General features: G+C 55.9%; 105 protein-coding genes, 5 tRNA genes and 3 rRNA genes (2 of these 113 running past the window's edge). 57 read left to right on the plus strand and 56 right to left on the minus strand.

All coding sequences use genetic code 11. The annotated features are described in order from the left end of the window. From malK to ubiA, 5 genes are all read left to right on the plus strand, one after another. Positions 1-466, plus strand: the final stretch of a protein-coding gene (gene malK, locus N2K86_RS01385) for a maltose/maltodextrin ABC transporter ATP-binding protein MalK (protein ID WP_221553121.1). The gene continues 644 nt to the left of window position 1, outside the view; the window shows 466 of its 1,110 coding nt (coding positions 645-1,110); the start codon falls outside the window, past its left edge; it ends in the stop codon at positions 464-466. A gap of 42 nt (positions 467-508) precedes the next feature. After that, complete coding sequence (locus tag N2K86_RS01390; protein WP_260660207.1) at positions 509-1,822, plus strand: maltoporin; 1,314 nt, start codon at positions 509-511, stop codon at positions 1,820-1,822. 114 nt (positions 1,823-1,936) lie between these two features. Beyond that, positions 1,937-2,875 (plus strand): maltose operon protein MalM, encoded by a 939-nt coding sequence (malM, locus tag N2K86_RS01395; RefSeq protein WP_260660208.1) that lies wholly within the window; start codon positions 1,937-1,939, stop codon positions 2,873-2,875. A gap of 180 nt (positions 2,876-3,055) precedes the next feature. Further along, positions 3,056-3,553, plus strand: a complete 498-nt coding sequence (ubiC, locus tag N2K86_RS01400) for a chorismate lyase (RefSeq protein WP_089598607.1) — start codon at positions 3,056-3,058, stop codon at positions 3,551-3,553. Between the two features lie 12 nt (positions 3,554-3,565). Beyond that, positions 3,566-4,435 carry a 4-hydroxybenzoate octaprenyltransferase gene (gene ubiA, locus N2K86_RS01405; protein WP_260660209.1) on the plus strand — a complete coding sequence of 290 codons (870 nt, stop codon included), beginning with the start codon at positions 3,566-3,568 and terminating at the stop codon, positions 4,433-4,435. Between the two features lie 92 nt (positions 4,436-4,527). Here ubiA and plsB read toward each other — a convergent pair whose 3' ends face one another. Continuing rightward, positions 4,528-6,948, minus strand: coding sequence for a glycerol-3-phosphate 1-O-acyltransferase PlsB (gene plsB / locus N2K86_RS01410; RefSeq protein WP_260660211.1), 2,421 nt, complete (start codon positions 6,946-6,948; stop codon positions 4,528-4,530). A gap of 154 nt (positions 6,949-7,102) precedes the next feature. Here plsB and N2K86_RS01415 point away from each other — a divergent pair, with 154 nt between their 5' ends. The 4 genes from N2K86_RS01415 (at position 7,103) to N2K86_RS01430 (ending at position 9,919) form a co-directional block, all read left to right on the plus strand. Beyond that, complete coding sequence (locus tag N2K86_RS01415) at positions 7,103-7,471, plus strand: diacylglycerol kinase (RefSeq protein ID WP_260660212.1); 369 nt, start codon at positions 7,103-7,105, stop codon at positions 7,469-7,471. A gap of 108 nt (positions 7,472-7,579) precedes the next feature. Then, positions 7,580-8,188: a transcriptional repressor LexA gene (lexA, locus tag N2K86_RS01420; RefSeq protein ID WP_089598610.1), complete on the plus strand. Its 609-nt coding sequence runs from the start codon at positions 7,580-7,582 to the stop codon at positions 8,186-8,188. A gap of 62 nt (positions 8,189-8,250) precedes the next feature. After that, complete coding sequence (dinF, locus tag N2K86_RS01425) at positions 8,251-9,588, plus strand: MATE family efflux transporter DinF (protein ID WP_260660213.1); 1,338 nt, start codon at positions 8,251-8,253, stop codon at positions 9,586-9,588. Positions 9,589-9,709: 121 nt separating this feature from the next. After that, positions 9,710-9,919 (plus strand): CsbD family protein, encoded by a 210-nt coding sequence (locus N2K86_RS01430; RefSeq protein WP_014830284.1) that lies wholly within the window; start codon positions 9,710-9,712, stop codon positions 9,917-9,919. A 69-nt stretch (positions 9,920-9,988) separates the two neighbouring features. Here N2K86_RS01430 and zur read toward each other — a convergent pair whose 3' ends face one another. Beyond that, positions 9,989-10,501, minus strand: coding sequence for a zinc uptake transcriptional repressor Zur (gene zur, locus N2K86_RS01435; RefSeq protein WP_260660214.1), 513 nt, complete (start codon positions 10,499-10,501; stop codon positions 9,989-9,991). Positions 10,502-10,616: 115 nt separating this feature from the next. Between zur and N2K86_RS01440 the strand changes: the two genes are divergently transcribed. The 4 genes from N2K86_RS01440 (at position 10,617) to pspG (ending at position 14,045) form a co-directional block, all read left to right on the plus strand. Further along, positions 10,617-11,105, plus strand: coding sequence for a cupin domain-containing protein (locus tag N2K86_RS01440; RefSeq protein ID WP_260660215.1), 489 nt, complete (start codon positions 10,617-10,619; stop codon positions 11,103-11,105). A gap of 224 nt (positions 11,106-11,329) precedes the next feature. Then, positions 11,330-12,589 carry a conjugal transfer protein TraF gene (gene traF / locus N2K86_RS01445; RefSeq protein ID WP_176602214.1) on the plus strand — a complete coding sequence of 420 codons (1,260 nt, stop codon included), beginning with the start codon at positions 11,330-11,332 and terminating at the stop codon, positions 12,587-12,589. A gap of 82 nt (positions 12,590-12,671) precedes the next feature. Then, on the plus strand, positions 12,672-13,667 hold the full coding sequence (dusA, locus tag N2K86_RS01450; RefSeq protein ID WP_260660217.1) for a tRNA dihydrouridine(20/20a) synthase DusA: 996 nt from the start codon (positions 12,672-12,674) through the stop codon (positions 13,665-13,667). 135 nt (positions 13,668-13,802) lie between these two features. Beyond that, positions 13,803-14,045 carry an envelope stress response protein PspG gene (gene pspG, locus N2K86_RS01455; RefSeq protein ID WP_109492555.1) on the plus strand — a complete coding sequence of 81 codons (243 nt, stop codon included), beginning with the start codon at positions 13,803-13,805 and terminating at the stop codon, positions 14,043-14,045. 184 nt (positions 14,046-14,229) lie between these two features. Here pspG and N2K86_RS01460 read toward each other — a convergent pair whose 3' ends face one another. Then, complete coding sequence (locus N2K86_RS01460; RefSeq protein WP_260660218.1) at positions 14,230-15,213, minus strand: quinone oxidoreductase; 984 nt, start codon at positions 15,211-15,213, stop codon at positions 14,230-14,232. Positions 15,214-15,279: 66 nt separating this feature from the next. Between N2K86_RS01460 and dnaB the strand changes: the two genes are divergently transcribed. The 5 genes from dnaB to N2K86_RS01485 all read left to right on the plus strand — a co-directional run bounded on the left by dnaB (position 15,280) and on the right by N2K86_RS01485 (position 20,494). After that, positions 15,280-16,692, plus strand: coding sequence for a replicative DNA helicase (gene dnaB / locus N2K86_RS01465; protein ID WP_042718383.1), 1,413 nt, complete (start codon positions 15,280-15,282; stop codon positions 16,690-16,692). A gap of 9 nt (positions 16,693-16,701) precedes the next feature. Continuing rightward, positions 16,702-17,781, plus strand: a complete 1,080-nt coding sequence (gene alr, locus N2K86_RS01470) for an alanine racemase (protein WP_260660219.1) — start codon at positions 16,702-16,704, stop codon at positions 17,779-17,781. 119 nt (positions 17,782-17,900) lie between these two features. Continuing rightward, a complete protein-coding gene (tyrB, locus tag N2K86_RS01475) occupies positions 17,901-19,094 on the plus strand; it encodes an aromatic amino acid transaminase (RefSeq protein WP_260660220.1) in 1,194 nt (397 codons plus the stop codon). A 216-nt stretch (positions 19,095-19,310) separates the two neighbouring features. Further along, positions 19,311-20,024: an acid phosphatase AphA gene (gene aphA, locus N2K86_RS01480; protein ID WP_260660221.1), complete on the plus strand. Its 714-nt coding sequence runs from the start codon at positions 19,311-19,313 to the stop codon at positions 20,022-20,024. Between the two features lie 116 nt (positions 20,025-20,140). Continuing rightward, positions 20,141-20,494 carry an MmcQ/YjbR family DNA-binding protein gene (locus tag N2K86_RS01485; RefSeq protein ID WP_023310053.1) on the plus strand — a complete coding sequence of 118 codons (354 nt, stop codon included), beginning with the start codon at positions 20,141-20,143 and terminating at the stop codon, positions 20,492-20,494. 3 nt (positions 20,495-20,497) lie between these two features. On the opposite strand, the gene uvrA is transcribed toward N2K86_RS01485, so the two are convergent. Beyond that, on the minus strand, positions 20,498-23,320 hold the full coding sequence (uvrA, locus tag N2K86_RS01490; protein ID WP_260660222.1) for an excinuclease ABC subunit UvrA: 2,823 nt from the start codon (positions 23,318-23,320) through the stop codon (positions 20,498-20,500). Between the two features lie 251 nt (positions 23,321-23,571). On the opposite strand from uvrA, the gene ssb1 reads away from it, so the two are divergent. Further along, complete coding sequence (gene ssb1 / locus N2K86_RS01495) at positions 23,572-24,102, plus strand: single-stranded DNA-binding protein SSB1 (protein WP_023310055.1); 531 nt, start codon at positions 23,572-23,574, stop codon at positions 24,100-24,102. 60 nt (positions 24,103-24,162) lie between these two features. Here the strand turns inward: ssb1 and N2K86_RS01500 are convergent, their stop codons facing one another. After that, positions 24,163-24,444 (minus strand): YjcB family protein, encoded by a 282-nt coding sequence (locus N2K86_RS01500; RefSeq protein ID WP_008503385.1) that lies wholly within the window; start codon positions 24,442-24,444, stop codon positions 24,163-24,165. A 656-nt stretch (positions 24,445-25,100) separates the two neighbouring features. Between N2K86_RS01500 and N2K86_RS01505 the strand changes: the two genes are divergently transcribed. Then, a complete protein-coding gene (locus N2K86_RS01505; protein WP_260660223.1) occupies positions 25,101-26,666 on the plus strand; it encodes an EAL domain-containing protein in 1,566 nt (521 codons plus the stop codon). 6 nt (positions 26,667-26,672) lie between these two features. Here the strand turns inward: N2K86_RS01505 and soxS are convergent, their stop codons facing one another. Beyond that, positions 26,673-26,999 (minus strand): superoxide response transcriptional regulator SoxS, encoded by a 327-nt coding sequence (soxS, locus tag N2K86_RS01510; protein WP_013095071.1) that lies wholly within the window; start codon positions 26,997-26,999, stop codon positions 26,673-26,675. 98 nt (positions 27,000-27,097) lie between these two features. On the opposite strand from soxS, the gene soxR reads away from it, so the two are divergent. The 4 genes from soxR to N2K86_RS01530 all read left to right on the plus strand — a co-directional run bounded on the left by soxR (position 27,098) and on the right by N2K86_RS01530 (position 32,033). After that, the gene (gene soxR, locus N2K86_RS01515) at positions 27,098-27,556 is read left to right on the plus strand and encodes a redox-sensitive transcriptional activator SoxR (protein ID WP_089598624.1); all 459 of its coding nucleotides are present in this window, start codon (positions 27,098-27,100) and stop codon (positions 27,554-27,556) included. 358 nt (positions 27,557-27,914) lie between these two features. Next, complete coding sequence (locus tag N2K86_RS01520) at positions 27,915-28,586, plus strand: glutathione S-transferase family protein (protein WP_260660224.1); 672 nt, start codon at positions 27,915-27,917, stop codon at positions 28,584-28,586. 298 nt (positions 28,587-28,884) lie between these two features. Then, positions 28,885-30,234 (plus strand): guanine/hypoxanthine transporter GhxP, encoded by a 1,350-nt coding sequence (gene ghxP / locus N2K86_RS01525; RefSeq protein ID WP_260660226.1) that lies wholly within the window; start codon positions 28,885-28,887, stop codon positions 30,232-30,234. Between the two features lie 152 nt (positions 30,235-30,386). Continuing rightward, positions 30,387-32,033, plus strand: coding sequence for a Na+/H+ antiporter (locus N2K86_RS01530; protein ID WP_260660227.1), 1,647 nt, complete (start codon positions 30,387-30,389; stop codon positions 32,031-32,033). An 82-nt stretch (positions 32,034-32,115) separates the two neighbouring features. On the opposite strand, the gene N2K86_RS01535 is transcribed toward N2K86_RS01530, so the two are convergent. Continuing rightward, positions 32,116-33,003 carry a LysR family transcriptional regulator gene (locus tag N2K86_RS01535; protein ID WP_260660228.1) on the minus strand — a complete coding sequence of 296 codons (888 nt, stop codon included), beginning with the start codon at positions 33,001-33,003 and terminating at the stop codon, positions 32,116-32,118. 102 nt (positions 33,004-33,105) lie between these two features. Here N2K86_RS01535 and N2K86_RS01540 point away from each other — a divergent pair, with 102 nt between their 5' ends. Continuing rightward, positions 33,106-33,516 (plus strand): CidA/LrgA family protein, encoded by a 411-nt coding sequence (locus N2K86_RS01540; protein WP_260660229.1) that lies wholly within the window; start codon positions 33,106-33,108, stop codon positions 33,514-33,516. After that, positions 33,509-34,198: an LrgB family protein gene (locus tag N2K86_RS01545; protein WP_260660230.1), complete on the plus strand. Its 690-nt coding sequence runs from the start codon at positions 33,509-33,511 to the stop codon at positions 34,196-34,198. The genes N2K86_RS01540 and N2K86_RS01545 overlap by 8 nt, the downstream gene beginning before the upstream one ends. Positions 34,199-34,230: 32 nt before the next feature. Here the strand turns inward: N2K86_RS01545 and actP are convergent, their stop codons facing one another. The 3 genes from actP to acs form a co-directional block, all read right to left on the minus strand. Further along, the gene (gene actP / locus N2K86_RS01550) at positions 34,231-35,880 is read right to left on the minus strand and encodes a cation/acetate symporter ActP (RefSeq protein ID WP_260660231.1); all 1,650 of its coding nucleotides are present in this window, start codon (positions 35,878-35,880) and stop codon (positions 34,231-34,233) included. Beyond that, a complete protein-coding gene (locus tag N2K86_RS01555) occupies positions 35,877-36,191 on the minus strand; it encodes a DUF485 domain-containing protein (protein WP_042719161.1) in 315 nt (104 codons plus the stop codon). The genes actP and N2K86_RS01555 overlap by 4 nt, the downstream gene beginning before the upstream one ends. An 85-nt stretch (positions 36,192-36,276) precedes the next feature. Next, the gene (gene acs / locus N2K86_RS01560) at positions 36,277-38,235 is read right to left on the minus strand and encodes an acetate--CoA ligase (protein WP_260660232.1); all 1,959 of its coding nucleotides are present in this window, start codon (positions 38,233-38,235) and stop codon (positions 36,277-36,279) included. Positions 38,236-38,658: 423 nt separating this feature from the next. Here acs and gltP point away from each other — a divergent pair, with 423 nt between their 5' ends. After that, on the plus strand, positions 38,659-39,972 hold the full coding sequence (gene gltP / locus N2K86_RS01565; protein WP_089598629.1) for a glutamate/aspartate:proton symporter GltP: 1,314 nt from the start codon (positions 38,659-38,661) through the stop codon (positions 39,970-39,972). Between the two features lie 84 nt (positions 39,973-40,056). Here gltP and N2K86_RS01570 read toward each other — a convergent pair whose 3' ends face one another. From N2K86_RS01570 to fdhF, 3 genes are all read right to left on the minus strand, one after another. Then, entirely contained in the window at positions 40,057-40,731 is a 675-nt protein-coding gene (locus N2K86_RS01570; RefSeq protein ID WP_260660233.1) for a tetratricopeptide repeat protein, read from the minus strand. 121 nt (positions 40,732-40,852) lie between these two features. After that, entirely contained in the window at positions 40,853-41,005 is a 153-nt protein-coding gene (locus N2K86_RS01575) for a Hok/Gef family protein (protein ID WP_080329986.1), read from the minus strand. A 322-nt stretch (positions 41,006-41,327) separates the two neighbouring features. Beyond that, positions 41,328-43,475, minus strand: coding sequence for a formate dehydrogenase subunit alpha (gene fdhF, locus N2K86_RS01580; RefSeq protein ID WP_260660234.1), 2,148 nt, complete (start codon positions 43,473-43,475; stop codon positions 41,328-41,330). 256 nt (positions 43,476-43,731) lie between these two features. On the opposite strand from fdhF, the gene N2K86_RS01585 reads away from it, so the two are divergent. Continuing rightward, a complete protein-coding gene (locus tag N2K86_RS01585) occupies positions 43,732-44,463 on the plus strand; it encodes a response regulator (protein WP_260661614.1) in 732 nt (243 codons plus the stop codon). Here the strand turns inward: N2K86_RS01585 and N2K86_RS01590 are convergent. From N2K86_RS01590 to N2K86_RS01615, 6 genes are all read right to left on the minus strand, one after another. After that, positions 44,460-45,464: a carbohydrate kinase family protein gene (locus N2K86_RS01590; protein WP_260661615.1), complete on the minus strand. Its 1,005-nt coding sequence runs from the start codon at positions 45,462-45,464 to the stop codon at positions 44,460-44,462. The genes N2K86_RS01585 and N2K86_RS01590 overlap by 4 nt on opposite strands. Continuing rightward, entirely contained in the window at positions 45,464-46,324 is an 861-nt protein-coding gene (locus tag N2K86_RS01595; protein WP_260661616.1) for a ketose 1,6-bisphosphate aldolase, read from the minus strand. Before N2K86_RS01595 ends, N2K86_RS01590 begins: the two co-directional genes overlap by 1 nt. Before the next feature lie 10 nt (positions 46,325-46,334). Then, positions 46,335-47,021 carry a D-lyxose/D-mannose isomerase gene (locus N2K86_RS01600; protein WP_260660235.1) on the minus strand — a complete coding sequence of 229 codons (687 nt, stop codon included), beginning with the start codon at positions 47,019-47,021 and terminating at the stop codon, positions 46,335-46,337. Between the two features lie 113 nt (positions 47,022-47,134). Continuing rightward, positions 47,135-48,076 carry an ABC transporter substrate-binding protein gene (locus N2K86_RS01605; protein ID WP_260660236.1) on the minus strand — a complete coding sequence of 314 codons (942 nt, stop codon included), beginning with the start codon at positions 48,074-48,076 and terminating at the stop codon, positions 47,135-47,137. A 30-nt stretch (positions 48,077-48,106) separates the two neighbouring features. Next, complete coding sequence (locus N2K86_RS01610) at positions 48,107-49,102, minus strand: ABC transporter permease subunit (RefSeq protein ID WP_042719147.1); 996 nt, start codon at positions 49,100-49,102, stop codon at positions 48,107-48,109. Next, positions 49,099-50,619: a sugar ABC transporter ATP-binding protein gene (locus tag N2K86_RS01615; protein ID WP_260660237.1), complete on the minus strand. Its 1,521-nt coding sequence runs from the start codon at positions 50,617-50,619 to the stop codon at positions 49,099-49,101. Before N2K86_RS01615 ends, N2K86_RS01610 begins: the two co-directional genes overlap by 4 nt. Positions 50,620-50,744: 125 nt before the next feature. On the opposite strand from N2K86_RS01615, the gene N2K86_RS01620 reads away from it, so the two are divergent. After that, the gene (locus N2K86_RS01620) at positions 50,745-53,024 is read left to right on the plus strand and encodes an ATP-binding protein (RefSeq protein WP_260660238.1); all 2,280 of its coding nucleotides are present in this window, start codon (positions 50,745-50,747) and stop codon (positions 53,022-53,024) included. A gap of 69 nt (positions 53,025-53,093) precedes the next feature. Beyond that, positions 53,094-53,417, plus strand: coding sequence for a DDRRRQL repeat protein YjdP (gene yjdP, locus N2K86_RS01625; RefSeq protein ID WP_260660239.1), 324 nt, complete (start codon positions 53,094-53,096; stop codon positions 53,415-53,417). Between the two features lie 52 nt (positions 53,418-53,469). Here yjdP and phnP read toward each other — a convergent pair whose 3' ends face one another. The 16 genes from phnP to N2K86_RS01705 form a co-directional block, all read right to left on the minus strand. Continuing rightward, positions 53,470-54,228, minus strand: a complete 759-nt coding sequence (gene phnP, locus N2K86_RS01630; RefSeq protein ID WP_260660240.1) for a phosphonate metabolism protein PhnP — start codon at positions 54,226-54,228, stop codon at positions 53,470-53,472. 9 nt (positions 54,229-54,237) lie between these two features. Continuing rightward, positions 54,238-54,672: an aminoalkylphosphonate N-acetyltransferase gene (gene phnO, locus N2K86_RS01635; RefSeq protein WP_260660241.1), complete on the minus strand. Its 435-nt coding sequence runs from the start codon at positions 54,670-54,672 to the stop codon at positions 54,238-54,240. Continuing rightward, complete coding sequence (gene phnN, locus N2K86_RS01640; protein WP_260661618.1) at positions 54,665-55,216, minus strand: ribose 1,5-bisphosphokinase; 552 nt, start codon at positions 55,214-55,216, stop codon at positions 54,665-54,667. The genes phnO and phnN overlap by 8 nt, the downstream gene beginning before the upstream one ends. Further along, positions 55,213-56,349 (minus strand): alpha-D-ribose 1-methylphosphonate 5-triphosphate diphosphatase, encoded by a 1,137-nt coding sequence (gene phnM, locus N2K86_RS01645; RefSeq protein ID WP_260660243.1) that lies wholly within the window; start codon positions 56,347-56,349, stop codon positions 55,213-55,215. Before phnM ends, phnN begins: the two co-directional genes overlap by 4 nt. Beyond that, positions 56,346-57,026, minus strand: coding sequence for a phosphonate C-P lyase system protein PhnL (phnL, locus tag N2K86_RS01650; RefSeq protein ID WP_260660244.1), 681 nt, complete (start codon positions 57,024-57,026; stop codon positions 56,346-56,348). Before phnL ends, phnM begins: the two co-directional genes overlap by 4 nt. 107 nt (positions 57,027-57,133) lie before the next feature. After that, the gene (gene phnK / locus N2K86_RS01655; RefSeq protein ID WP_104949624.1) at positions 57,134-57,889 is read right to left on the minus strand and encodes a phosphonate C-P lyase system protein PhnK; all 756 of its coding nucleotides are present in this window, start codon (positions 57,887-57,889) and stop codon (positions 57,134-57,136) included. Next, positions 57,886-58,731 (minus strand): alpha-D-ribose 1-methylphosphonate 5-phosphate C-P-lyase PhnJ, encoded by an 846-nt coding sequence (locus N2K86_RS01660; protein WP_260660245.1) that lies wholly within the window; start codon positions 58,729-58,731, stop codon positions 57,886-57,888. Before N2K86_RS01660 ends, phnK begins: the two co-directional genes overlap by 4 nt. Next, positions 58,724-59,788, minus strand: coding sequence for a carbon-phosphorus lyase complex subunit PhnI (locus tag N2K86_RS01665; RefSeq protein WP_260660246.1), 1,065 nt, complete (start codon positions 59,786-59,788; stop codon positions 58,724-58,726). The genes N2K86_RS01660 and N2K86_RS01665 overlap by 8 nt, the downstream gene beginning before the upstream one ends. Then, a complete protein-coding gene (phnH, locus tag N2K86_RS01670; protein ID WP_032662532.1) occupies positions 59,788-60,372 on the minus strand; it encodes a phosphonate C-P lyase system protein PhnH in 585 nt (194 codons plus the stop codon). The genes N2K86_RS01665 and phnH overlap by 1 nt, the downstream gene beginning before the upstream one ends. Further along, positions 60,369-60,821, minus strand: coding sequence for a phosphonate C-P lyase system protein PhnG (gene phnG / locus N2K86_RS01675; protein ID WP_260660247.1), 453 nt, complete (start codon positions 60,819-60,821; stop codon positions 60,369-60,371). Before phnG ends, phnH begins: the two co-directional genes overlap by 4 nt. Further along, entirely contained in the window at positions 60,822-61,547 is a 726-nt protein-coding gene (gene phnF / locus N2K86_RS01680; protein ID WP_260660248.1) for a phosphonate metabolism transcriptional regulator PhnF, read from the minus strand. It lies immediately after the preceding gene. Positions 61,548-61,566: 19 nt separating this feature from the next. Then, positions 61,567-62,346 (minus strand): phosphonate ABC transporter, permease protein PhnE, encoded by a 780-nt coding sequence (gene phnE, locus N2K86_RS01685; RefSeq protein ID WP_089598648.1) that lies wholly within the window; start codon positions 62,344-62,346, stop codon positions 61,567-61,569. A gap of 117 nt (positions 62,347-62,463) precedes the next feature. Then, positions 62,464-63,480, minus strand: coding sequence for a phosphonate ABC transporter substrate-binding protein (gene phnD / locus N2K86_RS01690; RefSeq protein WP_260660249.1), 1,017 nt, complete (start codon positions 63,478-63,480; stop codon positions 62,464-62,466). 23 nt (positions 63,481-63,503) lie between these two features. After that, a complete protein-coding gene (gene phnC, locus N2K86_RS01695) occupies positions 63,504-64,292 on the minus strand; it encodes a phosphonate ABC transporter ATP-binding protein (RefSeq protein WP_260660250.1) in 789 nt (262 codons plus the stop codon). Positions 64,293-64,465: 173 nt separating this feature from the next. Next, positions 64,466-64,897 carry a VOC family metalloprotein YjdN gene (yjdN, locus tag N2K86_RS01700; RefSeq protein ID WP_260660251.1) on the minus strand — a complete coding sequence of 144 codons (432 nt, stop codon included), beginning with the start codon at positions 64,895-64,897 and terminating at the stop codon, positions 64,466-64,468. A gap of 123 nt (positions 64,898-65,020) precedes the next feature. After that, positions 65,021-65,356 carry a zinc ribbon domain-containing protein YjdM gene (locus tag N2K86_RS01705; protein ID WP_260660252.1) on the minus strand — a complete coding sequence of 112 codons (336 nt, stop codon included), beginning with the start codon at positions 65,354-65,356 and terminating at the stop codon, positions 65,021-65,023. Between the two features lie 596 nt (positions 65,357-65,952). Here N2K86_RS01705 and crfC point away from each other — a divergent pair. Together crfC and N2K86_RS01715 are read left to right on the plus strand one after the other, a co-directional pair. After that, positions 65,953-68,307, plus strand: coding sequence for a clamp-binding protein CrfC (crfC, locus tag N2K86_RS01710; RefSeq protein WP_260660253.1), 2,355 nt, complete (start codon positions 65,953-65,955; stop codon positions 68,305-68,307). After that, on the plus strand, positions 68,304-69,179 hold the full coding sequence (locus tag N2K86_RS01715; protein WP_260660254.1) for a YjcZ-like family protein: 876 nt from the start codon (positions 68,304-68,306) through the stop codon (positions 69,177-69,179). Before crfC ends, N2K86_RS01715 begins: the two co-directional genes overlap by 4 nt. A 62-nt stretch (positions 69,180-69,241) precedes the next feature. On the opposite strand, the gene kdgT is transcribed toward N2K86_RS01715, so the two are convergent. Continuing rightward, on the minus strand, positions 69,242-70,234 hold the full coding sequence (gene kdgT, locus N2K86_RS01720) for a 2-keto-3-deoxygluconate transporter (protein ID WP_260660255.1): 993 nt from the start codon (positions 70,232-70,234) through the stop codon (positions 69,242-69,244). 647 nt (positions 70,235-70,881) lie between these two features. On the opposite strand from kdgT, the gene proP reads away from it, so the two are divergent. After that, entirely contained in the window at positions 70,882-72,384 is a 1,503-nt protein-coding gene (proP, locus tag N2K86_RS01725) for a glycine betaine/L-proline transporter ProP (protein ID WP_260660256.1), read from the plus strand. Positions 72,385-72,417: 33 nt separating this feature from the next. Here the strand turns inward: proP and N2K86_RS01730 are convergent, their stop codons facing one another. Next, positions 72,418-73,371 carry a nickel/cobalt transporter gene (locus tag N2K86_RS01730; protein WP_260660257.1) on the minus strand — a complete coding sequence of 318 codons (954 nt, stop codon included), beginning with the start codon at positions 73,369-73,371 and terminating at the stop codon, positions 72,418-72,420. Positions 73,372-73,830: 459 nt separating this feature from the next. Between N2K86_RS01730 and N2K86_RS01735 the strand changes: the two genes are divergently transcribed. From N2K86_RS01735 to rrf, 4 genes are all read left to right on the plus strand, one after another. Continuing rightward, positions 73,831-75,372: ribosomal RNA gene (locus N2K86_RS01735) — 16S ribosomal RNA — on the plus strand. Between the two features lie 85 nt (positions 75,373-75,457). Continuing rightward, a tRNA-Glu gene (locus N2K86_RS01740) sits at positions 75,458-75,533 on the plus strand. A 182-nt stretch (positions 75,534-75,715) separates the two neighbouring features. Next, a 23S ribosomal RNA gene (locus tag N2K86_RS01745) occupies positions 75,716-78,621 on the plus strand. A 69-nt stretch (positions 78,622-78,690) separates the two neighbouring features. Then, positions 78,691-78,806 (plus strand): 5S ribosomal RNA (gene rrf / locus N2K86_RS01750). Together the 16S, 23S and 5S rRNA genes with 1 tRNA gene alongside form the textbook arrangement of a ribosomal RNA operon. A gap of 218 nt (positions 78,807-79,024) precedes the next feature. Here the strand turns inward: rrf and N2K86_RS01755 are convergent. The 6 genes from N2K86_RS01755 to aspA all read right to left on the minus strand — a co-directional run bounded on the left by N2K86_RS01755 (position 79,025) and on the right by aspA (position 84,830). Further along, positions 79,025-79,100: transfer RNA gene (locus tag N2K86_RS01755), tRNA-Phe, on the minus strand. Between the two features lie 127 nt (positions 79,101-79,227). Continuing rightward, entirely contained in the window at positions 79,228-79,803 is a 576-nt protein-coding gene (locus N2K86_RS01760) for a transcriptional regulator (protein WP_089601520.1), read from the minus strand. A 49-nt stretch (positions 79,804-79,852) separates the two neighbouring features. Next, positions 79,853-81,562: a protein-disulfide reductase DsbD gene (locus N2K86_RS01765; RefSeq protein ID WP_260660258.1), complete on the minus strand. Its 1,710-nt coding sequence runs from the start codon at positions 81,560-81,562 to the stop codon at positions 79,853-79,855. After that, complete coding sequence (gene cutA / locus N2K86_RS01770) at positions 81,538-81,861, minus strand: divalent cation tolerance protein CutA (protein WP_260660259.1); 324 nt, start codon at positions 81,859-81,861, stop codon at positions 81,538-81,540. Before cutA ends, N2K86_RS01765 begins: the two co-directional genes overlap by 25 nt. 113 nt (positions 81,862-81,974) lie before the next feature. Further along, a complete protein-coding gene (locus tag N2K86_RS01775; RefSeq protein ID WP_260660260.1) occupies positions 81,975-83,276 on the minus strand; it encodes an anaerobic C4-dicarboxylate transporter in 1,302 nt (433 codons plus the stop codon). A gap of 117 nt (positions 83,277-83,393) precedes the next feature. Then, positions 83,394-84,830, minus strand: a complete 1,437-nt coding sequence (aspA, locus tag N2K86_RS01780; RefSeq protein WP_010427776.1) for an aspartate ammonia-lyase — start codon at positions 84,828-84,830, stop codon at positions 83,394-83,396. A gap of 335 nt (positions 84,831-85,165) precedes the next feature. Between aspA and N2K86_RS01785 the strand changes: the two genes are divergently transcribed. Continuing rightward, complete coding sequence (locus N2K86_RS01785; protein WP_010427775.1) at positions 85,166-85,630, plus strand: FxsA family protein; 465 nt, start codon at positions 85,166-85,168, stop codon at positions 85,628-85,630. 33 nt (positions 85,631-85,663) lie between these two features. Here the strand turns inward: N2K86_RS01785 and yjeH are convergent, their stop codons facing one another. Continuing rightward, entirely contained in the window at positions 85,664-86,902 is a 1,239-nt protein-coding gene (gene yjeH, locus N2K86_RS01790; protein ID WP_260660261.1) for an L-methionine/branched-chain amino acid transporter, read from the minus strand. Between the two features lie 178 nt (positions 86,903-87,080). Here yjeH and N2K86_RS01795 point away from each other — a divergent pair, with 178 nt between their 5' ends. The 3 genes from N2K86_RS01795 to N2K86_RS01805 all read left to right on the plus strand — a co-directional run bounded on the left by N2K86_RS01795 (position 87,081) and on the right by N2K86_RS01805 (position 89,545). Further along, positions 87,081-87,374 carry a co-chaperone GroES gene (locus N2K86_RS01795; protein ID WP_003855929.1) on the plus strand — a complete coding sequence of 98 codons (294 nt, stop codon included), beginning with the start codon at positions 87,081-87,083 and terminating at the stop codon, positions 87,372-87,374. A gap of 39 nt (positions 87,375-87,413) precedes the next feature. Beyond that, the gene (gene groL / locus N2K86_RS01800) at positions 87,414-89,057 is read left to right on the plus strand and encodes a chaperonin GroEL (protein ID WP_010427772.1); all 1,644 of its coding nucleotides are present in this window, start codon (positions 87,414-87,416) and stop codon (positions 89,055-89,057) included. A gap of 134 nt (positions 89,058-89,191) precedes the next feature. Then, on the plus strand, positions 89,192-89,545 hold the full coding sequence (locus N2K86_RS01805; protein ID WP_010427771.1) for a DUF4156 domain-containing protein: 354 nt from the start codon (positions 89,192-89,194) through the stop codon (positions 89,543-89,545). 66 nt (positions 89,546-89,611) lie between these two features. Here the strand turns inward: N2K86_RS01805 and epmB are convergent, their stop codons facing one another. Then, positions 89,612-90,640, minus strand: a complete 1,029-nt coding sequence (gene epmB, locus N2K86_RS01810; protein ID WP_260660262.1) for an EF-P beta-lysylation protein EpmB — start codon at positions 90,638-90,640, stop codon at positions 89,612-89,614. A gap of 40 nt (positions 90,641-90,680) precedes the next feature. Here epmB and efp point away from each other — a divergent pair, with 40 nt between their 5' ends. The 3 genes from efp (at position 90,681) to ecnB (ending at position 91,692) form a co-directional block, all read left to right on the plus strand. Then, positions 90,681-91,247, plus strand: coding sequence for an elongation factor P (efp, locus tag N2K86_RS01815; RefSeq protein WP_010427766.1), 567 nt, complete (start codon positions 90,681-90,683; stop codon positions 91,245-91,247). A gap of 58 nt (positions 91,248-91,305) precedes the next feature. Continuing rightward, positions 91,306-91,437 (plus strand): entericidin A/B family lipoprotein, encoded by a 132-nt coding sequence (locus tag N2K86_RS01820; protein WP_010427765.1) that lies wholly within the window; start codon positions 91,306-91,308, stop codon positions 91,435-91,437. 108 nt (positions 91,438-91,545) lie between these two features. Then, positions 91,546-91,692 (plus strand): lipoprotein toxin entericidin B, encoded by a 147-nt coding sequence (ecnB, locus tag N2K86_RS01825; RefSeq protein WP_003855942.1) that lies wholly within the window; start codon positions 91,546-91,548, stop codon positions 91,690-91,692. Positions 91,693-91,732: 40 nt separating this feature from the next. Here ecnB and N2K86_RS01830 read toward each other — a convergent pair whose 3' ends face one another. After that, positions 91,733-92,332 (minus strand): helix-turn-helix transcriptional regulator, encoded by a 600-nt coding sequence (locus N2K86_RS01830; protein ID WP_260660263.1) that lies wholly within the window; start codon positions 92,330-92,332, stop codon positions 91,733-91,735. A 262-nt stretch (positions 92,333-92,594) separates the two neighbouring features. Here N2K86_RS01830 and sugE point away from each other — a divergent pair, with 262 nt between their 5' ends. Beyond that, positions 92,595-92,912 carry a quaternary ammonium compound efflux SMR transporter SugE gene (gene sugE, locus N2K86_RS01835; RefSeq protein WP_260660264.1) on the plus strand — a complete coding sequence of 106 codons (318 nt, stop codon included), beginning with the start codon at positions 92,595-92,597 and terminating at the stop codon, positions 92,910-92,912. Here sugE and N2K86_RS01840 read toward each other — a convergent pair. Both N2K86_RS01840 and blaACT read right to left on the minus strand, forming a co-directional pair. Beyond that, on the minus strand, positions 92,909-93,439 hold the full coding sequence (locus N2K86_RS01840) for a lipocalin family protein (RefSeq protein WP_260660265.1): 531 nt from the start codon (positions 93,437-93,439) through the stop codon (positions 92,909-92,911). The two genes, sugE and N2K86_RS01840, sit on opposite strands and share 4 nt — an antisense overlap. Before the next feature lie 106 nt (positions 93,440-93,545). Further along, positions 93,546-94,691, minus strand: coding sequence for an ACT family cephalosporin-hydrolyzing class C beta-lactamase (blaACT, locus tag N2K86_RS01845; protein WP_260660266.1), 1,146 nt, complete (start codon positions 94,689-94,691; stop codon positions 93,546-93,548). 132 nt (positions 94,692-94,823) lie between these two features. On the opposite strand from blaACT, the gene ampR reads away from it, so the two are divergent. After that, positions 94,824-95,699, plus strand: a complete 876-nt coding sequence (ampR, locus tag N2K86_RS01850) for a LysR family transcriptional regulator AmpR (protein ID WP_260660267.1) — start codon at positions 94,824-94,826, stop codon at positions 95,697-95,699. 29 nt (positions 95,700-95,728) lie between these two features. On the opposite strand, the gene frdD is transcribed toward ampR, so the two are convergent. Genes frdD through frdA form a run of 4 tightly spaced genes read right to left on the minus strand, consistent with a single transcriptional unit; the run spans position 95,729 to position 99,022 of the window. Further along, entirely contained in the window at positions 95,729-96,088 is a 360-nt protein-coding gene (frdD, locus tag N2K86_RS01855; RefSeq protein ID WP_126545665.1) for a fumarate reductase subunit FrdD, read from the minus strand. A 10-nt stretch (positions 96,089-96,098) separates the two neighbouring features. Next, the gene (gene frdC / locus N2K86_RS01860) at positions 96,099-96,494 is read right to left on the minus strand and encodes a fumarate reductase subunit FrdC (RefSeq protein ID WP_253179361.1); all 396 of its coding nucleotides are present in this window, start codon (positions 96,492-96,494) and stop codon (positions 96,099-96,101) included. Positions 96,495-96,504: 10 nt separating this feature from the next. After that, on the minus strand, positions 96,505-97,239 hold the full coding sequence (locus N2K86_RS01865) for a succinate dehydrogenase/fumarate reductase iron-sulfur subunit (RefSeq protein WP_014068601.1): 735 nt from the start codon (positions 97,237-97,239) through the stop codon (positions 96,505-96,507). Next, positions 97,232-99,022, minus strand: a complete 1,791-nt coding sequence (gene frdA, locus N2K86_RS01870; protein WP_260660268.1) for a fumarate reductase (quinol) flavoprotein subunit — start codon at positions 99,020-99,022, stop codon at positions 97,232-97,234. The genes N2K86_RS01865 and frdA overlap by 8 nt, the downstream gene beginning before the upstream one ends. A 310-nt stretch (positions 99,023-99,332) precedes the next feature. Here frdA and epmA point away from each other — a divergent pair, with 310 nt between their 5' ends. Continuing rightward, complete coding sequence (gene epmA, locus N2K86_RS01875; RefSeq protein ID WP_260660269.1) at positions 99,333-100,310, plus strand: elongation factor P--(R)-beta-lysine ligase; 978 nt, start codon at positions 99,333-99,335, stop codon at positions 100,308-100,310. A 179-nt stretch (positions 100,311-100,489) separates the two neighbouring features. Further along, positions 100,490-101,989 (plus strand): glutamate/gamma-aminobutyrate family transporter YjeM, encoded by a 1,500-nt coding sequence (gene yjeM, locus N2K86_RS01880; RefSeq protein WP_260660270.1) that lies wholly within the window; start codon positions 100,490-100,492, stop codon positions 101,987-101,989. A 36-nt stretch (positions 101,990-102,025) separates the two neighbouring features. Here the strand turns inward: yjeM and mscM are convergent, their stop codons facing one another. The 3 genes from mscM to rsgA form a co-directional block, all read right to left on the minus strand. Continuing rightward, on the minus strand, positions 102,026-105,349 hold the full coding sequence (gene mscM / locus N2K86_RS01885) for a miniconductance mechanosensitive channel MscM (RefSeq protein WP_260660271.1): 3,324 nt from the start codon (positions 105,347-105,349) through the stop codon (positions 102,026-102,028). A gap of 19 nt (positions 105,350-105,368) precedes the next feature. Beyond that, on the minus strand, positions 105,369-106,337 hold the full coding sequence (gene asd, locus N2K86_RS01890) for an archaetidylserine decarboxylase (RefSeq protein WP_260660273.1): 969 nt from the start codon (positions 106,335-106,337) through the stop codon (positions 105,369-105,371). Positions 106,338-106,434: 97 nt separating this feature from the next. After that, entirely contained in the window at positions 106,435-107,487 is a 1,053-nt protein-coding gene (gene rsgA / locus N2K86_RS01895; RefSeq protein ID WP_010427739.1) for a small ribosomal subunit biogenesis GTPase RsgA, read from the minus strand. Between the two features lie 107 nt (positions 107,488-107,594). On the opposite strand from rsgA, the gene orn reads away from it, so the two are divergent. From orn to N2K86_RS01915, 4 genes are all read left to right on the plus strand, one after another. Beyond that, complete coding sequence (orn, locus tag N2K86_RS01900; RefSeq protein WP_089600925.1) at positions 107,595-108,140, plus strand: oligoribonuclease; 546 nt, start codon at positions 107,595-107,597, stop codon at positions 108,138-108,140. Positions 108,141-108,336: 196 nt separating this feature from the next. Next, positions 108,337-108,412, plus strand: a tRNA-Gly gene (locus N2K86_RS01905). A gap of 44 nt (positions 108,413-108,456) precedes the next feature. After that, a tRNA-Gly gene (locus tag N2K86_RS01910) sits at positions 108,457-108,532 on the plus strand. Positions 108,533-108,577: 45 nt separating this feature from the next. Then, a tRNA-Gly gene (locus N2K86_RS01915) sits at positions 108,578-108,653 on the plus strand. Positions 108,654-108,923: 270 nt separating this feature from the next. Here the strand turns inward: N2K86_RS01915 and queG are convergent. Beyond that, positions 108,924-110,063: a tRNA epoxyqueuosine(34) reductase QueG gene (queG, locus tag N2K86_RS01920; RefSeq protein ID WP_260660274.1), complete on the minus strand. Its 1,140-nt coding sequence runs from the start codon at positions 110,061-110,063 to the stop codon at positions 108,924-108,926. Here queG and nnr point away from each other — a divergent pair. The 5 genes in view from nnr to miaA are tightly spaced (at most 16 nt apart) and all read left to right on the plus strand, a layout consistent with a single transcriptional unit that may run on beyond the window. Beyond that, the gene (gene nnr / locus N2K86_RS01925) at positions 110,062-111,585 is read left to right on the plus strand and encodes a bifunctional ADP-dependent NAD(P)H-hydrate dehydratase/NAD(P)H-hydrate epimerase (protein ID WP_260660275.1); all 1,524 of its coding nucleotides are present in this window, start codon (positions 110,062-110,064) and stop codon (positions 111,583-111,585) included. The two genes, queG and nnr, sit on opposite strands and share 2 nt — an antisense overlap. After that, positions 111,578-112,039, plus strand: coding sequence for a tRNA (adenosine(37)-N6)-threonylcarbamoyltransferase complex ATPase subunit type 1 TsaE (gene tsaE / locus N2K86_RS01930; RefSeq protein ID WP_260660276.1), 462 nt, complete (start codon positions 111,578-111,580; stop codon positions 112,037-112,039). Before nnr ends, tsaE begins: the two co-directional genes overlap by 8 nt. 16 nt (positions 112,040-112,055) lie before the next feature. Continuing rightward, complete coding sequence (amiB, locus tag N2K86_RS01935; protein ID WP_260660277.1) at positions 112,056-113,399, plus strand: N-acetylmuramoyl-L-alanine amidase AmiB; 1,344 nt, start codon at positions 112,056-112,058, stop codon at positions 113,397-113,399. Positions 113,400-113,408: 9 nt separating this feature from the next. Continuing rightward, on the plus strand, positions 113,409-115,253 hold the full coding sequence (mutL, locus tag N2K86_RS01940; protein WP_260660278.1) for a DNA mismatch repair endonuclease MutL: 1,845 nt from the start codon (positions 113,409-113,411) through the stop codon (positions 115,251-115,253). Continuing rightward, positions 115,246-115,343, plus strand: the 5' portion of a protein-coding gene (gene miaA, locus N2K86_RS01945; RefSeq protein WP_260660279.1) for a tRNA (adenosine(37)-N6)-dimethylallyltransferase MiaA. The gene runs 853 nt beyond the window's last position; the window shows 98 of its 951 coding nt (coding positions 1-98); the start codon lies at positions 115,246-115,248; its stop codon lies off the right edge, out of view. The genes mutL and miaA overlap by 8 nt, the downstream gene beginning before the upstream one ends.

A 115,343-nucleotide genomic window follows, 5' to 3' on the forward strand; every position in this document is an offset into this window, starting at 1 on the left:
GGGCAAACCGCTGGAGCTCTATCACTACCCGGCAGACCGCTTTGTTGCGGGCTTTATTGGCTCGCCAAAGATGAACTTCCTGCCCGTGAAAGTGACCGCGACAGCCATTGAACAGGTACAGGTGGAGCTGCCAAACCGTCAGCAGGTCTGGTTGCCGGTCGACAGCGCCAACGTACAGGTTGGGGCAAACATGTCCCTGGGTATCCGCCCTGAGCATTTACTGCCGAGCCACATCGCCGATGTGACGCTTGAAGGTGTGGTTCAGGTCGTCGAACAGCTTGGTCACGAAACACAGATTCATATCCAGATCCCCGCCATCCGTCAGAACCTGGTCTACCGCCAGAATGACGTGGTGTTGGTAGAAGAGGGTGCCACATTCGCTATCGGTTTGCCGCCAGAGCGTTGCCATCTGTTCCGTGAGGATGGCACTGCATGTCGTCGGCTGCACAAAGAGCCAGGCGTTTAAGCATTCCAATTACAAAGAAAAGCAATGATCTCAGGAGATAGAATGATGATTACTCTGCGCAAACAAGTCCCTCTGGCAATCGCCGTTGCGGCAGGCATCCTGTCTGCCCAGGCAGGCGCCGTGGACTTTAAAGGTTATGCTCGTTCCGGCATTGGCTGGACCGGTAGTGGCGGTGAACAACAATGTTTTGCGACGACGGGTACTGGCGGTACTAAATACCGTCTCGGTAACGAATGTGAAACCTACGCCGAGCTGAAACTTGGCCAGGAAGTGTGGAAAGAAGGCGATAAGAGCTTCTATTTCGACACTAACGTAGCGTATTCCGTTTCTCAGCAGAACGACTGGGAATCCACCAGCCCGGCCTTCCGTGAAGCTAACGTGCAGGGTAAAAACCTGATTGAATGGCTGCCAGGCTCCACCATCTGGGCCGGTAAGCGCTTCTATCAACGTCATGACGTCCACATGATCGACTTCTACTACTGGGATATCTCTGGTCCTGGTGCGGGTATCGAAAACATCGATCTGGGCTTCGGCAAACTGTCTCTGGCTGCAACCCGTTCTTCTGAATCCGGCGGTTCTGCAACCTTCGCCGATCGTGATGCGAACGGCGACCGTATTTACGACAACGTCGTGCCAAACGATGTCTTCGATGTCCGTTTAGCGGGTCTGGAAACCAACCCAGGCGGTACGCTGGAGCTGGGTGTTGATTACGGTCACACCAACATTCCTGATGACTACTACCTGCAGCCTGGCGCCTCTAAAGATGGCTGGCTGTTCACTGCTGAACATACCCAGAGCATGTTGAAAGGCTTCAACAAGTTTGTACTGCAGTACGGTACGGACTCCATGACCTCTAACGGCAAAGGTATTCCGCAGGGCGGTAGCATTGATAACGACGGTTCTATGTGGCGCGTGCTGGACCACGGTGCAATCACCCTGGCAGACCGTTGGGACCTGATGTATGTCGGTATGTACCAGAACATCGATCGTGACAACAACAACGGTACCGAGTGGTGGACCGTGGGCGTTCGTCCAATGTTCAAATGGACGCCGATCATGAGTACCTTACTGGAAGTCGGCTACGACAACGTCAAATCTCAGAAAACTGACGAGAAAAACAGCCAATACAAAATCACCCTGGCGCAACAGTGGCAGGCTGGCGACAGCATCTGGTCTCGTCCGGCTATCCGTGTCTTCGCAACCTACGCGAAGTGGGATGAAAAATGGGGCTACGCAAATAACGGCGACACTGGCTACACCTCTGGCGTGGCTTACAGTGACACTTCTGCAAAAACCTTCAGCCGCGGTGACTCTGACGAGTGGACCTTCGGTGCCCAGATGGAAATCTGGTGGTAATTCGCAAGACCTGACGTAATGACCTAAAAAGAGGGGCGCAAGCCCCTCTCTCCTTAGGGTGCTGCGCGCTATTGCCTGGCCACCGCAGTGCTCACGCTATCAGAGGTAATAACAATGAAAATGAAGAAAAGTCTCGTCGCGCTGTGCCTCTCTGCGGGGCTGCTGGCCTGTGCTCCGGCTGTCACCTTTGCAGACGTCAATTTTGTTCCGCAAAATACCAGTGCTGCGCCAGCGATTCCGGCGGCGGCACTCCAGCAACTGGTGTGGACGCCAGTTGATCAATCAAAAGTACAAACCACTCAGCTTTCTGCCGGTGGTCAATCCCTGAACGTGCCTGGTATCAGCGGTCCGGTTGCGGCTTTTAGCGTGCCCGCCAATATTGGCGAACTGACCCTGACGCTGACCAGCGAAGTGAACAAGCAAACCAGCGTATTCGCGCCTAACGTGCTGATCCTCGATCAAAACATGACGCCATCAGCCTACTTCCCGAGCGACTATTTTAGCTATCAGGAACCGGGTGTAATGAGCGCTGACCGACTGGAAGGCGTGATGCGCCTGACGCCAGCGCTGGGACAGCAGAAGATTTACGTCCTGGTATTCACGACAGAAAAAGATTTGCAGAAGACGACAAAGCTGGTTGACCCGGCGAAAGCCTATGCGAAAGGCACCGGAAACTCTGTCCCGGATATTCCGGACCCACTTGCTCGTCATACCACAGATGGTCTGGTCAAACTGAAAGTCTCTACCAACAGTGCGTCAAGCGTACTCGTCGGCCCACTGTTCGGCTCATCCGGCCCGGGTCCTGTGACGGTAGGAAACACCGCAGCACCAGTCTATGCCGCACCTGCTGCTGCATCGGCCCCTGCTCCAGCACCAGCGAAGCCATCTGAGCCGGTACTGAACGACACCGAAGCGTACTTCAACAATGCCATTAAGCAGGCAGTGAAGCGCGGCGATGTCGACAAAGCACTGAAGCTGCTTGATGAGGCCGAACGTTTAGGTTCAACCACTGCCCGTTCCACCTTTATCAGCAGTGTAAAAGGCAAGGGGTAACCGTTTCCCCACAGTGCTGATTTGTTAGTAGTTTAGTGCGCCTGAGTGGGCGCACTTTTTTTGGTTCTCATCGCGCTGTTGCGCCATTGTTGCGATAGTGATCGCTAAATAACGTTTGACCGCCCTCAATCCGCGTTTCTGCGATACAATGCCATTACGTTATGTATCGGAGAGTCTGGCATGTCACACCCCGCGCTTACGCAACTGCGTGCGCTGCGCTATTTCGACCAAATACCTGCGCTTGACCCGGAGCAACTGGACTGGTTGCTGCTGGAAGATTCCATGACGAAACGTTTTGAGCAACAGGGCAAAACGGTCACGGTGACGATGATTCAGGAAGGGTTTGTCTCTGCCGATGACATCGCCAGCGAGCTGCCGCTGCTGCCGAAAGAAGATCGCTACTGGCTGCGTGAAATTTTACTGTGTGCTGACGGCGAGCCGTGGCTTGCCGGGCGAACGGTGGTGCCTGAATCTACCCTTTCCGGGCCAGAACTTGCCCTGCAACGATTGGGGAAAACGCCACTGGGGCGTTACCTTTTCACCTCGTCTGAACTAACCCGAGATTTTATTGAGATTGGCCGTGATGCCGACCTGTGGGGGCGTCGTTCCCGCCTTCGTCTGAGTGGTAAACCGTTAATATTGACGGAGCTTTTTTTACCGGCATCGCCGTTGTACTGAGAGGAAGACAAAATGGAGTGGAGCCTGACGCAAAATAAGCTGCTGGCCTATCACCGCTTAATGCGAACGGATAAACCGATTGGCGCGTTGCTGCTGCTGTGGCCAACGTTATGGGCGCTGTGGGTGGCGACGCCGGGCGTGCCGCCGCTGTGGATCCTGGCGGTGTTTGTTGCCGGTGTCTGGCTGATGCGTGCTGCAGGCTGTGTAGTAAACGACTATGCAGACCGGAAATTTGACGGACATGTAAAGCGAACGGCTAATCGCCCGCTGCCCAGCGGCCAGGTGACGGAAAAAGAGGCGCGCACGCTGTTTGTGGTGCTGGTGCTGCTCTCCTTCATGCTGGTGCTGACGCTTAACACCATGACGATCCTGCTGTCTGTCGCCGCGCTGGCGCTGGCCTGGGTCTACCCGTTTATGAAGCGCTACACCCATCTGCCGCAGGTGGTGCTGGGCGCGGCATTTGGTTGGTCGATTCCGATGGCGTTTGCCGCGGTTAGCGAGTCTGTCCCGCTCAGCTGCTGGCTGATGTTCCTGGCGAATATTCTTTGGGCCGTGGCGTACGATACGCAGTACGCGATGGTCGACCGCGATGATGATCTCAAGATTGGCATCAAGTCGACGGCGATCCTGTTTGGCCGTCAGGACAAACTGATTATCGGCATATTGCAGGTGGCGGTGCTGGCGCTGATGGTGGCGATTGGTCGCCTGAACGGCCTGAACTGGGAATTTTACTGGTCCGTGCTGGTGGCGGGACTGCTGTTTGCGTATCAGCAGAAGCTGATTGCGAAGCGCGAGCGTGAAGCCTGCTTTAAAGCGTTTTTAAATAATAACTACGTCGGTCTGGTGCTGTTCCTGGGCCTGGCGATGAGCTATTTTGGCTGAAAAAAAGCCCGGTGGCGCTGACGCCTACCGGGCCTACATATGTGCTGGATCGTAGGCCGGGTAAGGCGATGCCGCCACCCGGCTTTTTTACATCACTCGTCCTGCGTCGCGCTTTCAATCGTTAGACGTACATCTGAGGTAATCAGCTCGGCCAGCATCTGGTAAATCTTCATCGTCTCTTCCGGTTCGGCATCGCCCGTATCGCTGATAAACCCTTCATCACGCAGCGTCAGCACCAGTGAGCTGAATACCGCTTTGTCGAAGAACTCCGGTGCGTTAATGCCGTGCAGAACAGACAGGCGCTGTGCCAGCGTCCGGCTCTCTTTTTCCAGCGTACCACGGTTGATCGACGGGTTCGCGCTGAGCAGCCAGAAGGTGATGGCGTAGCGCTGCAGCGTTTCACGCGCACCGGCGGCCAGCAGCTGCAGGGTGCGGGAGCGGGACGGGTTGATATGCAGCTCGTCATTATTCAGGGTAATCAGCCCCTGACGACGCATCTCTTCCGTCATTTTATCCAGTTCTACCGCCAGCTCATCTTTACTCCAGCGCAGGAACAGCTCCGCTTTCAGCATCGGGTAGATAGCTTCAAGATGGCGCAACAGTTCCTGACGCGAAATGCGGCGATGCTGGGTAATAATGGCCGCCATCAGCGACGGCAACATCAGCATATGCGTGATGTTGTTGCGGTAGTACGTCATCAGCACCGCCTGCTCGCGCGGGAGGATGATGATGTCACCGATGGTGTCTTTTTCGACTTCGAACTTATTCATCTGCAGCGCGTGGTCGATAAGCTCGCTCGCGGTAGCAGAAGGCACAGTCGAATCAACCGAATACGGCACGTTGCGCATAATGTTCAGGTAGCAATCAAGCTGCTCGGTCAACTGCTCACGGGTGAGTGAGCGCTGGCGAGAGGCCAGAAGCGCGGTACAGCACAGGTTCATGGCGTTCGCCGCACCTGCGTTGTTAATGCGCACCATCAGCTCTGCAGCAATACCGTTCACCGTAGGCGTCAGCCACGCCGGACGTACCGCTTCGATAGGGTCGATAGACTCGCGCCACTCCGGGACATGGTTGTTCAGATACGTCATCAGCGGCATCGGTTCGCCAAAGTTCACGTAGCCCTGGCCAAGATTGCGCAGCTTGCTCAGGCCGCGCAGCATCTGCGGCAGGCTCTCTTTCTCTTTGGTCGCACCGCGCAGCTCTTTGGCGTAAGTGCCCACTTCCATGACGTGTTCATAGCCAATGTAGATCGGCACCAGCGTGATCGGACGCGTGCCGCCGCGCAGCATCGCCTGGATGGTCATCGATAGCGTGCCGGTTTTCGGATCGAGCAGACGCCCTGTACGGGAACGACCGCCCTCCACGAAGTACTCGACGGAATAGCCGCGGCTGAACAGCTCGCCGAGATATTCACGGAACACCGTGGAATAGAGCTTGTTACCCTTAAAGGTACGGCGAATAAAGAACGCACCCAGACGGCGGAAGATCGGGCCTGCTGGCCAGAAGTTCAGGTTGATACCCGCCGCAATGTGCGGTGGCACCAGCCCCTGGTGATACAACACATAGGAGAGCAGCAGGTAGTCCATGTGGCTGCGGTGGCAGGGCACATAAACAATTTCATGACCGTCGTGGGCCAGCTGGCGTACGCGCTCTGCGTTGTGGACGTTAATGCCCTGATAGAGACGGTTCCAGGTGAAACTCAGGATACGGTCAGAGAGGCGAATCATCTCGTAGGAGAAGTTCGCCGCGATCTCTTCCATCAGCGCAATGGCGTTCTGCTGTGCTTTCTCGTGGGAAATCTTCTTGCTGCGTGCTTCGTCTTCAACTGCGCGGGCAATCGCTTTGGAGGCCAGCAGCTTGTTGAAAAGATCCTGACGCGCCGGGAGACGAGGCCCAACGGCAGCCAGACGCTGGCGTGCGAAGTGCATACGCGCTACGCGTGCCAGTTTTTGCGCGATGATCTTGTCGGTGCCGTGCTCGTCCGCCATACGACGCAGCGAAACGGAAGGGGAGAAGCGCACAAAGCTGTCGCGTCCCAGCCAGGAGACCGCGAAGAACTTCTGGATGCCGTTGAGCATACGCAGCGGCGGATTCTCTTCGCCTTTTTCGCGGCCCGGACGGCGACCAAACATCACTGAGACCGGCACCATCTGCACATCCAGATCAGGATTGCTGCGGTGCAGGTCGAGATAGTCATGGAACAGCTTGATGGACTCTTCTTTCGGCGTGTAATAGGTAAACACGCGCGGCCCGCCGTGGATAAACACGTAGCGCGGCAGCAGAGTGCCATCAACTTCAAGCGGTTCAAGTGGGTCAGGTAAATCATGCGCCAGACATTGGGCGCGAAGCGTCAGCAGGTCTGCCTTCGAGTTATAAGGCAAAACATACATAATAGGGCGCGACGTATCGAGCCCTAATTCCAGCGCAGGTTCTGCTGGGATAGACTTACTTTTTACCAGGACGCTTAATGGTAAATTAAGTAATTTGTAGTAAATTCGTGGCCAGCCGGACATAAACGATGTAAAGCCTCTGGTTAATAATGCAATTGCGGCGCAAGGATAACAGAAAGCGCGCAAAATTTCTGTTGTTACCCGTCATACTTCAGGCTGCAGCAAAACGCGCTGCGCTCACAGTTACTGACGCTTTTTCCAATAAAAGGTTCTTTTAATGGCCAATAATACCACTGGGTTAACCCGAATCATCAAAGCTGCTGGCTATTCATGGAAAGGTTTCCGTGCCGCGTGGCTTAACGAAGCTGCTTTCCGCCAGGAGGGGGTCGCCGCTATCGTCGCGATTATCATCGCCTGCTTCCTTGATGTTGATGCAATAACTCGCGTGCTTCTCATCGGCTCTGTTCTTTTGGTGATGATAGTGGAAATTCTCAATAGCGCTATTGAGGCGGTTGTGGACCGTATCGGTTCAGATTTCCACGAACTTTCTGGCCGCGCGAAAGACATGGGATCTGCCGCTGTGCTGCTGGCGATTATCACGGCTGCTATCACCTGGGTCACGTTGCTTTGGTCACATTTCCGATGAGCCTCGAGGAATAATTAAGTCCCTGGTTTTTTGTGCAGTTTTTGGTTCCAAAATCGCCTTTGACTGTATATACTCACAGCATAACTGTATATACACCCAGGGGGCGGAATGAAAGCGTTAACGACCAGGCAGCAAGAGGTGTTTGATCTCATTCGGGATCATATCGGCCAGACGGGTATGCCACCCACGCGTGCGGAAATCGCTCAGCGTCTGGGCTTCCGTTCTCCAAATGCGGCCGAGGAACACCTGAAAGCGCTGGCGCGCAAAGGTGTGATTGAAATTGTGTCTGGCGCGTCTCGCGGCATTCGTCTGCTGGTGGAAGAAGAGACAGGCATTCCGCTGATTGGTCGTGTCGCCGCAGGTGAACCTCTGTTGGCCCAGCAGCATATTGAAGGTCACTATCAGGTCGATCCTGGTATGTTCAAGCCGAGTGCGGATTTCCTGCTGCGCGTCAGCGGGATGTCCATGAAAGATATCGGCATTCTTGACGGCGATCTGCTGGCCGTTCACAAAACACAGGATGTACGTAACGGTCAGGTTGTGGTCGCGCGTATTGATGATGAAGTGACAGTCAAGCGATTGAAAAAACAGGGCAACACCGTACAGCTGCTGCCCGAAAATAACGAATTCTCCCCGATTGTGGTGGATCTGCGCGAACAGAACTTCTCCATTGAAGGTCTGGCCGTTGGTGTTATCCGCAACGGTGAATGGCTGTAACCTCTTCCTGACAGGCTACGGGTCTCCGTAGCCTGGATCATTTTGCATTCCCGGTATTTTTCATGTCACTGCTGACAGCTTCTGATAAGGCATTGTGGCGTCTTGCACTGCCGATGATTTTTTCCAATATCACCGTTCCCTTGCTTGGCCTGGTGGACACTGCGGTGATTGGTCATCTGGATTCCCCCGTTTATCTGGGCGGCGTGGCGATTGGCGCAACGGCGACCAGTTTTCTCTTTATGCTGCTGCTCTTTTTACGCATGAGTACCACGGGGCTTACGGCACAAGCCTATGGCGCGAAAGATCCGCTGCGACTGGCGCGCGCGCTGGTGCAACCACTCATTCTGGCACTTGGGGCAGGTGCCTTAATCGTTCTCTTTCGCACGCCGCTGATTGATCTGGCGCTGCATATTGTGGGTGGCAGCGAGGCGGTACTGGAGCAGGCGCGTCGCTTCCTTGAAATCCGCTGGCTCAGCGCGCCCGCATCACTGGCAAACCTGGTTCTGCTGGGCTGGCTGCTGGGCGTGCAGTACGCTCGTGCGCCGGTCATCCTACTGGTAGTGGGAAACCTTTTGAACATCGTGCTCGACCTCTGGCTGGTGATGGGCCTGCACATGAACGTACAGGGCGCGGCGCTGGCAACAGCAGTCGCAGAATACGGCACGTTTCTCATCGGCCTGTGGATGGTCTGGCGCGTACTGGCCATGCGTGGCGTCTCCCTTGTCATGCTGAAAACCGCGTGGCGCGGCAACATCCGCAAGCTGCTGGCGCTGAACCGCGACATTATGCTGCGCTCATTACTGCTTCAGCTCTGCTTTGGCGCGCTGACGGTCTTTGGGGCGCGACTTGGGCCGGAGATCGTCGCGGTTAATGCGGTCCTGATGACGCTGCTGACCTTTACCGCGTATGCGCTGGATGGCTTTGCCTATGCCGTTGAAGCCCATTCGGGGCAAGCGTATGGCGCACGCGAAAGCGGCCAGCTCCGCGAGGTGTGGCGGGCGGCTTGCCGTCAGTCAGGCCTGGTGGCACTGGCGTTTGCACTCATTTACGCCTGTCTGGGTGAACAAATCGTTGCCTTACTCACCTCCCTCCCATCGCTGCGCGAACTGGCGAGTCACTATGTCGTCTGGCAGGTGATCTTACCGGTGGTGGGCGTGTGGTGTTATCTGCTGGATGGCATGTTTATTGGCGCGACGCGAGGTGCGGAGATGCGCAATAGCATGGCGGTCGCGGCTGCAGGTTTTGGCCTGACGCTGCTGACCTTACCGTATTTGGGCAACCACGGTTTATGGCTGGCACTGGCAGTTTTTCTCGCGTTACGTGGCCTGTCGCTGGCCTTTATCTGGCACCGTCACTGGCGAAATAACACCTGGCTGCCTTCCCGCCACGATATATCGTGACGGTTAAAGATTCCGAATATGAAATCAACCGCCGAATCCTTAACTACAATAATTATCACGTCCAGCAGAAAAGAACGTAACGGACGTTACGACCCGACGCTTAACTTAAGAGGACACGATGATGAATAAAGACGAAATCGGCGGCAACTGGAAGCAGTTCAAAGGTAAAGCGAAAGAACAGTGGGGTAAGCTGACGGATGACGATATGACCGTCATTGAAGGTAAACGCGATCAGCTTGTCGGTAAAATCCAGGAGCGTTACGGCTACGCAAAAGACCAGGCGGAAAAAGAAGTGGGCGACTGGGAAAAACGCAACGACTACCGCTGGTAACCGGGCTATACCCGAAAGTACAAGGAAGTACGCCCTGAGGGCGGCCATGAGCCGCCTTTTCTTTTGCCGTTAACGCGGCTTTTTCTTCACGAGAATAGAGTGATCGTGTTGGCATTCATCCTGATGACGACAGGATTCCACCTCCACGCACGCCGAGCACAGCCCGTGCGCTTCAATCACGTTATGACGCAGGGCGAAGCCCATTTTAGCCGCCAGGGTATGCATAATATCTTCCACGCCTTCCGCACACTCTTCCTTCACTGCGCCGCAGCGGTCGCAGATAAACATGGCTGAGGTATGGGTTGGCTGATCGAACAGATGGCACAGAACATAGCTGTTGGTCGATTCAACCTTGTGTACAAACCCTTGTTCGAGCAGAAAATCCAGCGCACGATAAACCGTAGGCGGTTTTGCCTGTGGCTCGGTTGCACGCAGCAAGTCCAGCAGGTCGTATGCGCTGATCGCCCCCTGTTGCAGGCTCATCAGGCGCAATACCTCGAGGCGCTGCGGAGTCAGGCGCACATTGCGTTGCGCACACAGCTTTTCGGCCTGCGCTAACAGCTCTTTTGTGGACTTATCCATTGAGCACCTCGGATGTAATAGGATGGAAAACCCTCACTTTATCATGTTCTGGTAAAAACACCGAGATCCACCAGGCTGTGCTATACCTGACGCATCGCAATTCGGGGAATTAACCATGAAAAGACCTGACTGTATTAAGCACTGGCAAGATGTGGAAGGTGCTGACGATTCTACCTATCCCGACAGTAACGAACTTTTTTCCATCGGCGCGCCCCTCGCTCGCAGGCTGGGCTTAGGCCGTATTGGTATTCATCATGAGCGTTTGCCGCCAGGCCGTCGTACGTCATACCCACATGCGGAAAGTGACGAAGAAGAGTTTATTTATGTGCTTGAAGGGCATCCGGAGGCCTGGATAAACGGCTACCTGTGGAAGCTTGAGCCGGGAGATAGCGTGGGGTTCCCCGCCGGGACGGGCATTTGCCATACCTTTATAAACAACACTGACGAAGAGGTACGGTTGCTGGTTGTCGGCGAGGCCAATAAAAAGCAAAACCGCATCTACTACCCGCTGAACCCGGTCTATGCCGCGACGCGCGAGGACCGCTGGGTAGATCATCCTCCTCAATTTTTTGGGCCGCATGACGGAAAACCCGAGCGGAAATAATTTTCCTCTTCTATAAATATTGAGGGCCGTCACAAATTACAACAGGCCGTAAGGGAATTTTACTTAGGGAAAGAAATAGCGGGTCTTTTACTTCTTATTCACAGCAATAGTTCGTTCCTGTTTGGGTGATAACAGACAGGGGTTATTTCATAACAGACTATAACGGGCATACTGTGAAAAAATATTTTAAATTTTCGGTGGTTAGCATTGCTGTCTCCTTTTTTATGGCAAATCAGGCGGGAGCAGCCAATACCTGGACAGAATCACGTAGCGACGCCATGGGCGGCACGGGCGTAGCCGCTGGCAGTTATGGCAGCGGGGCGTTAATCAACCCCGCGTTGCTGGCAAAGGCAAAACCGGACGATGATGTGACGGTCATTTTGCCGTCCGTTGGGGTGCAGGTGACAGATGAAGACAATCTTCAGGATGAGATTGATACCATCAACGACAAAATCAATCACTATAAGGATGTGGTTGATAACCTTACGCCCATTGAAGTCATCACCAATCCGTTAGGTTCGATCAACCAGTTCCAGGGCGCGGCCAAAGATCTTGCCGATGAACTGGACTATCTCAAGGGTAAAACTGCACGTGCAACGGCTGGGGCAGGACTTGCCGTGAGTATCCCTAACGATGTGCTTTCCGTGGCCTTTATGGCCAAAGGTTATGCTCATGGTCGGGTTAGCTCATCTATCGACCAGCAAGATATTGATTATCTGCGCAGTATTCAAAGAAGCGATGTGGTTGCTGCCGGTGTTGCCCTGGATGCAGCGCTGAATGGCACGGATCAGATCACCAAAAACCTCAACTCAACGGCGTCTGGCCGGGCGGCGATTGTGTCCGACTATGGTATTGCGGTTGCCCGTCAGTTCGATCTTGGTGGCATCCCGGTTTCCGTGGGCGTAACGCCAAAACTGCAAAAAACCTGGATCTATAACTACACCACCTCCATCTACGATTACGACAGTAATAAGTGGAACGATAGCCGCTACCGTACAGACGATACGGGCTTTAACGTTGATGCTGGTATTGCCGCTGATTTTGGCGAAAACTGGACGGTCGGCCTGAGCGGGCAAAACCTGATGTCACGCGATATTGACAGCAAAGATATCCGCATACGCAACGGGCGTACGGGAGAAGTGGTGAGCTATAAAGACACCTACCAGATCCGTCCGCTTGTCACCGCGGGCGCCGCCTGGCACAACGATCTGGTCACGCTGACCGCTGATGGCGATCTAACCGAAACCAAAGGTTTCAAGAGCGAAGATACGTCGCAGTATGTCGGGGTAGGTGCTGAAGTGACCCCGCTGAGCTGGCTGGCGGTACGCGCAGGTTATCGTGCTGACGTGAAAGGCAACGACAGCAATGTCTTTACCGGCGGTGTTGGCTTTGCGCCGTTTAACACCGTCCACGTTGACCTGATGGGCCTGTACGGCGAGGACGAAACCTGGGGCGCAGGAGCACAGCTGAGCATGACGTTTTAACCTGAACCGGAGGCGCTGCGCCTCCGGCTTTTCTTTGTGCTATAGTAGCGCCCCTTTTCCACCAGATGCTTAAAACTTCGCCATGTCGTCAGAACTACAGACTGCTTTCCCCGCACACCGTTTCTCCATTGCGCCGATGCTCGACTGGACGGACAGACACTGCCGTTACTTCCTGCGTCAGCTCTCCCGCCATACGCTGCTGTATACCGAAATGGTGACAACCGGGGCAATTATTCACGGTAAGGGCGACTATCTGGCCTATAGCGAAGAGGAGCATCCGGTTGCGCTGCAGCTGGGCGGCAGCGATCCGATCGCGCTGGCGCAGTGTGCAAAGCTGGCAGAAGAACGCGGCTATGACGAGATTAACCTGAACGTAGGTTGTCCTTCCGATCGCGTGCAGAACGGCATGTTCGGCGCATGCCTGATGGGCAACGCACAGCTGGTGGCGGACTGCATCAAAGCCATGCGTGACGTCGTCTCTATCCCGGTGACGGTCAAAACCCGTATCGGCATTGATGACCAGGACAGCTACGAATTTCTGTGCGATTTCATCAATACCGTTGCCGGAAAGGGCGAGTGCGAGATGTTCATCATCCACGCGCGTAAAGCCTGGCTTTCCGGCCTCAGCCCGAAAGAGAATCGCGAAATCCCGCCGCTGGACTACCCGCGCGTATACCAGCTGAAGCGCGATTTCCCGCACCTGACGATGTCGATTAACGGCGGCATCAAGTCTCTGGAAGAAGCGAAAGCGCATCTTACGCATATGGATGGCGTGATGGTCGGACGTGAGGCGTATCAGAACCCCGGTATCCTGGCGACGGTCGATCGTGAAATCTTTGGTGTTGAAGATGCAGATACCGATCCGGTGGCGGTCGTGCGTGCCATGTATCCGTATATTGAGCGTGAGCTGAGCAACGGCACCTACCTTGGCCATATCACCCGCCATATGCTTGGCCTGTTCCAGGGTATTCCGGGCGCGCGCCAGTGGCGTCGCTACCTGAGCGAGAATGCGCATAAAGCCGGAGCGGATATTGAGGTGCTGGAACACGCATTGCGTCTGGTGGCAGATAAGCGATAAATTTCACTAAAAGATCGTCAAATTCACCACGCCCCGCCCAATGTTGCGGGGCATTTTGCTTTCAGAACAATATGTTACGTTTGGCATGATTCTTGTAATGCTTTCTGCATCATTCGGGGCTCGCGGGAGAACACCATGCTGGAACTACTTTTTGTGATTGGCTTTTTTGTGATGCTGATGGTGACGGGCATTTCGCTGCTCGGCATTCTTGCGGCGATCGTTGTGGCGACGGTGGTGATGTTTATCGGCGGGTTATTTGCGTTGACGCTCAAACTGTTACCGTGGTTGCTGCTTGCTGTCGCGGTGGTATGGGTGATACGGGCGATTAAATCGCCAAAAGTGCCCAGTTATCAGCGCAATAACCGCTTCCGTTACTAAGGTATTGAGGGGTTCGTCACATACTTGTAACTTTTCCGGCAGCATGCCTTAGAACAGAATAGGATTTACTTATCGAATCTGTCACTATGACTGCCGCTAAAGAATTCATCGAGCTGTACCCTACATACAGCCGAACTAAAAAAAGAAAGGGCTTCCCACGGGAAGCCCAATTTCTTTTTAGGGCCTAGGGGATCAGCAGGCTTGAGCCCTGCGTCGCCCGGCTTTCCAGCACCTCATGTGCGCGCTGCGCATCAGTAAGTGCGTATTTCTGCGCATCCGCCACGTCTACTTTGATCACACCGCTGGCGATCAGCGAGAACAGTTCGTTGCTGGCTTCCTCCAGTTCTTCCCGGTTGGTGATGTATCCTTGCAGGGAAGGGCGAGTCACATAAAGAGAACCCTTCTGGTTCAGAATGCCCAGGTTAACGCCGGTTACCGCGCCTGACGCATTCCCGAAGCTTACCATCAGACCACGACGCTGCAGGCAGTCCAGCGAGGCTTCCCAGGTATCTTTCCCCACCGAGTCATACACGACCCGCACTTTTTGGCCGTGCGTGATCTCTTTTAGCCGTTCAGCAATGCTCTCTTCACGGTAGTTGATGACCTGCCATGCACCGGCCTGCAGCGCACGCTGCGCTTTCTGCGCGCTGCCGACGGTGCCGATAAGCTTCGCGCCCAGCGCCTTCGCCCACTGGCAGGCGATCAGCCCCACGCCACCGGCAGCGGCATGAAAGAGGAACTGTTCGTCAGGTTTGATCTCATAGGTTTTACGCAGCAGGTAAAATACCGTCAGTCCTTTCAGGAACGAGGCGGCAGCCTGTTCAAAGGAGATCGCGTTAGGCAGAAGGGCGGCCTTGTCTGCGGGAACATTGTGAACGGAACTGTAAGCGCCGAGGGCAGATTGCGCATACACCACGCGGTCGCCCTCTTTGATATGCTTAACGGCACTGCCCACTTTGATGACCACACCCGCCGCCTCCGTTCCCAGCCCGCTCGGCATCGACGGAGGTGGGTAGAGACCGCCGCGAATGTAGGTGTCGATGTAGTTAATGCCAATCGCTTTGTTTTCAACCTGGATTTCATTTTCGCCAGGTGCGGCGGGGGTAAACTCCACCGCTTTAAGCACGTCTGGTCCACCGTGTTTCTGGAATTCAATGCGCGTTGCCATGCTCCCTCCGTAAGAAAAATATGGTAATCTTTCGACCCACTCTTTATCTCGGTAACTCCATTCACTATGGCAGGAAACAAACCCTTCAACAAACAGACTGAACCCCGCGAACGTGATTTCCAGGTCGCAGGGTTAAAAGTCCCGCCGCACTCGATTGAAGCGGAACAGTCGGTGTTGGGCGGTTTAATGCTGGATAACGAACGCTGGGACGACGTCGCGGAGCGCGTCGTGGCGGAAGATTTCTACACCCGTCCGCATCGCCATATCTTTACCGAAATGGCGCGCCTGCAGGAGTCGGGCAGCCCGATCGACCTGATCACGCTCGCGGAATCGCTTGAGCGACTGGGGCAGCTTGACAGCTGTGGCGGGTTCGCCTACCTGGCAGAACTGTCAAAAAATACGCCAAGTGCGGCGAATATTAGCGCTTACGCTGACATCGTGCGCGAACGTGCCGTTGTGCGCGAAATGATCTCGGTGGCGAACGAAATCGCCGAAGCCGGTTTTGACCCGCAGGGTCGCTCCAGCGAAGATCTGCTCGACCTTGCCGAATCCCGCGTCTTTAAAATTGCCGAAAGCCGTGCAAATAAAGACGAAGGCCCAAAAAACATTGCCGATGTGCTCGACGCTACCGTTGCGCGTATCGAACAGCTGTTCCAGCAGCCGCATGATGGTGTGACCGGCGTAAACACCGGCTATGACGACCTCAATAAGAAAACTGCCGGTCTGCAGCCGTCGGATTTGATTATCGTCGCCGCGCGTCCGTCGATGGGTAAAACCACTTTTGCAATGAACCTCGTTGAAAACGCGGCGATGTTGCAGGATAAGCCGGTGCTGATTTTCAGCCTTGAGATGCCCTCCGAGCAGATTATGATGCGTTCCCTGGCGTCGCTGTCGCGCGTGGATCAGACCCGCATTCGTACCGGACAGCTCGACGATGAGGACTGGGCGCGGATTTCCGGCACCATGGGCATTCTGCTGGAAAAACGGAACATCTATATTGATGATTCCTCTGGCCTGACGCCGACGGAAGTGCGTTCCCGCGCCCGTCGTATTGCCCGCGAACACGGCGGCATTGGCCTCATCATGATCGACTACCTTCAGCTGATGCGCGTCCCGTCGCTCTCCGACAACCGCACGCTGGAAATTGCAGAGATTTCCCGCTCGCTCAAGGCGTTAGCCAAAGAGCTGCACGTGCCGGTGGTGGCGCTTTCCCAGCTTAACCGCTCACTGGAACAACGTGCCGACAAGCGCCCGGTCAACTCCGACCTGCGTGAATCCGGCTCCATCGAGCAGGATGCCGACTTAATCATGTTCATCTACCGTGATGAGGTTTATCACGAGAACAGCGACCTGAAAGGGATTGCTGAAATTATTATTGGTAAGCAACGTAACGGCCCCATCGGAACGGTACGTCTGACCTTTAACGGGCAATGGTCGCGCTTTGATAACTATGCGGGACCGCAGTACGACGACGAATAAGGATTTTACATGCAAGCGGCAACTGTAGTTATTAACCGCCGCGCTCTGCGACACAACCTGCAACGTCTGCGCGAACTGGCACCCGCCAGCAAGCTCGTTGCAGTCGTGAAAGCGAACGCTTACGGACACGGTCTTCTCGAGACCGCGCGAACGCTCCCCGATGCCGACGCCTTTGGCGTCGCTCGTCTTGAAGAAGCTCTCCGCCTGCGCGCGGGCGGTATTACCCAACCGATTCTGCTCCTCGAAGGCTTTTTTGAAGCGTCGGATTTGCCCACTATTGCCGCTCAGCATCTGCACACGGCGGTACACAATGAAGAACAGCTTGCGGCACTCGAAACCGCCGAGCTGAGCGAGCCGGTGACCGTGTGGATGAAGCTCGACACGGGCATGCACCGTCTGGGCGTGCGCCCGGAAAATGCAGAGGCGTTTTATCATCGCCTGTGTCAGTGCAAAAATGTGCGCCAGCCGGTGAATATCGTCAGCCATTTTGCTCGCGCCGATGAACCGGAGTGTGGTGCGACAGAGAAGCAGCTCGATATCTTCAACACCTTCTGCGAAGGCAAACCGGGAATGCGTTCCATTGCGGCATCCGGCGGCATTCTGCTGTGGCCGCAGTCGCACTTCGACTGGGCTCGCCCGGGCATTATCCTTTACGGCGTGTCGCCGCTGGAGGGCAAACCCTGGGGGCCAGATTTCGGTTTCCAGCCGGTGATGTCCCTTGTCTCTAACCTGATCGCCGTGCGCGAGCACAAAGCCGGTGAGCCGGTGGGTTACGGCGGCACATGGACCAGCGAACGCGATACGCGACTGGGCGTGGTGGCGATGGGGTATGGTGACGGTTATCCGCGTGCCGCACCGTCGGGTACGCCGGTTTTGGTAAATGGTCGTGAAGCGAAAATTGTTGGTCGCGTCGCGATGGACATGATTTGCGTTGACCTTGGGCCAGAAGCGCAGGACAAAGCAGGCGATGCAGTGGTGATGTGGGGAGAAGGTTTGCCTGTTGAACGCATTGCTGAATTAACGAAAGTGAGTGCTTACGAACTTATCACGCGGCTGACGTCAAGGGTAGCGATGAAGTACATTGATTGAACCGCCAGTGGAGTGAGGGATTTAACCTCACTCCAACTTTATTAACATCCTCTCGACCTTCTCCCACTTCCAGTTTATTGTTGAAATTCCTGCCTCATCGAATTCCGGAGAACCATCGCGTGTTTCAGACAGTTGACGCCTATGCCGGCGACCCTATTCTCTCCTTAATGGAGCGTTTCAAAGAAGATCCTCGCAGCGACAAAGTGAACCTCAGCATTGGCCTGTATTACAACGAGGATGGCATCATTCCGCAGTTGGAGGCCGTTGCTGAAGCGGAAGCGCGTCTGAACGCTGTTCCGCACGGTGCCTCCCTTTATCTGCCGATGGAAGGGCTAAATGCCTACCGCAATACCATCGCGCCGCTGCTGTTTGGTGCCGATCACGCGGTGCTCGCGCAAAAACGCGTGGCGACCATCCAGACGCTGGGCGGCTCGGGTGCGCTGAAAGTGGGGGCCGACTTCCTGAAAAAATACTTCCCGGATTCAGGCGTATGGGTCAGCGATCCGACGTGGGAAAACCACGTTGCGATCTTCGAGGGCGCAGGCTTCAAAGTGGCGACCTATCCATGGTTCGACAGCGAAACCAACGGCGTGCGCGTTGACGCGCTGCTGGAAAAACTGAACTCGTTGCCTGAGCGCAGTATTGTGCTGCTGCACCCGTGCTGCCATAACCCGACCGGGGCCGATCTCACCAATGCCCAGTGGGATGCGGTGATTGAGGTACTGAAAGCCCGCAACCTGATCCCGTTCCTCGACATTGCCTATCAGGGCTTTGGTGCGGGCATGGAAGACGATGCTTACGCCATCCGCGCCGTGGCCAGCGCCGGGCTGCCAGCGCTGGTCAGCAACTCCTTCTCCAAAATCTTCTCGCTTTACGGCGAGCGCGTGGGCGGTCTGTCCGTGGTGTGTGAAGACGCCGAAGCGGCGGGTCGCGTGCTGGGTCAGCTCAAAGCAACGGTGCGCCGCATCTACTCCAGCCCGCCAAACTTTGGGGCGCAGGTGGTGGCGACGGTTCTCGGTGACGAAAAGCTGAAAGCGTCCTGGCTTGCTGAAGTGGAAGCAATGCGTAAGCGCATTCTCTCGATGCGTCAGGAACTGGTTAATGTCCTGAAAGAGGCTGTGCCGGGTCATAACTTCGACTATCTGCTCAAGCAGCGCGGAATGTTCAGCTACACCGGACTGAGCGCGGCGCAGGTCGATCGCCTGCGCGATGAATTTGGCGTTTACCTGATTGCCAGCGGTCGTATGTGCGTGGCGGGACTGAATGCCAGCAACGTCCAGCGCGTGGCGCAGGCGTTTGCTGCTGTAATGTAAGTACCTACTTACTCTCTCTCTCCCCGTGGGAGAGGGTTGGGGTGAGGGCATCAGGCCGCACAAGAATGTCGCCCGATACTTTGTGATCGTCTTCTTTTTATTCAGCTTCATAAGCAAAAACTCCTTCCCTTTACCTCCTGCTGGGGTTATGGTCGGGTAGATTTTTGACCATTCACTCAAAATAAAAGATAACAATCTGAATATTCAGGGGAAAATATGCGCAAGATCACACTGGCGCTCAGCGCCGCCTGCTTATTGTTCTCGCTTAACAGTGCAGTCGTTGCGCGTGCATCTGCACCGACGCCGCTTTATACCGGTACCACCGCCGCCATTCTTGCCGAGCAGGCACCCATTCACTGGGTCTCTGTGGCACAAATCGAAAACAGTCTGGTAGGCCGTCCGCCGATGGCCGTTGGCTTCGACATTGACGATACCGTCCTCTTCTCGAGTCCAGGCTTCTGGCGAGGCAAACAAACCTGGTCGCCAGACAGCGAAGCGTATCTGAAGAACCCGGCGTTCTGGGAAAAAATGAACAACGGCTGGGACGAATTCAGCATCCCGAAAGAGGTGGCACGCGCGCTGATCGCCATGCACGTTAAGCGCGGCGACAGCATTTACTTTGTCACCGGACGCAGTCAGACCAAAACGGAAACCGTTTCAAAAACGCTGCAGGATGATTTCCTGATCCCGGCTGCCAGCATGAACCCGGTTATTTTTGCGGGCGATAAAGAAGGGCAAAACACCAAAACCCAGTGGCTGGAACAGAAAAATATCAAAGTGTTTTATGGTGATTCCGATAACGACATCACCGCCGCGCACGACGCAGGAGCCAGAGGCATCAGAGTATTACGCGCCTCTAACTCGACCTATCGACCGCTGCCGATGGCCGGGAAATTTGGCGAAGAGGTGATTGTTAATTCCGAATACTGAGTTATGCTGGTTTTTTGAACAAATCAGGCCTGCCGGGTTTACCTTTTGTCGTCTTGCTGCACACTTAAAGAGGCAGATACTCAGTTCGCGTTTAACCCATTCACAGGGGAGCAAAGATGACAATTTCGGAGATACTTCAGTACTGCATGAGCAAGCCGGGCGCGGAGCAAAGCGTCCACAGCGACTGGAAAGCCACGCAGATTAAGGTCGGTGATGTCCTGTTTGCGATGGTGAAAGAGGTGGAAGGCCGTCCGGCGGCGTCTCTGAAAACCAGCCCGGAGCTGGCCGATTTATTGCGCCAGCAGCACGATGATGTCAGACCAAGCAAGCATCTGAATAAAGCGCACTGGAGCACAGTCTATCTCGACGGTTCCATTCCCGGGTCGCAAATTTACTACCTGGTGGACGCGTCCTATCAGCAGGCGGTTGAGCTGCTGCCGGAAACAACCCGACAGCAGCTCTCCGTGTGACGATTACAGCAACGGTTTAAGGAAGCGCGCGGTGTGCGAGGCTTCGCACTCTGCAACGGTCTCTGGCGTGCCGGAGACGAGAATTTCACCACCGCCGCTGCCGCCTTCCGGGCCGAGATCGACAATCCAGTCCGCGGTTTTAATCACGTCCAGGTTGTGCTCAATCACCACGATAGTGTTGCCCTGATCGCGCAGCTGATGCAGCACCTCGAGCAACTGCTGAATGTCGGCAAAGTGCAGACCGGTAGTCGGCTCATCAAGAATGTACAGCGTCTGACCGGTGCCGCGTTTTGACAGCTCACGCGCCAGCTTCACGCGCTGCGCTTCACCACCGGAAAGCGTTGTCGCCGACTGCCCCAGACGAATGTAGGTCAGGCCCACGTCCATCAGCGTTTGCAGCTTACGCGCCAGCGCAGGGACGGCGTCAAAGAACTCGCGCGCCTCTTCGATGGTCATGTCCAGCACTTCGTGAATGGTCTTGCCTTTGTACTTAATCTCCAGCGTTTCGCGGTTATAGCGCTTGCCTTTGCACTGGTCGCATGGCACGTAGATATCCGGCAGGAAGTGCATCTCAACCTTGATCACACCGTCACCCTGGCACGCTTCACAGCGACCGCCGCGCACGTTAAAGCTGAAACGTCCTGGCGTATAGCCGCGTGAACGCGCTTCCGGCACACCGGCAAACAGTTCACGTACGGGCGTAAAGACGCCGGTATAGGTCGCCGGGTTGGAGCGCGGCGTACGGCCAATCGGGCTCTGGTCGATGTCGATAACCTTATCGAAATGCCCCAGCCCCTGAATGTCGCGGTACGGTGCAGGCTCGGCCAGCGTCGCACCGTTCAGCGCCGTCTGCGCAATCGGGAACAGCGTATCGTTAATCAGCGTCGATTTACCGGAACCGGACACGCCGGTGATACAGGTAAACAGGCCAACCGGCAGCGTCAGGGTGACGTCTTTCAGGTTGTTACCGCGCGCGCCGGTCAGCTTCAGCACTTTTTCCGGATCTGCCGCTACGCGCTGTTTTGGCACCTCAATCTTACGCTTGCCGCTCATGTACTGGCCGGTCAGCGACTCGGGAACCGCCATGATGTCTTTCAGCGTCCCTTCTGCAACGACCTGACCGCCGTGTACGCCTGCGCCAGGGCCAATGTCGATGACATGGTCAGCCGCACGGATCGCATCTTCGTCGTGCTCAACCACAATTACCGTGTTGCCGAGGTTGCGCAGATGAACCAGCGTGCCGAGCAGACGCTCGTTGTCGCGCTGGTGCAGGCCGATGGACGGCTCATCCAGCACGTACATCACGCCTACCAGGCCCGCGCCAATCTGGCTGGCCAGGCGGATACGCTGGGCTTCACCGCCGGAGAGCGTTTCTGCAGAGCGGGAAAGCGTCAGGTAGTTCAGGCCGACGTTCACCAGGAACTTGAGGCGATCGCCAATCTCTTTCAGCACTTTTTCGGCGATTTTCGCACGCTGGCCGGAGAGCTTCAGGTTATTGAAGAAGTCCATCGCGTGGCCGATGCTCATGTCTGAGATGGTCGGCAGCGCGGTGTTTTCCACGAACACGTGGCGCGCTTCGCGACGCAGGCGCGTGCCCTCACAGGTGGCGCAGGAGCGGTTGCTGATGAACTTCGCCAGCTCTTCACGTACCGCACTGGATTCGGTCTCTTTGTAGCGGCGCTCCATATTGTGCAGCACCCCTTCGAACGGGTGGCGACGCACGGAGGTATCGCCGCGATCGTTCATGTACTTGAACTCGATGTTCTCTTTACCGGAACCGAAGAGGATCACTTTGTGCACGTTCGGGCTCAGGCTGGCCCACGGGGCTTCAACATCGAACTTGTAGTGCTCTGCCAGCGATTTCAGCATCTGGAAGTAGTAGAAGTTACGCTTGTCCCAGCCGCGAATGGCGCCGCCCGCCAGCGACAGCTCCGGGTTCTGAATCACGCGGTCCGGATCGAAATACTGCTGGACGCCCAGGCCGTCACACGTCGGGCAGGCACCCGCCGGGTTGTTGAAGGAGAACAGACGCGGTTCCAGCTCGCGCATGCTGTAGCCGCAAATCGGGCAGGCAAAGTTGGCGGAGAAGAGCAGCTCTTCCGCTTTCGGGTTGTCCATGTCGGAGACCACGGCCGTGCCGCCAGACAGTTCCAGCGCCGTCTCAAAGGATTCCGCGAGACGCGTGGCGAGATCGTCACGCACCTTAAAGCGATCAATCACCACTTCGATGGTGTGCTTCTTCTGTAGTTCCAGCTTTGGCGGATCCGACAGGTCACACACTTCGCCGTCAATACGGGCACGGATATAGCCCTGGCTTGCCAGGTTTTCCAGCGTTTTGGTGTGCTCGCCTTTACGCTCTTTAATGATCGGCGCCAGCAGCATCAGGCGTTTGCCTTCCGGCTGCGACAGCACGTTATCCACCATCTGGCTCACGGTCTGGGCCGTCAGCGGGACGTCATGGTCCGGGCAGCGCGGCTCGCCCACGCGGGCATACAGCAGACGCAGGTAGTCGTGAATTTCGGTAATGGTACCGACCGTAGAACGCGGGTTATGCGAGGTGGACTTCTGCTCAATAGAGATAGCAGGGGACAACCCTTCAATATGGTCGACATCCGGTTTTTCCATCAGCGACAGGAACTGACGCGCGTACGCAGAGAGTGATTCAACGTAACGACGCTGTCCTTCGGCATACAGAGTGTCGAAAGCCAGTGAGGATTTGCCAGACCCCGAAAGCCCGGTCACGACAATGAGTTTGTCGCGAGGGATTATGAGGTTGATATTCTTGAGATTGTGGGTGCGGGCGCCCCGAACTTCGATCTTATCCATTCACCTTTCCCGGTTGGAACACGGATTGCCTGATTTGTTTGAAGGACAAACGGCTGTCAGAAACGGCTAATTATGACACAATTTGACCTGTTTGAATATACAGTATTGGAATGCATTTTCTGATTGGCTGTGTAACAATGTCGAGTTCGCGAGAGATTTCTGAACCAACTACGCAACTATGCAAATTGCCGCGTGGAAATGGTACACTCGCGCGTTTACACTATTAAGAAACGTATTCAGGAGACACGAACATGGCCAGCAGAGGCGTAAACAAGGTGATTCTCGTCGGTAATCTGGGCCAGGACCCGGAAGTACGCTACATGCCGAGTGGTGGCGCAGTTGCCAACATTACGCTGGCTACTTCCGAATCCTGGCGTGATAAAGCGACCGGTGAGATGAAAGAGCAGACCGAATGGCACCGCGTTGTGCTGTTTGGCAAACTGGCCGAAGTGGCCGGTGAGTATCTGCGTAAAGGTTCTCAGGTCTATATCGAAGGCCAGCTGCGTACCCGCAAATGGACCGATCAGTCCGGCGCTGAGAAGTACACCACGGAAGTCGTGGTGAACGTGGGTGGCACCATGCAGATGCTGGGTGGCCGTCAGGGCGGTGGCGCACCGGCAGGTGGCGGTCAGAGCCAGCAGCAGGGCGGTTGGGGTCAGCCTCAGCAGCCGCAGGGCGGCAACCAGTTCAGCGGCGGCGCGCAGTCTCGTCCGCAGCAGCAGTCTGCTCCGGCCCCGTCTAACGAACCGCCAATGGATTTCGACGACGACATTCCGTTCTGATCCACGGACGCGAAAACAAAAAACCCAGACATCGTCTGGGTTTTTTTATTGATGAAGGGATCAGGTAATCACCATCGGCCAGTCTGGCGGCGTGTGGCTCATGGCTTCCACCATCACCACTTTTATATTTTCCCAAACGGCAGCGATATCCAGCAGGGTAATGCCAAGCAGACCCGTTGCAAACCAGCAGGCTGCGCCCAGCCCCAGCAGGGTGCTGATCACCGCAAGGCCAGCGTAGTCAGATTTACGAAACTGAATGTTCAGCGTGCTGGCTAAAAACATCAACACCGCACTTAACAATGGCCAGCGCAGGAGAACCATGCTGGTAGTAATGGTCGCCATAAACCCATCCTCGACAAAACAGACGAACTGAAATGAAACAATGTTTCTCGTTACACAAGATATGTGAACTATATCACACTTGCTGTTTTATTCGCCAGCATCACGGCGTGGAAAAATGGGCGATTTATCACCATGGAGAATATATCTTTGTAAGCGAGGCTGACGCCTCAACGCACCGTCCGCCAGGGCAAGTGCGGCGAGAGAGGGGATCACGAGGCTTGCGCAAGAGACATGTCTGGTCAGCCATTTTCCTGGCAAGTGAAGCGTTATTTTTACGCCCTTCATAAAAATATGCTGGTTGCGTTTGATTATTAATAAATCAAACCACGAAGCAGAGGGGAACAATTATCACGAAATTTCATGTTCATCTTGTTCTTTTTTCATGCGGCCAGAAGTTTGGTTTAATCAATGATCCGCTGTTGTGCTAGCTAAAACCTCCCGCCTGTACTGGATAATTATTTTCCTTAATTGAAACGGAACGAATACTTTTAGTTTAGCTTACGGGAAAATATTATCGTCATAACCAATTTTAAGATTTTTAATACTAAAAGTCGGTTGCTAACTTCGCATGATTCATGCAACGTAATCATCTGTTTATCAAAGCATCCGGCCTTCATTACTACAGGCGTACAACATGCAGGGATATAGGGCGGGAAATGAATCGTAGCGCGCGGCGCAAGATGCTCAGGGGGGTAGGGATCATCATGGTAGTTATGCTACCGGTGATGCTTGCGCTATGGTTTGCCCAGCTCAGAGCCGTGTCGGAAACAAGCGCCCAACTACGCACATTTGCTGGACTGGCGTTAGACAAAACAGAACTTGTCATTCAACAGGTTGATTTAGCACGCGATGGCGCTGAACAATATCAGGGTAAACTGTGTACACCTGAGCACCGGCAATATATGTTGAATGTGGTTCGTGGTCGTCTTTTCGTCGCCGATTTAATTTATGCACAAGGCCAACGTTTTCTTTGTTCAACCGTTTTTACCCCCGACCAGCCCTATCTGATTTCTGTCGCCAATTACAAACGTAAACCCGACATTGCCATCTATTATTATCGCGATACGCCATTTTTTACAGGGTATAAAATGACATATATGCAGCGTGGTAATTATGTTGTGGTGGTCAATCCGCTTTCTTACAGTGAAGTGATGTCAGCCGATCATTCTCTGTCGTGGGGGGTGTACGACACGGTAACTAATGCATTCTTTTCCGTCAGCCAGCAGGCCAATATTACATTATTGAATACGCTAATCCGGGATAAGGAATCGACATTTCAAAAAGATGACCGTTTTTATACCATCGTTAAATCCGATAAACGCCCCATCGCAGCCATCGTCTCCACATCGAATACACGCTTTTATGAAACGCTTTATCATCAGGCCACACTGACGCTGCCGCTGGGGATGATCTGCAGCATTATTATTCTTCTGGTGTGGTCACGCACCCACCGTGAACTCAACTCCCCAGGCCGGTTGCTGCATCGTGCGCTGAATAAGCGCCAGCTTTGCGTCCATTATCAGCCAATTATTGATATTAAAAATAATCGGTGCGTGGGGGCAGAAGCGTTACTGCGCTGGCCTGGCTTTAACGGACAGGTGATGAGTCCGGTGGAATTTATCCCGCTGGCGGAAAAAGAGGGCATGAGCGAACGTATTACGGATTACGTCGTCGAAGAGGTATTCAGCGATCTGGGGCATTTCCTGGCGACGCATCCCGATCTCTATATTTCCATTAACCTGTCGGCGACTGATTTTCACTCTTCGCGCCTGATCGCGATGATCTCGGACAAGGCCAGGCACTATGCCGTGCGCGCGCAGCAGATAAAGATTGAAGTGACGGAACGCGGGTTTATTGATGTTCCTAAAACCACACCCGTTATTCAGGCTTTCCGTCAGGCGGGCTATGAAGTGGCCATCGATGATTTCGGGACCGGTTATTCCAACCTGCATAACCTTTATTCGCTGAATGTCGATATCCTGAAAATCGATAAATCCTTTATCGATACCTTAACGACCAACAGCACCAGCCACCTGATTGCCGAGCACATCATCGAGATGGCGCAAAGTTTGCGTCTTAAAACCATCGCGGAAGGTGTGGAAACGGCAGAGCAGGTCAGCTGGCTGTTGAAGCGTGGCGTGCAGTATTGTCAGGGATGGCACTTCGCGAAAGCGATGCCGCCCCAGGAATTTATGGCCTGGCAGCAGCAACCTTTGCACTGATACACATTAATTCAACTGATGGCGGTAATCGCTCGGCGTGCGGTCAAATTCACGACGAAACACGCGGGAAAAGGTTTGTTGCGAGACATAGCCAAGATCCATCGCGATATCAAAAATAGGCCGTTGCGTCGAACGTAGCGCCTGCGCTGCCAGCAGCAGTCTGCGCTGGCGAATGTACTCACCCAGCGTCTGATGCATGACGGTGCGGAACATTCTCTGTAAATACCATTTCGAATAGCCCGATTTTTTAGCGACCACATCAATGTTCAACGGTTGGTCGATATGTTCATCAATCCATTCAATAAGCGTCTGAATAATTTGCTGATGCGACATAAGGTTGCCCCTCTGTAGATACATCTATCCTGGTGGATTCGTCGTTTTCTCTGCGGGGGAGTATAATTCCTCAAGTTAACTTGAGGTAAAGAGGTTTTATGGAAAAGAGATTGCCGCGAATTAAAGCGCTCCTAACCCCCGGTGAAGTGGCAAAGCGCAGCGGCGTTGCGGTGTCGGCGCTCCACTTCTATGAAAGCAAAGGGTTAATTAAGAGTATCCGTAATGCCGGAAACCAGCGGCGTTACACCCGCGACGTGCTCCGCTATGTGGCGATTATCAAAATTGCGCAACGAATCGGAATCCCCCTGGCCACCATCGGCGATGCGTTCGGCGTGCTGCCGGAAGGACACACGCTTAGCCCGAAAGAGTGGAAAGAGCTGTCGTCCCAGTGGCGTGAAGAGCTTGACCGACGCATTCACACACTGGTCGTGCTGCGTGACGAACTGGATGGCTGTATTGGCTGTGGGTGTTTATCTCGCAGCGACTGCCCGTTGCGTAACCCCGGCGACAGGCTGGGCGAGCAGGGTACGGGCGCGCGGTTGCTGGAAGAGGATTGAAATCGGTTTGCCGGGTGGCGGCAGCTCCTACTCGGCCTACAAAACCGAGAACGTAGGCTGGGTAAGCGAAGCGCCACCCGGCAAAAAGCACAATAAAGAACTAAAGCGCCACAAAGGGCGCTTTAGTTTTTCCCGGTCTTTGTCTTTCTCTCTATCCCGCTGGTTCACGGGAGGGTTTCCCCCGACGTCAGCACCCCTCATGTCGAGCAAGTTGGGGAGGTTCCGGTTTGTGCTGACACTTTAATTCTATGCAAGACCCCGATTTTCGCCAGCGCAGTGGGTTTCTTTTTAGCCAAAATTTTTTCGCGATGTTGTTCGATTTTCTATAGTTAGAAAGTATGAATTACAGGAGACAATCATGCTCACGGTACATCACCTTAGCCAGTCACGCTCGCACCGCGTGATCTGGGCGCTGGAAGAACTTGCCCTGCCTTATGAGATCGTTCATTACCAGCGTGAAAAAACCATGCTGGCGCCTGAGTCTCTCAAAAAAGTGCATCCGCTGGGCAAATCACCGGTCATTGAAGATAACGGGCTGATCCTTGCCGAGTCCGGTGCCATTCTGGAGTATCTCCAGGAAACCTACGACGCAGAATCACACCTTAAACCGCGGGATCCTGCCCACAAGGTGCAATATCGTTTCTGGCTGCACTACGCAGAAGGTTCCCTTATGCCATTGCTGTTAATGAAGCTGGTTTTTAACAGCCTGGGCAAACCCCCCGTGCCGTTTGGGATGCGCACGCTGGGGAAAGCGCTAGGGCAGGGAGTGCAAAAAGCTTACCTCAACCGCCAGCTGGAAACCCATGCGCGTTTTATCGAATCGCACCTTTCAGAAAACAGTTGGTTTGCCGGTGACACGCTCAGCATGGCCGATATTCAGATGAGTTTTCCGATCTTTGCCCTGCTGGCGCGCGGTGGCGTTGAACACCTCCCGCATACCCATGCCTGGAAGAAAAAGGTCGAAAACCGGCCCGGCTGGCAAAAAACACTCGAACAGGGCGGGCCGCTCACTATCCCTGGCGAAGGGTGAAATGTTACTAAATTGCGCATAGACGATAACGTTTGCGCATCGTCTGTTTATTTCTTCATCGTCATAAGGGAATTTTAGCGAAAAACGAGAAAGTTCAGTTGAAAAGGGCGGGGATTAGGCTAGATAATCGTTTGCCTTAATTTGACCACCCGTTTCGTAAGCGCGGAGCTAAACGTTTGCTTTTTTTGTGACGCCCCTTTTGTCGCAAACGCAAGACATGGATTTGACGTTATAGCTGGCAGTGGCGTCTCCACCACGCTTATGAACGTTCTATAAAAACTCTCAGGGGATGTTTTCTATGTCTACGCCATCTGCGCGTACCGGCGGTTCGCTTGACGCCATCTTTAAAATTTCAGCTCGCGGTAGCACCGTGCGCCAGGAAGTCGTTGCTGGTCTGACGACGTTTCTGGCGATGGTGTACTCCGTCATCGTTGTTCCGGGCATGCTGGGCAAAGCGGGCTTCCCGCCTGCGGCTGTCTTTGTTGCGACCTGTCTGGTGGCCGGTGTTGGCTCTATCGTGATGGGCCTGTGGGCGAACCTGCCTCTGGCGATAGGCTGTGCCATCTCGCTGACTGCCTTTACCGCGTTTAGCCTGGTGCTGGGTCAGCACATCAGCGTGCCCGTTGCGCTCGGTGCCGTGTTCCTGATGGGCGTGCTGTTTACCGTGATTTCCGCCACCGGCATTCGTAGCTGGATTTTGCGCAATCTTCCGCAGGGCGTGGCGCACGGTACCGGCATTGGTATCGGCCTGTTCCTGCTGCTGATCGCCGCGAACGGCGTGGGCCTGGTGATTAAGAACCCGCTGGACGGCCTGCCGGTGGCGCTGGGCAACTTCGCCAGCTTCCCGGTGATCATGTCCCTGATTGGTCTGGCGGTAATTATCGGTCTGGAAAAACTGAAAGTGCCGGGCGGCATTCTGCTGACCATTATCGGCATTTCGATTGTAGGCCTGATCTTCGACCCGACCGTGCACTTCTCCGGTATCTTCGCCATGCCGTCCCTGAGCGATGACAAAGGCAACTCCCTGATTGGCAGCCTGGATATTGTCGGCGCGCTGAATCCGGTGATCCTGCCAAGCGTGCTGGCACTGGTGATGACCGCCGTGTTTGACGCGACCGGTACCATCCGCGCAGTGGCCGGTCAGGCAAACCTGCTGGATAAAGACGGCCAGATTATCGACGGTGGCAAAGCGCTGACCACTGACTCCCTGAGCAGCGTCTTCTCTGGTCTGGTAGGTGCGGCACCTGCGGCGGTGTACATCGAGTCCGCAGCGGGTACGGCGGCAGGCGGTAAAACCGGTCTGACGGCGATCACCGTCGGCGTGCTGTTCCTGCTGATCCTGTTCCTCTCTCCGCTCTCTTATCTGGTCCCGGCTTATGCGACCGCGCCTGCGCTGATGTACGTCGGCCTGCTGATGCTGAGCAACGTGGCGAAAATCGATTTTGCAGACTTCGTGGATGCGATGTCCGGCCTGATCACCGCAGTCTTTATCGTGCTGACCTGCAACATCGTGACCGGCATTATGATCGGTTTCGCCTCGCTGGTGATTGGTCGTCTGGTCTCGGGTGAATGGCGCAAGCTGAACATCGGCACCGTCGTTATCGCCATCGCACTGGTGGCGTTCTACGCGGGTGGCTGGGCAATCTAAGTTGTCCATTGATGCGAAAACGGGTGGCTCAGGCCGCCCGTTTTTATTTTCAGGACTCATCCCGTTGCCTTTTGCGTTACTCTGGAGAAGATAGAATAAAAGGCACGACGCCTTAGGTTTGGCTTATAAGCAACACAGCAAACAGGGAACGCATGGAAATCTTCTTCACAATACTCATCATGACCCTTGTGGTCTCGCTATCCGGGGTGGTTACACGCGTACTGCCCTTTCAAATTCCCCTGCCATTAATGCAAATTGCCATCGGTGCGCTGCTGGCGTGGCCGACGTTTGGCCTGCACGTCGAGTTCGACCCGGAACTGTTCCTCGTGCTGTTTATCCCGCCGCTGCTGTTCGCCGACGGCTGGAAAACCCCCACGCGCGAATTTCTGGAGCACGGCCGCGAGATCTTCGGCCTCGCGCTGGCGCTGGTGGTTGTTACCGTGGTCGGGATTGGCTTCCTGATCTACTGGATGGTGCCGGGCATTCCGTTAATACCTGCCTTTGCGCTGGCCGCCGTGCTGTCGCCAACCGATGCCGTGGCGCTTTCCGGCATTGTGGGCGAAGGCCGTATTCCGAAGAAAATCATGGGGATTTTGCAGGGCGAGGCGCTGATGAACGACGCCTCCGGTCTGGTCGCACTGAAATTTGCCGTGGCGGTAGCCATGGGCACCATGGTCTTTACCGTCGGCGGTGCGACCCTGGAATTCTTTAAGGTGGCGATTGGCGGCATTTTGGCTGGCTTCGTGGTGAGCTGGCTGTACGGTCGCTCCTTGCGCTTCCTCAGCCGCTGGGGCGGTGATGAACCTGCAACGCAAATCGTTCTGCTGTTCCTGCTGCCGTTTGCTTCCTACCTGATTGCTGAACACATCGGCGTGTCGGGCATTCTGGCGGCAGTGGCGGCAGGGATGACCATCACCCGCTCCGGCGTGATGCGCCGCGCGCCGCTGGCGATGCGCCTGCGTGCAAACAGTACCTGGGCGATGCTCGAATTCGTGTTTAACGGCATGGTATTCCTGCTGTTGGGCCTGCAGTTGCCCGGCATTCTGGAGACCTCGCTGGTGGCGGCTGAGGCCGATCCGAACGTTGAAACCTGGCTGCTCTTCACCGATATCGTGCTGATTTATATGGCGCTGATGCTGGTGCGTTTTGGCTGGCTGTGGACGATGAAAAAATTCAGCGTGCGCTTCCTGACCAAAAAGCCGATGGAGTTCGGTTCGTGGTCAACGCGTGAGCTGCTGATTGCCTCTTTTGCGGGCGTGCGCGGGGCGATCACCCTTGCCGGTGTCCTCTCCATTCCGCTGCTGCTGCCAACGGGGGATGTCTTCCCGGCGCGTTACGAACTGGTGTTCCTGGCCGCTGGCGTCATTCTCTTCTCACTGTTTGTCGGCGTGATTATGCTGCCGATATTGCTGCAGCATATCGACGCGGGTGATTCCACTCAGCAGCACAAGGAGGAGCGTATTGCCCGGGCGGCGACGGCCGAAGTGGCAATTGTGGCTATCCAGAAGATGGAAGAGCGTCTGGCCGCGGATGCGGAAGAGAACATTGATAATCAGCTGCTGACGGAAGTGAGTTCCCGCGTGATTGGTAACCTGCGTCGTCGGGCCGACGGGCGTAACGACGTGGAAAGCTCGCTGCAGGAGGAGAACCTTGAGCGCCGGTTCCGTCTGGCGGCGCTGCGCTCCGAGCGTGCCGAACTGTATCACCTGCGCGCCACGCGCCAGATCAGCAACGAGACGCTGCAAAAGCTGCTGCACGATCTGGACCTGCTGGAAGCGCTGTTGATAGAGAATCAGTAGCGCTGTAATTGCCCGGTGGCGCTGCGCTTACCGGGCCTGCGTTTGAACCGTAGGCCGGGTAAGGCGAAGCCGCCACCCGGCACTATTCAGACCGCACCCAAAACCCCTCACAACACTCCAGCCACGCCTGTGCGCTGTGCGACAGATACACCCCTTCACGCCAGATCATCCCCAGTTGCCAGTGCAGGTCGCTCTCCAGCGGGATCCAGCGCAGCGTGTTTTTATCCAGCCGCTCGCAGATAGGCTGCGGCAGAATGGCTATCCCCACGCCGGCCTGCACCATCGCCGCCAGAAAATCCCACTGGCCGCTACGTACCGCGATGCGCGGCTTCACGTTATGGTGGCTAAACAGGGTCATTAGCTGACGGCTTAAGGCGAAGTCTTCGTTGTATATCAGCAACGGGTGTTCGCCGAGCAGCTCAGGTTTGACCGAGTCAATCTTTAACCAGTCACCGGAGCGCGGCACCAGCACGCACAGCGGGTGGCTAAAGAGCGGTAGCGTCGCCAGTCCGCTCTCCTCCTCAACGGGAAGGGCGGTCATTGCCACGTCCAGATCGCCGTTGGTGACCGCCTGCTGGACGGTTAAGCCGCCAAATTCTGAAATTTTCAGCTCAACGCCGGGATAACGCTGGCGGAACAGGCTAATCGGCCCGGCCATCATCATCCCCACCATTGGCGGAATGCCGAGGCGAAGCACCCCTTTCGTCAGGTGATTGATGTCGCCCAGCTCCGCTTCCAGCTGACGGAACTCCGCCAGAATCGCCAGCCCGCGTTCGAACACCACGCGTCCGGTATCGGTCAGCAGGAGTTTGCGCCCGTCGCGGATCAGAAGAGTACAGTTCAGCTCGTCTTCGAGGTTTTTCAGCATCTTGCTGATAGTAGGCTGGGTAACGAACAACTTCTCCGCTGCGCGGGTAAAACTTTGCTGGCGAACCACTTCGACAAAATAGCGCAGCGTTCTTATGTCCATGATTATTCCTCGAAACTATACCTTCGATGATTTTAATTCATTTCAGTCCACACCGTGCGGTCTCTATACTGGCGCCTCGTCTCATTTTTGAGGAAACCCTCCATGGCCGTGGCGTTAAGCCGTGTTACGCCTGCCGTTGTGCAACGACTCCAGGTACCGGTTCAGGTACTGCTCTATGCGGGACTGTTTGTTTTCGCTGAATATCTCGTCGGCTGGCTCCATCTGCCGCTACCTGCCAATCTTGTCGGTATGCTGCTGATGCTGACGCTTATTCTCTGTCGCGTGATCCCCCTTAACTGGGTACGCGCCGGGGCGCGCTGGCTGCTGGCAGAAATGCTGCTGTTCTTTGTCCCTGCCGTGGTAGCGGTAGTGAACTACGCGCAGCTGCTGATGGTCGACGGGTGGCGCATCTTTGCGGTGATCGCGTTAAGCACGCTGATGGTGCTGGGGACGACGGCCTGGGTGGTGGATAAAGTCTATCGCTTTGAAATCAGCAGGCAGAAGCATGACTAACTTTCAGATTAGCGTGCTGTGCCTGGTTGCCACACTGGTGATCTACTTTGCCAACAAGCGACTGTATCGCCGCTTTCACGCCCTGCCGCTGATGCCGCTGGTCTTCACGCCGATCCTGCTGGTGCTGATGCTGGTCTTCGGCCATATCTCCTGGCAAAACTACATTGGTGAATCTCACTGGCTGCTGTGGCTGCTCGGCCCGGCGACCATCGCTTTTGCCGTCCCCGTCTACGACAACCTGGCGATTATCAAACGTCACTGGATGTCGCTCAGCGCGGGTGTGATCACCGCTACGGTGGTAGCAGTGTGCAGCTCCGTCTGGCTGGCGCGGCTGTTTACCCTGTCCGATGAAATTCAGCGCAGCCTCGCCGTGCGCTCGGTGACCACGCCGTTTGCGCTGGCGGCGGCCAAACCCCTCGGCGGGCAGCCGGATCTGGTGGCGCTGTTTGTGGTGGTGACGGGCGTGTTTGGCATGGCGGTGGGCGATGTGCTCTTTCTGCGGCTTTCCATTCGCGAAGGCATGGCGAAAGGGGCAGGGTTCGGCGCGGCGTCGCACGGCGCGGGCACGGCGCGTTCGTATGAGCTGGGCCAGCAGGAGGGCGTGGTCGCGAGCCTGGTGATGATGCTGTCGGGCGTGGTGATGGTGCTGGTTGCACCGCTGGTGGCGTGGGTGATGTTTTAAGCTCCCCGGCCAGAATAGCCAGGGAGAAAGGTTTAGTGCGCGCGGCCCTGTTCAACGCCAAGACCGGTTTGTGAACGGATAAACTGGGCGCGGAATTTCTCACGCTCCAGATTGCCCTCCGGCGAGTTGTCAGTAGCGGAGAAGAACCAGATCCCGATAAACGCCACGGCAATGGAGAACAGCGCCGGGTATTCGTACGGGAAGATGGCGCTTGTATGACCGAGGATCTGCACCCAGATGGTTGGGCCCAGAATCATCAGGATCACCGCCGTCAGCAGGCCCAGCCAGCCGCCAATCATCGCCCCACGGGTGGTCAGTTTTGACCAGTACATGGAGAGCAGGATGATGGGGAAGTTGCAGCTTGCCGCAATCGAGAAGGCCAGCCCCACCATAAAGGCAATGTTCTGCTTCTCGAACAGGATCCCCAGCAGGATCGCCACCACGCCCAGCACTAGCACGGTGATTTTCGAGACCTTCAGCTCATCGCGCTCGCTCGCGCCTTTGCGGATGACGTTGGCGTAGAGGTCATGCGACACCGCAGAGGCTCCGGCCAGCGTCAGCCCCGCAACCACCGCCAGAATGGTGGCGAAGGCCACGGCAGAGATAAAGCCGAGGAACAGGTTCCCGCCTACCGCGTCGGCCAGGTGCACCGCCGCCATGTTGTTACCGCCAATCAGCGCGCCCGCCGCGTCCTTAAACGCCGGGTTCGCCCCCACCAGCATGATGGCGCCAAAGCCGATAATAAAGGTCAGAATGTAGAAGTAACCCATAAAGCCGGTGGCATAGAAGACGCTTTTACGTGCTTCACGCGCATCGCTCACGGTAAAGAAGCGCATCAGGATATGCGGCAGACCCGCGGTGCCGAACATCAGGCCGAGACCGAGAGAGAGCGCGGATATCGGGTCTTTCACCAGCCCGCCAGGGCTCATGATCGCTTCCCCTTTCGGATGGACCGCCATCGCTTCGGTAAACAGGTTATTGAAGCTGAAGCCGACGTGCTTCATCACCATAAAGGCCATAAAGCTGGCGCCGAACAGCAGCAGGACGGCTTTGATGATCTGCACCCAGGTGGTCGCCAGCATGCCGCCGAACAGGACGTACATCACCATCAGCACGCCGACCAGCACTACCGCGACGTGGTAGTTCAGGCCAAACAGCAGTTCAATAAGCTTGCCCGCGCCCACCATCTGGGCGATCAGGTACAGCGCCACCACCACCAGCGAGCCGCAGGCGGAGAGGGTACGAATTGGCCCCTGCTTCAGGCGATAGGATGCCACGTCAGCGAAGGTGTAGCGTCCCAGGTTACGTAAGCGTTCGGCAATCAGGAACAGAATGATCGGCCAGCCGACGAGGAAGCCGAGGGAGTAGATCAGACCGTCATAGCCGGAGGTATAGACCAGCGCGGAGATCCCGAGGAACGAGGCGGCGGACATAAAGTCACCCGCAATCGCCAGCCCGTTCTGGAAGCCGGTAATGTTGCCGCCCGCGGTGTAGTAATCGTTACGGGAACGCACGCGTTTTGACGCCCAGTAGGTGATATACAGCGTCAACAGAACGAAAATCAGGAACATCACAATCGCCTGCCAGTTGGTTGGCTGACGCTGGACCTCGCCGGTAATGGCGTCCGCCGCATGGGCAGCAAAGGGAAGTGTGGCGGCAAGCGCCGTCAGGACTCGCTTCATGATGCTTTTACCTCATGCAGAACCGCTTTATTAAGACGATCAAATTCACCGTTCGCACGCCAGACGTATACGCCGGTCAGCACAAACGAAATGACAATCACGCCGATGCCAATGGGAATACCGCGCGTCACGCTGGTACCCGCGTGCAGCGGGGTACCCAGCCAGTGCGGGGCGAAGGCGATGAGCAGAATAAAGCCGACGTAGATAACCAGCATGATGATGGAAAGTAAGAAGGCAAACCGTTGCCGCTTATCGACGAGCTCCCTGTAGTGCGCACTATTCTCTATCTGCTGACAAATATCGTTATTCATCACAGAGTCTCCAAAGGTAAGGTTGGTTTGTTTTATCCCCTCTCCCCTATGGGGAGAGGGTTAGGGTGAGGGGAGAGGGAGAATTTTATGAAGGCATCGCGATGGCCTGCTTCTCTTCGAGCAGTTTGTCCACCACGCCAGGATCCGCGAGCGTTGAGGTATCACCGAGGTTGCTGGTGTCCCCTGCCGCGATTTTGCGCAGGATACGGCGCATAATCTTCCCGGAGCGCGTTTTCGGCAGAGAATCAGTCCAGTGCAGCACATCCGGCGTCGCCAGCGGGCCGATCTCTTTACGCACCCAGTTGCGCACCTCGGTATACAGCTCTGGCGACGGCTCTTCGCCGTGGTTCAGGGTGACATAGGCGTAAATCGCCTGGCCTTTGATGTTGTGCGGAATACCGACAACGGCGGCTTCGGCAATTTTCGGATGCGACACCAGCGCGGACTCTATCTCCGCGGTGCCCAGACGGTGGCCGGAAACGTTCAGCACGTCATCCACGCGTCCGGTGATCCAGTAATAGCCGTCTTCATCACGACGCGCGCCGTCGCCGCTGAAGTACATGTTTTTAAAGGTCGAGAAGTAGGTCTGCTCGAAGCGCTCGTGGTCGCCAAACAGCGTGCGTGCCTGACCCGGCCAGGAGTCGACGATCACCAGGTTGCCTTCGGTGGCCCCTTCCTGCGGATTGCCTTCGTTATCCACCAGCGCAGGCTGCACGCCGAAGAACGGACGGGTTGCAGAACCTGCCTTCAGCTGCGTGGCGCCCGGCATAGGGGTGATCATAAAGCCGCCGGTTTCGGTCTGCCACCAGGTGTCCATCACCGGGCATTTCTCGTTGCCAATTTTCTTCCAGTACCACTCCCAGGCTTCCGGGTTGATTGGCTCACCCACGGAACCGAGGATGCGCAATGATGAGCGGTCGGTGCCCTCGATGGCTTTATCGCCTTCCGCCATTAACGCGCGGATCGCCGTTGGCGCAGTGTAGAGAATGTTAACCTGGTGCTTGTCGACCACCTGGCACATACGCGCCGGGGTCGGCCAGTTCGGTACGCCTTCAAACATCAGCGTCGTTGCACCGCAGGCCAGCGGACCGTACAGCAGGTAGCTGTGTCCGGTGACCCAACCCACGTCGGCGGTACACCAGTAGATGTCGCCGGGATGGTAGTCGAAGACGTATTTAAAGGTTGTGGCCGCATAAACCAGATAGCCGCCGGTGGTGTGCAGCACGCCTTTCGGCTTACCGGTTGAGCCGGAGGTGTAGAGAATGAACAGTGGATCCTCGGCGTTCATCTCTTCCGGTTGATGCTGGTCGCTCGCGTTTTCAATCAGGTCGCTCCACCAGAGATCGCGCCCTTCATTCCAGTCGATTTTACCGCCGGTACGCTTAAGGACGATGACGTTGCTGATAGTTTTCACATTGGGGTTTTTCAACGCTTCGTCGACGTTTTTCTTCAGGGGGATACCGCGACCGGCGCGCACGCCTTCATCAGCCGTGATCACCAGTTTGGAACTTGAGTCGACAATACGTCCGGCAACCGCTTCTGGCGAGAACCCTCCGAAAATCACCGAGTGAATCGCGCCAATACGCGCACAGGCCAGCATAGCCACCGCCGCTTCCGGTACCATTGGCATATAAATAGCAACAACGTCGCCTTTTTTAATACCTTGTTCCAGCAAAACGTTGGCGAAGCGGCAGACATCGCGATGGAGTTCGTTATAGGTGATATGTTTACTCTGCGAGGCGTCATCGCCTTCCCAGATAATGGCCGTTTCGTTGCCGCGTTCGGCGAGATGGCGGTCAAGGCAGTTCGCCGCCAGGTTCAGCGTGCCGTCTTCATACCATTTAATGGAGACGTTACCCGGGGCAAAGGAGGTGTTCTTCACCTTCTGATACGGTTTGATCCAGTCAAGGATATGGCCCTGCTCACCCCAGAAGAGGTCAGGGCTGGAGATGGATTGCTGATACTTCTCGTGGTACTGCTCCGGGTTTATCAGGCAACGGTCCGCAATGTTTGCGGGAATGTCGTGTTTATGGATTTGGCTCATGGCTTTTTTTCTCCGTGTAAGATGTTAATAATATGTCGCAAAAACGTTAATTGTAGGGGCTTTACAAGCTTTGTTTAGTATTTGGGCGGCAGATCACGCATTGTTTGACCAGGCTGAAAAATGAGCGAATGAAAATTTGAAGGGAAATAATTTACGCTAACGATTATTCACAATTACGGTTAAAAAAGCGTTTTTATAACAAAAGGTTATTTATCAGAATGGTGATAAACTCCCGTCATCGTCGCTTTTACCAGTGAAATGCGTCGTTCTTTAAGGCTTGCGCAACAGGCCGTGCAAATGATACTCATACGCCGCGTTAAAAAATCCCATAAACCAACGCAACACAATTCATACCCTTTCAGTATGTCTCCATATTCATGCAGTTTTTGTGAATAAGGCGCTTCATTGAGGAAGTCAGTTTCTATGAAAAACGTTAAAGTCAGCCTTGCCTGGCAGATCTTAATCGCCCTTGTGCTGGGCATCTTGCTGGGCAGTTACCTCCATTATCATAGCGACAGCCGCGAGTGGCTGATTGCGAACCTGCTTTCACCTGCAGGGGATATCTTTATTCATCTGATTAAGATGATTGTTGTGCCGATTGTGATTTCGACGCTGGTGGTCGGTATTGCGGGCGTCGGCGATGCGAAGCAGTTAGGCCGCATCGGTGCGAAAACCATTCTCTATTTCGAAGTGATCACTACGGTTGCCATCATCCTCGGTATTACTCTGGCGAACGTGTTTCAGCCAGGTTCCGGGATCGATATGTCGCAGCTGGCGACGGTGGATATTTCGAAATACCAAAGTACCACCGCTGACGTGCAGAGCCACGCGCACGGCCTGATGGGTACTATTCTTTCGCTGGTGCCGACCAACATCGTGGCGTCGATGGCGAAGGGTGAGATGCTGCCGATCATCTTCTTCTCGGTGCTGTTTGGTCTGGGGCTTTCTTCCCTGCCAGCGACGCACCGTGAGCCGCTGGTCACCGTGTTCCGTTCTATCTCCGAAACCATGTTTAAAGTGACCCACATGGTGATGCGTTACGCGCCAGTTGGGGTCTTCGCGCTTATTGCGGTGACCGTGGCGAACTTCGGTTTTGCCTCCCTGTGGCCGCTGGCGAAGCTGGTGATCCTGGTGCACTTCGCCATCCTGTTCTTCGCGCTGGTGGTGCTGGGCATTGTGGCGCGCCTGTGCGGGCTGAGCATCTGGATCCTGATCCGCATCCTGAAGGATGAGCTGATTCTGGCGTACTCCACGGCAAGCTCCGAGAGCGTGCTGCCGCGTATCATTGAGAAGATGGAAGCCTATGGCGCGCCTGCCTCTATTACCAGCTTCGTGGTGCCGACCGGCTACTCCTTTAACCTGGACGGCTCAACGCTGTACCAAAGTATCGCCGCTATCTTTATTGCGCAGCTGTACGGCATTGACCTGTCGCTGTGGCAGGAGATCGTACTGGTTCTGACCCTGATGGTGACATCCAAAGGTATTGCAGGTGTTCCGGGTGTCTCCTTCGTGGTGCTGCTGGCGACGCTTGGCAGCGTCGGGATCCCGCTGGAAGGTCTGGCGTTTATCGCCGGTGTGGACCGTATTCTCGACATGGCGCGTACCGCGCTGAACGTGGTGGGGAATGCCCTGGCGGTGCTGGTTATCGCCAAGTGGGAACACAAGTTCGACCGTAAAAAAGCCCTGGCGTATGAACGTGAGGTGCTGGGTCGTTTTGATAAAACGGCTGACCAGTGATGTAAAAAAGCCGGGTGGCGGCTTCGCCTTACCCGGCCTACACGAGCCGTAGGCCCGGTAAGCGCAGCGCCACCGGGCAATGGTTTACTCTCCGCTCAACGCATCAAACTCTTCGCATCCCGTATCAAACCCTTCCGTACAGCTCAGGTTCAACCAGTACAGTGCTTTCTGTTTATTTGGCGTGATAAAGCCTTTCTCGCCCTGCTGGAACAGCATCCCAGCCCAGTATTCTGCGTAGCCCGTTCGTGACAGAGACGAACTGCGCTTAAACCACGCGGCTGCCTGAGCGTCATCCTGCGCCACTTCAACGCCGTTGGCATAAATCAGCCCCAGCAGCAGTTGCGCATCAACCGCGGAGTCGTTGTCGATATCCTCGGTAGCCGTTTGCAGCAGTTTGATAGCCTGCGGATAGTCCGTTTTCCCCGCCTGAGTGTTTACAAGAACGCGCGCCAGCATGATGGCGCCACGTTTGCTGCCCGCGATAGTTGCCTGCTGCGCCAGTGCCTTCGCTTGCGCATAATTTCCTTGGGTAAAGAGGATTTGCGAGAGCAGTCCCATGGCGTCGACATCACCACCTTTTGCGGCTTTCTCGGCCCACAGCGCCGCTTGCTCGCTGTCGCCGGAGCTAAAGTACGTATCGGCCAAATAATACTGGGCACGGGCGTCACCCGCTTCAGCTTGTTCTTTGTACTGGCTGCCAATCTCATCGGCACGGACAAGCGATGTAAAAAGTAACAACAACAGAAAAATACGTTTCATGGATTCTTATCATCTGGGTACATGCCGCGCAGTATAATCGCGGTAGCAAAAGAAAAAAATGGGTGCATTAAGACCTCAGCATCCTACAAGCCGGGCGGAACTGTCGTTCCGCCCGAAGAGGTTAGCCTGCAACGCAGGCTAATTTCGCCGCCACCTCCTGATGCTCACTCTTTATTGAAAACTCGCATAACTTACCGCGAGTAATAAAGGTAAATATCACTATCGTCAGGCAGATAATAAAGACAATGCCTAACGCAGTTTTTAATGGCGTCATGCCTTTTACTCCTTGTGTAAAAAAGAATAAGAGGCTACTCTCAACCTGTTGGTAGTTGAGGGAGTAGCCTCGGGTAAATGAAAATTTCCCGGGGCTTCCTACTTTCTGTCCCTCAACAATGCTCAAGACAGAAAGTCTTAAGCACCCGCCGCACATCTTATCCCTCTGAATTAAAATGCATAGATGTAATTCTGTTCTGCGGAAATTACATTATTTCTGCGAGCCGCTTTCCAGAATAATAATTGATATTATTGATGGGTTAATCGGAAATAAAAAGGGAGTGAATACTTCACTCCCTTTATTTATCGTTTAATTAACGGCATCAACCCATTGCGCTTTCACGCAGTCGGGCTTTCAGCTTGTTATATTCGTCGATCACGTACTGTTCCGCAGCGTGTTGATCCGTAATCGGCTCCACGTTTACGGCGCAGTATTTATACTCCGGCGTTTTGGTTATCGGACTTAAGTTCTCCGTCACCAGCTCGTTACAGGCGCCAATCCACCACTGGTAGGTCATATAGACCGCGCCTTTATTCGGACGGTCGCTGACCTGGGCGCGGGTGATTATGCGGCCCTTACGCGAGTTCACCCACACCAGCGCTTCATCCTCAATGCCGAGGCGCTGCGCGTCGGCGGTGTTGATTTGCGCGTATCCCGGTTCGTCCGCCAGCGCCGCCAGCGCGGCACAGTTGCCCGTCATCGAACGACAGGAGTAGTGACCCACTTCACGCACGGTGGAGAGCACCATCGGATACTCATCGGTGAGCTTATCGATGGGCGCAACCCAGTCGCAAGTGAAGAACTGCGCCAGTCCGTTCGGGGTGTCGAATTTCTCTTTAAAGAGGTATGACGTTCCCTGGTCGGCTTCGGACTCATCGCGACACGGCCACTGGATGTAGCCCAGTTCGCCCATTTTTTCATAGGTTGCCCCATAAAAATCCGGACACAGATTTCGCAGCTCGTCCCATATCTCCTGCGTGTTGTTGTAGTGCATCGGGTAGCCCATGCGGGTGGCGATTTCGCTGATGATCTGCCAGTCCGTTTTCAGGTCCCACTTCGGCTCGACCGCTTTAAAGAAGCGCTGGAAGCCGCGGTCCGCCGCCGTGTAGACGCCTTCATGTTCGCCCCAAGAGGTCGACGGTAAAATCACATCCGCCGCCGCCGCAGTTTTGGTCATGAAGATATCCTGGACAATCACCAGCTCCAGATCCTCAAACCCTTTGCGCACCGCAGACAGCTCGGCGTCGGTCTGGAGCGGATCTTCACCCATGATGTAGGCCGCACGCACTTCGCCGTGCGCCGCGCGGTGCGGCAGCTCGCTGATGCGATATCCGGTGTGTGCCGGCAGGCTCTCCACGCCCCAGGCCTTCGCGAATTTCTCGCGGTTTTCCGGGAATTTGACGTACTGGTAGCCCGGATAGGTGTCCGGCAGCGCGCCCATATCACACGCACCCTGCACGTTATTCTGACCACGCACCGGGTTCACGCCCACATGCGCTTTACCCAGATTGCCGGTCAGCATGGCGAGGCTGGTCAGGGAACGCACGGTTTCCACGCCCTGGTAGAACTGGGTCACGCCCATGCCCCACAGGATAGCGGCGGTTTTCGCTGCCGCGTACATCCGTGCTGCCTGGCGGATCTCCTGCGCGCTGACGCCGGTTATCGTTTCCACCGACTCTGGCGTATAGCCTTCGACAATTTTCCGATACTCTTCAAAGCCTTCCGTACGGGTGGCGACAAACGCCTGGTCGTACAGATTCTCCTCAATAATGACGTGCCCCATTGCGTTCAGCAGCGCAATGTTCGAGCCGTTTTTCAACGCGATGTGCATATCCGCAATGCGCGCGGTTTCAATTTTGCGCGGATCGCAGACGATGATTTTCGCCCCATTTTGTTTAGCGCGAATAACATGGTTCGCGACGATAGGGTGAGAATCCGCCGGGTTATAACCAAAGATGAAGACGAGATCGGTATTATCTATCTCGTTGATAGCATTACTCATTGCGCCGTTACCGACCGACTGGTGCAGACCTGCAACCGATGGGCCGTGTCAGACGCGAGCGCAGCAGTCGACGTTATTGGTACCAATAACGGCGCGCGCGAATTTTTGCATTACATAGTTAGTTTCGTTACCCGTCCCGCGTGAGGAGCCGGTGGTCTGAATCGCATCCGGGCCATACTTGGCCTTGATTGCGCCCAAACGCGTGGCGACGTAATCGAGCGCCTCGTTCCAGGTGACGGCTTCCAGCTTGCCGCCGCGTTCGCGGCGGATCATAGGGGTTTTCAGGCGCGGGGTGAGGATCTGGGTATCGTTAATAAAATCCCAGCCGTAATACCCTTTCAGGCACAGCGTCCCCTGGTTGGTTTTCCCCTGTGCGGCCTCCGCCCGGACGATTTTGCCGTTATCGACCACCAGGTGGATCTTGCAACCTGAGGCACAATAAGGGCAAACCGTGACGACTTTTTTCATCAGTCTGCTCCAGTTAATCGAATCTTTCGCACCCACTATGCAGCTTCTATGCCATGTTTTTAGTGTGGGTATCTCCAGACTGTACGGCTGATATGCGCGCAAAACCCTGACGAAAAACAGGCAATCGTCAAAATTGACGTGTCGAAAGAGCAGCGGATGTGACATGGGTTGAAATTCCGTCACGTAAAAAACAATTTGGCTGGAGCCAACGGCAGAATGGTTCAGACTTAACATAATCCCCTGACGGAAGCATATGATGAAACCGGCGATTCTGGTGGTTGATGACGATACGGCAGTGTGTGAATTGCTGCAGGACGTGCTCAACGAGCACGTCTTTACCGTGCTCGTCTGCCATAACGGGCTGGATGCGCTGAACCGGGTACATCAGGATCCCAGTATCGCACTCGTGCTGCTGGACATGATGCTGCCGGATATCAACGGCCTGCAGGTCTTGCTCCAGTTGCAAAAGCAGCGGCCAGAACTACCGGTGGTAATGTTGACGGGGCTGGGCAGTGAATCAGACGTGGTCGTGGGTCTGGAGATGGGAGCCGACGATTACATCGGCAAACCGTTTAACCCGCGCGTGGTGGTTGCCCGCGTGAAAGCGGTACTGCGCCGGACGGGCGTGCTGGCAGCAGAAGCCCCCGCGCCGCGTGCGGTGGGCGTTGCTTTCAACGGCTGGACGCTGGATACCACCCGCTGCGAGCTGAGCGATCCGCAGCGTAACACCGTCCCTTTAACGCAGGGCGAGTACGGCTTGCTGCTGGCGCTCACGCAAAATGCCCGCCGGGTACTCAGCCGCGAGCAGTTGCTTGAACTCACCCACAGCGAAAGCACCGAGGTGTTCGACCGTACGATTGACGTGTTGATCATGCGCCTGCGACGAAAAATCGAGGCCAACCCGCATCAGCCTGCGCTGATTAAAACCATTCGCGGCCTGGGCTACGTCTTTGCCACTGATGTTTCTCATAACGAGAAAGCGGCCTAGGTATTTTCTTTGATAAACAGCTGCAGTTCGGCCAACGTTTTCGCGCCGTCAATGGCATTGGCGGCCAGCAGGCTTGCCCGCGCGCAGGCGTGCGCCAGATAAATACTCTCGGTAAGCGACAGCGATTCATGACAACCGTATAAAAACCCCGCGCAAAACGCATCGCCCGCGCCGACGCTGCCGATAATCTCTTCCTGCGCAAGCATCCACGACGGGATCCAGCGGCCTTGCTCACCCGGCGCTTCCCCCCATGCCCCTTCCGGGCAGTGGATCACCACCCGCTGACGAACGCCTGCCGCCAGCAGCTGCGCGGCGGCTTCAGCAATATGGGCTGTGTTCAGCGCATCGCTGCCGTCGCGCATCTCCAGCCCGCTAAACTCCCCGGCTTCCAGCTCGTTAATGACCATATAATCAAGATGGCGCAGGGCAGGGAGCACCAGCGGCTGATAGCGCGGGTCGCCCTTGCGGGACACCAGGTCGAGCGAGGTTTCATATCCCTGGTCGCGCATCTGCGCCAGCAGCCGCGCGCTGCGGGTGCCGAACTCGTCATCGGGCATATCCAGGCTGTCGAGCAGCAGCAGGTAGCCGAGATGGAAGATCTTCATCGATCCGTCTAAGCGATCGAAGGCGGGAAGATCCAGCAGGCGGTTGGCGCCCGGCGAGTGGAAGAAGGTGCGCTGTCCGCTGGGATCGGTCATGACCTGCGACATGGAGGTTGGGGCAAAGGTGGTGCGCTGCACGCGCTGGCGGTTGACGTGGTACTGGTCAAGCATCGCCAGAATGTAGTCTCCGTCGCCGTCTTCGCCAATCAGCCCCACCGCCTGCAGCGGCAGGCCAACGTGCATTTTCGCCAGCGTCAGCAGCACGTTGAGCGGCGCCCCGCCGGTTGATCGTTCGCTGTGAGTGATTTCCGCCAGCCAGCCGCGCTCCGGCCACTGCACGATCTGGTGGACGTGATCCACCAGCATGTTGCCTGCGGCGATGATGCCTTTACGTTCCATCATGCCTGCCCCGCGCTGCCGAAGATGCGCATCTGTTCGGCGACCGTATCCGTAATCGCCTCTTCTATCCCCAGCAGCAACTCGGCAAATTCATCATACAGCGGCTGGCGGTTTGCCATGCGCTGCTCCACGGCGGCGAGCGCAGCCTGCGACATGCCGGTATAAAAGTTGATTTTATGAATGCCCAGCTCGATGGCGCGGCGGAAGTCGACGTCGCTAATGCCGGAGCCGCCATGTAAAACCAGCGGCAGGCCCGTCTGCTGGCGAATGGCGTCCAGGCGCGGGAAATCGAGCTTCGGCTCGCCCTTGTATTTGCCGTGCGCGTTGCCGATAGCAACCGCCAGCGCGTCAATGCCGGTTGAATCAACAAATTCGCGCGCCAGCTGCGGGTCGGTAAAGCACGCTTCGTCCGCATGCCCGTAAAGCGCGCCGCCTTCATCACCACCGACCGCGCCCAGTTCCGCCTCCACCGACACACCCACCGCGTGGCACATCTTCACCACTTCCCGCGTCTGGCGAATGTTTTCCTCGTAGCTCAGCGTCGAACCGTCGAACATCACCGAGCTAAAGCCTAGGCGCAGGGCGCGCACGACGGCCTCAAAATGCAGCCCGTGATCGAGGTTAAGCACCACGGGAATAGCGTGACGGGCGGCTTCAAACTTCACCGCTTCGACAAGCGAATCCAGAGACACGTACTTAAAATGCACTTCGGCGATGTTAATGATAAACGGCGAGCGTTCCTGCTTCGCGGCGGCAAACAGCGCGCGCAGGAAGTGGGAGTCGAGAACGTTGAATGCGCCCAGCGCGTAGCGATTCGCCCTGGCGTGCTCAAGACCGTCGGCAAGAGAAATCAATGGCATCATTCACCCCTTATATCCGAAACAGGTTGTACTCGTTGCACAGCACCAGCACCGCCGGTTCGTCTTCTTCGATGTTGTTATAGCGGGAAACGGGCTGCAAAAAGTGGTTATCGTGCTCGTCGTCGTTTACCGATGACACTTCGCCGACCAGCACGTCGCCGAAGCCGCGTTCACCCCAGAAACTGTGGTAAAGACCGGGCGTCAGGCAGATGCTTTCACCGGGCAGCAGGCGCAGCTGGCTGCCGGGGGCGTGGGTCTGACGGCAGCCGTCGACGGTGACCGTCACGTCGGTGTTTTCCGTCTCTTCATGCGCGCCCGCATTCCATAACTCAATAATCAGGTTCCCGCCGCCCCGGTTGATGATGTCTTCCCGCTTGCGCCAGTGAAAATGCATCGGCGTAACCTGGCCGTCGCGCACGTGCATGATTTTTTCGGCGTAGCATTTTTCATAGGGCACGCCGTTGGGCGAGCCGTTGCGCAGGGTAAACAGCGTCAGGCCCTCGGCGGCAAAGCTGTTGCCGCCGAACGCCGTCACGTCCCAACCGAGCTTGAGGTCAAACACTTCCTGCCATGCGGCCTGGTCAAGCTGCTGCCATTTAGTGGGCGGAAAGCTGGCAAAAGGCGGGAGATGCACGTCGTGCATGGAAAAAAACTGTCGCGTGTGGCCGAGAATTTCATTGATGTCGGAGCGTTTCATGGGGACTCCCGGAGTTATGTGCAAAACCTTGCCCCTCACCCTGCCCTCTCCCCATAGGGGAGAGGGTGTTCAAGTTCCCTCTCCCCTGTGGGGAGAGGGCTAGGGTGAGGGGTCTACTTAACCGTCCACCCCTTATAGGTCCCGACGTTCTTTTTATCGATCATTGTTACCGGGATCAGCACGGGCTCTTTTGGCGCAGGTTTGCCCTGAAGAATGTCATAGCCAATTTCCACCGCTTTTGCCGCCATCACCTGCGGATCCTGCGCCGGGGTCGCGACAAACAGGGAGTTTTCGCGCTTCAACGCCTCTTCACCGTCCGGTGAGCCGTCCACGCCGACGATAAAGAACTCGTTGCGCTGCGCCTGTTTCGCCGCCAGATCGGCGCCGATCGCCGTCGGATCGTTAATCGCGAATACGCCGTCGATCTTCGGATTAGCGGCCAGCAGGGAGGTCATGACTTCCAGACCGCCTTCACGACTGCCCTTGGCGTTCTGGTTATCCGAGAGCACTTTGATATCCGGATGTTTTTTGAATTCCGTCTGGCAACCTTCCACGCGGTTTTGTACCGCAGAGACCGGTGGTCCGTTGATGATCACCACATTGCCTTTGCCTTTCAGATGGTCGGTAATGTACTTACAGGCCATTTCCCCCGCCTGGGTGTTGTCGGAGGTGATGGTGGCATCGGCCCCTTCCGCCGCCACGTCAACCGCAACGACCACGATCCCGGCATCCTTCGCGCGCTTCACCGCCGGGCCGATCCCTTTAGAATCCGCGGCGTTGAGGATGATCATGTCTACTTTCGCGGCGATGAAGTTGTCGATCTGCGCCACCTGCTGGCCCAGATCGTAACCGCTGGAAACCAGCGTCACTTTGACGTTATCGCCTGCCAGCTTGCGCGCTTCCAGCTCGGCACCTTTGGTGATCTGCACGAAGAACGGGTTAGCCAGGTCACCCACCGTCACGCCAATGGACTTCAGATCTTTCGCCTGCGCAAACGGCGTTGCGGCAAGCAGCGCGCCAGCACAGAGCGCGGTTACTAACGGTTTCAAACGCATCTTGTCTTCCTCACTCGTAGGGTATTGTTGTTATGCACTTTGGTGGTGTCGGGTACGGTATTTGTCGATCAGCACCGCTATGATGATCACCGCCCCTTTGATCACCAGCTGCCAGAAGTAAGAGACGCCCATCAGCGTCATGCCGTTGTTGAGGGTGGCGATGATAAGCGCCCCCACCAGCGTGCCGGTGATCGTGCCGATCCCGCCGACGAAGCTGGTGCCGCCGAGGATCACCGCCGCAATCGCATCCAGCTCGTAACCCATGCCGAGGTTACCGTTGGCGCTGTAGAGTCGCGAGGCGCTCATCACCCCGCCGAGGCCAGAGAGCAGGCCGCTCATACCATAGACAAACAGCAGCACCAGCCAGACCTTAATGCCCGTTAAGCGCGCCGCCTGCATGTTGCCACCCACCGCGTAGATGTGAACGCCAAGCGTAGTGCGGCGCAGGATAAACCAGCAGATAGCAATGACCGCCAGGGCAATCACCACCAGCCACGGAATCGGGCCGAGGTAGTTATTGCCGATCCACTCGAAGCTGATGTTGGAGTTAATAACCGTCGTGCCGTCGGCCAGCAGGTAGGCCGCGCCGCGCAGCGCCGTATAGGTGCCGAGCGTGACGATGAAGGGGGGGAGCCCGGCAAAGGCCACCAGCGCGCCGTTGAACAGTCCCAGCACCATGCCGAGCATCAGCGCGGCCGGAATGGAGAGCATCGCGAATTCCGGGATAAGCGAGACCACCATCGCGGCCACCGCTGTGGTACCCAGAATCGAGCCCACGGAGAGGTCAATCCCGCCGGTCAAAATGATGAAGGTCATTCCCGCCGCCAGCACGATATTGATCGACGCCTGGCGGGTAATATTGAGCAGGTTGCTCTCGGTGAAAAAGTTAGGGGCGATAAAGCCAAATACCGCCACAATCAGGATAAGAATCGGCAGAATACCGACCGTTTGCATCAGATCGCTCATCAGCATTTTTTTGGCGGAGGCGGATTTCGCCACCTGCTGCGGATGGGTAGGAGTTGTCATGATTGCACCGCCTGATGATGAGTGTCGTTCACGCCGGTTGCCAGCGTCATAATGTTTTCCTGAGAGATGTCGCGCCCGTGCAGTTCACCCGCGATGCTGCCTTCCCGCATTACGTACACCCGGTCGCTCATGCCTACCACTTCCGGCAGCTCGCTGGAGATCATTAAAATCGCCACCCCCTTGCGGGCCATCTGGTTCATGATGCGGTAGATCTCGCTTTTCGCGCCGACGTCTACGCCGCGCGTAGGTTCGTCAAGGATCAGAATGCGCGGGCCGATGGCCACCCAGCGGGAGATCAGCAGCTTTTGCTGATTGCCGCCGGACAGCCCGCCTGCGCGCACCTGAGAATGCGGCACGCGGATGTTGAGCAGGGCGATAGCGTCATCGGAAATTGATTGCGCTTTTTTACGGTTCAACATGCCGAAGGTGGCGTCGCGCTCCAGCGTCGCCATGGTGATGTTCTCCTGCGCCGCCAGCTCCAGAAACAGCCCCTGCTCCTTGCGGTTTTCAGTGAGAAAACCGATGCCGTTATCAATGGCCGCGCGCGGGGAGTGGATCACCACCGGTTCGCCATCCACCTCAATCATGCCGCCGGTGGCTTTACGCACGCCGAAGATGAGCTGTGCCAGCTCGGAACGTCCGGCCCCGACCAGGCCCGCCAGCCCGACGATTTCGCCGGAACGCACCTGCAGGCTGCAGGGAAGCACTTTTTTGCCGTCAGTAAGGTGATGCACGTTGAGGCGCGGGCTGCCTAACGGGATGTCGCGTTCTTTGTTAAACAGGTCGCTTAACGGGCGGCCCACCATCATGCGCACCAGTTCAGAAGCATTCAGCTTGTCGCGCGTCAGGCTGCCGACGTACTGCCCGTCGCGCAGAACGCTGACGCGATCTGAGAGTTCATACACTTCCGCCATGCGGTGGCTGATATAGATGATCGCCATCCCTTCATCGCGCAGGCGCAAAATCAGTTCAAACAGGCGGTGCGTTTCCCGCGAGGAGAGGGCGGCGGTAGGTTCGTCCATCACCAGAATGCGGCTGTTGCGGTGCAGCGCGCGGGCAATTTCTACCTGCTGCTGCTCGGCGATGGTCAGCTTCATCACCAGGTCGGTGGCGCTGAACTGCGCCCCGAGACGGTCAATCACCGCCTGCGCCTGGGCGGCCATCTCTTTGCGCTGCACCAGCCCGCCGCGCGACAGTTCGCTGCCGAGGAAAATATTTTCGGCAACGGTGAGATTGGGCGCGAGCTGCATCTCCTGGTAAATCAGGGTAATACCTGCCGCCAGCGCATCTTTCGGGCCTTTAATATGAAACGGCTGGCCGTCGATCAGGATCTCGCCGCTGGTGGCGGTATAGGCTCCGGCGAGGATCTTCATCAGCGTGCTTTTTCCCGCGCCGTTTTCCCCCATCAGCGCGTGGATCTCTCCTGGAAAGACCGTCAAATCTACACCCTTGAGCGCGTGGAAACTGCCAAACGTTTTGGCAATGCTGCGCATCTCTAATACCGGGGTTCTGCTCATGGCGGATCTCCTGCGAATGCCGATATCTGCACTTCATCACAGGTGCGTAAATGCAAAATGTCAGAAGCTGTTCATATTTGTCATAGTTATGAATAGCGAATGTGGATCACAGTTAGGGAGTCAACATGTCTTCACGCCCCCCGTTCTTCACCAGCGCCCGCGGTCGCCTGCTGATATTTAACCTGCTGGTGGTGGCGGTAACGCTGATGGTCAGCGGCGTGGCGGTGCTCGGCTTTCGTCACGCGAGCCAGATCCAGGAACAGGTGCAGCAGCAAACGCTGGATGACATGACCGGCAGCATGAACCTTGCGCGCGACACGGCCAACGTGGCTACGGCGGCGGTGCGGCTGTCGCAGGTGGTCGGTGCGCTGGAGTACAAAGGCGAAGCTGAACGGCTGAAACAGACGCAGATGGCGCTGCGCCACTCGCTGGAACAGCTTGCGGATGCGCCTCTGGCGCAGCAGGAACCGGCGCTGGTGGCGCGTATTATTCAAAGAAGCAATGAATTACAGCAGAGCGTGACGGAGATGCTTGAGCGCGGGCAGCGACGCCACCTGGAGCGTAACGCGCTGCTCAGCTCGCTCTACCAGAGCCAGAGTTACCTGCGCCATCTGCAGGATATCAATCGTCGTTACGACAGCAACGTGCCGGATGCGCAGCAGCTGATGGAAATGGACAGGTTGATCGCTGCTGCCATCGACACCCCTTCGCCGCGCGCGACCGTTCAGCAGCTTGACGCCGTGACGGCAACATTGCCCTGGCAAACAGCGCAGCCTGTTGTGAACGCTGTCCTGCCCGATTTTAACGTCGAGCTGCATAAACTTTCCCCTCTGTCGAAGCAGCTGGAAGAGAGCGATCTGGCGATCAGTTGGTATATGTTCCACATCAAGGCGCTGGTGGCGATCCTCAACAGCGACATCAATCAGTATGTAGAACAGGTGGCGAACGCCTCCCGGCTGCGTACCGCCCAGAGCCATCAGGAGCTGCGCTCGATCAGCGTGTTTATCAGCATTTTCGCCGTACTGGCGCTGATCATCACCGGGTGCGCCTGCTGGTATATCTACCGCAATCTGGGCTCTAATCTGACGGCTATCTCCAGAGCGATGTCGCGCCTTGCGCACGGCGAGCAGGATGTTTCGGTGCCCGCGCTGCAGCGGCGCGATGAGCTGGGCGAGCTGGCGCGCGCGTTTAACGTTTTTGCCCGCAACACCGCCTCGCTTGAGCACACCACGCGTCTGCTGAAAGAGAAAACCACGCAGATGGAGATCGACCGCGTCGAGCGTCAGGGGCTGGAAGAGGCGCTGCTGCATAGCCAGAAGATGAAGGCCGTCGGACAGCTGACGGGCGGGCTGGCGCATGATTTTAATAACCTGCTGGCGGTGATCATCGGCAGCCTTGAGCTCACCGACACCGAATCAAAAGACGCGCCGCGTATTACCCGGGCGCTAAAGGCAGCAGAACGCGGCGCGCTGCTGACCCAGCGCCTGCTGGCGTTTTCCCGCAAGCAATCCCTGACGCCGCATGCGGTAGAGATGCTGCCGCTGCTGGAGAACCTCCGGGAACTGATGCGCCACTCTCTGCCTGCCACCCTGACCCTGGAGATTGAAGCGCAATCCCCGGCGTGGCCCGCGTGGATAGACGTCAGCCAGCTGGAAAACGCCATTATCAACCTGGTAATGAACGCGCGTGATGCGATGGAGGGGCAAAGCGGGGTGATCAAAATTCGCACCTGGAACCAGCGCGTGACCCGCAGCGACGGGCGAAGGCAGGATATGGTGGCGCTGGAGGTCATTGACCGCGGCAGCGGGATGTCTCAGGAGGTGAAATCCCGCGTCTTTGAGCCGTTCTTCACCACCAAACAGACCGGGAGCGGGAGCGGGTTAGGCCTGTCGATGGTCTACGGTTTTGTGCGTCAGTCCGGCGGTCGCGTGGAGATCGAGAGCGCACCGGGGCAGGGAACAACCGTCCGGCTTCACCTCCCGCGCTCGACGCTTCCCGCCGCTTCCGAGGATGAAGCGCTGTCTGCCACCGCTACCGTTGAGAACGAGCGGCTGGTACTGGTGCTGGAGGACGAAGCCGATGTCCGTCAGACCCTGTGCGAGCAGCTGCATCAGCTCGGCTATCTGACGCTGGAAGCGGATAACGGCGAGCAGGCGCTGAACATGCTGGCGGCATCGCCGGATATTGGCCTGTTTATCAGCGACCTGATGTTGCCGGGAAGCCTGAGCGGGGCCGAGGTGATTAGCCAGGTGCGCAGTCATTATCCGCAGCTCCCGGTGCTGCTGATCAGCGGCCAGGATTTACGGCCAGCGCATAATCCACAGCTGCCGGACGTTCAGTTGTTGCGTAAGCCGTTTACACGTGTGCAGTTGGCGCAGGCGTTGCGGAAGGTGATGCTAATTTGAGATTCCTCCGCTACCCCCGTTTTCTGCCTTTCATTACCGTAAAGCCAGTTAACCTGCGAGTCTGGCCTTATGAAACGTTACTCAACTGCTCTGTTATTTGGTCTGCTGTCACTCACCAGCCAACTGGCTCACGCCGATATTGTTGATGATGCTATTGGCAACATTCAACAGGCGATCAACGATGCGTATAACCCCAGCAGCAGTCGTAATGACGATGACGACGATCGTTACGATCGAAGCCGTCAAATGGACAGTCGACAGTACGACGACCGCCGTCGGCAGCTTGAAGACAGACGCCAGCGTCTAGACGAGCGTCAGCGCCAGTTGGATGACGATCGCCGCAGGTTAGAAGAGGATGAGCGCAGGTTAGAAGACGATTACGATCGAGGTTAAGTGCGGCCTGTTGCCCTCACCCCAACCCTCTCCCACGGGAGAGGGAGAAAACCTAGTCCAACACCAACACCATTCCGTCGTACCCCGCTTCAATGCCGTCGGGCAACGGGTTATCCATCATCCACACGTCAAACTGATGGCTGATGTGGGTCAGGATCACCTGCGGGCAGCCAATCGCCTCGTTTAACGCAATCACGGTATTCAAGTCGCAATGGTTGCGCGGTGTTTCCTCGCGTGGCTCATGGCTGCAGTCGATAATCATCGCCTGTGGCTGGTTGTTGAGCAGGAACTTCACCGTTTTCTCCGGCAGTCCGGCGGTGTCGGACAGCCAGGCCACGCGGCTATGGGCCGATTCCAGCAAATACCCGAAGGTCAGTTTCGAATGGTTGAGCGGCAGCGGCGTGACCCGCAGACCCTGGAGCTCAAACATCACAAACGGCTCAACCGTATGGCTGAAATCCAGAATCCCCGAGTGCTTAAACAGGTCGTCACAGCCCGCTTCGTCCGGCGGACCGTAGACCGGGATCGTCGCGCCCACGCCCCAGCGCAGGGGGAACAGCCCCTGAACGTGATCCATATGATAATGCGTCAGCAAAAACTGCTGAAAGCTGCCCGCGGGCCAGTCGTCCATCAGGTGCGGAATACCCGCGTCCAGTAGCGTCACCGCATCGTTGAATTTGACCACCGCGCTGCACGGGCGACGGCGATAGTTGTCCTGCAGACGCGCCCGGCGACATGCCGCGCAGTCGCAGCCAAAGACCGGGACCAGCTGGGCACCGCCGGTTCCGGTCAGCGTGATGGTCAGACTCATAACGCACCTCTACAGCGGTTTGGTGAATCGAAAATGGCTCTGCGTATACCCTTCACGGACGTAAAAACGGTGGGCATCAGTGCGCTTTACGCTGGTGGAGAGCTCCGTTAGCTCGGCACCCGCCTGGCGAGCGATCGCTTCCGCCCATGCCAGAAGCTGGCTGCCCACCTTTAGCCCGCGCGCCTGCGGCATCACCACCAGTTCCTGGATCTCGCCGATCCAGCGTGCGTGATGGAGATGAAACTGCATGTGCAGACCGATCATACCGATGACCTGCCCGTCCAGTTCGGCAAGCTGGTAGCGCATGTTGTGATCCTGCAGGTTGGCAAGGTAGCCCGCGTGAAACGCCTGATGATCGAATTCTGCCTGCTTAAGTTCGCAGATGAGGGCGTAAACACTCTGCGCATCGTCGGCGGTAGCGGGGCGAAGCTGGCAGTCAGGCATGCTGTTTCTCCTTCTGGCGGATCAGCGTTAAAAAGATCTCGACTGACTGTAGCAAACTTCCGTCGTTATTGAGGACGTGGCAGCCCGACGGAGTGTAGCGCGCCGCACGTTCCAGGCGCTGGTCTATCTCTTTTGCGCTTTCGCGGCCACGATTTTGCAGGCGGTTACGCAGGATCTCCGGCGAAACCTCTAAACAGACCGGCAGCAGGGCCGCTTCATATCGGGAACGCGCCTGCGGCAGATGCGCGCGCGAGCCGTTAACCAGCACGTCAAAACCCGCGTGCAGCCAGAGGTCGATTTCGATGCCCACGCCATAGTAAAAGCCGTTGGCGTGCCAGCTCAGCGCCAGCAGATTTTGCCCGGCGCGGGTAAAAAACTCCTGCTCGCTCAGGGCGATATGATTTTCACTTCCGGCGTTGGCCGCGCGGGTGATGTACCTGTGCGCGACCAACAGTCGCGCGTGTTCCTGCTGCCGCAGCGCCGACAGCAGGCTGTCTTTTCCGGAGCCGGACGGCCCCATTAACCAGATGAGTCTTCCCATCAGAACACCCTTTTTCCCTGACGCCAGACGTGGTCGATATGAACGTGTTCGCCCTTGCGGTGGGCCAGCACCAGGTCCGCGCGTTTACCCTCGGCGATTTCCCCGCGATCCTGAAGATTGAGCGCGGTGGCCGGGTTTTTCGTCACCAGGCGAATCGCCTGCGGCAGCGTGAAGCTGTTGCCTTCGTCGTCGGCCACCCGAAACGCCGCGTCCAGCAGGCTGGCGGGGTAGTAGTCGGACGAGAGAATATCCAGCAGGCCGAGCGAGGCAAGCTTACTTGCCGCGACGTTGCCGGAGTGCGAGCCGCCGCGCACGATGTTCGGTGCGCCCATCAGCACGTTCATGCCGTGCCTGCGGGAGGCTTCCGCCGCCTCGAGCGTGGTGGGAAATTCGGCGATCACGCTGCCAAGCTGGTGGGATTCACGCACGTGATCGTGCGTGGCGTCGTCATGGCTGGCCAGCGCGATGTTGCGGTCCCGGCACATCGCGGCAATCTTGAGGCGGTTAGGCTGCGACCACTGAGCTGCCAACGCCAGCTGCTCTTCTTCATAGCGCGCCATCTCCGCATCACTGAGCGAGTATTTGCCCTGATAGTATTCGCGATACTTTTCAATGTTGGCGAACTGACGCTGCCCCGGCGAGTGGTCCATCAGGGAGACCAGAGAGACTGGCTCGCGCCCGACCAGTTTTTTAAACAATGGCAGGGTCGTGTGGTGCGGTAGCTCGCAGCGCAGATGCAGACGGTGCTCGGCGCGGTTGAGGCCGCGCTTTTGGGTCTCCTCCACGGCGTTGATCATCTTCTCCAGGTTCTCCAGACGATCGCCGCCGTCGCGCACGTCGCCAATCGCCACTGCGTCCAGCACCGTAGTGATGCCGCTGGCGACCATCAGCGCGTCGTGGCTGCTCATCGCCGAATGGGCGGGCCAGTCCACCTTCGGGCGCGGGGTGAAGAATTTGTCCAGATTATCGGTATGCAGTTCGATCAGCCCCGGCAGCAGCCAGCCGCTTTCGCCGTCCATCGCCGCCGGTGAGCGGCTCTGGGTTTCGGCAAAGGCGCGAATAACGCCTTCATTGACTTCAACCGAGCCATCAACGACTTCATTTTCCAGCACCAGTCTGACGTTATTGATAATCATGCGTTTGTCCCCATTGGGTGCAGCCTGTCCGCGACGCGGGTGCGAACGGTCTCGTCGTGGAAGATCCCGACGATCGCCGCCCCGCGCGCTTTGGCCTGTTCGATCAGTTCCACCACGGCCGCGCTGTTTTTATCGTCAAGCGAGGCGGTAGGTTCATCCAGAAGTAAAATCGGGTAGTCGACGATAAAGCCGCGGGCGATATTGACGCGCTGCTGCTCGCCGCCGGAAAAGGTCGACGGGGCGAGGTGCCACAGGCGCTCCGGCACGTTCAGGCGTGTCAGCAGGTCGGCGGCTTTGGCGGCGCAGGTCTCGCGCGGCACGCCGAGATCCAGCAGCGGCTGCATCACCACGTCCAGGGCGGAGATCCGCGGGATCACCCGCAGAAACTGGCTCACCCAGCCGATCGTCGTACGGCGCACTTCCAGCACTTTACGCGCGGGGGCCTGAACCAGATCGACCCACTCATCGTTGTGGCGAATGTGAATATGGCCTTCGTCCGGGAGGTAGTTAGCGTACAGGGAGCGCAGCAGGGTGGATTTTCCGCTGCCGGAGTGGCCGTGCAGCACCACGCATTCGCCGCGATTAACCTCCAGAGAGGCATTTTGCAGCACCGGCAGGCGCACGCCGTTTTGCTGGTGGAGCACAAAGGTCTTACTTACGTTTTGTACGTGGATCATGTTGGCCTCGTGGGGATTTCTTGCCGGGTGGCGGCTACGCCTTACCCGACCTACAGGTGCGCTATTCGTAGGCCGGGTAAGCGCAGCGCCACCCGGCAATAGCACCCTCAGTTCTGCAACACGGACGACACCAGAAGCTGGGTGTACGGATGGTGCGGATCGTCGAGCACGCGGTCGGTTAATCCACTTTCCACCACCTGACCCTGCTTCATCACCAGCAGGCGGTCCGCCAGCAGGCGCGCAACGCCCAGATCGTGGGTGACAATCACCACCGCCAGGTTCAGCTCCACCACCAGACCGCGCAGCAGATCGAGCAGGCGCGCCTGCACGGAGACGTCCAGCCCGCCGGTGGGTTCATCCATAAACACCAGCTTCGGGTGGGTGACCAGGTTGCGCGCAATCTGCAGGCGCTGCTGCATCCCACCGGAGAAGGTCGTCGGCAGGTCGTCGATGCGCGAGGCGGGGATTTCAACTTCCTCCAGCCAGTGCTGGGCGGTGGCGCGGATGTTGCCGTAGTGGCGCGCGCCGGTGGCCATCAGGCGTTCGCCGATGTTGCCTCCCGCCGAGACCTGACGGCGCAGGCCTTCCATAGGGTGTTGATGCACCACGCCCCACTCGGTGCGCAGCAGGCGGCGGCGCTCGGCCTCGCTTATGCCGTAGAGGGAGCGCCCCTGATACAGGATCTCGCCGTGTTGCGGCGTCAGGCGCGCGGAGATGGACTTCAGCAGGGTGGTTTTGCCGGAGCCGGACTCGCCGACGATCCCCAGCACTTCGCCCGGCCATAGCTCGAACGACACGTCGCTAAAGCCTTTGCCCGGCGCATAAAGGTGAGTCAGGTGATTAACCGAAAGCAGCGGTTTCATTGGCCGTTCGCCTCGCTCTGTTGGCGGCAGTAATCGGTGTCGGAGCAGACAAACATCCGTTTGCCCGTGTCGTCCAGCACCACTTCGTCCAGATAGCTGTGTTTGGATCCGCAGATGGCGCACGGCTCGTCCCACTCCTGCACCGTAAACGGGTGATCGTCGAAATCCAGGCTTTCGACACGCGTGTAGGGCGGGACGGCGTAGATGCGTTTTTCACGTCCGGCACCGAACAGCTGCAGGGCGGGCATCATGTCCATCTTCGGGTTATCGAATTTCGGGATCGGCGACGGGTCCATCACGTAGCGCCCGTTCACCTTCACCGGATAGGCGTAGGTGGTGGCGATATGGCCGAAGCGGGCGATATCCTCATACAGTTTGACCTGCATGATCCCGTACTCTTCCAGCGCGTGCAGGATGCGGGTTTCGGTTTCGCGCGGCTCGATAAAGCGCAGCGGCTCCGGGATCGGCACCTGGAAAATCAAAATCTGATCTTCAGCCAGCGGGGTTTCCGGAATGCGGTGACGGGTCTGGATCAGCGTCGCGTCTTCGGTTTTTTCAGTGGTATTAACGCCGGTTACGCGCTGGAAGAAGCTGCGGATCGACACGGCGTTGGTGGTGTCGTCGGCGCCCTGGTCGATGACCTTCAGCACGTCCGCTTCGCCGATCACGCTGGCGGTGATCTGAATACCGCCCGTGCCCCAGCCGTAGGGCATCGGCATTTCGCGGCCGCCGAACGGCACCTGATAGCCCGGAATGGCCACCGCTTTAAGTATCGCGCGGCGGATCATACGTTTGGTTTGCTCATCCAGATAGGCAAAGTTGTAGCCGCTTAAGTTAGCCATTGTCGCGCTCCCGTTGCAGGCGTTTCAGCAGTTCCAGTTCGGCCTGGAAATCGACGTAGTGCGGCAGCTTGAGGTGCGAGACAAAACCGGCGGCCTCAACGTTATCCGCGTGGGCCAGCACGAACTCTTCGTCCTGCGCCGGGCCTGCAATGTGCTCGCCGTAGTCCGGTGCCTGCAGGGCACGGTCGACCAGCGCCATCGCCATGGCCTTGCGCTCGCCGAGGCCGAACACCAGCCCGTAGCCGCGGGTAAAGTGCGGGTCTTCATTTTCGGGCGCGACAAATCCGTTGACCATTTCGCATTCGGTCATCAGCAGTTCACCGACGTTTACGGCAAAACCCAGCTCTTCCGGCACGATTTCGACGTCGATGTAGCCGCTGCGAATTTCGGCTGCAAACGGGTGGTTGCGCCCGTAGCCGCGCTGGGTGGAGTAGGCCAGCGCCAGCAGATAGCCTTCGTCGCCGCGCATCAGCTGCTGCAGGCGGGACGATCTAGAGCACGGGTAAACCGGTGGCGTGCGGGTGATGTCATCCGGCTGCGCGCCAGAATCTTCCTCCGCCTTCGCCAGACCCTGTTTCGCCAGCAGGCTGAAGACGTGCGGAGACGGTTCCTGTTCAGCGTCGGAAGGGCTGAGCGGCGGCGCTTCGCCGTTCGCCAGCAGGGTAAAATCCAGCAGGCGATGAGTGTAGTCATAGGTGGGGCCCAGCAGTTGGCCGCCGGGGATGTCCTTATAAACGGCAGAAATGCGGCGCTCCAGGCGCATCTGTGCCGTTTTCAACGGCTCGCTGACTGCCAGTTTGGCAAGCGTGGTGCGGTAGGCGCGCAGCAGAAAGATGGCTTCCACGTTATCGCCGCTGGCCTGCTTCAGCGCCAGCGCCGCCAGCTCGCGGTCGGCGATACCGCCTTCGGTCATCACGCGGTCAACGGCGAGATTAAGCTGCTGCTCAATCTGGGCGACGCTCAGCTCGGGGAGCCGTTCATCGCCCCGTCGTCTGTGCGCCTGTAGCGCATGGGCGGCGGCGATGGCCTTCTCGCCCCCTTTGACGGCAACGTACATCAGCACACCTCCACGTGGGTGGTCCGCGGGATTGCCAGCAGGCGCTCGCCGCAGGTCAGGATGAGGTCAATGCCCAGCGGGAACGGGTGCGGGCGCTCGGTCAGTTCGTGAATGATGCACTCCGGCAACTGCGGCGCGACCATGCGCTCGTCGGCGATGCCTGCGCCCGTCAGGCGCAGCATGCGGCCGCCGCTCAGGCTGGAGACCTGCAAAATCAGCGTGGCGCTGGTCTCCGGGGCGACGGCGCTGCCTTCGCTCAGGGCGTTGAGCTGTTCATGGCTGATTTGCTCATCGGCCACGGCAAAAACTGCCTGCTGGGGCTGATCGACCAGCGGGGCGCTGGTGTGAAAACGCAGGTTCTGGCTGGCGATATCGTTCGACAGCGCGCCCGAAAGCCATACCGGGGTATCGTTGTCGGCAAGGGTCAGCAGCACGCTGGTGGTCGCCAGATTCAGCGGCAGCCAGCCCTGTGAAAGCTGGTGCAGTGAGACGATCACGCCCGGCTCGCTCATGGCCTTCAGCAGGCGACGAAAACTGTGTTGGGCATCCTGGACGGCCAGGGTAAAAGCAGGTTGAAGCGTCATGCGTTGTCTCCGCGAACGAGCGTAAAGAAGTCGACCCGGCTGGTGTTCACTTCGGCCTGACGTGCGGCAATGCGCGCGGCGCGGTCGGCTTCCAGCGGGGCAATAAGGGTTTCCATTAACGTCTGGAAATAGGGTTGTTCCTGTAAAAGCGCATCGATCACCGCGCAGCGCTCGGCATGCGCTTTATCGCGCCCCAGCACATAGCTGTAGCCCAGCGTGCCGCTGTTCAGACGGATCGCTGCCCGGGTGAGGGTGGCGTCTCCGGCGAAGAAGCGCTCGCCGGTGCCCCCCATGCGCGCCTGGATTTGTACCAGGCCAATCTCCGGGGCGCGGATAGTGTCGTAGTCCGGCGCGAGGTTGAGCGCGTTCATGCGGCTGTGCAGCGCGGCAGGCTGAGAGTGGGCCAGCACGCGCATCCAGCGTTGACGGACGGAGGTGTCGAAATGCATTCAGTGCTCCATGGTGAATTCGATCATGTCGGCGCGTGTCAGACTGACGGAGTATTCCGTCGCGTCGATCTCGCCGTCACGGTGGTTGAGGGTGCGCACGCAGAGCAGCGGGGCCATATTGGGAATTTCGAGCACCTTGCTCTCTTTCGCCTGCGCGCGGCGGGCGCTGATGCGCGTCTGAGTGCGCTTAAGCGCAATGCCTGTCGCATCCTGAAGAAAGTCATGTAGCGAGCCGCTGGAGAAATTCTGCAGCACAGGCCAGAGGGTGAGGTCTGCGAAGTAGTGGTCTATCTGGCATACCGCCACGCCGTTGACCCGTCGCAACGTGCGGAGATGAACAACGTTGTCGCCCTCCTGGATCCCCAGCGCGTCCGCCACGTGGCTGGAGGCCGGGCGCAATACCGAGAGCAGTTTTTCACTGGTCGGGTGGCTGCCCTGATCCAGCAGGTTCTGGCTAAAGCGCGCCTGAGCGTTCAGCGGGTAGTCGAACGGACGCATCAGCACCAGTACGCCCACGCCCTGACGGCGCTGGACCCAGCCGCGCTCGACCAACTGGTCAATGGCGCGGCGCAGGGTGTGTCGGTTCACTTCATAGCGGTCGGCAAGCTGCTGCTCGGCGGGCAGGTAGTCCCCGCAGCGGTAGTGCGTGCGCAGCTCCACTTCGAGCTTTGCCGCAATCTCTTGCCAGCGGGTGGGGTAACTGGTCGGATGTCTGGATAAGTGCATAGAAACAAAGCCTCGCTTCTCAGATGAAGTGCTTACGCAAACGTTGAGAGAGGAAATCCAGCAGGCTGACGGTGACGATAATGAGCACCATCAATGCGCAGGTTTGCTGGAACTGGAAACCGCGAATGGCTTCCCACAGGGTGACGCCAATCCCGCCTGCGCCCACCATGCCGACCACGGTGGCGGAGCGGACGTTGGACTCAAAGCGGTACAGAGAGTAAGAGATCAGCAGCGGCATCACCTGAGGCAGAACGCCGTAGAGGATCTCTTCGATTTTGTTGGCACCGGTCGCGCGAATGCCTTCCACCGGGCCGGGTTCGATGGCTTCAACCGCCTCGGAGAGCAGCTTCGAAAGCACGCCGGTAGTGTGAATGAACAGCGCCATGACGCCCGCGAACGGACCCAGGCCGACGGCGACCACGAACAGCATCGCAAAGACCATTTCGTTAATGGCGCGGCAGGCGTCCATCAGGCGACGCATCGGCTGGTATATCCACCACGGCACGATGTTTTCGGCGCTCATCAGGCCAAACGGAATGGAAAGAACGACGGCAAGGGCGGTGCCCCAGACGGCGATTTGCAGGGTGATCGCCATTTCGCCAAGGTAGTCCTGCCACTGGCTGAAGTCCGGCGGGAAGAAATCGGCGGCGAAGGTGGCCATGTTGCCGGAATCTTTGAAGAGCAGCAGCGGATCCATTTCCGCGCCCTTCCAGGAGATAACGAGCACCGCCAGCAGGATGGCCCAGCTTATGAGCGAGAACCAGCTGCGCTTTGGCGGTGGGAGGGTAATGGTTTGCATGATGACTCCTTTGGGTTTAGTCCCCTCTCCCTTGAGGGAGAGGGTTAGGGTGAGGGGGAAATGTGCGCGCTGATGCCCTCACCCCGGCCCTCTCCCACAGGGAGAGGGAGAAAAGATCTACTGCACCGCTTTATTCACGCTGGTCATTGCGCCGAGCGCGGCGGTCAGGCGGTCGAGATCGTCCAGCTGGGCCTGAATTTCAGAGACTTTGCTGGTCTTCTCGTCTTCCTTAAGGCTTTTGTTGTCTTTCACGCCCTGCATCTGCTTGAACAGCGCCAGCTGGCGAATCGGAACCAGCTGCAGGTCGCTTGACGCGCGGAACGGTGCCCAGCCCAGCTTCTCCAGAACGGCTTTTTCTTCCGGCGTTTTGCCGTAGGTCATAAAGAAGTCATAGACCTTGTCCTTGGTGCTTTCGGAGAGGTTTTTACGCCAGACGATCGGGTCGCCCGGGATCAGCGGCGATTTCCAGATAACCTTCAGCTCTTTCAGTTTGTCCGGCGCGGAGGTCTTCAGCTTGTCGAGGTTTTCGGTGTTGTTAGTGGCAACGTCCACCTGCTTGTTGGCCACCGCCAGGGCGTTGGTTTCGTGGCTGGCGTTGACGGTGCGCTTGAAGTCGCTGGCGGAGGCGTTGTTTTTGGCGAAGACGTAGTAGCCCGGGACGAGGAAGCCGGAGGTGGAGTTCGGGTCGCCGTTGCCGAAGGTCAGCTCTTTGCGTTTGGCGAGCAGGTCGTTGAGGTTGTTGATCGGGCTGTCTTTGTTCACGATCAGCACGCTCCAGTAGCCCGGAGAACCGTCTGCCGCAACGGTCTGGGCAAAGACCTGGCCGTTCGCACGGTCCACCGCTTCCATGGCGGAGAGGTTGCCGTACCAGGCGATGTCCACTTTATTGAAGCGCATCCCCTGGATGATGCCCGCGTAGTCCGGGGCAAAGAAGGCGTTCACTTTGATCCCCAGTTTGGTTTCCATATCTTTCAGGAACGGTTCCCACTGGGGCTTCAGGTTCTGCTGTGATTCTGTCGAAATGATGCCAAAGTTCAGCGCTTTTTCCTGCTCCTCGGCGTAGGCCGGGCTTAACAGGGTGCTGATGCTGAACATGCTGGTGAAGGCCAGCGCGGCAACCGTTTTATAGCTCATTTCCATTCCTCGTTATGGGGACGTTAAGCAGCCTGCGCGTTCTCTTCGACGCGATTAATGCTGCGGTAGAGATGGTCAAAACGTTCGTTATCAAACTGGTGGCTTGCGCCATCAAAGAACACGTGGCCCTGACGCAGGGCAACGATGCGCTCGCAGTAGCGCAGGGCGTAATCCACCTGATGCAGCGTCACCACCACGGTGATGCCGTCGTGCTGGTTAATGTCGCGCAGGGTTTCCATTACGATGCGTGCCGATTCTGGATCCAGCGAGGCGATGGGTTCATCGGCAAGAATGATTTTTGCTTTCTGCATCAGCGCGCGGGCGATGGCGACGCGCTGTTGTTGTCCACCGGACAGGGTGGAAACGCGCTGGTGGGCAAAATGCGCCATACCGACGCGCGTTAGCGCCTGCAGCGCTTCTTGTTTCTGAGAAGAGGAGAACCAGCGCAGGCAGGTACGCCAGAACGGGGTGCTGCCGAGTGCGCCAATCAGCACGTTTTCCAGCACCGTCAGGCGGTTAACCAGATTGAACTGCTGGAAGATGTAGCCCGTCTGGGCGCGGCTTTTGCGAATATCGCTTGCCAGACGGCCTGCGCGCTGCACGGTGTTGCCCAGCAACTCGACGTGACTTTCCGGGGTTTTATCGCAGGTAATGAGGCCGCTTAAATGGCGCAGAAGGGTGGATTTGCCTGAGCCAGAAGGCCCGAGAAGCGCCACCATGTCGCCCTGCTGGACGGTCAGATCAACGGCATGCAGCGCCTTGTTGTGATGGAAGGTCTTGCTCAGTTTCTCGACGCGGATGACAGTTTGCATGTGCTGGGCCTCACAATAAATGTGGCCTCATGCTGGCGCATCAATATGACATTTGGGTTAAGTCTGGGTTGCGGGAATTTGAAGAGTTGAGGGGGATTTGATGACAATTACCGTAGGCCCGGTCAGCGCAGCGCCGCCGGGCGCTGTTGCCGGATGCGCTGCGCTTATCCGGCCTACGATTTAACGACGTTAATCATCCATGGCACGCCGTATTTGTCGGTGACTTTACCGAAGCCGTGCGCCCAGAAGGTTTCCTGCCAGGCCATTTCGACATTGCCGCCATCAGAGAGGCTGTCGAACCAGCGTTTGCCTTCATCCACGTCCTGCGTGTCGAGCACCAGCGTAAATCCGGCGTACTGCGTGCTGCTGCCGGGTGGCAGACCATCACTCATCATGATATCGCTGCCGGCAATGCGAACGTTAGAGTGGGCGATGGCGGTATCCGGGAAGTTCATGCCTGACGGACAGCCTTCTTCGCTGTTTTCGTCTTTGGGCATTTCGCCGAAGGTGATTTTGTAGAGGAGTTCTGCGCCGACGGCCTGCTGATAGAAGGCGGTGGCCTCAGCACAGTTACCAGAGAAAGAGATGTAGGGACTTAACGGCATAATCTTTACCTCACGAAAGAAAAGCCCGTTAAGTGTAGTTCTTTTTTTGTAGGCCGGATAAGCGTAGCTCATCCGGCAACAGCGCCCGGTAGCGCTTCGCTTACCGGGCCTACAGGGGAAAAATCAGTTCTTTTTCACGAACTCAGATTTCAGTTTCATTGGACCGAAGCCGTCAATTTTGCAGTCGATATTGTGATCGCCTTCTACCAGACGGATATTCTTCACTTTGGTGCCGATCTTCAGCATGGAAGAGCTGCCTTTCACCTTCAGATCTTTCACCACGGTGACGCTGTCGCCGTCGGCCAGAAGGTTGCCGTTCGCATCTTTTACGATGAGCGTATCGCTGTCCTGCGTCGGCTCTGCGTCATTCCATTCGTGTGCGCATTCCGGGCAGATGAACATGCCATTATCTTCGTAAGTGTATTCAGAATTGCATTTCGGACAGTGTGGGAGTTGCATGTCGGTATCCTCAAAAAAGTGTTAACACGCTGGAAAGTGCCAGCTAAATGACGGCAGAGTGCCGAAAAAGGCGGCAAGTATAACGCAAATCCACACTTTTGTCGGTGCTATTACATAATAAAAAAAAATGCAAAAATTGTGTTGCGAGTGACACTTGCTGTCAGTCAGTTAAGCGATGCTTGACGCATTAAGACGATGGAAAGAAATGATGCTAAATATATCGAATATTTTATTGCATCAAATTGCTACGCTCTTCCATTTCGGATAAGGTTAAGCAACAAGTTGTTATTTATCCACGTTCACCAACGCCATTCATCCCATGGTGGTGGAGAATTACCTCTCTTTTTAGGTGGGTAAATAGCAATGATATATCCTGATGTTTCCTGGAAATGAGCTACGCTTTTTATCTTTTGGCTTTCCGCCAAGGGGGCCGTTTTACACGCCTCGCAAGGATGGTTATTTATTTCTGATTGCCATCAATTGGTTATATTTTGCGAACATGTTTTCCATACGTGATCATATAAGCCAAAACAGCATAATCAAAACAAAGTGGCTTAATAAAAGTAATAAATTTGCGTTAAGGAAAGGCTTTTATCATGCACACACAGACTATTTTTGAATTAAGCCAGGAAGCTGAGCGTCTGTTACAGCTCGCTCTACAGAATCTTGAAACGTTGAAATCCATGCCAGGTGCGATGCTGGATAGCGCGACGGCCGCGGTGAGAGGCGTTAATAATAATGTCTTGCCTTTACATTTCAGCGCCCGTGGCATCGATGCTCAGCAGGCGATGCTAAATAATGAATTACGCAAAATAACCCGTCTCGAAATGGTATTGGCCATTGTCGGGACCATGAAGGCGGGTAAATCAACCACCATTAATGCGATTGTGGGTACCGAGGTATTGCCTAACCGCAACCGGCCAATGACCGCGCTCCCGACGCTGATCCGCCATACGCCGGGACAGAAGGAGCCTGTACTTCATTTCTCGCATGTCTCTCCTATTGATGCGTTGATTCTGCAATTGCAGAAAAAACTCTGCGATGACGATCGCGGTAAGCTGGCTCAGCGTCTGGAAATAGATAAAGACATGAATACCCTGCTGGAGCGTATCGAAAATGGTGAGCCATTTGAAAAGCATCATCTGGGCGCAGAGCCGATATTCCATTGTCTGAAAAGCCTTAATGACCTGGTGCGCCTTTCACTGGCGCTGGGAGTGGATTTTCCGTTTTCCGAATACACCGCTATTGAACATATTCCGGTTATTGAGGTGGAGTTTGTCCACCTCGCAGGGCTGGATGCCCATCTGGGTCAACTGACGTTACTCGACACGCCTGGGCCAAATGAAGCCGGACAGCCGCATCTGCAAAAAATGCTCAGCGAGCAGTTGGCTCGCGCCTCGGCTGTCCTGGCGGTGATGGACTACACCCAGCTCAAATCGATTTCCGATGAGGAGGTCCGTCAGGCGATTTCGGTGGCGGGTAAATCGGTCCCTCTGTATGCGCTGGTCAACAAGTTCGATCAGAAAGACCGTAACAGCGATGACGAGGAACAGGTCCGGGCGTTGATTTCCGGCACATTAATGAAGGGGAATATTTCGCCTGGGCAGATTTACCCGGTTTCCTCAATGTGGGCCTACCTGGCCAATCGTGCCCGCTATGAGATGGCCGCTAACGGACGGCTCCCTGACCATCAGGCGCAGCGCTGGGTGCAGGATTTTGCGGAGGCAGCGCTGGGACGTCGCTGGCGAACAGCCGATCTGGACGATATCGACCATATCCGTCATGCCGCGGACCTGCTGTGGGAAGACTCGTTGTTTGAACAACCCATCCGAAAGCTGATTTACGCCGCGTATGCCAACGCCTCGCTGTTTGCCCTGCGTTCGGCGTCCCACAAGCTGCTCAACTATGCGCAGAATGCCCGGGAGTATCTCGATTTTCGCTATCAGGGGCTGACCGTGGCCTTCGACGAGCTGGAATTGAATATTGCCCGGCTTGAGGACGACATGGCGCTGATAAAAACGCGCCAGAGTGTGGTCAGTGATGAAGTGCAACACGAAGTTGAAGAGGCGCTTAGCGCAACAGATGAGTTCATGGCGCGGCAAAATCACGCGCTGCAACAGGCGATTGGGCAGGTCTTTAGTCACAGCAATATTATGGGTGTCGCCGGTATCGATCGGTTGAACGCGCGAAACGACGAAGTGGAAGAGAGACATCATCTGGTGCTGGACGACGAAGGGCAGGCGCAGGTTGTACTGAGTAAGATCAGCGCCTCTTGTGAACTGATCATGCTGGATGCGCAGGATAAGATCTGTCGAGAGCTGGCGTTGCGCTTCGATCAGCTGGAATCCACGCTGGCACGCTCGCTGAATGAGGCCATGCGCCCCATAGAGACGCGGATTAAAGCGCAGCTGAGCCATGCGGGTTTTCGGGCGCGGATCAGTTTCCCTGCGTTTCAACCTAATCAGCTGAACTTCAACACGCGTGCGCTGTTTAACGATGCCATTGCGATGGATAGCCGTCCGGCGGAGCGAACATTGGGGACGGGCAGCATGCGTGAAACCGTCTCGCGCTGGTTGAACAATCCGGGCTGGGGCTGGGAGGACGCGGTCGCGACGCGCACGCGATATGTCATCGATATTGCTCAGCTTCATGACAAATTTAAACAACATATCGACCAGTTTTGTGAACAAATACGTAAAGCTTTGGCCGCGCAGGTCGATGTCTCTGTTACGGCAGGTATGGCGACATTCTTTGCGGAATTTTCATTATGCCTGACCGGGTTACAGGAAAGCTTGCGTGATAGCCTCGCAGTGCGTCAGCAAAATGAGCATTCGACACGAGCGCTCAGCCAGATGCTGAAGCAAAGTCTGACGACTGCAACGTGGATTCAGGAAGATACACGACTGTTACGCGATGATATTCAAACCCTATTCGCGGCAGAGCAACCATGACAACACAGCTACTGGACGGTCCCGGGCGGACGCTGGAGTGTATTCATCCCAAATTTATGGTCGATCTGGTTCAGGGCGTGGACGCTGCGCGCCATCCCCATCTGGGGCCGCAGCAGCTGCAGTTTCGTGAACGTTTGACTCAGGAGATCGTGACGCACACCCGGCTACGACCGTGGGCGATGTCGGGAATGTTCACCCAAAATTCGGCATTGCGCCTGGGGCTGGCGGAGAAGCTGGCCGGAATGCTCGATCCTGGCCACCTGGCGCTGACCCGTATGTCCGATAAATTGCTGGCGCTCCGGCAGCAGACGAACCCGCGCACCGTTCAGCCCCCGGGTCTGATGCAGCAGTATGAAGAGCTCACCGCTCACTTTAGCCAGCGTGCGGCTTATAAAGAGAAAGCGCTGACGCAGCGTGGGCTCACGGTTCAGGCGGGTGAGCATAGTGAGCAGATTTTTACCCGCTGGCGCGCCGGTCAATATGACAGTTGGTCTTTGGCTGGCCGTTGTTACGTTGTTCTGGAAGAGTTGCGCTGGGGGCCATTTGGTGATGCGTGTCGCCTGGCGAATGACGATGTGGCGGCCATGCTCAAGGATAACCTGCGCAGCATGGCGGCGAATTATCTTGCTCAGGGTATTAATGCCTCTCCCACCACCCGACACTTTTACCCTCAATGGCTAACAACATCCGCATCCCCCGGTCTGATGGATTATAAGGATATGCTGGGCTGGCTGGGGGACTGGTGCCTGGCGGATAAACATCCGGTGTGCTGGTCGGTGACGCAGAGCTGGCAGACTGTCGCGCTGGGCATGCCGAGGCTCTGTTCGGCAAAACGGCTGGTGGATGGGATGGTGGAAGAGATTTTTGGCTGAATCTCTGCCCTTCCCCCTAACCCTCTCCCCGCAGGGGAGAGGGGATGGCCTGGTGCGGTGTGTTAATGATTCATTTCTATTGGTTTCGGTTCAGGCTGGGCCTCTTGCACATTCCCGTAGCGTTTCGCATACAGCGCCGTGATGATGGGGACCAGAATCGCGGTGACAATCACGCTGGCGGCAACCAGTGCTGTAGCTGACGCTGCGACGGGTTCGAAGGCTGGATTAATTTGGGCAATTATCACCGGGTTTGCAACGGCAGCCCCGGCGGCCGAAGACGCGGCGACACCCGCGGTTCCGTTTCCGCCTCCAATCACGCGGTCAGCAACGATCAGCGGAATACCGGTGATGATGATGACGGCAACACCCAGCACAATACCCAGCAGGCCGGTATCCAGGATCACGTTCAGGTTGATAGTGTTACCCAGTGCGAAGCCAAAGAACGGGATCAGTACCGGCGTAGCTTTGCTGAAGAAGTCGCGTAAATCGTGATCCAGATTACCCAGCGCAAAACCGATCAGGAATGGCAGGATCGCACCGACAAAGTGGTGAGGTTCAAAGGAGGCAAGGCCGGCAGAGCCCAGGATCAACATGGTCATCAGCGGGCCGGACTCCAGAGACATCAGCACGAACGCACCAGATTCTTCCTTGGTGCCGTACTGATTCATCAGGCTGGCATACAGACCTCCGTTGGTCATATCCATCGCTGATACGATGGCGAGCACGGATAATCCGGCAAAGAATCCTGTCTGAATGCCGTTCTCCGGAATGAACATCGCGCAGATCATTGCAACAACCCAGGCGACGGCAATTTTTGTGATAACCAGTGTACCTGATTTGCGTAATACCGTACCCGTGGCACGTAAATTAATGGATGCACCGATACAAAAGAACCATACCGCCAGAATCGGTACCGTTCCGCTAATCATACCTTTTGTGAATCCACCAAAATAAGCACCGGTATTCGGTGCCAGTGTATTTAAGAACGCACCAAGTACCAGCGGAACCAACATCATTCCGCCGGGGATACGTTCTATTGTGGCTTTAATCTTCATCTTTAACCCTCGCATCTCGCCCCGCGTATCTGGCGGAAAGCTTCAAAAAAATAGATAAGAAAATTCAAATAATTACCAGCCTTTAAGAGGGGCTAATTCGTTATCCATGCAATAAAATTAAATGAGTGTCTTCCGTTTCTTTTGTTCGAAAGCACTGGGGATGATGTTTGCGGATTTATGATGCGATCTTTGGAATTGCGATTCAATGAAAATAAAACAGTGTTTTAGTTATCTTGATCACATAATGAATGTAAACAAAGGATGCGGCTTTTTACTATTAAAATTTATGTAAATATGATGTGAAGGAATGTGGCTTAATCTTTTGCTGCGCCCCGAATAATAACGTACGTAAGCATGTTTTTTCGGACGCTTGAGAAAGTACGCATTCTCAGGAATTGACAAAGTCTGACGTCATTTGACGAACAGGAAAAAGATATGTGAAGTTGATCACATATATAAACACTGGTAGGGTAAAAAGGTCATTAACTGCCCAGGCAGGCGTCAACAGGTTCGGTTGTATCGACGTAAAACGTCAATGTAAGTAAACCTGCTACGCTTGAATAAGGCGATTCGCATGGAGCGAATCCCAGGTTCACAGAATGCGTGTTAGCTGTGGAACGGACAGGGCTGAGTCTACGAGGAAAGCTATGCTAAGAAGGAAAAAGGTTAAACCCATTACGCTTCGCGATGTCACGATTATCGATGACGCAAAACTGCGTAAAGCGATCACCGCCGCCTCGCTCGGTAATGCGATGGAATGGTTCGATTTTGGTGTCTACGGTTTTGTTGCCTATGCATTAGGTAAAGTGTTCTTCCCCGGTGCCGACCCAAGCCTGCAGATGATTGCCGCGCTGGGTACGTTCTCCGTTCCCTTCCTGATTCGCCCGCTGGGTGGTCTGTTCTTCGGTATGCTCGGTGACAAATACGGTCGCCAGAAAATACTCGCTATTACCATTGTTATTATGTCGATCAGTACATTCTGTATCGGCCTGATACCGTCCTACGCCACTATAGGCATCTGGGCACCGATTTTGCTGCTGCTCTGTAAAATGGCGCAGGGCTTCTCCGTCGGGGGTGAGTATACCGGTGCGTCGATCTTCGTTGCGGAGTATTCACCTGACCGTAAGCGTGGCTTTATGGGCAGCTGGCTGGACTTCGGTTCGATTGCCGGGTTTGTGATGGGCGCAGGCGTCGTGGTGCTGATTTCAACCGTGGTGGGTGAAGAGAACTTCCTCGAATGGGGCTGGCGTATTCCGTTCTTTATCGCGCTGCCGCTGGGCATCATCGGCCTTTACCTGCGTCATGCGCTGGAAGAGACGCCAGCGTTCCAGCAGCACGTTGAAAAGCTGGAGCAGGGAGACCGCGAAGGGCTGCAGGAAGGCCCGAAAGTATCGTTCAAAGAGATTGCAACCAAACACTGGCGCAGCCTGCTGACCTGTATCGGTCTGGTGATTTCCACCAACGTGACCTACTACATGCTGCTGACCTACATGCCGAGCTATCTGTCGCATAACCTGCATTACTCGGAAGATCACGGTGTGCTGATTATTATCGCCATCATGGTGGGTATGCTGTTTGTGCAGCCCATTATGGGTCTGTTGAGTGACCGCTTTGGTCGTCGCCCGTTTATCATCCTTGGCAGTGTGGCGCTTTTTGCGCTGTCGATCCCAGCCTTTATTCTGATTAACAGTAATGTGCTGGGTCTGATTTTCGCGGGACTGCTGATGCTGGCGGTGATCCTTAACTGCTTTATTGGGGTGATGGCTTCGACATTGCCGGCGATGTTCCCGACGCACATTCGTTATAGTGCGCTGGCGGCAGCGTTCAACATCTCCGTTCTGATTGCTGGCCTGACGCCGACGCTGGCTGCCTCTCTGGTGGAAAGCACGCAGAACCTGATGATGCCTGCTTATTATCTGATGGTTATTGCAGTCATTGGTCTGGCAACCGGTCTTACCATGAAGGAGACGGCGAACCGTCCTCTGAAAGGGGCGACGCCTGCGGCATCGGATATTCAGGAAGCGAAAGAGATCCTGCGCGAGCACTACGATAACGTAGAGCAGAAGATAGAGGATATTGACGCAGAGATTGAAGAGCTGCAGAAGAAACGCTCCCGCCTTGTTGATCAACATCCACGGATTAACGAGTAATAATGAAACCCGCCGCTGGCGGGTTTTCTTTTATTAGCATCCTGCGGCAATGTAGTCGCCGTTGGCGCTAATGGGGATCACCGTCAGGAACAGGACGGTGGCGAACAGGATGAGTACGATCCCTCCCGCAATTTTCACTACCGGGACCAGCCAGCTCAGCGTTGACCCGCCGCCGAAATATGCCACCGTGCGTTCACGGGCATAACGTACCGCCAGCGAGAGACCCATAATAGAAAGCGCTGTACCCAGTGACATGGTCATCACCGCGGCGATCCCCCAGGTGACAATGCCGAGCGCATTCGAGAACATCAGGATCATGATCGCACCGCTGCACGGCCGCGCGCCAATCGCCATCACCACGCCCAGACGCGTTTTCCAGTCGCCTTTTGTCAGATCGGTGCCAACGCCATGGTGGCCACAACCGCAATCCTCATCATGCTGGTGGAAGGGTTTGATCGAGGAAATTGTTATTCGACGCGGACGCAGGCTTTTGAATGCCTGATAAATGACATATGCGCCGAATGCGCCAATAAGGACGGCACTGACCTTCTCTACATACCATCGGCTGGTGCTGATATCCCCCGAGGCGAGGTTAAACCCTATTGCCAGTATAAAGACAAAGAGTATGGCGCTGATGCCCTGCATTAGGCTGCCGAGAAACGGCACAACCCGGGCGGCCAATTCGCTTTCTTTATTTGTACTGAGATAGGTGGTGACAATGAATTTGCCATGCCCCGGTCCGATGGCGTGAAGTACGCCATAAAGGAAGGCGCCGGTGAGTAGCCACAGACCGCCGCTGTACTGATGGTTATTCAGCTGGAGCAAGTACATCACCAGGTAGCGATGTAAGGTTATCTGTGTGGTGAGGCACCACTGAATAAAGGCATTCCAGTGCGTGTGGAGCGTAAAACCTGCAAAGAGAAGTACCAGCACCATCAGCCCTGCTGTGGGGATGCGCCAGTCACGGGTGAGACGTTGTGTGGTCATGGAAGGAGCCTGCAGGGGAATATTTGTCGCTAGTATAGTGGATTTGAGGGGCGACTGTGGATAAGTCTGTGTGTAAAAAGGTATAAGGTGGGGTTTTGCTGTGGAATGCAGCAGTCAGTCATTTTTCTGTCATTTAGCGGTTGCGGCGGCGCGAGAACTCCCTATAATGCGCCTCCATCGACACGGAACATGTGAATCACTTCACAAACAACCCGGTCGGTTGAAGAGAAAAAATCCTGAAATAACGGGTTGACTCTGAAAGAGGAAAGCGTAATATACGCCACCTCGCGACAGAGCGCTAAAGCGCGTCGCAACTGCTCTTTAACAATTTATCAGACAATCTGTGTGGGCACTCAAAGTGACATGGATTCTTAATGTCTTCGGACAATAAATGAATACCAAGTCTCTGAGTGAACATACGTAATTCATTACGAAGTTTAATTCACGAGCATCAAACTTAAATTGAAGAGTTTGATCATGGCTCAGATTGAACGCTGGCGGCAGGCCTAACACATGCAAGTCGAGCGGCAGCGGAAAGTAGCTTGCTACTTTGCCGGCGAGCGGCGGACGGGTGAGTAATGTCTGGGAAACTGCCTGATGGAGGGGGATAACTACTGGAAACGGTAGCTAATACCGCATAACGTCGCAAGACCAAAGAGGGGGACCTTCGGGCCTCTTGCCATCAGATGTGCCCAGATGGGATTAGCTAGTAGGTGGGGTAACGGCTCACCTAGGCGACGATCCCTAGCTGGTCTGAGAGGATGACCAGCCACACTGGAACTGAGACACGGTCCAGACTCCTACGGGAGGCAGCAGTGGGGAATATTGCACAATGGGCGCAAGCCTGATGCAGCCATGCCGCGTGTATGAAGAAGGCCTTCGGGTTGTAAAGTACTTTCAGCGGGGAGGAAGGTGTTGAGGTTAATAACCTCAGCAATTGACGTTACCCGCAGAAGAAGCACCGGCTAACTCCGTGCCAGCAGCCGCGGTAATACGGAGGGTGCAAGCGTTAATCGGAATTACTGGGCGTAAAGCGCACGCAGGCGGTCTGTCAAGTCGGATGTGAAATCCCCGGGCTCAACCTGGGAACTGCATTCGAAACTGGCAGGCTAGAGTCTTGTAGAGGGGGGTAGAATTCCAGGTGTAGCGGTGAAATGCGTAGAGATCTGGAGGAATACCGGTGGCGAAGGCGGCCCCCTGGACAAAGACTGACGCTCAGGTGCGAAAGCGTGGGGAGCAAACAGGATTAGATACCCTGGTAGTCCACGCCGTAAACGATGTCGACTTGGAGGTTGTGCCCTTGAGGCGTGGCTTCCGGAGCTAACGCGTTAAGTCGACCGCCTGGGGAGTACGGCCGCAAGGTTAAAACTCAAATGAATTGACGGGGGCCCGCACAAGCGGTGGAGCATGTGGTTTAATTCGATGCAACGCGAAGAACCTTACCTACTCTTGACATCCAGAGAACTTTCCAGAGATGGATTGGTGCCTTCGGGAACTCTGAGACAGGTGCTGCATGGCTGTCGTCAGCTCGTGTTGTGAAATGTTGGGTTAAGTCCCGCAACGAGCGCAACCCTTATCCTTTGTTGCCAGCGGTCCGGCCGGGAACTCAAAGGAGACTGCCAGTGATAAACTGGAGGAAGGTGGGGATGACGTCAAGTCATCATGGCCCTTACGAGTAGGGCTACACACGTGCTACAATGGCGCATACAAAGAGAAGCGACCTCGCGAGAGCAAGCGGACCTCATAAAGTGCGTCGTAGTCCGGATTGGAGTCTGCAACTCGACTCCATGAAGTCGGAATCGCTAGTAATCGTAGATCAGAATGCTACGGTGAATACGTTCCCGGGCCTTGTACACACCGCCCGTCACACCATGGGAGTGGGTTGCAAAAGAAGTAGGTAGCTTAACCTTCGGGAGGGCGCTTACCACTTTGTGATTCATGACTGGGGTGAAGTCGTAACAAGGTAACCGTAGGGGAACCTGCGGTTGGATCACCTCCTTACCTTAAAGAACCTGCCTTTGTAGTGCTCACACAGATTGTCTGATGAAAAGTAAATAGCAAGGCGTCTTGCGATTGAGACTTCAGTGTCCCCTTCGTCTAGAGGCCCAGGACACCGCCCTTTCACGGCGGTAACAGGGGTTCGAATCCCCTAGGGGACGCCACTTGCTGGTTCGTGAGTGAAAGTCACCTGCCGTCATATCTCAAAACTGACTTGCGAGTCATGTTTGAGATATTTGCTCTTTAAAAATCTGGATCAAGCTGAAAATTGAAACGACACACATGTTATGTGTGTTCGAGTCTCTCAAATTTTCGCAATCAGAAGTGAAACATCTTCGGGTTGTGAGGTTAAGCGACTAAGCGTACACGGTGGATGCCCTGGCAGTCAGAGGCGATGAAGGACGTGCTAATCTGCGAAAAGCGCCGGCGAGGTGATATGAACCTTTGACCCGGCGATGTCCGAATGGGGAAACCCAGTGTGTTCCGACACACTATCGTTAACTGAATACATAGGTTAACGAGGCGAACCGGGGGAACTGAAACATCTAAGTACCCCGAGGAAAAGAAATCAACCGAGATTCCCCCAGTAGCGGCGAGCGAACGGGGAGCAGCCCAGAGTCTGAATCAGCTTGTGTGTTAGTGGAACGGTCTGGAAAGTCCGACGGTACAGGGTGATAGTCCCGTACACGAAAGCACACTTGCTGTGAACTCGAAGAGTAGGGCGGGACACGTGGTATCCTGTCTGAATATGGGGGGACCATCCTCCAAGGCTAAATACTCCTGACTGACCGATAGTGAACCAGTACCGTGAGGGAAAGGCGAAAAGAACCCCGGCGAGGGGAGTGAAAAAGAACCTGAAACCGTGTACGTACAAGCAGTGGGAGCACCTTCGTGGTGTGACTGCGTACCTTTTGTATAATGGGTCAGCGACTTATATTCTGTAGCAAGGTTAACCGTATAGGGGAGCCGAAGGGAAACCGAGTCTTAACTGGGCGTTAAGTTGCAGGGTATAGACCCGAAACCCGGTGATCTAGCCATGGGCAGGTTGAAGGTTGGGTAACACTAACTGGAGGACCGAACCGACTAATGTTGAAAAATTAGCGGATGACTTGTGGCTGGGGGTGAAAGGCCAATCAAACCGGGAGATAGCTGGTTCTCCCCGAAAGCTATTTAGGTAGCGCCTCGTGAACTCATCTTCGGGGGTAGAGCACTGTTTCGGCTAGGGGGCCATCCCGGCTTACCAACCCGATGCAAACTACGAATACCGAAGAATGTTATCACGGGAGACACACGGCGGGTGCTAACGTCCGTCGTGAAGAGGGAAACAACCCAGACCGCCAGCTAAGGTCCCAAAGTCATGGTTAAGTGGGAAACGATGTGGGAAGGCACAGACAGCCAGGATGTTGGCTTAGAAGCAGCCATCATTTAAAGAAAGCGTAATAGCTCACTGGTCGAGTCGGCCTGCGCGGAAGATGTAACGGGGCTAAACCATGCACCGAAGCTGCGGCAGCGACGCTTATGCGTTGTTGGGTAGGGGAGCGTTCTGTAAGCCGTTGAAGGTGGCCTGTGAGGGTTGCTGGAGGTATCAGAAGTGCGAATGCTGACATAAGTAACGATAATGCGGGTGAAAAGCCCGCACGCCGGAAGACCAAGGGTTCCTGTCCAACGTTAATCGGGGCAGGGTGAGTCGACCCCTAAGGCGAGGCCGAAAGGCGTAGTCGATGGGAAACAGGTTAATATTCCTGTACTTGGTGTTACTGCGAAGGGGGGACGGAGAAGGCTATGTTAGCCGGGCGACGGTTGTCCCGGTTTAAGCATGTAGGCGGAGGTTCCAGGTAAATCCGGTACCTTATTAACGCTGAGGTGTGATGACGAGGCACTACGGTGCTGAAGTAACAAATGCCCTGCTTCCAGGAAAAGCCTCTAAGCATCAGGTAACATCAAATCGTACCCCAAACCGACACAGGTGGTCAGGTAGAGAATACCAAGGCGCTTGAGAGAACTCGGGTGAAGGAACTAGGCAAAATGGTGCCGTAACTTCGGGAGAAGGCACGCTGATATGTAGGTGAAGCCCCTGCGGGTGGAGCTGAAATCAGTCGAAGATACCAGCTGGCTGCAACTGTTTATTAAAAACACAGCACTGTGCAAACACGAAAGTGGACGTATACGGTGTGACGCCTGCCCGGTGCCGGAAGGTTAATTGATGGGGTTAGCGGCAACGCGAAGCTCTTGATCGAAGCCCCGGTAAACGGCGGCCGTAACTATAACGGTCCTAAGGTAGCGAAATTCCTTGTCGGGTAAGTTCCGACCTGCACGAATGGCGTAATGATGGCCAGGCTGTCTCCACCCGAGACTCAGTGAAATTGAACTCGCTGTGAAGATGCAGTGTACCCGCGGCAAGACGGAAAGACCCCGTGAACCTTTACTATAGCTTGACACTGAACACTGGTCCTTGATGTGTAGGATAGGTGGGAGGCTTTGAAGCGTGGACGCCAGTCTGCGTGGAGCCATCCTTGAAATACCACCCTTTAATGGCTGGTGTTCTAACGTAGACCCGTGATCCGGGTTGCGGACAGTGTCTGGTGGGTAGTTTGACTGGGGCGGTCTCCTCCCAAAGAGTAACGGAGGAGCACGAAGGTTAGCTAATCCTGGTCGGACATCAGGAGGTTAGTGCAATGGCATAAGCTAGCTTGACTGCGAGAGTGACGGCTCGAGCAGGTGCGAAAGCAGGTCATAGTGATCCGGTGGTTCTGAATGGAAGGGCCATCGCTCAACGGATAAAAGGTACTCCGGGGATAACAGGCTGATACCGCCCAAGAGTTCATATCGACGGCGGTGTTTGGCACCTCGATGTCGGCTCATCACATCCTGGGGCTGAAGTAGGTCCCAAGGGTATGGCTGTTCGCCATTTAAAGTGGTACGCGAGCTGGGTTTAGAACGTCGTGAGACAGTTCGGTCCCTATCTGCCGTGGGCGCTGGAGAATTGAGGGGGGCTGCTCCTAGTACGAGAGGACCGGAGTGGACGCATCACTGGTGTTCGGGTTGTCATGCCAATGGCACTGCCCGGTAGCTAAATGCGGAAAAGATAAGTGCTGAAAGCATCTAAGCACGAAACTTGCCCCGAGATGAGTTCTCCCTGAGACTTTAAGTCTCCTGAAGGAACGTTGAAGACTACGACGTTGATAGGTCGGGTGTGTAAGCGCAGCGATGCGTTGAGCTAACCGATACTAATGAACCGTGAGGCTTAACCTTACAACGCCGAAGGTGTTTTGGCGAAGAGAGAGACACGATTTTCAGCCTGATACAGATTAACAGAATTTGCCTGGCGGCTTTAGCGCGGTGGTCCCACCTGACCCCATGCCGAACTCAGAAGTGAAACGCCGTAGCGCCGATGGTAGTGTGGGGTCTCCCCATGTGAGAGTAGGGAACTGCCAGGCATCAATTAGAAGAACCCCGTACCGTAAGGTGCGGGGTTTTTTGCTTTGTGCGTCAGAAACCATGCCGGATGGGTTTGTAGGCCCGGTAAGCGCAGCGTCACCGGGCAGACCAGGCCGCACGATCTTACTGGAAAGAGATACAGGAATATAAAAACAGGGAAGGTTTTGATAAACGCAGAAAAGCAAAAACCCAGCCATAAGCTGGGTTCTTTAAATAGTGGTGCCCGGACTCGGAATCGAACCAAGGACACGGGGATTTTCAATCCCCTGCTCTACCGACTGAGCTATCCGGGCAACGGAGCGCATTAAACCGCAATCACGCCTTATCGTCAACATTATTTCGGGAAAAGCTGTTCAATTGCTTAACTTTGCGGCAATCTGATGGTTTACGCGTCGAATAGGGCGAATTTAACAGGTTCGCTTACGTCAACGCCCCGCCCATACGGCACTGAGCAAAGCGGAGAATATCTTCCGCCAGTCGATGCGCCGTATCCACATCCGCCTGACTACGGTTCACCAGCATGCGGCTCAGGCAACCTTCCAGCACCAGCTCCATCTGCTTCGCCACCATCGCCGGGTCATCCACTTCAAGCGTGGTCAGCAGTTCGTGGGTAAAATCATGCGCCGCACGTTTTTGCTGATCCGCCAACTGATGGATGGGGTGGCCTGGATCGGGGAAGTACGTACAGGCGGCGATGAACAGACAGCCCGGATAGCGGTTGTTGCTGACGCATTCCGTCAGGGCGGTATAACGCGCCAGCAGCTTTTGCTCTGCCGTGAGCTCTTCATTCAACATCAACTGCCTGCGCCAGATATCCACCTGCTGGCTGAGATAGCGCAGGGCGTCATAGAGCAGCGCCTCTTTATCGGGCCAGAAGCGGGTAAGCTCGTCCAGAGGGTAATCGATACGGTCGGCGACCATCTCAAGCGTGGTGCTGGCGATCCCTTGAATCTCAAGTAATTGCAGGGCTTGTCCCAGTACGTCTTCACGTTGCACGGTTTTCTCCTCCGTTATTCCCAACGGTTTATCCCGTTTAAAGTGTTGTTTACGGTTGGCGATTGCGCAAATGCGCGCTGAACGCCGCTGCATCCATAAACCCGGTTACACGCTGTTCTGGTTGTTCCAGGCCTTGTTTATCGAAGAACAGAATAGTGGGCAGCCCGAGCACGTTAAGCTGCTTCAGCAGAGCCTTATCCTGCGCATTATTGGCTGTCACATTCACCTGGAGCAGAACCGTTTCTTTTAGAGCACGTTGTACCTGTGGATCGCTAAAGGTGTATTTTTCAAACTCTTTACAGGCGACACACCAGTCGGCATAGAGATCGAGCATCACCGGTTTACCTTTTGCTTGCGTCAGGGCGGCGTTGAGTTCATCCACGTTGTTAATCTGCGTGAAATTCAGGTGCGCCTGCGTCTCGCTAACGGGTGAGCCGAAAGCCCAATCCTGTAGCGGACGCACGCTCACCAGCGCAGCGGCGAGCAGAAGAATTTGCACCAGACGCATCCACGCTTTTTTTGCGCCCAGGCTGACGATAAATGCCCAGCCGAAGAAGGCCACACTGAGCATTGCCCACAGGCGAATGCCCCAGAGGTCACCCACAATGCGCTCCAGCAGGAACACAGGCAGCGCCAGAATCACAAAGCCAAACGCTGTTTTCACCGTCTCCATCCACGGGCCGCTCTTCGGCAGAAGTCGGTTGCCGAAAACTGTGACCAGAATCAGCGGCAGGCCCATGCCCAGCGCGTATAGGTACAGCGTACCGCCTCCAAGCCACAGATTGCCGCTCTGGGCAATATAGAGCAGGATGGCGCTCAGCGGTGCGGTGGTGCAAGGGGAGCAAATCAGTCCAGCGATGGCCCCCATCGCAAACACCCCGCCTGCCGAACCACCCTGCTGGCGGTTACTCATCAGCGTTAAGCGAGTTTGCAGAGCTGACGGTAGCTGCAGCGTGAACAGGCCAAACATCGACAGTGCCAGCAGGATAAACACCGCTGACAGGCCTATAAGCACGTAAGGGTGCTGAAGCGCCGCCTGGAACTGCAATCCGGCAGCGGCGACCACAAGGCCGAGCGCCGTGTAGGTCAGCGCCATACCCTGCACGTAGATAAAGGCCAGCAGCAGCGCGCGGGCGGTAGAAAGGCGCTGTTTGCCGCCCAGTACGATGCCTGAAATAAGCGGGTACATTGGCAGGACGCACGGCGTAAAGGCAATGCCTATACCGATCAGCAAGGCCCACAGCGCCGAGAACGGAAGGTCTGACGCGGCTTCGCCTTCACCTTCACCCCTCACCCTGGCCCTCTCCCCTGAGGGGAGAGGGGAGGCCGCGGCTTTCACTTCGCTGAGCGGAACGACCTTCGTTTCAGGGGGATAGCAGAATCCGGCATCCGCACATCCTTGATAGGTGACGGTCAGCGTTGCGCCTTTATCGGCCTGATTCACCGTAACGGGCACGCTTAAGCGCTGGCGGTAGATTTCACTCTTACCGTAGAACTCGTCCTCATGCCACTCACCCGCGGGCATTTGCAGTGCGCCGACGTTAGCCTTTGCGGGCGTGATGCTGACCTGTTTGCGGTAGAGGTAATAGCCCTCTTTCACCTGCCAGGTAAGATTGAGATCGTGCTGGTTTTGCTGAAAGTCGAAAATGAACGCCTGGTCGGCGGGAATAAAGTTCGAACGGCCGGGCGCGTCAAATAACCCGGCAAAAGCTGACGTGCTGCACAGCAGCAGGATCAGCGTAAGGAAGCGTTGAGCCATGAGAGATAGTCGTTATCGCCGTGGACCACTGGCAGCACCAGCAGTTCCGGAGTTTGGTAAGGATGATGAGATTTGAGGCAGTCGAGTAGCGCCTGCTGATTCGCCGGATTGGTTTTGAGCAACATCTGGACTTCGTACTCCTGCTCCAGCTTGCCTTCCCAGTAATAAAGAGAGGTGGCACCGGGGAGGATCGTCACGCAGGCAGCCAGTTTTTCGGCCAGCACTTTGGCGGCGAGATCCTGGGCAGTGGCTTCATCAGGGGCGGTACACAGTACGACAACAGCATCGGGCGTGTTCACAAGTCGACCTCCTCATCACGAAAGTCTTCACTATATCACGCAAGGCAGTTGGTCATTAATGAAACGGGCCGCAGAGCGGCCCGATTTTAACTATTTTTACAACGGCAATCCGTTTACAGCACAATGCCACCGATGATAAAGCCGAGGATCACACAAAGCGTAATGGCGACGACGCCCGGGATCAGGAACGCGTGGTTAAACACGTACTTACCGATACGCGTTGAGCCGGTGTCATCCATTTCAACCGCCGCCAGCAGGGTTGGGTAGGTTGGCAATACGAACAGCGCAGAAACCGCCGCGAAAGAGGCAATTGCCGTCAGCGGCGTCACACCCAGCATCAGTGCCGCAGGCATCAGCGCTTTGGTGGTGGCGGCCTGAGAGTAGAGCAGGGTCGCAGCAAAGAACAGCACGACCGCCAGCAGCCACGGATAGTTGTGCAGCAGGTCGCCTGCTACGGTCTGGATGTCGCTGATGTGCGCTTTCACGAAGGTATCACCGAGCCAGGCTACGCCCAGTACGCACACGCAGGCGCTCATACCGGATTTAAAGGTGCTGGCGTTCAGCACTTCGCTGGTGTCAATTTTACAGGTGATGCTAATCAGCGTGGCGATGGTCAGCATGAACACCACAATCGCTTCGTTACGCGGCAGGACCGGGTTCTGGATCAGCCCCACGGTGTCACTGATGGCGGTCGCGTAGAACATCACGGCGACAATGCCAATCAGGAACAGCAGCACGGAGCGTTTTGCGTGTGGCTTCAGTTCGAAGACCTGGCTACCGCGCAGCTTCACTTCACCTTTCGCCAGGCGTTCCTGGTAAACAGGGTCGTCTTTCAGCTCGGCACCGAGAAAGTTACAGAGCACAGCGGTAATCATGACTGCAATCAGCGTTACCGGAATACAGATCGCCAGCAGCGTCAGGTAGCTTACGCCCATCGGCTCAAGGATCCCGGCGAAGAAGACCACCGCAGCGGAAATCGGTGATGCGGTAATCGCAATCTGGGACGCGACTACTGCAATAGAGAGCGGACGCGACGGGCGAATACCTTGTTCCTTCGCCACTTCAGTAATCACCGGCAGCGTTGAAAAAGCAGTGTGGCCAGTACCGGCGAGAATGGTCATAAACCAGGTCACCAGCGGGGCAAGGAAGGTAATATATTTGGGATGGCGGCGCAGCATACGCTCCGCCAGGCTCACCAGGTAGTCCATACCGCCTGCGACCTGCATGGCCGCGATAGCTGCAATAACTGCCATGATGATTTCGATAACGTCAAAAGGGATTGCGCCGGGTTTGATCTGAAAGAGAAGGGTAAGAACGAGCACCCCGAGACCGCCGGCAAAACCGATGCCGATCCCCCCGAGTCGTGCGCCCAAATAAATCGCCAACAAGACGATGACGAGTTCTGCTCCAAACATAAGTGCCTTCCTTGTTTATTAACAAGTTGATATTGAAATGTTGTGTAATTGGTAATGCTTAAAAAGAAAAAAGGCACGTCACAAGTGACGTGCCTTTCGGAAGCTTAGCCTGTACTGTTACTGTTCGCTTTCATCGGTATATCGTTTCGCTTTATACGCCGGGTGCATCAAGTTCTGGGCCGAGAAGATATCGTCCAGCTCAGCTTCGGTCAACAGTCCGCGCTCAAGCACGACTTCACGCACGCTCTTACCGGTTTCGGCACAAATCTTACCGACGATATCGCCGTTGTGGTGGCCGATGAACGGGTTGAGGTAGGTGACGATCCCGATGGAGTTATAGACGTAACCTTCACACACTTCTTTATTCGCGGTGATGCCGTTGATGCATTTTTCCAGCAGGTTGTAGCAGGCGTTGGTCAGGATGTGGATGGATTCAAACATCGCCTGGCCAATCACTGGTTCCATCACGTTCAGCTGCAGCTGACCCGCTTCAGAGGCCATGGTCACGGTCGTATCGTTACCGATGACTTTGAAGCAAACCTGGTTCACCACTTCTGGCACAACCGGGTTCACCTTGGCTGGCATGATGGACGAACCCGCCTGCAGTTCTGGCAGGTTGATCTCGTTCAGACCAGCGCGCGGGCCCGAGGAGAGCAGGCGCAGGTCATTACAGATTTTGGACAGTTTCACCGCCAGACGTTTCAGGGCGCTATGAACCATGACGTATGCGCCGCAGTCGGACGTCGCTTCAATCAGGTCTTCCGCAGGGACAACGGCCAGGTTAGACACTTCCGCCAGCTTCTGAACCGCCAGCTGCTGATAGCCGTCTGGCGTGTTCAGGCGTGTACCGATGGCGGTTGCGCCCAGGTTCACTTCCAGCAGCAGCTCAGAGGTGCGCAGCAGGTTTTTGGTCTCTTCATTCAGCAGCACGTTAAACGCGTGGAATTCCTGTCCGAGGGTCATGGGGACTGCGTCCTGCAACTGGGTACGACCCATTTTCAGGATATCCTGGAACTCAACCGCTTTACGCTGGAAGCCATCGCCCAACTGGTTGATCGCGTCCACCAGTTTCACCACCGAAGCATAGACCGCGATGCGGAAGCCGGTTGGGTAAGCATCGTTGGTAGACTGACATTTGTTAACGTGATCGTTAGGGTTGAGGTACTGGTATTCACCTTTTTGGTGACCCATCAGCTCCAGACCGATGTTTGCCAGCACTTCGTTGGTATTCATGTTGACGGAGGTGCCCGCGCCGCCCTGGTAGACGTCAACCGGGAACTGGTCCATGCATTTGCCGTTGTTCAGCACTTCATCGCACGCGGCGATAATCGCATTTGCAGCGCTCTTAGGAATGGTTTGCAGCTCTTTGTTGGCCAGTGCTGCGGCTTTCTTCACCATCACCATGCCACGGACAAACTCAGGGATGTCGCTGATTTTGCTGTTGCTGATGTAGAAGTTTTCAATCGCTCTCAGAGTGTGAACACCGTAGTAGGCATCCGCTGGAACTTCCCTGGTACCCAACAAATCTTCTTCGATACGAATGTTGTTTAACATGTGAACCTTCTTTTCAAGCTGCCGATGGATTGTACTAAACACACAGTATATATGTGGTTTTGAATATTTTATGACCGACGATTATTCCCTCATTCGGCCAGATGCTCGAGATCATATGCTGATGATAGCGAATTGCCGTAATCTGGATCACTTATTATCGACCCGATTCCATGATAATTATTAATCTGTGAAATGAGTCACCGCTTTAATATTTCCAAAAAAAATATCCGTGCAAACCGATTGAATTTTGGCTAACCGTCACCATCTCTTACAGACGCGTGACGCCAACACATTCAGACAGGGGCCCGACGGCACCTGCCACACAGGAGATGCCAGTGCGCTGGATACCGTTTATTGCTTTCTTTCTCTATGTTTACATTGAGATTTCGATTTTCATCCAAGTTGCCCACGTGCTGGGCGTCCTGCTGACGCTGATTCTGGTGATCTTCACCTCCGTCATCGGCATGTCGCTGGTGCGTAATCAGGGTTTCAAAAATTTCCTGTTAATGCAGCAGAAGATGGCCGCGGGCGAGAGCCCGGCAGCCGAGATGATCAAAAGCGTGTCGCTGATTATTGCGGGCCTGCTGCTCATCCTGCCGGGCTTCTTCACCGATTTCCTCGGCCTGTTGCTGCTGTTACCGCCGGTGCAGAAGCACCTAACCATGAAGCTGCTGCCGCATCTGCGTTTCAGCCGCATGCCGGGTGGCGGGTTCAGCACCGGGCCGGGTGATACGTTTGAAGGAGAATACCAGCGTAAGGATGACCAGCGCGACCGTTTAGATCATAAAGACGATCGCTGATTTTTTTGCCCGGTGGCGCTCCGCTTACCGGGCCTACGGATTCTGCTGTTTCGGTAAAAACAGCCACAGCACCGCCAGCATGACGATGGCGTACATACTCTTCCAGCCCACCATCGCCAGCAACAGCAGGCAAAGCACACCCCCGACGACCGCCAGCGCTTTATAGCGACCTTTCAGCAGACGACAACCCGCCAGCATGCACAGCAGGTAGATCATGATGAAAATGCCGTTGGCGTAAACGATCAGCGCGTCCAGATTGATATCCAGCGCATAAATGCACAGCGAACTCAGGACGCAGCAGCCCAGCACAGCATTCAGGGCATTCAGCGGAAGCTGGCGTTTAGACAGGCGCGCGAGGCGATTCTCAGGTTTGTCGAGCGCCTGCGACCACACCAGCCGGGCAAAGCTCTGGATATAAATATTCAGGCTGGCAAAACAGGCCAGATAGCCGATGACGCAGGCGACCCACAGCGCTTTCACACCGAACAGTTCAACCACAATATCCGGCAGCGATGCAGCGGCAGCGACATCCGCACCGAACGCGTTGAAGTGTAATACCAGCACGGTGCACGCCCAATAGACCGTACCCGCCAGCAGCAGGCCAATCATCAACGCGCGGGGGAAATCGCGTTCAGGCTGCTTAAATTCCGACGCCAGATGGGCAAAGGCTTCCAGGCCCACAAAACACCAGAACATGACGGAGAGCGCGGCAAAAAGCTGTGAATGGTCGACGTCTGTTACCGCCGGAAAGGGAATTTCCTTTATTGTGATATCACCCACCCACCAGATAGCGCCAATGAGCGCGACAATCAGCACCGCAACCAGCGTTTGCAGATTCGCGCTTGAGCTGGCGCCGCGAGAGCCCACCCACCAGACGATAGCCAGCGTACCCAGCTCTGCCAGCAGCAGCTGCGCGTTATGCCAGCCAAACAGCGCCTGACCAAATCCGGTCGCAATATGCAGTGCCGCAGGGAGGCCAACCGGAATGACGGAGAGAAACAGCCAGCCGGTAACACGCTGCAGCCGCGGGCCAAAGGCGAGCCCGACAAAATGCGCCACGCCGCCCGCGCTGGGGAAATGTCGGCCCAGGATGGCAAACACAATTGCTATCGGGAACACCAGCACAATCAGCACCGGCCACGCCCACAGGCTGTTATTCCCCGCGACCAGCGCGGCCAGGGCGGGTACGGCAAACACGCCCGTGCCTAACAAGGAGGTGGAGAGTAAGCCAACGCCCTGTGCCAGCCCCAACTCCTGCTTGAGTCCACTCATTTCCATCGTCCTGCCGCCATCAAAAGAGAGGCGATGGTAACACTTTCGCAAATTTTTTTTCGATTCCCCCTTGAAGGGGGAAAAAGCTATCCCCATCTCTCAGGGCACTAGCCGGAAAACCGCGTGCGGCCCGGCGTCATCCATAACTGATAATGACTTTCTCAAAGGAGAGCTATCAATGAGTATTCGTCCGTTACATGATCGTGTGATCGTCAAACGTAAAGAAGTTGAAACCAAGTCTGCTGGCGGCATCGTTCTGACTGGTTCTGCAGCAGCCAAATCAACGCGTGGCGAAATCATCGCTGTCGGTAAGGGCCGCATCCTGGAAAACGGAACTGTGCAGCCGCTGGACGTTAAAGTTGGTGACATCGTCATTTTCAACGATGGCTACGGCGTGAAATCCGAGAAGATCGACAATGAAGAAGTGTTGATCATGTCCGAGAGCGACATTCTGGCAATTGTTGAAGCGTAATTTACGCGCGAAACTGTACGAATTTGAGGAAATAAGAACATGGCAGCTAAAGACGTAAAATTCGGTAACGACGCTCGTGTAAAAATGCTCCGCGGCGTAAACGTACTGGCAGACGCAGTGAAAGTGACCCTGGGTCCGAAAGGTCGTAACGTAGTGCTGGACAAATCCTTCGGCGCGCCAACCATCACCAAAGATGGTGTTTCTGTTGCACGTGAAATCGAGCTGGAAGACAAGTTCGAAAACATGGGTGCGCAGATGGTGAAAGAAGTGGCCTCTAAAGCGAACGACGCTGCAGGCGACGGTACCACCACCGCGACCGTACTGGCGCAGGCTATCATCACTGAAGGTCTGAAAGCCGTTGCTGCGGGTATGAACCCAATGGATCTGAAACGTGGTATCGACAAAGCTGTCGCATCCGCTGTTGAAGAACTGAAAGCGCTGTCCGTACCGTGCTCTGACTCTAAAGCCATTGCTCAGGTTGGTACCATTTCCGCTAACTCCGACGAGACCGTAGGTAAACTGATCGCTGAAGCGATGGACAAAGTTGGTAAAGAAGGCGTGATCACCGTTGAAGACGGTACCGGTCTGGAAGACGAACTGGACGTGGTTGAAGGTATGCAGTTCGACCGCGGTTACCTGTCCCCATACTTCATCAACAAGCCAGAGACTGGCGCAGTTGAACTGGAAAGCCCGTTCATCCTGCTGGCTGACAAGAAAATCTCCAACATCCGCGAAATGCTGCCAGTGCTGGAAGCCGTTGCGAAAGCAGGCAAGCCGCTGGTTATCATCGCTGAAGACGTTGAAGGTGAAGCGCTGGCGACCCTGGTGGTTAACACCATGCGCGGCATCGTGAAAGTGGCTGCGGTTAAAGCACCTGGCTTCGGCGATCGTCGTAAAGCGATGCTGCAGGATATCGCTACCCTGACTGGCGGTACCGTGATCTCTGAAGAGATCGGTATGGAGCTGGAAAAAGCGACCCTGGAAGACCTGGGCCAGGCGAAACGCGTTGTGATCAACAAAGACACCACCACCATCATCGATGGCGTGGGTGAAGAAGCGGCTATTCAGGGCCGCGTTGGTCAGATCCGTAAGCAGATCGAAGAAGCCACTTCTGACTACGACCGTGAAAAACTGCAGGAGCGCGTAGCGAAACTGGCTGGCGGTGTTGCGGTAATCAAAGTCGGTGCTGCGACCGAAGTTGAAATGAAAGAGAAAAAAGCACGCGTTGACGATGCCCTGCACGCGACCCGTGCTGCGGTAGAAGAAGGCGTGGTTGCTGGTGGTGGTGTCGCACTGGTGCGCGTGGCCGCTAAACTGGCTGGCCTGACTGCTCAGAACGAAGATCAGAACGTGGGTATCAAAGTTGCGCTGCGCGCGATGGAAGCGCCACTGCGTCAGATCGTGTCCAACGCCGGTGAAGAGCCATCTGTTGTGACCAACAACGTGAAAGCGGGCGAAGGTAACTACGGTTACAACGCGGCAACTGAAGAATACGGCAACATGATCGACTTCGGTATCCTGGACCCAACAAAAGTAACTCGTTCTGCTCTGCAGTACGCGGCTTCTGTTGCTGGTCTGATGATCACCACCGAGTGCATGGTGACCGACCTGCCAAAAGGCGACGCGCCTGACTTAGGTGCTGCAGGTATGGGCGGCATGGGCGGTATGGGCGGCATGATGTAATCGTGCGCTTTACCTCTTAGAATGTGAAAAACCCCCGGGCAGAAATGCTCGGGGGTTTTTCTTTTGGTCATCTTTTAGGTATAAGGTTTACACACGGACAACTACTGTCCAGCTTATTGAAAACGAGGAATAACATGCGCGTAAAAGTCTGTGCAGGGATTGTAGGGGCAGCATTGCTGCTGGCGGGTTGTAGCTCCAGCAATGAGCTGTCGGCAGCGGGCCAGGGCGTTCGCTTTGTGGAAGATAAGCCGGGTAGTGAATGCCAGCTGTTAGGCACGGCAACCGGCGAGCAAAGTAACTGGATGTCAGGTCAGCATGGCGAAGAGGGCGGCTCTATGCGCGGTGCGGCGAATGCCCTGCGTAACCAGGCTGCGGCAATGGGCGGTAACGTAATTTACGGGGTGAGCAGCCCAACGCAGGGTATGCTGTCCAGCTTCGTCCCGACCGCCAGCCAGATGAATGGCCAGGTCTATAAGTGCCCGAACTGAGTTAACGTGCTGATGGCGCTGCGCCCGGACCCCGTAGGGCAGGTAAGCGTAGCGCCACCTGCCTTTTTAGTGCTGCCGCAGCTGCAAATCCAGCGGCGTCTTGCTCGGCTCACCGCCAATCTCACGCGCCAGCTTCGGCACCATATAGCCTGAAACCAGCGTTAACAGTTCACGCATAATCTGCCGGGCTTCATCATCCGTCACCATGAAATGCGCTGCGCCCTGAACGCGATCCAGTACGTGCAGGTAATAGGGCAACACCCCCGCATCAAACAACGCATTGCTCAAATCTGCCAGCACGCGGGCGCTATCGTTTATACCGCGCAGCAGCACGCTCTGGTTCAGCAGCGTTACGCCTGCTTTACGCAGACGCGCCATCCCCGCCCGAAATTCATCGTCAATTTCGTTCGCGTGGTTGATATGGTTCACCAGCAGCACCTGCAAGCGAGACTGCTCCATGCGTGAGACCAGCCCATCGGTGATCCGCGCCGGAATAACGATCGGCAAACGGCTATGTATGCGCAGACGCTTGATGTGCGGGATGGCTTCCAGCTGCGTCAGCAGCCAGTCCAGCTCGTGATCTTTCGCCATCAGCGGGTCGCCGCCGGAAAAAATAATCTCATCAAGCTCAGGATGGGCGGCGATATAGTCCAGCGCGACCTGCCAGTTGCGTTTATTGCCCTGATTGTCGGCATACGGGAAGTGCCGACGGAAGCAATAACGACAATTTACCGCGCAGCCGCCTTTTACCAGCAGCAGGGCGCGGTTGAGGTATTTATGCAGCAGTCCTGGCACCACGCTGTTCTGTTCTTCCAGCGGATCGGTGCTGTAACCCGGCGCGGTCACAAACTCATCCTGCGAAGTAAGCGTTTGTTTTAATAATGGATCGTCGGGATTTCCTTTCTCCATCCGCGCCACAAATGCACGGGGAACGCGCAGGGCAAAAAGGCGCTTTGCCTCGCGGCCTGCAAGCAACTCTTCGTGTTGATCGAGGTCTAAAAGACGCAGCAATTCATCAGGACTGGTGATTACATCGGCAAGTTGCGATAACCAATCTTCTCTGGACGGGGTGTTTAGGGTTACAATATGCGCCATTTTGTGGCTTAGCTACCAGTTAACAAATTTAGAGGGCCTTATGGCAACGTACTATAGCAACGATTTTCGTGCTGGTCTTAAAATCATGATGGACGGCGAACCGTACGCGGTTGAAGCCAGCGAATTCGTTAAACCAGGTAAAGGCCAGGCATTCGCACGCGTTAAGCTGCGCCGCCTGCTGACCGGCACCCGTGTTGAGAAAACCTTCAAGTCTACTGACTCTGCTGAAGGCGCTGATGTTGTTGATATGAACCTGACCTACCTGTACAACGATGGTGAGTTCTATCATTTCATGAACAACTCTACTTTCGAACAGCTGTCTGCTGATGAGAAAGCAGTAGGCGACAGCGCTAAATGGCTGCTGGATCAGGCTGAGTGCATTGTGACCCTGTGGAACGGCCAGCCTATCGCTGTGACCCCACCAAACTTCGTAGAACTGGAAATCGTTGAAACCGATCCAGGTCTGAAAGGTGACACCGCAGGTACTGGCGGTAAGCCAGCTAAGCTGTCTACCGGCGCAGTGGTTAAAGTTCCACTGTTCGTACAGACTGGCGAAGTGATCAAAGTGGATACCCGCTCCGGCGAATACGTGTCCCGCGTGAAGTAATTTACGTTATGATTGAAGGCGCAGCGCCCGCTGCGCCTGATTTTTGCAGGCAGGGATGATGAAACGTACCGTTAAAATTCTGCTTCTGTTAGCGCTGACCAGCGCAATCCTTTCTGGATGCAACACCGCGCGCGGCGTGGGTGAAGACATCAAAGATCTTGGCCACGTCATTTCTAATGCAGCCAGCTAATTTCGTCTAATTTTCTTAAAATTGCTTCCTGCGCCGTCAAAAGACGGGATCTTGTCTATCCTTAAGTTGCTATACACAAAATAACTTTGGCTATAAAAGGAAGATATTATGGTTAAGAAAACAATTGCAGCGATCTTTTCTGTTCTGGTGCTCTCTTCTGTACTGACTGCATGTAATACCACCCGTGGTGTAGGGGAAGATATCTCCGATGGTGGCAATGCTATTTCTGGTGCAGCCACCAAAGCTCAGAACTAATAACGTACCGACGGTACGGCGCACCCCTCTTACCGTACCGTCAATTCTCTGCTTCCTGCAGAGATAAAAACGGAGAATAGCGCGTGTCCATATGCAGCTTCATCCTGATATTCCGTTTGTAGGTATAAACCGTTTTTCCATTAATACTTAAATGGCTGGCAATCTTCTGGTTGCTCGCGCCGTCCATCCACAGCGTTAGCACTTTCTCCTCCTGACGTGTCAGCAGCGGGGCGGCAATCTGCGGCACTTCAACGCTTGCGCATGACGTCAGCGCGTCATTAATCACCATCGCCACCTCTTCCAGATTGGCATTTTTCAATAGTGAAGCCCATACCGGGAATTGTGTCAGGTAGTTTGTCATGCCTTGTTCTTCGCCCGACTGAAGTAAAATAAAGGGCTGCGTTTCGCTGGCAGCCATCAGGGAGGAGAGCTGCTGAAAATGATGAAAATCGTGTCGAAAACCGTGTAAGTCAGCGATAACCAGCGTCGGTTTCCACTGCAGGATATGCTCTCTGGCGAGGAAGAGGTTATTCAACCCGGTCACGAGGAAGTGACCCGGAAAAAGACCAGAATGATTGAGCCATGCTTCAAAACCCGTACGGGTGAAGTGGCAACGGTCAATCAAAAGAATTTTGAACATAGTGGATTCGCAGTCGGCTAGTGGTTTGGCTTCCTGCCATCAGAAAGCACATCATCATAGAGAAGTCGGATGAGTGATAAATGCCTGAACTGCGCGCCATACTGAGGCTATTTCTTGCCTTAACATATTCAGCACAAAGGGATTGAAAAAAAAGCGCACTCTATCCACAATATTGAGCGTAATCTCTGCCTTTCGGGACGACCCGTAAGCGCTTCTTTCACCGGGGACGGCCCCAACTTGTACTTAAGTTAAGGAGCCTGAAATGTCCTGGATTATTCTTTTCATTGCCGGTTTGCTCGAAGTGGTTTGGGCAATTGGTCTGAAATATACCCACGGTTTTACCCGCCTGACGCCCAGCGTCATTACCGTTACCGCAATGATTGTCAGTATTGTCATGCTGTCATGGGCAATGCGTACCCTGCCGGTTGGGACGGCTTATGCTGTCTGGACAGGCATTGGAGCGGTAGGCGCGGCCATCACCGGCATTCTGTTGCTGGGAGAGTCAGCGAGTCTGGCGCGTATTGCCAGCCTCGCCCTGATTGTTGCCGGGATCATTGGTCTGAAGCTCAGCACGCATTAATGCGGTTGTTTGACCCAAACTAATTTCGATACATCAAACCCTTGCCGGGTCGCCACGTCCAGCATCTGCTGTTTCATTTCAGGTGAAATGGTCGGGGTGCGGGAGAGTATCCACAGGTAGTCGCGATCCGGCCCGCACACTAATGCGTGACGATATTCTCTGTCGAGTGCAATCACGTTATATCCACCATAGAACGGACCGATGAAAGAGACTTTCAACGCGGCACGGCTCGCGTCGCCGGTGAAGTACGCCTTGCCAACCGACTGTTGCCACATCGCCCGGTCCGGGTTGTAACCACGGTTAACGACCTGAATACCGCCGTCATCCATTGAACTGTAATGGGCTGTGACTTTTTCTAAACCGCGCTCGAACCGATGATCCATCCGGGCGATTTCATACCAGGTTCCAAGGAAGCGTTGTGAATCGAAAGGCGTGACGACGGTGACGCCGGGTGGTGGGGTAGGGGAACTGCAGGCAACCACTAAAAACGCGGCTGTCACTGCGGCAATAACAGGCAGAATGCGCATAGGTGTTTCCTTACTGTTTTCTGTTAAGTGTAGATGACAGCAAGGAAAATGTGGGAGGCGAGCGGTGTGTTTCGCCGGGTAAGCGTAAGCGCCACCCGGCAATGTTTTATTGCAGCGCGTCGAGGATACGGTATGCCGTCTCAACGCGTGCCGGGTTCGGATAGCTCTTGTTCGCCAGCATCACGATGCCAAGCTGCTTCTCCGGGATAAAGGCCACATAGCTGCCGAACCCGCCGGTTGAGCCGGTTTTGTGCACCCATGAGGCTTTTACCGGAGGCGCCGGAGGATTCACTTCTCTCGCGGGCAGGGGTGCCAGCGCGACCTTATTGTCGCTACCTTCAACCACGGTTTTGGCATCGACCGGCCAGTTAAGCATCTCCCAGCCCAGCCCCTGATACATGGATCCAATGCGCCAGTAGCGCGACTGCGCCAGCGTAATGCCTTGCTTCAACGATGCATCCTGAATGTTATCCGGAGCCATATTGGCCACCACCCAGCTCGCCATATCCTGCACGTTGGTTTTCACGCCGTAGGCTTCGCCGTCCAGCATCCCCGGTGACACGTGGACCGCTTTACCATCACGGTATCCCCAGGCGTAATGTGCCTCTTCCGCTTTCGGAACGTTGATCCACGTATGGTCGAGCCTGAGCGGCTTCAAGACCCGCTTCGTCATGGCCTGTTCAAAGCTCATGCCGGAAGGCTTAACCGCCAGTGCGCCAAACAGGCCGATGCTGGCGTTCGCGTACAGTCGCGTGGTGCCCGGTTTCCACTGCGGCTGCCATGTCTGGTAAAAGCGCAGCAGCGACGCGCTGTCTGTCACCTCATCCGGCACCTGAAGCGGCAACCCTCCCGCGGTATAGGTCGCCAGATCAAGCAGGCGAATACCCTGCCACTGTTTGCCCGTCAGTTCAGGCCAGTATTTTGTTACCGGACCGTCAAGCGAAATCTCGCCGCGGGCAATGGCATCGCCGCCCAGCACGCCGGTGAAAGTTTTACTGATAGAACCCAGTTCAAACAAGGTTTGTGGGGTAACAGGTTTGTTCGCCGCAACATCGGCCTTACCAAAAGTAAAATAGTGCGGCTGGCCCTGGTAGATCACGGCAACCGCCATGCCCGGAATGGACTGCGCTTTCATCAGGGGGATAATGCTTTTTTCCACCACGTCAGCCAGCTGTTTCTCTGACATCGACGCAGCAATGCTTGAGCATGAAACGCCGAGCAGCAGGGCGCAGCAAAGGGATTTTTTGATCATCAGTTATCTTCCATAATCACGGTTCAGGGGAGTGTCCGGGCCCATCAGACGAGCGTAGTCTGTGGGATTTGACTGTGGCTGACAAACGGTTAAATTTAGCATTAGCTGTTAATTTTTCTAACGGAACGACAGATGACACGAAGCTATCTTCCTCTTAACTCGCTTCGTGCTTTCGAAGCGGCCGCCAGGCATCTTAGTTTTACGCATGCCGCCATTGAGCTCAATGTGACCCATTCTGCAATCAGCCAACACGTGAAGGCGCTGGAGCAGCACCTGCACTGCCAGCTGTTCGTTCGCGTTTCCCGCGGGCTGACGCTGACCACGGAAGGCGAGAATTTACTGCCGGTGCTGAACGATTCGTTCGATCGTATTGCCGGTCTGCTCGATCGCTTTACCAACCATCGTGCCCAGGAGAAGTTGAAGATCGGCGTGGTGGGTACCTTTGCGACGGGGTTGCTCTTTCCGCAGCTGGAGGATTTTCGTCGCTGCTATCCGCATATTGATCTGCAGCTTTCTACGCATAACAACCGTGTCGATCCTGCCGCCGAAGGACTCGATTACACCATCCGCTATGGTGGCGGCGCGTGGCATGGCACCGAGGCGCAGTTTCTTTGCCCTGCGCTGCTATCTCCGCTCTGTTCACCCGACATTGCCTCTTGCCTAAAAAACCCGGCAGATATCCTGAAATTTACCCTGCTGCGCTCCTACCGGCGAGACGAATGGACGGCCTGGATGCAGGCGGCGGGTGAGCATCCTCCTTCACCGACGCACCGGGTGATGGTGTTTGATTCGTCTGTGACCATGCTTGAGGCGGCCCAGGCGGGCGTGGGAATTGCGATCGCGCCTGTTGATATGTTCAGCCATTTGCTGAACAGCGAGCGCATCGTGCAGCCGTTTGCGACGCAGATTGACCTCGGCAGTTATTGGCTGACGCGACTACAATCACGGGCAGAAACCCCCGCAATGCGTGAGTTTGCCCAGTGGCTGGTGGGAAACATGCAGAAATAACAGGCCCGCCGGATGGCGGGCCTGAAGCGTCAGATGGTGACCACCGCAATCAGCGTCACCACGGTCAGGATGGTTGCCAGACCGTAGAACACCCATTTACCGTTCGGTACATGGATTTTCAGGTCATGCATCGCATGGTGAATGCGGTGCAGGCCACACCACAGCGGTAGAACGATCATCAGGAAGATGAACACGCGACCGATAAAGCTGCTCGCAAAGGCCAGTACGCGCTCGTAGCTCAGCGCATCGCCCGGGAACAGCCCCAGCGGCAGCATAATGCCGACCAGCAGGATAATGACTGGCGCGATGATGGCGCTCCACATGCCGCCTGCGCCGAACAGTCCCCAGAAGACCGGCTCGTCAGAACGTTTTGGATTTGGATTGATCACAGTAGTCTCCTTACCAGAACAGTGCGATAAACAGAATGACCACAGTAACCAGAATCGTCACTGCCCAGAGCCCTTTAATCACCGGCTCTGGCCCCATTTTTTCGCCTTTAACGATGATGTTCGCCGCTTTTGGCGCCAGTTCAAACCAGGTTTTGGTATGAAGCAGCGCGGCCGCGAGCACGATCAGGTTCAGCACAACGATGATCGGGTTTTGCAGGAAACCGACAAAGCTGGCCCAGGTTTCCGGACCGTGTTTGAGGGCGAAAACCCCGTACATCAGCTCAAGGCTGAACCAGACCGCCGGAACCGCCGTGCCTTCACGCAGCATATAGAAGCGATAAAACGGCAGGTTTTTCCACCAGGTGGACGGCATTGGCCGCACATAGGCTTTGCGTTTAGTCGTCATCATGCACTCCTTAGCGTGGTTTCAGGGTAGCGATAAGAAAGTCTTTCGAACTTTCCACTTTACCCTGCTGAATAGCGGCGGCCGGGTCGACGTGCTTCGGACAGACTTCGGAGCAGTAGCCCACAAAGGTACAGCTCCAGACGCCGTTCTGGCTGTTTAGCTGCGCCATACGTTCTTTTTTACCGTGGTCACGGCTGTCTTCGTTATAGCGGTGCGCCAGGGTAATGGCGGCCGGGCCAATGAACTCCTTGTTCAGGCCAAACTGTGGACAGGCGGCGTAGCACAGACCACAGTTGATGCAGCCGGAGAACTGATGGTACTTCGCCATCTGAGCTGGCGTCTGGGTATTTGGCCCCTGATCCGGCGTGCGCGGGTTGCCGATGATGTACGGCTTGATGGCCTCCAGGCTTTCGATAAAGTGGGTCATATCGACCACCAGATCGCGCTCAATCGGGAAGTTGCCCAGTGCTTCAACCTTGATGCCTTTGGTGTACTCGCGCAAGAAGGTCTTACAGGCCAGCTTCGGCACCTTATTGACCATCATGCCGCAGGAGCCGCAGATCGCCATGCGGCAGGACCAGCGGTAGCTCAGGTCTGGTGCCAGGTTGTCTTTGATATAGCCGAGCGCATCCAGCAGGGAGGTTTGCTCGTCATAAGGAACTTCATAGAAAGCGCTGTGCGGTGCGGCGTCCACTTCCGGGTTGTAGCGCACCACTTCAACTTTCAGTTTTTGCATCTCAGCCATTCGCCTTCTCCTTCTTCTCGGCGTCTTCTGCTTCTGCACCGTAAACGCGCTTCGCCGGTGGCAGCGTGGTGATTTTCACGTCGCTGTAGTCCAGACGGGTAGTGCCATCCGCATCGCGCCAGGCGAGGGTATGTTTCAGGAAGTTGACGTCATCACGTTCAGTACAGCCTTCATCAAGGCGCTGGTGCGCGCCGCGCGATTCTTTACGCGCCAGCGCGGAGTGCGCCATACATTCCGCGACGTTCAGACCGTGACCCAGCTCGATGGTGTAGAGCAGGTCGGTATTGAAGACGCTGGAGGTATCGGTGATGCGCACGCGCTTGAAGCGTTCCTGCAGCTCTGCCAGCTTGTCGACGGTTTTCTGCATCAGCTCTGGCGTACGGTAGATACCGCAGCCTTCTTCCATCGACAGGCCCATTTCATCGCGGATATTAGACCAGTTCTCGTTACCTTCCTGATTCACCAGATCTTTCAGGCGTTTTTCAACGTCTGCGACCTGGGCGTCCAGCGCGGCACCGTTGGCTTCACCTGCAGTAGCCGCCCGCTCCATCGCGCGTTCGCCCGCCATGCGGCCAAAGACGACCAATTCTGCCAGCGAGTTCGATCCCAGACGGTTCGCACCGTGCAGGCCTACAGAGGAACACTCGCCTACGGCGAACAGTCCTTTGATGCGGGTTTCGCACTGCTGATCGGTTTCGATACCGCCCATGGTGTAGTGCGCGGTTGGACGCACCGGAATCGGTTCTTTCACCGGGTCAACGCCCACGTAGGCTTTTGCCAGTTCGCAGATGAACGGAAGACGCTCCAGCAGTTTCTTCTCGCCGAGGTGGCGCAGGTCGAGATAGACTACATCGCCGCGCGGCGTGGAGATGGTGTTTCCTTTGCGCCACTCGTGCCAGAAGGCCTGAGACACTTTGTCGCGCGGGCCGAGTTCCATGTATTTGTTCTTCGGCTCGCCGAGCGGGGTTTCCGGGCCCATGCCGTAATCCTGCAGATAGCGATAGCCGTTTTTGTTGACCAGAATACCGCCTTCACCGCGGCAGCCTTCCGTCATCAGAATGCCGGAGCCCGGCAGACCGGTTGGGTGATACTGCACGAACTCCATATCGCGCAGCGGCACGCCGTGGCTGAGCGCCATGCCCATCCCGTCGCCGGTGACGATGCCGCCGTTGGTGTTGTAGCGATAAACGCGGCCCGCACCGCCTGTTGCCATCACCACGGCTTTCGCGCGGATCTGGACAAGCGTGCCTTCCATCATGTTCATCGCCACCAGACCACGCGCCTCGCCGTCATCGACCAGAATGTCGAGAACGAAATGTTCATCAAAGCGTTGAATTTGTGGGAACTGAAGGGAGGTCTGGAACAGGGTGTGCAGCATATGGAAGCCGGTCTTATCGGCGGCGAACCAGGTGCGTTCAATCTTCATTCCGCCGAAGCGGCGAACGTTGACGCTGCCGTCCGGACGGCGGCTCCACGGACATCCCCACTGCTCAAGCTGGGTCATTTCCGTTGGACAGTGGTGCACGAAGTAGTCAACGACATCCTGCTCGCAAAGCCAGTCGCCCCCTGCAACCGTGTCGTGGAAATGGTATTCGAAGCTGTCATGATCCTGCGCAACAGCGGCGGATCCTCCTTCTGCAGCAACCGTGTGGCTACGCATGGGATAGACTTTTGAAATCAGTGCGATTTTAGCGTTAGGATTAGCTTGTGCTGCAGCAATTGCAGCGCGTAATCCCGCTCCGCCAGCGCCTATTACGGCAAGATCGGCTTGAAAAGTTTGCACGACATTCCTCCAGATTTTTGTTTTTCCGCAACGCGTTGAGCTAAAGGTAGCTCACCAGTCCGAACGGACAATTGCGAAAGCGATTCCACTGCTCCTTTATGGGTAAAACAGTATAACCGTATGGATGTGGGGGAAATTTGACGTGTTCGATTTTTTTGCTGTTCAGTGCGGTGATTTATCATCGTTATTGATGAATTACGTTACGTTATTTTTCTTCGTTATGAAAAAGGCGCTTTTACCGCGCAAAATTTGTCTCCGCCCCGGCTTACGAGTAGACTTCGTGCCCTTGTCTGAAATCGGAGAGTTACTCATGAGCGAAACGGCCACCTGGCAGCCGAGCGCATCCATCCCAAACCTGTTAAAACGCGCAGCAATAATGGCGGAGATTCGCCGCTTCTTTGCTGACCGCGGTGTCCTGGAGGTGGAAACGCCGTGCATGAGTCAGGCAACGGTAACGGATATTCATCTGGTTCCGTTTGAAACCCGTTTTGTTGGCCCAGGCCATTCTCAGGGTATGAATCTGTATCTGATGACTAGCCCGGAATACCACATGAAGCGCCTGCTGGCGGCGGGATGTGGTCCCGTTTATCAGCTGTGCCGCAGCTTCCGTAATGAAGAGATGGGTCGTCACCACAACCCGGAATTCACCATGCTGGAGTGGTACCGCCCGCATTATGATATGTATCGCCTGATGAACGAGGTTGACGATCTGTTGCAGCAGGTACTGGACTGTTCAGAAGCGGAGACGCTCTCCTATCAGCAGGCTTTCCAGCGTTGCCTGGAAATCGATCCTCTGTCAGCGGATAAAGCCCAGCTGCGTGAAGTGGCCGCAAAATTGGATCTGAGCAATGTGGCGGATACCGAGGAAGATCGCGATACGCTGCTGCAATTGCTTTTCACCTTTGGCGTGGAACCACAGATTGGCAAGGATCGTCCGACGTTTGTTTATCACTTCCCGGCAAGCCAGGCTTCACTGGCGCAGATCAGCACCGAAGACCACCGCGTAGCGGAACGTTTTGAGGTGTATTACAAAGGTATTGAGCTGGCGAACGGTTTCCACGAGCTGACTGACGCGCGCGAACAGCAGCAGCGTTTTGAGCAGGATAACCGTAAGCGTGCAGCGCGCGGTCTGCCGCAGCAGCCGATTGATACCAACCTGCTGGAGGCGTTGAAAGCAGGCCTGCCGGATTGTTCTGGTGTGGCGTTGGGCGTTGACCGTCTGGTGATGCTGGCTCTGGGCGCAGAGCAGCTTGGCGATGTGATTGCCTTTACAGTCGATCGCGCTTAAAGAGTCGCCGGGTGGCGCTGTCGCTTACCCGGCCTATTCGGGTCATTTGGCTCTGCCACATTAAAAACTGGCACATTCTCCTTGCACGGGTCTTTTTCTTAATTTGCCCCTTATAGCCACAATATTTATCTGGTCTTCTGCTACCATCCGCGCAATTTAATTCCTCTTCGGATGGTTCTATGTCCCAGTCACTCAAAAAGATGACCCTCACCGGGCTCATCCTGATGATATTTACCTCAGTCTTTGGCTTTGCCAACAGCCCGTCAGCGTTCTATCTGATGGGCTACAGCGCGACGCCGTTTTATATCGTTTCTGCTCTGTTCTTCTTTATCCCGTTTGCGCTGATGATGGCGGAGATGGGCTCGGCTTACCGGAAAGAAGAGGGCGGGATCTACTCATGGATGAATAACAGCGTCGGGCCGCGCTATGCGTTTATCGGCACGTTTATGTGGTTCTCATCCTACGTCGTCTGGATGGTCAGTACAGCGGCCAAAGTCTGGGTGCCGTTCTCAACGTTTCTTTTCGGTGCCGATAAAACCCAGGTCTGGTCGCTGGCTGGACTCAGCTCCACGCAGGTGGTTGGTATTCTGGCGGTCTGCTGGATGGTAGTGGTCACCCTGGTGGCGTCAAAAGGCATCAACAAAATAGCCCGGATCACCGCCGTGGGCGGTATTTCAGTCATGGGGTTGAACCTGGTGCTGTTGGTGGTCAGTATCGCCATTCTGTGTCTTAACGGCGGACATTTCGCGCAGGAGGTGAATTTTGTTTCATCCCCTAATCCGAGCTATCAGTCTGGCCTCGCGATGCTCTCTTTCGTGGTCTTTGCCATCTTTGCTTACGGCGGTATTGAAGCCGTAGGCGGCCTGGTCGATAAGACCGAGAACCCGGAAAAGAACTTTGCCAAAGGCATTATTTTTGCCGCCATCGTCATCTCGATTGGCTATTCACTGGCGATTTTCCTCTGGGGCGTCAGCACTAACTGGCAGCAGGTGCTGAGTAACAACACCACGAACCTCGGGAACATCACCTATGTTCTGATGAAAAGTCTGGGTATGACGCTGGGGCAGGCAATGAACCTGACGCCGGACGTAGCGGCTACGATGGGCGTTTGGTTTGCGCGCATCACAGGGCTGTCGATGTTCCTTGCGTATACGGGCGCGTTCTTCACGCTGATTTACTCTCCGCTGAAAGCGATTATTCAGGGTACGCCAAAAGCGCTGTGGCCAGCGCGCATGACGCAGTTGAATACAACAGGCATGCCCGCTAACGCCATGTGGATGCAGTGTCTGCTGGTATGCGTGTTCATTCTGCTGGTGTCGTTCGGTGGAGATACGGCGTCAGCGTTTTACAACAAGCTGACCCTGATGGCGAACGTCTCGATGACGCTCCCCTATCTGTTCCTGACGCTCGCGTTTCCGTTCTTTAAGGCGAAGCTGGGGCTGGAACGTCCGTTCGTGATTTTCAAAACCCGCGCAACAACGCTGCTGGCAACCACGGTGGTGGTGCTGGTGGTGGCGTTTGCCAACGTCTTTACCGTTATTCAGCCCGTGGTTGAGGCGAACGACTGGAACAGTACGCTGTGGATGGTTAGTGGACCGATCTTCTTCTCGCTGCTGGCGATGGGGATTTATGAAAATTATCGTCGTCGCTCGATGGCGTACGTCGCGGAAGTAGCGTAGCGGTGAAACGCCCCTCCCCACAGGGAGGGGCGAGTATTACAAACTTCCCGCCGGGCGTTTGCGCCCCGCAGATGACAGCGTTCTTGACGTTTTATTCCCGCCGAGGCTTTCCAGACGCATCTGGAACGGTGGGAACGGCATATCAATCCCGTGCTCGCGGAAGCCCGCCAGAATCAGCTGGTGGATCTCATGGCGTAGCGGCATACGGTGTCCCATCTCGGCGGCGTAGATGCGCAGCTCGAAGATCTGAATACCCTGCTGTAAATCCACAAGGAATACCTCCGGTGCCGGGTTGTCGATCACCAGCGAGCAGCGCTCTGCTGCGGTGTACAGGATCTGCGTCACCTCTTCGCTGTTGGCATCAGACGGTGCTGGTACGGTCAGCACCACTCGGGTGACGGAGTCTGACAGCGACCAGTTGATAAACTGCTCGGTGATAAACGCCTTGTTTGGGACGATGATCTCTTTTCGATCCCAGTCGCTGATCGTGGTGGCGCGCGTATTGATCTTCGTGACGCTACCGGTCAAATCGCGGATGGTCACCGTATCTCCAATACGGATCGGCTTCTCAAACAGAATGATCAGACCGGAAACGAAGTTGGCAAAAATCTCCTGCAGACCAAAGCCAAGCCCCACGGTCAAGGCGGCGACCAGCCACTGCAGTTTTGACCACTCAATACCAATCATGGAGAAACCCACCAGCCCACCAAACAGCATGATCAGATACTTGGTGATGGTGGTAATGGCATAGCCCGTACCGGGGGTTAAATCCAGGTGCTGCAGCAGCGCCAGCTCCAGCAGCGCCGGGAAGTTGCGCACCAGCTGCGTGGTGATGATCAGCACCAGAATGGCAATCAGCACCGCCCCTAAGGTAATCGGCTCCAGGCTTTCAACACCCTGCACCGTGGACGTCACATCCCACAACGAGATGTTCTCCAGGAAGCCAAACGCGGAGTGAATTTCCGACCACAGAAAAATCACGGACAACAGCGCAACCAGCATCAGGATGGAACGTACCAGCCGCAATGATTGGGTACTGATGGTATCCAGATCGATTTCGACATCGTCGGCATCCGTTGTCCCTTCCGTACTGTTGACGTGGTTAGGCTCTTCTTCACCGCGTGCGCGCTGGGCCAGAATTTCGGCGCGGCGGTGCTTGGCGCGGTCAAACGCCAGACGACGACGCTGGATCAGCATTCCGCGGCGGATGACATGGTAGACCACCAGCAGCAGGAACCAGATGGCGACGGAGGTTTCAAGACGGGCCAGCAGCGCCTGTGCGGTCGCCAGATATCCCACGGCTGCGGCCAGAATGGCCACCAAAGGCGCGGAGAGCATCAGGTTCCACAGCATGCGGTTGAGCATGTTATCGCCGCTGCCCGTCTTATCGAGATACAGCGGAATGCCGGCGCGTTTAAGGCTGAGTTTCACCATTGCCAGCGCGCCGCAGATGAGGATAAAGCAGAGACGGCCCAGCGAACCGGAGAACTCCCGGTCATTGAGGTTATCGAACATGATCAGCGCCATGATTAGCGGCACAATCAGACCGATGCTCATCAGGTAGTAACGCATGCCGCGCGCGACGCGGCTGCGCGGCCAGCCAAAGTGGGCGACAAAAAGACCGTTTGGACGCGCGAAGGTGGCACAGATCATCACTACCCACAGCAGGGGCACGGTGGCGGTGACGCCATCGCCAATCGCCACCGCAAGCGGATAGGGCCAGGCCTCTCGCAGGCCGTATCCCAGCGTCATCCACAGCACCGGCAGCGGTGAAGCAACAAGAATCGACCAGAATACGGTACGCAGCGTCAGCCAGAAGTGATCCTGCGTTACTTTCCCGACGCGCGCGCTGGAACGTTCGAGGAAGCGCGTAAAGTGTCTGCGGGAGTAGATACTGAAGCCCACCAGAATCAGCGCGCCCAGCAGCGGGAAGATGGTCTCCTTACTGGTGATCATCATCACGCTGGCCTGGCCCAACTGGCTGAAGGTGTCCAGCGAAATCAGGCGGCGCAGATCCTGCACAATCTCTATAGGCCACGAGAAGGTCATTGGCCGCACGTCGGACGTCCAGAAGAGATAACGGTGCGTCGCCTCGTTGACCTCTTTCAGCGCATCTTCCAGCTGGCTGTTCGACACTTTCAGCTTGGTTAGCTCAAGGATAAGCGTATCGCCGCCCTGCAGCAGAGAGTTCAGCAGTTCACGCTGGGTGCGCAACTGGGCTTCGAGAATGCGGTTTTGCTCACCAGTAAGCGGTTGTCCATCGGCCTGACGGATCTGGCGGATTTGCGGCTGCTTATTGAGGAGATCTTCAAAATGCAGGCGCTGGACGCGCAGTTGCGCCATCTCGGTATCAAGCTGCTGCGGCTTTGGCATTTCCGGCAGGCGGGCAACCTGGGCGCGCAATGCTTCACCCAGCAGGTTGGAGGACCCCAGCCACTGGGACTGCTCGCGCAGGGTGTTAAGCGCCTGACGCACCTGCAGCGTTTGATTGGTCGCCTGTCGCTGCTGCGACGCAACCAAATCCATACGCTGCGCCTGCTGATTCAGCGCGGCTGAAAGCTCGCGGTTGACCTTGAACTGATCGACGATGCCGACAGGCAGATTTGCGCTGTTTTCCGCGAGGAGTTCTGTACTTTCCAGCGCGCGTTCGGCTTCGCGCTGGCGCTGGCTATTTAACTGGTTGCGCAGGCTTTGCAGATACGCATCAAGCTGTTCGCTCTGCTTCTGCGCAAGCTCGGCGCGCATGCGCGACAGCTCCTGGCGGTTGTTGGCAGAAAGCTGCGCCAGCTCCAGCTCGTCAACCAGCGCTTTGAGTCTGGCGGATTCGGCCTGCAGCCCAAGATTCTGCGCCTGGCTTTGCGGGGTATTTCCTGTCTGCGTGCCGACGCGTCGCTCCACCTCATTTAGCTGGCGGCGGGCATCGGTCTGCTGTTGCGGAAGCTGGCTGAGCGAGTCGGCGATTTCACGTGCGCGCTCTTGTTCCTGCTGTGCCTGGCGGCTCTTCTCCAGAAGCTGACTGCTGACCTGGAGGATCTCCTGGTTTAGCGCATCCGACGTTAAGCCCACAGGAACCTCGCGCGGTTCATCACGCAGGTTATTCAGCTGTGAGCGCAGCGTTTGAGAGAGTTTCGGGAAGTTGTCGATAACCTGCTGATATTGCTGAGCGCGCTCAAGGGAACCTTTTCGCTCCTCAAGCGCGTTCAGGGCCGACTGGAGCGACTCGACGGTCTCTGGCTGAGCGGGTTTCGCCGCTTTTGCCTGCTCCAGTTCCTGGGTTATCTGTTTGGCGTCGGGGGCTGTCGCTGCGTACGCCCCCATGCTGAGGCACCAGGCCATCAGTAGAACGATAATCGGGCGCACGTCAGCGATCCTTCTGTTGTTAGCCTTCGTCTTTTTTGTCGTCAACCAGCGGGCTGGCGTGATGCTCGGCGTTGATCTCTTCTTCAGGCAGCGGCGCAGGCTCTGCGTCCGGCGTGATGAAGGTTTCGGTAGATACCGCCAGCGGTTGACCCAGTTTGGTCACCGACAGGCTTTGGAGCTGTTCAACCAGGTTCACTTTACCCGGTGCAAACAGGTTGATCACGGTAGAGCCCAGCTTAAAGCGCCCCATTTCCTGACCTTTCAGCAGGGCAATAGAACCTTCGGCTTCACCGGCAGGCCAGGTCCAGCGCTTGATCACGCCTTCGCGTGGTGGGGTGATGGTGCCCGCCCAGACGGTTTCGATGCTGCCTACAATGGTAGCACCCACCAGAATCTGTGCCATTGGGCCAAATTCAGTATCAAACAGGCAGATGACGCGCTCGTTACGGGCGAACAGGTTCGGCACGTTCTGTGCGGTCAGGTGGTTCACGGAGAACAGATCCCCCGGCACGTAGATCATCTCACGCAGGATACCGTTACACGGCATGTGTACGCGGTGATAGTCGCGTGGCGACAGGTAGGTGGTCGCGAAGGAACCGTTGCGGAACAGATCTGCCATCAGGTAGTTACCTGCGAGCAGCGCCTCCAGGGTGTAGTTATGGCCTTTGGCCTGCAGAATTTTGTCGTCTTCGATCTTACCGAGCTGGCTGATCACGCCGTCCGCAGGCATGACCAGCACGTTAGGATCGGTATTTAACGGGCGCACTTCGTCACGCAGCGGGCGCACGAAGAATTCGTTAAACGTGCGATAGCTGGCGGTGTCCGGCTTCTGCGCCTCTTTCATGTCGACCTTGTAGTATTTCACGAACAGGTCGATGACCAGTTTGGTCAGCCATCCCGCTCGTTTGCTTGCGCCCCAGCCCGCCAGGCGAGTGAGCCACAGTTTTGGCAGAATGTATTGAAGCGAAAGTTTGAATGAGTTTAACAAGGTAGCCTCCAGGCCATTGTTTTGTCGTTCCTGATCCGGCGGAAAAGCGCCGGAACCTGAAAAAAGGGGACGATTTTAGCGATGCTTAGCTTAGTTGTCAGTTATCAGAATCAGAAAAGTTTTTACGCGTTTTTACGTCTTCCATGCTCTCAAGAATGCGGTGATAGTTTTCGAAACGGGTTTCCGCAATCTCACCGTTCTCTACTGCCTCGCGGATGGCGCAGCCAGGGTCGTTGTCGTGCTTACAGTCGCGATATTTGCAAGCGCCTAAATAGTCATGGAATTCGACAAACCCGTTGAAGATTTGTTCCGGTTCAAGGTGCCACAGGCCAAACTCACGCACGCCCGGCGAGTCAATCACGTCGCCACCGTGCGGGAAGTGATAAAGACGCGAAGCGGTGGTGGTGTGCTGGCCCAGACCCGAAACGTTGGACACATCGTTGGTCAGGATCTCTTGCTGGAGGCCGAGAAGGTTGTTCAGCAGGCTCGATTTACCTACGCCAGATTGACCCGCAAAGATACTGATTCGGTCAGTCAGCGCTTCTTCTAACGGCTTCAGGCCATCTTTAGTGTGGCTGGAGACCATCAGCACGCGATAACCGATCTTGCGATAGATATCCATCTGCTCATTCACGAAGGCCATGCCGTCGTCATCCAGCAGATCGATCTTGTTTAGCACGATGATCGGTTCAACCTGCAGCGTTTCGCAGGCGACAAGATAACGGTCGATAATATTGAGCGAAAGCTCAGGCAAAATCGCCGAAACGATGACGATCTGGTTAATATTGGCGGCAATGGGTTTAACACCGTCGTAGAAATCAGGACGGGTCAGCACCGACGTGCGTTCATGCACGGCTTCAACGATGCCCTTAACCGTCACCCCTTCAGCGGCTTCTTTACCCGGACGCCAGACGACGCGATCGCCGGTTACCAGTGAACGGATAGTGCGACGGATATTGCAACGGTGGATATCCCCGTCGGCGGATTCGACATCGGCGTGCATACCAAAACGGCTGATCACGACGCCCTCTGTCGCTTCACCAAACAGGTTGTCGTCGTAATCCGGCTTCTCCGAAGTGGTTTTAAGACGGCGCTGGTGGTTGGCGTTTACGCGGCGCTGCTGCCCTTTGGAGAGTTTATTTTTACTCAATCGCGCTGGCTCCTGGTCGCCCGTAAGGGGCAAAACCTCTATGATACACTCTAATTAATACTAGTTAACCTGCTACTGCCGGTTATGCGAGAAGGGTGGAAAATAACATGAGCGCGGATGAAAACAACCTGATTTGGATCGATCTTGAAATGACCGGGCTGGATCCCGAGCGCGATCGCATTATTGAAATTGCAACGCTGGTCACCGATGCCAACCTGAATATTCTGGCGGAAGGGCCAACCATCGCGGTACACCAGTCTGACGATCAACTTGCACTGATGGATGAATGGAACGTGCGCACCCATACCGGTAGCGGGCTGGTAGAGCGCGTGAAGGCCAGCACCCAGGGTGACCGCGAAGCAGAGCTTGCAACCATTGAATTCCTGAAACAGTGGGTTCCGGCGGGCAAATCGCCTATCTGCGGTAACAGCATTGGTCAGGATCGTCGCTTCCTGTTTAAGTACATGCCGGAGCTGGAATCGTATTTCCACTACCGCTATCTGGATGTCAGTACCCTGAAAGAGCTGGCGCGTCGCTGGAAACCAGAAATTCTCGATGGCTTTAAAAAGCAGGGAACACACCAGGCGATGGACGACATTCGCGAGTCGGTTGCGGAGCTGGCGTACTACCGCGAAAACTTTATAAAGCTGTGATTTTGAGCCCCGGCGCCTTGCGTGGCCGGGTTTTTGTCGTTAAATTGTTCAGCTTGCCGATTAAATAAGCATTTGAACGGAATTTCAAAAAAATCCCTTTAAGGGGGGTTGCAGCTAAAAGGATTTCTCGTATAATGCGCCTCCCGTAACGACAGAGAATTACACGTTACGACGGCAACAAAAGCAGTGCAGATTTGCGGGAATAGCTCAGTTGGTAGAGCACGACCTTGCCAAGGTCGGGGTCGCGAGTTCGAGTCTCGTTTCCCGCTCCAAAATTTGAAAGTATCGAAAGATACGCCAGCACCAGAACACCCAAGCGGGAATAGCTCAGTTGGTAGAGCACGACCTTGCCAAGGTCGGGGTCGCGAGTTCGAGTCTCGTTTCCCGCTCCAAAATTTGAAAGTATCGCAAGATACGCACAGCACCAGAACACCCAAGCGGGAATAGCTCAGTTGGTAGAGCACGACCTTGCCAAGGTCGGGGTCGCGAGTTCGAGTCTCGTTTCCCGCTCCAAATTCTTCTTCATATTCAAATTATCCACAGCGAAATGCTTCGTTGGGGACGTTTTCTATTTCATCTGAAACACTTTTGTGAACAGAGTTATCCACAGAACCTGCCGTTTATCTGTGAGTGCAAAACGCTTCGCAGGGTGAATAGTATCTTTATAATCTATTGATTTATAAAAATAAAATATCATTTCAAAATGTTAGTGAGATCACTTGACCTCTTAGCCAGCCCTGATGGCGCCTGAGTTTGTAATTTTATACACAGGCTGTGAATAGTTCAGGCATCCCGCGTTAGCCCTTTTTCAATCACCCTTACCAGCCGTTGTTTCTTGGGTAACTGCACTTCGACCACGCAGGCACTTCGCTTCTCAATTTGCTGTGCAACCGCCCACTCTATGTGTTCATCGAGAAGTGGGTGCTCACCTCTACGGCTTTCGAGTGCCTGAATATTCGCTTCATCCCACGGGGCATTGCCCAGCGCAACGGCAACATTTCGCAGCCAGCGCAAATGACCGATACGGCGAATGGCCGAACCTTCCGTCACTTTCAGGAACCAGGCTTCTGTCCAGGCGAACAGCTCAATAAGCTGTGGCGCATGCAGCGCCTTACGCGGGCTGAAATCCTCTTCGTCCGTGAGCTGCGAATAGCGGTTCCACGGGCAGATCAGTTGGCAGTCGTCGCAGCCGTAGATGCGGTTACCGATAAGCGGTCGAAACTCTTCGGGAATGGCCCCTTCCAGTTCGATAGTGAGGTAGGAGATGCAGCGGCGCGCATCAACGGTGTAAGGCTCGACGATGGCGCCCGTCGGGCAGATGGTCATGCAGGCTACACAGCGGCCGCAGCCTTCTTCTACCGGGCCGTCTACCGGCAGCGGTAAATCTATCAGCAATTCACCCAGGAAAAAGAACGAACCGGCGTCTCGGCTAAGGATAAGTGAGTGCTTACCTGTCCAGCCAAGCCCCGCTTTTTCAGCGATCGGACGTTCAAGAATAGGCGCGGAATCCACAAAGGGTCTAAAATTCAGCGAAACACAGTGCTGCTGAATCATTTCCCCAAGTTTTTTTAAACGGTTACGCAGAAGCTTATGGTAGTCACGCCCCAGAGCATACCGGCTGACGTAACCCAGAGAGGGATTTTTGAGCGTGCGCGCAAAGGCCGCATTGGCGGGCAGGTAGTTCATGCGCACGCTGATGACGCGTAATGTGCCCGGCAACAACTCGTGTGGACGAGCGCGCATCATGCCATGACGCGCCATCCACTCCATTTCGCCGTGGTACTGTTTGTCCAGCCACGCCTGCAGTTTGGGCTCGCTGGCGGAGAGGTCGGTGTCGGTGATGCCGACCTTCTGGAAGCCAAGCTCAGCACCCCACTGTTTTATATTTTGCGCTAACTGATTGAGATCGAGGGGCTGTGACATGACGGACCATACGGTGAAGAAAAACCCCGCAAGTATACCACATTCCATCTGGCATGCGGATGCGCTCCGACGTGCTGAAAAAGAGGCTGCAGACAGCCTCGGCATTACCCTTTATGAACTGATGCTACGCGCGGGTGAGGCGGCGTTTAATGTTGCCCGCAGCGCGTACCCGCCTGCTGCTCACTGGCTCATTTTATGCGGGCACGGTAATAACGGCGGCGATGGCTATGTCGTCGCCCGTCTGGCCGTGGCGGCAGGTCTTCGCGTCACGTTACTGGCCGTTGAGAGCGAACATCCGCTGCCGGAAGAAGCCAGTGCGGCGCGAGAGGCCTGGCTGAACGCAGGCGGTGTGATTCATGCGTCAGATATCGTCTGGCCGGAAGAGGTGGATCTGGTCGTTGATGGTCTGCTGGGCACCGGTCTGATGCGCGCGCCCCGCGACAACGTTGCTGCACTGATTGAGCGTGCTAACGCGCATCCCGCACCGGTGGTGGCGCTGGACATCCCCTCTGGATTGCTCGCGCAAACTGGTGCGACGCCGGGGGCGGTGATTCAGGCATCACATACTGTCACCTTTATTGCTCTGAAACCGGGTCTGCTAACCGGAAAAGCGCGGGATGTGGTGGGGAAACTGCATCACAACGCGCTGGGGCTTGAAAGCTGGCTGGCAGGACAGGATACGCTAGTTTCACGATATGACGCCTCACAGCTGACCCGATGGCTGCCGCCGCGCCGTCCAACGTCCCATAAGGGCGATCACGGCAGGCTGGTGATAGTCGGGGGTGACCACGGCACGGCGGGCGCTATCCGCATGACCGGCGAGGCGGCTCTGCGCTGCGGTGCCGGTTTAGTGCGGGTGTTAACGCGTAGTGACAATATCATCCCGATCATTACCGCCCGACCGGAGCTGATGGTGCATGAACTCACGCCGCAGACGCTGGAAGAGAGCCTCGAATGGGCCGATGTCGTGGTGATCGGCCCCGGGCTTGGGCAGCAGTCCTGGGCGAAACAGGCCCTACAAAAGGTCGAGAATTTTCGTAAACCGATGCTGTGGGATGCCGACGCGCTTAACCTTCTGGCAATAAACCCGGATAAGCGTCACAATCGCATCCTGACGCCACACCCCGGCGAGGCCGCGCGGCTGCTTAACTGCAGCGTGGCAGAAATTGAAAGCGATCGCTTACTTTCTGCCCAGCGTCTGGTAAAACGTTACGGAGGTGTTGCTGTTTTGAAAGGGGCGGGAACCGTTATCGCCAGCGAGGATGCGTTGGGTATTATTGATGCCGGAAATGCGGGCATGGCGAGCGGGGGCATGGGCGATGTGCTTTCCGGCATCATTGGCGCATTGCTTGGACAGAAACTTCCCCTTTATGATGCAGCCTGTGCGGGCTGTGTGGCCCACGGCGCAGCGGCTGACCAGCTTGCTGCACGCTATGGTACGCGCGGTATGCTGGCCACCGATCTTTTTTGCACGCTACGGCGTGTTGTTAACCCGGATGTGATTGACGTAGAAAATGACTAATCGAGCGATTCTTTTACCTGATGAACAAGCCACTTTAGATTTCGGCAAGCGCGTGGCGCAGGCCTGTCAGGGGGCAACCGTCATTTATCTTTATGGTGATTTAGGTGCGGGTAAAACCACCTTCAGCCGGGGTTTTTTGCAGGCGTTAGGGCATAACGGGAATGTGAAAAGCCCAACCTACACGCTGGTAGAACCATACACCCTTGAAAATCTCATGGTGTACCACTTCGATTTATACCGCCTTGCGGATCCTGAGGAGTTGGAATTTATGGGGATCCGTGATTATTTTGCCAACGACGCCATTTGCCTGGTGGAGTGGCCGCAACAAGGTGCGGGTGTGCTGCCTGACCCGGATGTCGAAATTCACTTAGATTACCAGGCACAAGGGCGTGAGGCACGCATCAGTGCTGTTTCCTCATCAGGCAGTTCCTTACTGGCGCGACTGGCCGGTTAAGCGTAGGGATGACGGGATGAAAAATCGCGTTAAAGGTTGGTTGTTGGCTGCCACCGTGCTGCTGTGCGCGCAGGCCGGGGCGGCAAACCTCTCAGATATTCAGGTGTCGAACGGCGAAAGCCAGGCTCGGATCACGTTCAGCTTTATGGGCGACCCTGAATATGCGTTTTCACAGCCAGACAGCCACAGCGTGGCGCTGGATATCAAACAAACGGGCGTAATCCAGGGATTACCGCTGCGGTTCAGCGGTAACAACCTGGTGAAAAGTATCCGTTCGGGAACGCCGCAGGATAGTCAGTCGTTACGCCTGGTGGTCGATCTGACCGAAAAGGGCAAAACGAAGGCGGTGAAGCAGCAAAACGGGGCGAACTATACGGTGGTCTTTACCATCAATGCCGACGCACCGCCGCCACCTCCACCGCCTGCGCCAGTGGTGGCGAAGCGCGTGGAAGAACCCGTGTATACCCCGCGTCCGTCTGAACCTGCCCGTAATCCGTTTAAGTCGCAAAACGATCGCATCACAGCGGCAACCAGCAGTAATACGGTGACGCGTCCGGCGGCCAGCGCACGACGCGCGGCAGTCAGTGGTGACAAAGTGATCATCGCCATCGATGCCGGTCATGGTGGGCAGGATCCGGGCGCAATTGGCCCAGGCGGCACCCGGGAGAAAAACGTTACAATCGCAGTAGCCCGCAAGCTCAGAACGCTGTTAAACAACGATCCGATGTTCAAAGGCGTGCTCACTCGCGACGGCGACTATTTTATCTCCGTAATGGGACGCTCGGACGTGGCGCGCAAGCAGAACGCAAACTTCCTGGTCTCCATTCATGCGGATGCCGCGCCGAATCGCAGCGCGACCGGTGCCTCGGTATGGGTACTGTCGAATCGTCGCGCCAACAGCGAAATGGCCAACTGGCTTGAAGAGCATGAGAAGCAGTCCGAACTGCTGGGTGGCGCAGGGGACGTGCTGGCGAACAGCCAGTCTGACCCGTATCTTAGCCAGGCGGTGCTGGATTTACAGTTCGGTCATTCCCAGCGCGTCGGGTATGATGTCGCCACTAACGTACTGAACCAGCTGCAGGGCATCGGGGCATTGCACAAGCGCCGTCCGGAGCATGCGAGCCTTGGTGTTCTGCGTTCGCCGGATATTCCGTCGATCCTCGTTGAGACGGGTTTTATCAGCAACAACGGTGAAGAGCGCCTGCTGGGAAGCGATAGCTACCAGCAGCAGATTGCCGAAGCGATTTATAACGGTCTGCGTAAATATTTTGAAGCCCATCCGCTTCAGTCCGCGCCGCAAAGCGGTGCAGGCCAGACGGCCAGTGCCGCGCTGCCGGGTGAGATGACCGCCACAAATTAAGGAGAGTTCATGCCGATTCAGGTTCTACCGCCGCAGCTCGCGAACCAAATCGCCGCCGGTGAGGTGGTGGAGCGCCCTGCGTCGGTGGTGAAGGAACTGGTGGAAAACAGCCTTGATGCGGGGGCAACCCGCATTGATATTGATATCGAACGCGGCGGCGCAAAGCTTATTCGTATTCGTGACAACGGCTGTGGCATCAAAAAAGACGAGCTGGCGCTGGCGCTGGCGCGTCACGCCACCAGTAAAATTGCCTCTCTGGACGATCTGGAGGCCATTATCAGCCTGGGTTTTCGCGGTGAAGCGCTGGCCAGTATCAGTTCCGTCTCCCGCTTAACGTTGACCTCCCGCACCGCGGAACAGCAGGAAGCCTGGCAGGCCTACGCTGAAGGGCGCGATATGGATGTCACGGTCAAACCTGCGGCGCACCCTGTCGGCACTACGCTTGAAGTGCTGGACCTGTTCTATAACACCCCAGCCCGACGCAAGTTCATGCGTACCGAGAAGACCGAATTCGGACACATCGATGAGATCATTCGCCGTATCGCGCTGGCGCGATTCGATGTCACCATCAACCTCAGCCATAACGGCAAGGTGATGCGCCAGTATCGTGCGGTGGCGGAAGGTGGTCAGAAGGAGCGCCGGTTAGGGGCTATCTGCGGCACGCCGTTCCTTGAAAAAGCGCTGGCGATTGAATGGCAGCATGGCGATCTGGCGCTGCGCGGCTGGGTGGCCGATCCGAATGCGAGCAGCGCAGCATTTGCCGAGATACAGTACTGCTACGTAAATGGCCGCATGATGCGCGACCGCCTGATCAACCACGCCATTCGTCAGGCCTGTGAAGACAAACTCGGCGCGGACCAACAGCCCGCGTTTGTGCTTTATCTGGAGATCGACCCCCATCAGGTGGATGTGAACGTCCACCCTGCCAAGCATGAGGTGCGGTTCCACCAGTCACGTCTGGTTCATGACTTTATTTACCAGGGTGTTGTCACGGTATTGCAGCAGCAGGCGGAGCCAACGCTGCCGCAGGAAAACGACGCCCCGGCACTGCGTCCGCTGCCGGAAAACCGGGTGGCGGCAGGCCGCAACCACTTTGCTGAACCCGCCGCAGTCCGCGAACCGGCGGCTCCGCGTTTCTCAGCGGCGGGCAGCGCGCCTCGTCCTACGGGTGCGAACTACCCCAACGCTCAGCCGGGTTATCAGAAGCAGCAAGGGGCGTTGTACCGCAAACTGCTTGATACGCCCGCCGTGGAACGTAAAGAGCATATCGAGGTATCACAACCTTCACTGGACGGGCATAGCCAGAGCTTTGGTCGTGTACTGACGATTGTTGCTCCGGATATGGCATTGCTCGAACGCGAGGGGAAACTGATGCTACTGGCGTTGCCGGTGGCGGAACGTTGGCTTAAACAGGCGCAGCTGACGCCAGGGGAAAATGCCGCCTGCGCGCAGCCGTTGCTGATCCCGGTTCGGTTAAAAGTATCCCCTGAGGAAACAGGGGTTTTGCAGCGTGCACAGGCGCTTCTTGCCGAAATGGGCATAGAAATCGTACTGGAAGCGCAGCATGTGACAATTCGCGCAGTGCCTTTACCCTTACGCCAACAAAATTTACAAAACTTGATTCCTGAACTGATAGGCTACCTGGCGCAGCAAACGTCGTTTGATGCCGCCAACACCGCGCAGTGGATCGCTCGCCATCTGGCTAGCGAACACTCACCGTGGAGTATGGCGCAGGCGATTACCGTGTTGGCAGAGGTTGAACGCCTTTGCCCACATCTGGTGAAAACGCCGCCGGGTGGATTATTACAACCTGTTGATTTAAAAACGGCGATGACCGCCCTGAGACATGATTGAAGTAAGTAAGGCGAGCCTGCCTAAGGCGATTTTTTTAATGGGCCCTACGGCCTCCGGTAAAACAGCGTTAGCCATTGAGCTACGTAAAGT

Origin of the sequence: Enterobacter mori (assembly GCF_025244905.1) — a bacterium.
Lineage (GTDB): Bacteria > Pseudomonadota > Gammaproteobacteria > Enterobacterales > Enterobacteriaceae > Enterobacter > Enterobacter mori_A.

Coding starts and splice junctions, on each gene's coding strand:
- N2K86_RS01390 (WP_260660207.1), top strand. CDS start 509: ATGATGATTACTCTGCGCAAACAAGTCCCTCTGGCAATCGCCGTTGCG.
- malM (WP_260660208.1), top strand. CDS start 1,937: ATGAAAATGAAGAAAAGTCTCGTCGCGCTGTGCCTCTCTGCGGGGCTG.
- ubiC (WP_089598607.1), top strand. CDS start 3,056: ATGTCACACCCCGCGCTTACGCAACTGCGTGCGCTGCGCTATTTCGAC.
- ubiA (WP_260660209.1), top strand. CDS start 3,566: ATGGAGTGGAGCCTGACGCAAAATAAGCTGCTGGCCTATCACCGCTTA.
- plsB (WP_260660211.1), bottom strand. CDS start 6,948: ATGTCCGGCTGGCCACGAATTTACTACAAATTACTTAATTTACCATTA.
- N2K86_RS01415 (WP_260660212.1), top strand. CDS start 7,103: ATGGCCAATAATACCACTGGGTTAACCCGAATCATCAAAGCTGCTGGC.
- lexA (WP_089598610.1), top strand. CDS start 7,580: ATGAAAGCGTTAACGACCAGGCAGCAAGAGGTGTTTGATCTCATTCGG.
- dinF (WP_260660213.1), top strand. CDS start 8,251: ATGTCACTGCTGACAGCTTCTGATAAGGCATTGTGGCGTCTTGCACTG.
- N2K86_RS01430 (WP_014830284.1), top strand. CDS start 9,710: ATGAATAAAGACGAAATCGGCGGCAACTGGAAGCAGTTCAAAGGTAAA.
- zur (WP_260660214.1), bottom strand. CDS start 10,501: ATGGATAAGTCCACAAAAGAGCTGTTAGCGCAGGCCGAAAAGCTGTGT.
- N2K86_RS01440 (WP_260660215.1), top strand. CDS start 10,617: ATGAAAAGACCTGACTGTATTAAGCACTGGCAAGATGTGGAAGGTGCT.
- traF (WP_176602214.1), top strand. CDS start 11,330: ATGGCAAATCAGGCGGGAGCAGCCAATACCTGGACAGAATCACGTAGC.
- dusA (WP_260660217.1), top strand. CDS start 12,672: ATGTCGTCAGAACTACAGACTGCTTTCCCCGCACACCGTTTCTCCATT.
- pspG (WP_109492555.1), top strand. CDS start 13,803: ATGCTGGAACTACTTTTTGTGATTGGCTTTTTTGTGATGCTGATGGTG.
- N2K86_RS01460 (WP_260660218.1), bottom strand. CDS start 15,213: ATGGCAACGCGCATTGAATTCCAGAAACACGGTGGACCAGACGTGCTT.
- dnaB (WP_042718383.1), top strand. CDS start 15,280: ATGGCAGGAAACAAACCCTTCAACAAACAGACTGAACCCCGCGAACGT.
- alr (WP_260660219.1), top strand. CDS start 16,702: ATGCAAGCGGCAACTGTAGTTATTAACCGCCGCGCTCTGCGACACAAC.
- aphA (WP_260660221.1), top strand. CDS start 19,311: ATGCGCAAGATCACACTGGCGCTCAGCGCCGCCTGCTTATTGTTCTCG.
- N2K86_RS01485 (WP_023310053.1), top strand. CDS start 20,141: ATGACAATTTCGGAGATACTTCAGTACTGCATGAGCAAGCCGGGCGCG.
- uvrA (WP_260660222.1), bottom strand. CDS start 23,320: ATGGATAAGATCGAAGTTCGGGGCGCCCGCACCCACAATCTCAAGAAT.
- ssb1 (WP_023310055.1), top strand. CDS start 23,572: ATGGCCAGCAGAGGCGTAAACAAGGTGATTCTCGTCGGTAATCTGGGC.
- N2K86_RS01500 (WP_008503385.1), bottom strand. CDS start 24,444: ATGGCGACCATTACTACCAGCATGGTTCTCCTGCGCTGGCCATTGTTA.
- N2K86_RS01505 (WP_260660223.1), top strand. CDS start 25,101: ATGAATCGTAGCGCGCGGCGCAAGATGCTCAGGGGGGTAGGGATCATC.
- soxS (WP_013095071.1), bottom strand. CDS start 26,999: ATGTCGCATCAGCAAATTATTCAGACGCTTATTGAATGGATTGATGAA.
- soxR (WP_089598624.1), top strand. CDS start 27,098: ATGGAAAAGAGATTGCCGCGAATTAAAGCGCTCCTAACCCCCGGTGAA.
- N2K86_RS01520 (WP_260660224.1), top strand. CDS start 27,915: ATGCTCACGGTACATCACCTTAGCCAGTCACGCTCGCACCGCGTGATC.
- ghxP (WP_260660226.1), top strand. CDS start 28,885: ATGTCTACGCCATCTGCGCGTACCGGCGGTTCGCTTGACGCCATCTTT.
- N2K86_RS01530 (WP_260660227.1), top strand. CDS start 30,387: ATGGAAATCTTCTTCACAATACTCATCATGACCCTTGTGGTCTCGCTA.
- N2K86_RS01535 (WP_260660228.1), bottom strand. CDS start 33,003: ATGGACATAAGAACGCTGCGCTATTTTGTCGAAGTGGTTCGCCAGCAA.
- N2K86_RS01540 (WP_260660229.1), top strand. CDS start 33,106: ATGGCCGTGGCGTTAAGCCGTGTTACGCCTGCCGTTGTGCAACGACTC.
- N2K86_RS01545 (WP_260660230.1), top strand. CDS start 33,509: ATGACTAACTTTCAGATTAGCGTGCTGTGCCTGGTTGCCACACTGGTG.
- actP (WP_260660231.1), bottom strand. CDS start 35,880: ATGAAGCGAGTCCTGACGGCGCTTGCCGCCACACTTCCCTTTGCTGCC.
- N2K86_RS01555 (WP_042719161.1), bottom strand. CDS start 36,191: ATGAATAACGATATTTGTCAGCAGATAGAGAATAGTGCGCACTACAGG.
- acs (WP_260660232.1), bottom strand. CDS start 38,235: ATGAGCCAAATCCATAAACACGACATTCCCGCAAACATTGCGGACCGT.
- gltP (WP_089598629.1), top strand. CDS start 38,659: ATGAAAAACGTTAAAGTCAGCCTTGCCTGGCAGATCTTAATCGCCCTT.
- N2K86_RS01570 (WP_260660233.1), bottom strand. CDS start 40,731: ATGAAACGTATTTTTCTGTTGTTGTTACTTTTTACATCGCTTGTCCGT.
- N2K86_RS01575 (WP_080329986.1), bottom strand. CDS start 41,005: ATGACGCCATTAAAAACTGCGTTAGGCATTGTCTTTATTATCTGCCTG.
- N2K86_RS01585 (WP_260661614.1), top strand. CDS start 43,732: ATGAAACCGGCGATTCTGGTGGTTGATGACGATACGGCAGTGTGTGAA.
- N2K86_RS01590 (WP_260661615.1), bottom strand. CDS start 45,464: ATGGAACGTAAAGGCATCATCGCCGCAGGCAACATGCTGGTGGATCAC.
- N2K86_RS01595 (WP_260661616.1), bottom strand. CDS start 46,324: ATGCCATTGATTTCTCTTGCCGACGGTCTTGAGCACGCCAGGGCGAAT.
- N2K86_RS01600 (WP_260660235.1), bottom strand. CDS start 47,021: ATGAAACGCTCCGACATCAATGAAATTCTCGGCCACACGCGACAGTTT.
- N2K86_RS01605 (WP_260660236.1), bottom strand. CDS start 48,076: ATGCGTTTGAAACCGTTAGTAACCGCGCTCTGTGCTGGCGCGCTGCTT.
- N2K86_RS01610 (WP_042719147.1), bottom strand. CDS start 49,102: ATGACAACTCCTACCCATCCGCAGCAGGTGGCGAAATCCGCCTCCGCC.
- N2K86_RS01615 (WP_260660237.1), bottom strand. CDS start 50,619: ATGAGCAGAACCCCGGTATTAGAGATGCGCAGCATTGCCAAAACGTTT.
- N2K86_RS01620 (WP_260660238.1), top strand. CDS start 50,745: ATGTCTTCACGCCCCCCGTTCTTCACCAGCGCCCGCGGTCGCCTGCTG.
- yjdP (WP_260660239.1), top strand. CDS start 53,094: ATGAAACGTTACTCAACTGCTCTGTTATTTGGTCTGCTGTCACTCACC.
- phnP (WP_260660240.1), bottom strand. CDS start 54,228: ATGAGTCTGACCATCACGCTGACCGGAACCGGCGGTGCCCAGCTGGTC.
- phnO (WP_260660241.1), bottom strand. CDS start 54,672: ATGCCTGACTGCCAGCTTCGCCCCGCTACCGCCGACGATGCGCAGAGT.
- phnM (WP_260660243.1), bottom strand. CDS start 56,349: ATGATTATCAATAACGTCAGACTGGTGCTGGAAAATGAAGTCGTTGAT.
- phnL (WP_260660244.1), bottom strand. CDS start 57,026: ATGATCCACGTACAAAACGTAAGTAAGACCTTTGTGCTCCACCAGCAA.
- phnK (WP_104949624.1), bottom strand. CDS start 57,889: ATGAAACCGCTGCTTTCGGTTAATCACCTGACTCACCTTTATGCGCCG.
- N2K86_RS01660 (WP_260660245.1), bottom strand. CDS start 58,731: ATGGCTAACTTAAGCGGCTACAACTTTGCCTATCTGGATGAGCAAACC.
- N2K86_RS01665 (WP_260660246.1), bottom strand. CDS start 59,788: ATGTACGTTGCCGTCAAAGGGGGCGAGAAGGCCATCGCCGCCGCCCAT.
- phnH (WP_032662532.1), bottom strand. CDS start 60,372: ATGACGCTTCAACCTGCTTTTACCCTGGCCGTCCAGGATGCCCAACAC.
- phnG (WP_260660247.1), bottom strand. CDS start 60,821: ATGCATTTCGACACCTCCGTCCGTCAACGCTGGATGCGCGTGCTGGCC.
- phnF (WP_260660248.1), bottom strand. CDS start 61,547: ATGCACTTATCCAGACATCCGACCAGTTACCCCACCCGCTGGCAAGAG.
- phnE (WP_089598648.1), bottom strand. CDS start 62,346: ATGCAAACCATTACCCTCCCACCGCCAAAGCGCAGCTGGTTCTCGCTC.
- phnD (WP_260660249.1), bottom strand. CDS start 63,480: ATGAGCTATAAAACGGTTGCCGCGCTGGCCTTCACCAGCATGTTCAGC.
- phnC (WP_260660250.1), bottom strand. CDS start 64,292: ATGCAAACTGTCATCCGCGTCGAGAAACTGAGCAAGACCTTCCATCAC.
- yjdN (WP_260660251.1), bottom strand. CDS start 64,897: ATGCCGTTAAGTCCCTACATCTCTTTCTCTGGTAACTGTGCTGAGGCC.
- N2K86_RS01705 (WP_260660252.1), bottom strand. CDS start 65,356: ATGCAACTCCCACACTGTCCGAAATGCAATTCTGAATACACTTACGAA.
- crfC (WP_260660253.1), top strand. CDS start 65,953: ATGCACACACAGACTATTTTTGAATTAAGCCAGGAAGCTGAGCGTCTG.
- N2K86_RS01715 (WP_260660254.1), top strand. CDS start 68,304: ATGACAACACAGCTACTGGACGGTCCCGGGCGGACGCTGGAGTGTATT.
- kdgT (WP_260660255.1), bottom strand. CDS start 70,234: ATGAAGATTAAAGCCACAATAGAACGTATCCCCGGCGGAATGATGTTG.
- proP (WP_260660256.1), top strand. CDS start 70,882: ATGCTAAGAAGGAAAAAGGTTAAACCCATTACGCTTCGCGATGTCACG.
- N2K86_RS01730 (WP_260660257.1), bottom strand. CDS start 73,371: ATGACCACACAACGTCTCACCCGTGACTGGCGCATCCCCACAGCAGGG.
- N2K86_RS01765 (WP_260660258.1), bottom strand. CDS start 81,562: ATGGCTCAACGCTTCCTTACGCTGATCCTGCTGCTGTGCAGCACGTCA.
- N2K86_RS01775 (WP_260660260.1), bottom strand. CDS start 83,276: ATGTTTGGAGCAGAACTCGTCATCGTCTTGTTGGCGATTTATTTGGGC.
- aspA (WP_010427776.1), bottom strand. CDS start 84,830: ATGTTAAACAACATTCGTATCGAAGAAGATTTGTTGGGTACCAGGGAA.
- yjeH (WP_260660261.1), bottom strand. CDS start 86,902: ATGAGTGGACTCAAGCAGGAGTTGGGGCTGGCACAGGGCGTTGGCTTA.
- N2K86_RS01795 (WP_003855929.1), top strand. CDS start 87,081: ATGAGTATTCGTCCGTTACATGATCGTGTGATCGTCAAACGTAAAGAA.
- groL (WP_010427772.1), top strand. CDS start 87,414: ATGGCAGCTAAAGACGTAAAATTCGGTAACGACGCTCGTGTAAAAATG.
- N2K86_RS01805 (WP_010427771.1), top strand. CDS start 89,192: ATGCGCGTAAAAGTCTGTGCAGGGATTGTAGGGGCAGCATTGCTGCTG.
- epmB (WP_260660262.1), bottom strand. CDS start 90,640: ATGGCGCATATTGTAACCCTAAACACCCCGTCCAGAGAAGATTGGTTA.
- efp (WP_010427766.1), top strand. CDS start 90,681: ATGGCAACGTACTATAGCAACGATTTTCGTGCTGGTCTTAAAATCATG.
- N2K86_RS01820 (WP_010427765.1), top strand. CDS start 91,306: ATGAAACGTACCGTTAAAATTCTGCTTCTGTTAGCGCTGACCAGCGCA.
- ecnB (WP_003855942.1), top strand. CDS start 91,546: ATGGTTAAGAAAACAATTGCAGCGATCTTTTCTGTTCTGGTGCTCTCT.
- N2K86_RS01830 (WP_260660263.1), bottom strand. CDS start 92,332: ATGTTCAAAATTCTTTTGATTGACCGTTGCCACTTCACCCGTACGGGT.
- sugE (WP_260660264.1), top strand. CDS start 92,595: ATGTCCTGGATTATTCTTTTCATTGCCGGTTTGCTCGAAGTGGTTTGG.
- N2K86_RS01840 (WP_260660265.1), bottom strand. CDS start 93,439: ATGCGCATTCTGCCTGTTATTGCCGCAGTGACAGCCGCGTTTTTAGTG.
- blaACT (WP_260660266.1), bottom strand. CDS start 94,691: ATGATCAAAAAATCCCTTTGCTGCGCCCTGCTGCTCGGCGTTTCATGC.
- ampR (WP_260660267.1), top strand. CDS start 94,824: ATGACACGAAGCTATCTTCCTCTTAACTCGCTTCGTGCTTTCGAAGCG.
- frdC (WP_253179361.1), bottom strand. CDS start 96,494: ATGACGACTAAACGCAAAGCCTATGTGCGGCCAATGCCGTCCACCTGG.
- N2K86_RS01865 (WP_014068601.1), bottom strand. CDS start 97,239: ATGGCTGAGATGCAAAAACTGAAAGTTGAAGTGGTGCGCTACAACCCG.
- epmA (WP_260660269.1), top strand. CDS start 99,333: ATGAGCGAAACGGCCACCTGGCAGCCGAGCGCATCCATCCCAAACCTG.
- yjeM (WP_260660270.1), top strand. CDS start 100,490: ATGTCCCAGTCACTCAAAAAGATGACCCTCACCGGGCTCATCCTGATG.
- orn (WP_089600925.1), top strand. CDS start 107,595: ATGAGCGCGGATGAAAACAACCTGATTTGGATCGATCTTGAAATGACC.
- nnr (WP_260660275.1), top strand. CDS start 110,062: ATGACGGACCATACGGTGAAGAAAAACCCCGCAAGTATACCACATTCC.
- queG (WP_260660274.1), bottom strand. CDS start 110,063: ATGTCACAGCCCCTCGATCTCAATCAGTTAGCGCAAAATATAAAACAG.
- tsaE (WP_260660276.1), top strand. CDS start 111,578: ATGACTAATCGAGCGATTCTTTTACCTGATGAACAAGCCACTTTAGAT.
- amiB (WP_260660277.1), top strand. CDS start 112,056: ATGAAAAATCGCGTTAAAGGTTGGTTGTTGGCTGCCACCGTGCTGCTG.
- mutL (WP_260660278.1), top strand. CDS start 113,409: ATGCCGATTCAGGTTCTACCGCCGCAGCTCGCGAACCAAATCGCCGCC.